Origin of the sequence: Pseudomonas moraviensis, from assembly GCF_900105805.1 — a bacterium.
Taxonomy (GTDB): domain Bacteria; phylum Pseudomonadota; class Gammaproteobacteria; order Pseudomonadales; family Pseudomonadaceae; genus Aquipseudomonas; species Aquipseudomonas moraviensis_A.
In genome coordinates this window covers 2,337,853-2,450,007 of sequence record NZ_LT629788.1, presented here as the reverse complement: position 1 = coordinate 2,450,007, position 112,155 = coordinate 2,337,853, and the positions used below count along the sequence as shown (strand labels likewise).

115 protein-coding genes and 1 pseudogene (2 of these 116 cut by a window edge) are annotated in these 112,155 nt (G+C 60.4%); 56 read left to right on the top strand and 60 right to left on the bottom strand.

Translation table 11 applies throughout. From position 1 onward, the window contains the following. A protein-coding gene (locus BLU71_RS11040) for a helix-turn-helix transcriptional regulator (RefSeq protein WP_083353080.1) crosses the window boundary here: on the bottom strand, nt 1–292 show its 5' portion. The gene continues 431 nt to the left of window position 1, outside the view; the window shows 292 of its 723 coding nt (coding positions 1–292); the start codon lies at nt 290–292; its stop codon lies beyond the left edge, outside the window. A gap of 248 nt (nt 293–540) precedes the next feature. On the opposite strand from BLU71_RS11040, the gene BLU71_RS11035 reads away from it, so the two are divergent. Together BLU71_RS11035 and ycaC (BLU71_RS11030) are read left to right on the top strand one after the other, a co-directional pair. After that, the gene (locus BLU71_RS11035; RefSeq protein ID WP_064361987.1) at nt 541–1,467 is read left to right on the top strand and encodes a Gfo/Idh/MocA family protein; all 927 of its coding nucleotides are present in this window, start codon (nt 541–543) and stop codon (nt 1,465–1,467) included. A 130-nt stretch (nt 1,468–1,597) separates the two neighbouring features. Further along, nucleotides 1,598–2,227: an isochorismate family cysteine hydrolase YcaC gene (gene ycaC, locus BLU71_RS11030; protein WP_083353079.1), complete on the top strand. Its 630-nt coding sequence runs from the start codon at nt 1,598–1,600 to the stop codon at nt 2,225–2,227. Nucleotides 2,228–2,302: 75 nt separating this feature from the next. Here ycaC (BLU71_RS11030) and BLU71_RS11025 read toward each other — a convergent pair whose 3' ends face one another. Beyond that, nucleotides 2,303–2,557 (bottom strand): hypothetical protein, encoded by a 255-nt coding sequence (locus BLU71_RS11025; protein ID WP_065617030.1) that lies wholly within the window; start codon nt 2,555–2,557, stop codon nt 2,303–2,305. A gap of 206 nt (nt 2,558–2,763) precedes the next feature. Between BLU71_RS11025 and ycaC (BLU71_RS11020) the strand changes: the two genes are divergently transcribed. Together ycaC (BLU71_RS11020) and BLU71_RS11015 are read left to right on the top strand one after the other, a co-directional pair. After that, nucleotides 2,764–3,393 (top strand): isochorismate family cysteine hydrolase YcaC, encoded by a 630-nt coding sequence (gene ycaC / locus BLU71_RS11020; RefSeq protein ID WP_064361986.1) that lies wholly within the window; start codon nt 2,764–2,766, stop codon nt 3,391–3,393. Nucleotides 3,394–3,544: 151 nt separating this feature from the next. Beyond that, nucleotides 3,545–3,745 (top strand): hypothetical protein, encoded by a 201-nt coding sequence (locus BLU71_RS11015; RefSeq protein WP_083353078.1) that lies wholly within the window; start codon nt 3,545–3,547, stop codon nt 3,743–3,745. A 34-nt stretch (nt 3,746–3,779) separates the two neighbouring features. Here BLU71_RS11015 and BLU71_RS11010 read toward each other — a convergent pair whose 3' ends face one another. Continuing rightward, nucleotides 3,780–4,406 carry an XRE family transcriptional regulator gene (locus tag BLU71_RS11010; protein WP_083353077.1) on the bottom strand — a complete coding sequence of 209 codons (627 nt, stop codon included), beginning with the start codon at nt 4,404–4,406 and terminating at the stop codon, nt 3,780–3,782. 46 nt (nt 4,407–4,452) lie between these two features. Between BLU71_RS11010 and BLU71_RS11005 the strand changes: the two genes are divergently transcribed. Then, nucleotides 4,453–5,148 (top strand): B3/4 domain-containing protein, encoded by a 696-nt coding sequence (locus BLU71_RS11005; RefSeq protein ID WP_083353076.1) that lies wholly within the window; start codon nt 4,453–4,455, stop codon nt 5,146–5,148. Between the two features lie 164 nt (nt 5,149–5,312). Here BLU71_RS11005 and BLU71_RS11000 read toward each other — a convergent pair whose 3' ends face one another. Beyond that, complete coding sequence (locus BLU71_RS11000; RefSeq protein WP_064361981.1) at nt 5,313–6,050, bottom strand: SDR family oxidoreductase; 738 nt, start codon at nt 6,048–6,050, stop codon at nt 5,313–5,315. 127 nt (nt 6,051–6,177) lie between these two features. Further along, nucleotides 6,178–7,059 carry a helix-turn-helix domain-containing protein gene (locus BLU71_RS10995; RefSeq protein WP_083354331.1) on the bottom strand — a complete coding sequence of 294 codons (882 nt, stop codon included), beginning with the start codon at nt 7,057–7,059 and terminating at the stop codon, nt 6,178–6,180. A 258-nt stretch (nt 7,060–7,317) separates the two neighbouring features. Here BLU71_RS10995 and BLU71_RS10990 point away from each other — a divergent pair, with 258 nt between their 5' ends. Together BLU71_RS10990 and BLU71_RS10985 are read left to right on the top strand one after the other, a co-directional pair. Further along, nucleotides 7,318–8,082, top strand: a complete 765-nt coding sequence (locus BLU71_RS10990) for an SDR family NAD(P)-dependent oxidoreductase (protein WP_083353075.1) — start codon at nt 7,318–7,320, stop codon at nt 8,080–8,082. A gap of 174 nt (nt 8,083–8,256) precedes the next feature. After that, the gene (locus BLU71_RS10985; RefSeq protein ID WP_064361978.1) at nt 8,257–9,174 is read left to right on the top strand and encodes an AraC family transcriptional regulator; all 918 of its coding nucleotides are present in this window, start codon (nt 8,257–8,259) and stop codon (nt 9,172–9,174) included. 16 nt (nt 9,175–9,190) lie between these two features. Here BLU71_RS10985 and BLU71_RS10980 read toward each other — a convergent pair whose 3' ends face one another. Together BLU71_RS10980 and BLU71_RS10975 are read right to left on the bottom strand one after the other, a co-directional pair. After that, nucleotides 9,191–10,120 (bottom strand): LysR family transcriptional regulator, encoded by a 930-nt coding sequence (locus BLU71_RS10980; RefSeq protein ID WP_083353074.1) that lies wholly within the window; start codon nt 10,118–10,120, stop codon nt 9,191–9,193. A 95-nt stretch (nt 10,121–10,215) separates the two neighbouring features. Beyond that, the gene (locus BLU71_RS10975; protein WP_083353073.1) at nt 10,216–10,926 is read right to left on the bottom strand and encodes an SDR family NAD(P)-dependent oxidoreductase; all 711 of its coding nucleotides are present in this window, start codon (nt 10,924–10,926) and stop codon (nt 10,216–10,218) included. 362 nt (nt 10,927–11,288) lie between these two features. Here BLU71_RS10975 and ycaC (BLU71_RS10965) point away from each other — a divergent pair, with 362 nt between their 5' ends. Continuing rightward, a complete protein-coding gene (gene ycaC, locus BLU71_RS10965) occupies nt 11,289–11,918 on the top strand; it encodes an isochorismate family cysteine hydrolase YcaC (protein WP_016774235.1) in 630 nt (209 codons plus the stop codon). A 215-nt stretch (nt 11,919–12,133) separates the two neighbouring features. Here the strand turns inward: ycaC (BLU71_RS10965) and BLU71_RS10960 are convergent, their stop codons facing one another. The 3 genes from BLU71_RS10960 to BLU71_RS10950 all read right to left on the bottom strand — a co-directional run bounded on the left by BLU71_RS10960 (nt 12,134) and on the right by BLU71_RS10950 (nt 14,388). Continuing rightward, the gene (locus BLU71_RS10960; protein WP_328810048.1) at nt 12,134–12,832 is read right to left on the bottom strand and encodes a tRNA (adenine(22)-N(1))-methyltransferase; all 699 of its coding nucleotides are present in this window, start codon (nt 12,830–12,832) and stop codon (nt 12,134–12,136) included. A gap of 130 nt (nt 12,833–12,962) precedes the next feature. Then, a complete protein-coding gene (locus BLU71_RS10955) occupies nt 12,963–14,012 on the bottom strand; it encodes an NAD(P)-dependent alcohol dehydrogenase (RefSeq protein ID WP_083354330.1) in 1,050 nt (349 codons plus the stop codon). Between the two features lie 148 nt (nt 14,013–14,160). Beyond that, nucleotides 14,161–14,388: a hypothetical protein gene (locus BLU71_RS10950; protein ID WP_056784730.1), complete on the bottom strand. Its 228-nt coding sequence runs from the start codon at nt 14,386–14,388 to the stop codon at nt 14,161–14,163. 166 nt (nt 14,389–14,554) lie between these two features. Between BLU71_RS10950 and BLU71_RS10945 the strand changes: the two genes are divergently transcribed. Then, on the top strand, nt 14,555–14,764 hold the full coding sequence (locus BLU71_RS10945; RefSeq protein ID WP_051600414.1) for a DUF2945 domain-containing protein: 210 nt from the start codon (nt 14,555–14,557) through the stop codon (nt 14,762–14,764). Here the strand turns inward: BLU71_RS10945 and BLU71_RS10940 are convergent. From BLU71_RS10940 to BLU71_RS10920, 5 genes are all read right to left on the bottom strand, one after another. Next, entirely contained in the window at nt 14,761–16,014 is a 1,254-nt protein-coding gene (locus BLU71_RS10940; protein ID WP_083353070.1) for an NAD(P)/FAD-dependent oxidoreductase, read from the bottom strand. The two genes, BLU71_RS10945 and BLU71_RS10940, sit on opposite strands and share 4 nt — an antisense overlap. Beyond that, on the bottom strand, nt 16,004–17,596 hold the full coding sequence (locus BLU71_RS10935) for an aldehyde dehydrogenase (NADP(+)) (protein ID WP_083353069.1): 1,593 nt from the start codon (nt 17,594–17,596) through the stop codon (nt 16,004–16,006). The genes BLU71_RS10940 and BLU71_RS10935 overlap by 11 nt, the downstream gene beginning before the upstream one ends. 63 nt (nt 17,597–17,659) lie before the next feature. Further along, nucleotides 17,660–18,607: a dihydrodipicolinate synthase family protein gene (locus BLU71_RS10930; protein ID WP_083353068.1), complete on the bottom strand. Its 948-nt coding sequence runs from the start codon at nt 18,605–18,607 to the stop codon at nt 17,660–17,662. A 54-nt stretch (nt 18,608–18,661) separates the two neighbouring features. Beyond that, nucleotides 18,662–19,588: a 4-hydroxyproline epimerase gene (locus BLU71_RS10925; RefSeq protein WP_083353067.1), complete on the bottom strand. Its 927-nt coding sequence runs from the start codon at nt 19,586–19,588 to the stop codon at nt 18,662–18,664. A 22-nt stretch (nt 19,589–19,610) separates the two neighbouring features. Beyond that, nucleotides 19,611–21,236 (bottom strand): APC family permease, encoded by a 1,626-nt coding sequence (locus BLU71_RS10920; protein ID WP_083353066.1) that lies wholly within the window; start codon nt 21,234–21,236, stop codon nt 19,611–19,613. Nucleotides 21,237–21,458: 222 nt separating this feature from the next. Between BLU71_RS10920 and BLU71_RS10915 the strand changes: the two genes are divergently transcribed. Then, nucleotides 21,459–22,229 (top strand): AraC family transcriptional regulator, encoded by a 771-nt coding sequence (locus BLU71_RS10915; RefSeq protein WP_083353065.1) that lies wholly within the window; start codon nt 21,459–21,461, stop codon nt 22,227–22,229. Here the strand turns inward: BLU71_RS10915 and BLU71_RS10910 are convergent. Then, a complete protein-coding gene (locus tag BLU71_RS10910) occupies nt 22,226–22,822 on the bottom strand; it encodes a LysE family translocator (protein ID WP_083353064.1) in 597 nt (198 codons plus the stop codon). The two genes, BLU71_RS10915 and BLU71_RS10910, sit on opposite strands and share 4 nt — an antisense overlap. A gap of 54 nt (nt 22,823–22,876) precedes the next feature. Then, nucleotides 22,877–23,713 carry an AraC family transcriptional regulator gene (locus BLU71_RS10905; RefSeq protein ID WP_042609595.1) on the bottom strand — a complete coding sequence of 279 codons (837 nt, stop codon included), beginning with the start codon at nt 23,711–23,713 and terminating at the stop codon, nt 22,877–22,879. 1,033 nt (nt 23,714–24,746) lie between these two features. On the opposite strand from BLU71_RS10905, the gene BLU71_RS10900 reads away from it, so the two are divergent. Continuing rightward, on the top strand, nt 24,747–25,043 hold the full coding sequence (locus tag BLU71_RS10900) for a hypothetical protein (RefSeq protein ID WP_042609596.1): 297 nt from the start codon (nt 24,747–24,749) through the stop codon (nt 25,041–25,043). Between the two features lie 75 nt (nt 25,044–25,118). Here the strand turns inward: BLU71_RS10900 and BLU71_RS10895 are convergent, their stop codons facing one another. From BLU71_RS10895 to BLU71_RS10885, 3 genes are read right to left on the bottom strand one after another with little or no spacing between them, the layout of a single operon-like run. Then, the gene (locus BLU71_RS10895; RefSeq protein ID WP_083353063.1) at nt 25,119–26,357 is read right to left on the bottom strand and encodes a nucleoside permease; all 1,239 of its coding nucleotides are present in this window, start codon (nt 26,355–26,357) and stop codon (nt 25,119–25,121) included. Nucleotides 26,358–26,400: 43 nt separating this feature from the next. Beyond that, the gene (locus BLU71_RS10890; RefSeq protein ID WP_083353062.1) at nt 26,401–27,483 is read right to left on the bottom strand and encodes a sugar phosphate isomerase/epimerase family protein; all 1,083 of its coding nucleotides are present in this window, start codon (nt 27,481–27,483) and stop codon (nt 26,401–26,403) included. Then, a complete protein-coding gene (locus BLU71_RS10885; protein WP_083353061.1) occupies nt 27,473–28,663 on the bottom strand; it encodes a Gfo/Idh/MocA family protein in 1,191 nt (396 codons plus the stop codon). Before BLU71_RS10885 ends, BLU71_RS10890 begins: the two co-directional genes overlap by 11 nt. 178 nt (nt 28,664–28,841) lie before the next feature. Between BLU71_RS10885 and BLU71_RS10880 the strand changes: the two genes are divergently transcribed. The 10 genes from BLU71_RS10880 to BLU71_RS10840 all read left to right on the top strand — a co-directional run bounded on the left by BLU71_RS10880 (nt 28,842) and on the right by BLU71_RS10840 (nt 40,421). Next, nucleotides 28,842–29,864: a LacI family DNA-binding transcriptional regulator gene (locus BLU71_RS10880; protein ID WP_083354329.1), complete on the top strand. Its 1,023-nt coding sequence runs from the start codon at nt 28,842–28,844 to the stop codon at nt 29,862–29,864. 157 nt (nt 29,865–30,021) lie between these two features. Next, nucleotides 30,022–31,068 carry an isopenicillin N synthase family dioxygenase gene (locus BLU71_RS10875; RefSeq protein ID WP_083353060.1) on the top strand — a complete coding sequence of 349 codons (1,047 nt, stop codon included), beginning with the start codon at nt 30,022–30,024 and terminating at the stop codon, nt 31,066–31,068. A 27-nt stretch (nt 31,069–31,095) separates the two neighbouring features. Continuing rightward, nucleotides 31,096–31,905, top strand: a complete 810-nt coding sequence (locus BLU71_RS10870) for a MetQ/NlpA family ABC transporter substrate-binding protein (RefSeq protein WP_083353059.1) — start codon at nt 31,096–31,098, stop codon at nt 31,903–31,905. Then, entirely contained in the window at nt 31,902–32,702 is an 801-nt protein-coding gene (locus BLU71_RS10865; RefSeq protein WP_123418523.1) for a methionine ABC transporter ATP-binding protein, read from the top strand. The genes BLU71_RS10870 and BLU71_RS10865 overlap by 4 nt, the downstream gene beginning before the upstream one ends. Continuing rightward, on the top strand, nt 32,699–33,370 hold the full coding sequence (locus BLU71_RS27325) for a methionine ABC transporter permease (protein WP_065617053.1): 672 nt from the start codon (nt 32,699–32,701) through the stop codon (nt 33,368–33,370). The genes BLU71_RS10865 and BLU71_RS27325 overlap by 4 nt, the downstream gene beginning before the upstream one ends. Next, complete coding sequence (locus BLU71_RS10860) at nt 33,367–34,935, top strand: sugar ABC transporter ATP-binding protein (RefSeq protein ID WP_083353058.1); 1,569 nt, start codon at nt 33,367–33,369, stop codon at nt 34,933–34,935. Before BLU71_RS27325 ends, BLU71_RS10860 begins: the two co-directional genes overlap by 4 nt. Next, nucleotides 34,928–35,953: an ABC transporter permease gene (locus BLU71_RS10855; RefSeq protein ID WP_083353057.1), complete on the top strand. Its 1,026-nt coding sequence runs from the start codon at nt 34,928–34,930 to the stop codon at nt 35,951–35,953. Before BLU71_RS10860 ends, BLU71_RS10855 begins: the two co-directional genes overlap by 8 nt. A gap of 24 nt (nt 35,954–35,977) precedes the next feature. Then, nucleotides 35,978–37,033, top strand: coding sequence for a substrate-binding domain-containing protein (locus tag BLU71_RS10850; RefSeq protein WP_083353056.1), 1,056 nt, complete (start codon nt 35,978–35,980; stop codon nt 37,031–37,033). 81 nt (nt 37,034–37,114) lie between these two features. Continuing rightward, nucleotides 37,115–37,780 carry a sulfite oxidase-like oxidoreductase gene (locus BLU71_RS10845; protein WP_083353055.1) on the top strand — a complete coding sequence of 222 codons (666 nt, stop codon included), beginning with the start codon at nt 37,115–37,117 and terminating at the stop codon, nt 37,778–37,780. A gap of 259 nt (nt 37,781–38,039) precedes the next feature. Continuing rightward, nucleotides 38,040–40,421, top strand: coding sequence for a TonB-dependent receptor plug domain-containing protein (locus BLU71_RS10840; protein ID WP_083353054.1), 2,382 nt, complete (start codon nt 38,040–38,042; stop codon nt 40,419–40,421). 355 nt (nt 40,422–40,776) lie between these two features. On the opposite strand, the gene BLU71_RS10835 is transcribed toward BLU71_RS10840, so the two are convergent. Both BLU71_RS10835 and BLU71_RS10830 read right to left on the bottom strand, forming a co-directional pair. Beyond that, entirely contained in the window at nt 40,777–41,238 is a 462-nt protein-coding gene (locus tag BLU71_RS10835) for a DUF3574 domain-containing protein (protein ID WP_083353053.1), read from the bottom strand. 108 nt (nt 41,239–41,346) lie between these two features. After that, entirely contained in the window at nt 41,347–43,731 is a 2,385-nt protein-coding gene (locus BLU71_RS10830; protein WP_042609608.1) for a DUF3772 domain-containing protein, read from the bottom strand. 165 nt (nt 43,732–43,896) lie between these two features. On the opposite strand from BLU71_RS10830, the gene BLU71_RS10825 reads away from it, so the two are divergent. After that, nucleotides 43,897–44,406, top strand: coding sequence for a CinA family protein (locus BLU71_RS10825; protein WP_042609609.1), 510 nt, complete (start codon nt 43,897–43,899; stop codon nt 44,404–44,406). Here BLU71_RS10825 and BLU71_RS27905 read toward each other — a convergent pair. Beyond that, entirely contained in the window at nt 44,400–44,531 is a 132-nt protein-coding gene (locus BLU71_RS27905; protein WP_268893385.1) for a hypothetical protein, read from the bottom strand. The genes BLU71_RS10825 and BLU71_RS27905 overlap by 7 nt on opposite strands. Before the next feature lie 100 nt (nt 44,532–44,631). Here BLU71_RS27905 and BLU71_RS10820 point away from each other — a divergent pair, with 100 nt between their 5' ends. After that, entirely contained in the window at nt 44,632–44,859 is a 228-nt protein-coding gene (locus tag BLU71_RS10820; RefSeq protein ID WP_042609610.1) for a PLD nuclease N-terminal domain-containing protein, read from the top strand. Between the two features lie 39 nt (nt 44,860–44,898). Next, nucleotides 44,899–45,036, top strand: a complete 138-nt coding sequence (locus BLU71_RS27485; protein WP_165839178.1) for a hypothetical protein — start codon at nt 44,899–44,901, stop codon at nt 45,034–45,036. An 88-nt stretch (nt 45,037–45,124) separates the two neighbouring features. Here BLU71_RS27485 and BLU71_RS10815 read toward each other — a convergent pair whose 3' ends face one another. From BLU71_RS10815 to BLU71_RS10775, 9 genes are all read right to left on the bottom strand, one after another. Beyond that, the gene (locus BLU71_RS10815) at nt 45,125–46,306 is read right to left on the bottom strand and encodes an MFS transporter (RefSeq protein WP_065617061.1); all 1,182 of its coding nucleotides are present in this window, start codon (nt 46,304–46,306) and stop codon (nt 45,125–45,127) included. A gap of 114 nt (nt 46,307–46,420) precedes the next feature. Next, nucleotides 46,421–47,707: an aminotransferase class V-fold PLP-dependent enzyme gene (locus BLU71_RS10810; protein ID WP_083353052.1), complete on the bottom strand. Its 1,287-nt coding sequence runs from the start codon at nt 47,705–47,707 to the stop codon at nt 46,421–46,423. 80 nt (nt 47,708–47,787) lie between these two features. Beyond that, nucleotides 47,788–48,684 (bottom strand): EamA family transporter, encoded by an 897-nt coding sequence (locus tag BLU71_RS10805; protein ID WP_064361950.1) that lies wholly within the window; start codon nt 48,682–48,684, stop codon nt 47,788–47,790. A 31-nt stretch (nt 48,685–48,715) separates the two neighbouring features. Next, entirely contained in the window at nt 48,716–49,942 is a 1,227-nt protein-coding gene (locus BLU71_RS10800) for an ATP-grasp domain-containing protein (protein WP_083353051.1), read from the bottom strand. Between the two features lie 30 nt (nt 49,943–49,972). Next, nucleotides 49,973–51,304: an ATP-grasp domain-containing protein gene (locus tag BLU71_RS10795; protein WP_083353050.1), complete on the bottom strand. Its 1,332-nt coding sequence runs from the start codon at nt 51,302–51,304 to the stop codon at nt 49,973–49,975. 71 nt (nt 51,305–51,375) lie between these two features. Then, nucleotides 51,376–52,716, bottom strand: coding sequence for an ATP-grasp domain-containing protein (locus BLU71_RS10790; protein ID WP_083353049.1), 1,341 nt, complete (start codon nt 52,714–52,716; stop codon nt 51,376–51,378). A gap of 15 nt (nt 52,717–52,731) precedes the next feature. Next, on the bottom strand, nt 52,732–53,484 hold the full coding sequence (locus tag BLU71_RS10785) for a hypothetical protein (RefSeq protein WP_042609616.1): 753 nt from the start codon (nt 53,482–53,484) through the stop codon (nt 52,732–52,734). A gap of 62 nt (nt 53,485–53,546) precedes the next feature. After that, complete coding sequence (locus BLU71_RS10780) at nt 53,547–53,855, bottom strand: 2Fe-2S iron-sulfur cluster-binding protein (protein ID WP_042609617.1); 309 nt, start codon at nt 53,853–53,855, stop codon at nt 53,547–53,549. A 97-nt stretch (nt 53,856–53,952) separates the two neighbouring features. Then, entirely contained in the window at nt 53,953–55,209 is a 1,257-nt protein-coding gene (locus BLU71_RS10775; protein ID WP_042609618.1) for an MFS transporter, read from the bottom strand. A gap of 145 nt (nt 55,210–55,354) precedes the next feature. On the opposite strand from BLU71_RS10775, the gene BLU71_RS10770 reads away from it, so the two are divergent. Next, nucleotides 55,355–55,810 carry a winged helix-turn-helix transcriptional regulator gene (locus BLU71_RS10770; protein ID WP_083353048.1) on the top strand — a complete coding sequence of 152 codons (456 nt, stop codon included), beginning with the start codon at nt 55,355–55,357 and terminating at the stop codon, nt 55,808–55,810. A 123-nt stretch (nt 55,811–55,933) separates the two neighbouring features. Here BLU71_RS10770 and BLU71_RS10765 read toward each other — a convergent pair whose 3' ends face one another. Further along, nucleotides 55,934–56,848: a LysR family transcriptional regulator gene (locus BLU71_RS10765; RefSeq protein ID WP_064361945.1), complete on the bottom strand. Its 915-nt coding sequence runs from the start codon at nt 56,846–56,848 to the stop codon at nt 55,934–55,936. 200 nt (nt 56,849–57,048) lie between these two features. Here BLU71_RS10765 and BLU71_RS10760 point away from each other — a divergent pair, with 200 nt between their 5' ends. Beyond that, a complete protein-coding gene (locus tag BLU71_RS10760; RefSeq protein WP_083353047.1) occupies nt 57,049–58,389 on the top strand; it encodes a nucleobase:cation symporter-2 family protein in 1,341 nt (446 codons plus the stop codon). A gap of 33 nt (nt 58,390–58,422) precedes the next feature. Continuing rightward, a complete protein-coding gene (locus BLU71_RS10755) occupies nt 58,423–58,932 on the top strand; it encodes a nucleoside deaminase (RefSeq protein WP_083353046.1) in 510 nt (169 codons plus the stop codon). A gap of 145 nt (nt 58,933–59,077) precedes the next feature. On the opposite strand, the gene BLU71_RS10750 is transcribed toward BLU71_RS10755, so the two are convergent. From BLU71_RS10750 to BLU71_RS10705, 11 genes and pseudogenes are all read right to left on the bottom strand, one after another. After that, the gene (locus BLU71_RS10750) at nt 59,078–59,326 is read right to left on the bottom strand and encodes a DUF6555 family protein (RefSeq protein WP_042609623.1); all 249 of its coding nucleotides are present in this window, start codon (nt 59,324–59,326) and stop codon (nt 59,078–59,080) included. Between the two features lie 16 nt (nt 59,327–59,342). Further along, on the bottom strand, nt 59,343–59,507 hold the full coding sequence (locus BLU71_RS27315) for a hypothetical protein (RefSeq protein WP_156889230.1): 165 nt from the start codon (nt 59,505–59,507) through the stop codon (nt 59,343–59,345). A gap of 53 nt (nt 59,508–59,560) precedes the next feature. Then, entirely contained in the window at nt 59,561–60,493 is a 933-nt protein-coding gene (locus tag BLU71_RS10745) for an MBL fold metallo-hydrolase (protein WP_064361941.1), read from the bottom strand. Between the two features lie 40 nt (nt 60,494–60,533). Continuing rightward, on the bottom strand, nt 60,534–61,736 hold the full coding sequence (locus BLU71_RS10740; RefSeq protein ID WP_065617066.1) for an NAD(P)/FAD-dependent oxidoreductase: 1,203 nt from the start codon (nt 61,734–61,736) through the stop codon (nt 60,534–60,536). A gap of 300 nt (nt 61,737–62,036) precedes the next feature. Further along, nucleotides 62,037–62,396 carry a DUF6124 family protein gene (locus BLU71_RS10735; RefSeq protein ID WP_042609627.1) on the bottom strand — a complete coding sequence of 120 codons (360 nt, stop codon included), beginning with the start codon at nt 62,394–62,396 and terminating at the stop codon, nt 62,037–62,039. A 113-nt stretch (nt 62,397–62,509) separates the two neighbouring features. Further along, complete coding sequence (locus tag BLU71_RS10730; protein ID WP_064361939.1) at nt 62,510–62,875, bottom strand: DUF6124 family protein; 366 nt, start codon at nt 62,873–62,875, stop codon at nt 62,510–62,512. Between the two features lie 579 nt (nt 62,876–63,454). Beyond that, nucleotides 63,455–63,793 (bottom strand): DUF6572 domain-containing protein, encoded by a 339-nt coding sequence (locus tag BLU71_RS10725; protein ID WP_065617068.1) that lies wholly within the window; start codon nt 63,791–63,793, stop codon nt 63,455–63,457. A gap of 109 nt (nt 63,794–63,902) precedes the next feature. After that, entirely contained in the window at nt 63,903–64,256 is a 354-nt protein-coding gene (locus BLU71_RS10720; protein ID WP_042609629.1) for a DUF6572 domain-containing protein, read from the bottom strand. Between the two features lie 10 nt (nt 64,257–64,266). Then, nucleotides 64,267–65,466, bottom strand: a pseudogene (locus tag BLU71_RS10715) (S-type pyocin domain-containing protein). A gap of 298 nt (nt 65,467–65,764) precedes the next feature. Further along, nucleotides 65,765–66,145: a response regulator transcription factor gene (locus tag BLU71_RS10710; protein ID WP_064361930.1), complete on the bottom strand. Its 381-nt coding sequence runs from the start codon at nt 66,143–66,145 to the stop codon at nt 65,765–65,767. A 97-nt stretch (nt 66,146–66,242) separates the two neighbouring features. Further along, on the bottom strand, nt 66,243–67,247 hold the full coding sequence (locus tag BLU71_RS10705) for a GlxA family transcriptional regulator (protein WP_083353045.1): 1,005 nt from the start codon (nt 67,245–67,247) through the stop codon (nt 66,243–66,245). 199 nt (nt 67,248–67,446) lie between these two features. Here BLU71_RS10705 and BLU71_RS10700 point away from each other — a divergent pair, with 199 nt between their 5' ends. Both BLU71_RS10700 and BLU71_RS10695 read left to right on the top strand, forming a co-directional pair. Further along, a complete protein-coding gene (locus BLU71_RS10700) occupies nt 67,447–68,118 on the top strand; it encodes a response regulator transcription factor (RefSeq protein ID WP_083353044.1) in 672 nt (223 codons plus the stop codon). Between the two features lie 77 nt (nt 68,119–68,195). Beyond that, nucleotides 68,196–73,658: a trifunctional serine/threonine-protein kinase/ATP-binding protein/sensor histidine kinase gene (locus BLU71_RS10695; protein ID WP_083353043.1), complete on the top strand. Its 5,463-nt coding sequence runs from the start codon at nt 68,196–68,198 to the stop codon at nt 73,656–73,658. Nucleotides 73,659–73,728: 70 nt separating this feature from the next. Here BLU71_RS10695 and BLU71_RS10690 read toward each other — a convergent pair whose 3' ends face one another. Then, the gene (locus tag BLU71_RS10690; RefSeq protein WP_083353042.1) at nt 73,729–74,493 is read right to left on the bottom strand and encodes an SDR family oxidoreductase; all 765 of its coding nucleotides are present in this window, start codon (nt 74,491–74,493) and stop codon (nt 73,729–73,731) included. Between the two features lie 116 nt (nt 74,494–74,609). On the opposite strand from BLU71_RS10690, the gene BLU71_RS10685 reads away from it, so the two are divergent. Beyond that, nucleotides 74,610–75,554 carry a GlxA family transcriptional regulator gene (locus BLU71_RS10685; RefSeq protein WP_083353041.1) on the top strand — a complete coding sequence of 315 codons (945 nt, stop codon included), beginning with the start codon at nt 74,610–74,612 and terminating at the stop codon, nt 75,552–75,554. Nucleotides 75,555–75,566: 12 nt separating this feature from the next. On the opposite strand, the gene BLU71_RS10680 is transcribed toward BLU71_RS10685, so the two are convergent. Continuing rightward, entirely contained in the window at nt 75,567–76,334 is a 768-nt protein-coding gene (locus BLU71_RS10680; protein ID WP_042609637.1) for a sulfite exporter TauE/SafE family protein, read from the bottom strand. 154 nt (nt 76,335–76,488) lie between these two features. Between BLU71_RS10680 and BLU71_RS10675 the strand changes: the two genes are divergently transcribed. The 5 genes from BLU71_RS10675 (at nt 76,489) to BLU71_RS10655 (ending at nt 81,275) form a co-directional block, all read left to right on the top strand. Then, nucleotides 76,489–77,355, top strand: coding sequence for a LysR family transcriptional regulator (locus BLU71_RS10675; RefSeq protein WP_083353040.1), 867 nt, complete (start codon nt 76,489–76,491; stop codon nt 77,353–77,355). 183 nt (nt 77,356–77,538) lie between these two features. After that, nucleotides 77,539–78,099, top strand: coding sequence for a nucleotidyltransferase family protein (locus tag BLU71_RS10670; RefSeq protein WP_156889253.1), 561 nt, complete (start codon nt 77,539–77,541; stop codon nt 78,097–78,099). 478 nt (nt 78,100–78,577) lie between these two features. Next, nucleotides 78,578–78,937 (top strand): DUF6124 family protein, encoded by a 360-nt coding sequence (locus tag BLU71_RS10665; RefSeq protein ID WP_083353039.1) that lies wholly within the window; start codon nt 78,578–78,580, stop codon nt 78,935–78,937. 140 nt (nt 78,938–79,077) lie between these two features. Then, nucleotides 79,078–80,619, top strand: a complete 1,542-nt coding sequence (locus BLU71_RS10660) for a T6SS phospholipase effector Tle1-like catalytic domain-containing protein (RefSeq protein ID WP_083353038.1) — start codon at nt 79,078–79,080, stop codon at nt 80,617–80,619. Next, complete coding sequence (locus BLU71_RS10655) at nt 80,619–81,275, top strand: DUF2931 family protein (protein WP_083353037.1); 657 nt, start codon at nt 80,619–80,621, stop codon at nt 81,273–81,275. The genes BLU71_RS10660 and BLU71_RS10655 overlap by 1 nt, the downstream gene beginning before the upstream one ends. A gap of 111 nt (nt 81,276–81,386) precedes the next feature. Here the strand turns inward: BLU71_RS10655 and BLU71_RS10650 are convergent, their stop codons facing one another. Further along, entirely contained in the window at nt 81,387–82,346 is a 960-nt protein-coding gene (locus tag BLU71_RS10650; RefSeq protein WP_083353036.1) for an EamA family transporter, read from the bottom strand. 168 nt (nt 82,347–82,514) lie between these two features. Then, nucleotides 82,515–83,441, bottom strand: a complete 927-nt coding sequence (locus BLU71_RS10645) for a LysR family transcriptional regulator (RefSeq protein WP_064361922.1) — start codon at nt 83,439–83,441, stop codon at nt 82,515–82,517. 106 nt (nt 83,442–83,547) lie between these two features. On the opposite strand from BLU71_RS10645, the gene BLU71_RS10640 reads away from it, so the two are divergent. From BLU71_RS10640 to BLU71_RS10620, 5 genes are all read left to right on the top strand, one after another. Next, nucleotides 83,548–84,141 (top strand): NADPH-dependent F420 reductase, encoded by a 594-nt coding sequence (locus tag BLU71_RS10640; protein WP_083353035.1) that lies wholly within the window; start codon nt 83,548–83,550, stop codon nt 84,139–84,141. 134 nt (nt 84,142–84,275) lie between these two features. Next, the gene (locus BLU71_RS10635) at nt 84,276–84,578 is read left to right on the top strand and encodes an ArsR/SmtB family transcription factor (protein ID WP_024012559.1); all 303 of its coding nucleotides are present in this window, start codon (nt 84,276–84,278) and stop codon (nt 84,576–84,578) included. A 63-nt stretch (nt 84,579–84,641) separates the two neighbouring features. Beyond that, a complete protein-coding gene (locus tag BLU71_RS10630; RefSeq protein ID WP_083353034.1) occupies nt 84,642–85,616 on the top strand; it encodes a zinc-dependent alcohol dehydrogenase family protein in 975 nt (324 codons plus the stop codon). A gap of 29 nt (nt 85,617–85,645) precedes the next feature. Then, on the top strand, nt 85,646–85,996 hold the full coding sequence (locus tag BLU71_RS10625; protein ID WP_083353033.1) for an antibiotic biosynthesis monooxygenase family protein: 351 nt from the start codon (nt 85,646–85,648) through the stop codon (nt 85,994–85,996). A 170-nt stretch (nt 85,997–86,166) separates the two neighbouring features. Next, nucleotides 86,167–87,312 (top strand): sensor histidine kinase, encoded by a 1,146-nt coding sequence (locus BLU71_RS10620; protein WP_083353032.1) that lies wholly within the window; start codon nt 86,167–86,169, stop codon nt 87,310–87,312. A 39-nt stretch (nt 87,313–87,351) separates the two neighbouring features. On the opposite strand, the gene BLU71_RS10615 is transcribed toward BLU71_RS10620, so the two are convergent. After that, nucleotides 87,352–89,208 carry an ABC transporter ATP-binding protein gene (locus BLU71_RS10615; protein ID WP_083353031.1) on the bottom strand — a complete coding sequence of 619 codons (1,857 nt, stop codon included), beginning with the start codon at nt 89,206–89,208 and terminating at the stop codon, nt 87,352–87,354. Between the two features lie 298 nt (nt 89,209–89,506). On the opposite strand from BLU71_RS10615, the gene BLU71_RS10610 reads away from it, so the two are divergent. The 3 genes from BLU71_RS10610 to BLU71_RS10600 are packed head-to-tail and all read left to right on the top strand — an operon-like array spanning nt 89,507 to nt 91,394. Continuing rightward, nucleotides 89,507–90,157 carry a hypothetical protein gene (locus tag BLU71_RS10610; RefSeq protein WP_083353030.1) on the top strand — a complete coding sequence of 217 codons (651 nt, stop codon included), beginning with the start codon at nt 89,507–89,509 and terminating at the stop codon, nt 90,155–90,157. Continuing rightward, nucleotides 90,157–90,585 carry a phage holin family protein gene (locus tag BLU71_RS10605; RefSeq protein WP_042609651.1) on the top strand — a complete coding sequence of 143 codons (429 nt, stop codon included), beginning with the start codon at nt 90,157–90,159 and terminating at the stop codon, nt 90,583–90,585. The genes BLU71_RS10610 and BLU71_RS10605 overlap by 1 nt, the downstream gene beginning before the upstream one ends. Beyond that, nucleotides 90,582–91,394: a DUF3618 domain-containing protein gene (locus BLU71_RS10600; RefSeq protein ID WP_064361916.1), complete on the top strand. Its 813-nt coding sequence runs from the start codon at nt 90,582–90,584 to the stop codon at nt 91,392–91,394. Before BLU71_RS10605 ends, BLU71_RS10600 begins: the two co-directional genes overlap by 4 nt. A gap of 283 nt (nt 91,395–91,677) precedes the next feature. On the opposite strand, the gene BLU71_RS10595 is transcribed toward BLU71_RS10600, so the two are convergent. Continuing rightward, a complete protein-coding gene (locus tag BLU71_RS10595; protein ID WP_042609653.1) occupies nt 91,678–92,580 on the bottom strand; it encodes a LysR family transcriptional regulator in 903 nt (300 codons plus the stop codon). 131 nt (nt 92,581–92,711) lie between these two features. Between BLU71_RS10595 and BLU71_RS10590 the strand changes: the two genes are divergently transcribed. Next, nucleotides 92,712–93,923: an MFS transporter gene (locus BLU71_RS10590; protein ID WP_064361914.1), complete on the top strand. Its 1,212-nt coding sequence runs from the start codon at nt 92,712–92,714 to the stop codon at nt 93,921–93,923. A gap of 1 nt (nt 93,924) precedes the next feature. Here BLU71_RS10590 and BLU71_RS10585 read toward each other — a convergent pair whose 3' ends face one another. After that, nucleotides 93,925–94,083 (bottom strand): DUF2986 domain-containing protein, encoded by a 159-nt coding sequence (locus BLU71_RS10585; protein WP_082367714.1) that lies wholly within the window; start codon nt 94,081–94,083, stop codon nt 93,925–93,927. A gap of 127 nt (nt 94,084–94,210) precedes the next feature. Here BLU71_RS10585 and BLU71_RS10580 point away from each other — a divergent pair, with 127 nt between their 5' ends. The 3 genes from BLU71_RS10580 to BLU71_RS10570 all read left to right on the top strand — a co-directional run bounded on the left by BLU71_RS10580 (nt 94,211) and on the right by BLU71_RS10570 (nt 96,761). After that, a complete protein-coding gene (locus tag BLU71_RS10580) occupies nt 94,211–94,711 on the top strand; it encodes an anti-virulence regulator CigR family protein (protein ID WP_064361913.1) in 501 nt (166 codons plus the stop codon). Nucleotides 94,712–94,863: 152 nt separating this feature from the next. After that, complete coding sequence (locus BLU71_RS10575; protein ID WP_064361912.1) at nt 94,864–95,838, top strand: quinone oxidoreductase family protein; 975 nt, start codon at nt 94,864–94,866, stop codon at nt 95,836–95,838. Next, a complete protein-coding gene (locus BLU71_RS10570; protein WP_083353029.1) occupies nt 95,835–96,761 on the top strand; it encodes a LysR family transcriptional regulator in 927 nt (308 codons plus the stop codon). Before BLU71_RS10575 ends, BLU71_RS10570 begins: the two co-directional genes overlap by 4 nt. Nucleotides 96,762–96,964: 203 nt before the next feature. On the opposite strand, the gene BLU71_RS10565 is transcribed toward BLU71_RS10570, so the two are convergent. Together BLU71_RS10565 and BLU71_RS10560 are read right to left on the bottom strand one after the other, a co-directional pair. After that, nucleotides 96,965–97,441 carry a hemerythrin domain-containing protein gene (locus BLU71_RS10565; protein ID WP_083353028.1) on the bottom strand — a complete coding sequence of 159 codons (477 nt, stop codon included), beginning with the start codon at nt 97,439–97,441 and terminating at the stop codon, nt 96,965–96,967. A gap of 257 nt (nt 97,442–97,698) precedes the next feature. Beyond that, entirely contained in the window at nt 97,699–97,914 is a 216-nt protein-coding gene (locus BLU71_RS10560) for a PLD nuclease N-terminal domain-containing protein (RefSeq protein ID WP_042609659.1), read from the bottom strand. Nucleotides 97,915–98,115: 201 nt separating this feature from the next. Here BLU71_RS10560 and BLU71_RS10555 point away from each other — a divergent pair, with 201 nt between their 5' ends. Genes BLU71_RS10555 through BLU71_RS10545 form a run of 3 tightly spaced genes read left to right on the top strand, consistent with a single transcriptional unit; the run spans nt 98,116 to nt 100,329 of the window. After that, nucleotides 98,116–98,643: an autotransporter domain-containing protein gene (locus BLU71_RS10555; protein ID WP_231982504.1), complete on the top strand. Its 528-nt coding sequence runs from the start codon at nt 98,116–98,118 to the stop codon at nt 98,641–98,643. Nucleotides 98,644–98,702: 59 nt separating this feature from the next. Further along, nucleotides 98,703–99,830, top strand: a complete 1,128-nt coding sequence (locus BLU71_RS10550; RefSeq protein ID WP_083353027.1) for a saccharopine dehydrogenase family protein — start codon at nt 98,703–98,705, stop codon at nt 99,828–99,830. A 1-nt stretch (nt 99,831) separates the two neighbouring features. Continuing rightward, nucleotides 99,832–100,329, top strand: coding sequence for a DUF2269 family protein (locus tag BLU71_RS10545; protein WP_083353026.1), 498 nt, complete (start codon nt 99,832–99,834; stop codon nt 100,327–100,329). Here the strand turns inward: BLU71_RS10545 and BLU71_RS10540 are convergent. Further along, nucleotides 100,312–100,764, bottom strand: a complete 453-nt coding sequence (locus BLU71_RS10540; RefSeq protein ID WP_083354327.1) for a thiol-disulfide oxidoreductase DCC family protein — start codon at nt 100,762–100,764, stop codon at nt 100,312–100,314. The genes BLU71_RS10545 and BLU71_RS10540 overlap by 18 nt on opposite strands. A 51-nt stretch (nt 100,765–100,815) precedes the next feature. Continuing rightward, nucleotides 100,816–101,736, bottom strand: coding sequence for an AraC family transcriptional regulator (locus tag BLU71_RS10535; RefSeq protein WP_231982503.1), 921 nt, complete (start codon nt 101,734–101,736; stop codon nt 100,816–100,818). 87 nt (nt 101,737–101,823) lie between these two features. Between BLU71_RS10535 and BLU71_RS10530 the strand changes: the two genes are divergently transcribed. After that, on the top strand, nt 101,824–102,792 hold the full coding sequence (locus BLU71_RS10530; protein ID WP_083353025.1) for an oxidoreductase: 969 nt from the start codon (nt 101,824–101,826) through the stop codon (nt 102,790–102,792). A 554-nt stretch (nt 102,793–103,346) separates the two neighbouring features. Here BLU71_RS10530 and BLU71_RS10525 read toward each other — a convergent pair. After that, entirely contained in the window at nt 103,347–104,222 is an 876-nt protein-coding gene (locus BLU71_RS10525) for a LysR family transcriptional regulator (protein WP_083353024.1), read from the bottom strand. A 98-nt stretch (nt 104,223–104,320) separates the two neighbouring features. On the opposite strand from BLU71_RS10525, the gene BLU71_RS10520 reads away from it, so the two are divergent. The 4 genes from BLU71_RS10520 (at nt 104,321) to BLU71_RS10505 (ending at nt 108,274) form a co-directional block, all read left to right on the top strand. After that, nucleotides 104,321–105,490, top strand: coding sequence for a mandelate racemase/muconate lactonizing enzyme family protein (locus tag BLU71_RS10520; RefSeq protein WP_083353023.1), 1,170 nt, complete (start codon nt 104,321–104,323; stop codon nt 105,488–105,490). Nucleotides 105,491–105,592: 102 nt separating this feature from the next. Further along, a complete protein-coding gene (dctA, locus tag BLU71_RS10515) occupies nt 105,593–106,900 on the top strand; it encodes a C4-dicarboxylate transporter DctA (protein ID WP_042610193.1) in 1,308 nt (435 codons plus the stop codon). Nucleotides 106,901–107,042: 142 nt separating this feature from the next. Then, nucleotides 107,043–107,474, top strand: a complete 432-nt coding sequence (locus BLU71_RS10510) for a MarR family winged helix-turn-helix transcriptional regulator (protein WP_064361904.1) — start codon at nt 107,043–107,045, stop codon at nt 107,472–107,474. A gap of 47 nt (nt 107,475–107,521) precedes the next feature. Further along, nucleotides 107,522–108,274: an NADPH-dependent F420 reductase gene (locus tag BLU71_RS10505; RefSeq protein WP_268893393.1), complete on the top strand. Its 753-nt coding sequence runs from the start codon at nt 107,522–107,524 to the stop codon at nt 108,272–108,274. Nucleotides 108,275–108,291: 17 nt separating this feature from the next. Here the strand turns inward: BLU71_RS10505 and BLU71_RS10500 are convergent, their stop codons facing one another. Together BLU71_RS10500 and BLU71_RS10495 are read right to left on the bottom strand one after the other, a co-directional pair. Continuing rightward, nucleotides 108,292–108,783: an AAA family ATPase gene (locus BLU71_RS10500; protein WP_083353021.1), complete on the bottom strand. Its 492-nt coding sequence runs from the start codon at nt 108,781–108,783 to the stop codon at nt 108,292–108,294. A gap of 28 nt (nt 108,784–108,811) precedes the next feature. Further along, nucleotides 108,812–109,708: a LysR family transcriptional regulator gene (locus BLU71_RS10495; protein ID WP_083353020.1), complete on the bottom strand. Its 897-nt coding sequence runs from the start codon at nt 109,706–109,708 to the stop codon at nt 108,812–108,814. Nucleotides 109,709–109,930: 222 nt separating this feature from the next. Here BLU71_RS10495 and BLU71_RS10490 point away from each other — a divergent pair, with 222 nt between their 5' ends. Next, a complete protein-coding gene (locus BLU71_RS10490) occupies nt 109,931–110,557 on the top strand; it encodes a hydrolase (RefSeq protein ID WP_065617097.1) in 627 nt (208 codons plus the stop codon). A gap of 93 nt (nt 110,558–110,650) precedes the next feature. Here BLU71_RS10490 and BLU71_RS10485 read toward each other — a convergent pair whose 3' ends face one another. Together BLU71_RS10485 and xylG are read right to left on the bottom strand one after the other, a co-directional pair. Then, nucleotides 110,651–111,787, bottom strand: a complete 1,137-nt coding sequence (locus tag BLU71_RS10485; RefSeq protein WP_064361899.1) for a sugar ABC transporter permease — start codon at nt 111,785–111,787, stop codon at nt 110,651–110,653. Beyond that, nucleotides 111,788–112,155, bottom strand: the final stretch of a protein-coding gene (gene xylG / locus BLU71_RS10480) for a D-xylose ABC transporter ATP-binding protein (RefSeq protein ID WP_083353019.1). Its footprint extends 1,189 nt past the window's final position; the window shows 368 of its 1,557 coding nt (coding positions 1,190–1,557); the start codon falls outside the window, past its right edge — the gene reads right to left on this strand; its stop codon occupies nt 111,788–111,790. It lies immediately after the preceding gene.

The following is a 112,155-nucleotide window of genomic DNA, read 5'->3' as shown; positions in this document are numbered from 1 at the left end:
AACCGTCCTTGCGCCGGGTCAGGTGCAATTGCGTGGCGTCGGCTGCGGTCGAGGATGGCTCGGGTGGCGGTCGGTCGCTGTGCTCGCTGAACAGGGTATCGGCTCGCAGCGCCTCGTCCTTCATCGGCTCGGGTTCGCAGCGCTGCGTCACCGGTTCGACGCGCATCTGGCGGATATGTGTGGCATCCACCGCCAGTTGCGTGCGGATCAAGTCATGCAGCATGCGCGGGAAATGGCGGCTGCCGGTGCTGGCGATGACCTTGCCGATGTGCGGGAACAGGTGTGAGTTCATGTCTTCATCCGTGAGTGGCATTGGGCGGGGCGTGTTTCTGCGGCACCCGGCGTAGAGCTCCTTGGCCGGAAAAAATCTGCAGGTTTGGATCCTATCCTAGTACAACGTTTCAACTTGCGTTTAATCAAGCGCCAATGTGTGCGTTGCGATGATGCGCGATTTAAATAGTATGACGATTGGAGGCTAGCGCAGAAACACGTACTCTTGCCGCTGCGCTGCAAAGACCAAAACAACAACAGGAGTCTGTAATGCAACCGATTCGTCTCGGCCTGGTGGGCTACGGCAAGATCGCCCAGGATCAACACGTCCCCGCCATCCTCGCCAACCCGGCATTCCAGCTGGTGGCGGTCGCCACCCAGGGCAAACCTTGCGCCGGGGTGGAAAATTTCCAGTCGCTGGGCGAGCTGCTCGAGAACGGCCCGACCGTCGATGCGATTGCGTTCTGCACGCCGCCGCAGGGGCGCTTCGCGCTGGTGCAACAGGCATTGGCGGCCGGCAAGCACGCGCTGGTGGAAAAACCGCCGTGTGCGACATTGGGCGAGGCCATGGCCTTGGTCGATCAAGTCGCCGGGCAAGGCGTCAGCGCTCTGTTCGCCTGGCACTCGCGCTATGCGCCGGGCATCGCCGCCGCCCGTGACTGGCTCGCCAGCCGCACCCTGCAAAGCGTGCAGATCGACTGGAAGGAAGACGTACGCAAGTGGCATCCGGGTCAGGCGTGGATCTGGCAACCGGGCGGCCTGGGTGTGTTCGATCCGGGCATCAACGCCTTGTCGATCATCACCCACCTGCTGGCACTGCCGCTGTTCGTCGAAGCCGCCGAACTGCGCGTGCCGAGCAACTGCCAGTCGCCGATTGCCGCCTCGATCAAAATGTCCGATGCGCGTCGGCTCGACGTGCGCGCCGAGTTCGATTTCGACCATGGTCATGACGAACTGTGGAGCATCGAAATCCGCTGCGCCGAAGGCGTCCTGCGCTTGGACAACGGCGGTGCCGTCCTGAGCATCGACGGCGTCCGGCAAAGCGTATCGGAAGAGGGCGAGTACGCAGCGGTCTACCGCCACTTCCAGCAACTGATCGGCGACAAGGCCAGCGACCTGGATCTGCAACCGTTGCGCCTGGTGGCGGACAGTTTCTTTGTCGGCAGCCGGGCGTTGGTTGAGCCCTTTTACGATTAAGGCTCGATTGTCCGGTTTGAGTGGACGGTGAAACGCTTTTCAGCCGATTTATCCCTTTGCTGTGCGTCAGTAATCTGTACCCAACTTGAACGCAACAACAAAACTTCAAACTTGAAAAGGGACGTACACCATGACCACTCCAACCTACAACCGCCTGAACAAAGACGACGCTATCGTGCTGCTGGTTGACCACCAGACCGGTCTGATCTCGCTGGTGCAGGATTTCTCGCCGAACGAGTTCAAGAACAACGTGCTGGCGCTGGCGGATCTGGCCCAGTTCTTCGACCTGCCGACGATCCTCACCACCAGCTTCGAACAAGGCCCGAACGGCCCGCTGGTGCCGGAACTGAAAGAGATGTTCCCGGATGCGCCGTACATCGCTCGCCCTGGTCAGATCAACGCTTGGGACAACGAGGACTTCGTCAAGGCGATCAAGGCCACCGGGCGCAAGCAGATCATCATTGCCGGTGTGGTCACGGATGTGTGCGTAGCGTTCCCGACCCTGTCGGCACTGGCGGAAGGTTTTGATGTGTTTGTGGTGACTGATGCGTCCGGCACCTTCAACACCACCGTGCAGCAAGCCGCGTGGAGCCGCATGACTCAAGCCGGCGCACAAATGATGAACTGGTTCTCGGTGGCCTGTGAGCTGCACCGCGACTGGCGCAACGACATTGAAGGTCTGGGTAACCTGCTGTCGCAGCGGATTCCCAACTACCGCAACCTGATGAACAGCTACTCGGCGCTGACGCAGCAGAAGTGAGTCATCGCTAACTAAAAAGCCTGCTTTGAAAGCAGGCTTTTGCGTTTTCACTCGATTGGCTGCGTTCTGTAAGTTTTATACAGTTGCTGAATGCCTTTTTTCCTGAAGATAACGTCCTTGCAAGGCCATGATTTCAGCCTTGTTCAAGACACCCTTTCGCTTCAGGTTGACCAGCAGTTGCTCCACACTGTCCAGTTCAACGGTATCACCGGCCAGCCGCGTTATCGTCACCGCCATGCGACTCACTCCGTCACGCTCGGTACCTACCCTGTGTTTTTCCGCGAGCTTGCGAACTTCGCTCGCGACGCTGTCAGTGGCTGATTCGCTCATCTTCTAACCCCTCGTTGTCTCTGTCGGAGCATAGCATGGCGTCCTTCTGGGGGATTAACCGTCAAGCATGTCGACTTTTGGCATTGTCCGGTTTGAGTGGACGGTGAAACGCTTTTCAGCCGATTTATCCCTTTGCTATGCGTCAGTAATCTGTACCCAACTTGAACGCAACAACAAAACTTCAAACTTGAAAAGGGACGCACACCATGACCACTCCAACCTACAACCGCCTGAACAAAGACGACGCTATCGTGCTGCTGGTTGACCACCAGACCGGTCTGATCTCGCTGGTGCAGGATTTCTCGCCGAACGAGTTCAAGAACAACGTGCTGGCGCTGGCGGATCTGGCCAAGTTCTTCGACCTGCCGACGATCCTCACCACCAGCTTCGAACAAGGCCCGAACGGCCCGCTGGTACCGGAACTGAAAGAGATGTTCCCGGATGCGCCGTACATCGCTCGCCCTGGTCAGATCAATGCCTGGGACAACGAAGACTTCGTCAAGGCGATCAAAGCCACCGGGCGCAAGCAGATCATCATTGCCGGTGTGGTCACGGATGTGTGCGTAGCGTTCCCGACCCTGTCGGCGCTGGCGGAAGGTTTTGATGTGTTTGTGGTGACTGACGCGTCCGGCACCTTCAACACCACTGTTCAGCAAGCTGCGTGGAGCCGCATGACTCAGGCTGGCGCGCAGATGATGAACTGGTTCTCGGTGGCCTGTGAGCTGCACCGCGACTGGCGCAACGACATTGAAGGCCTGGGTAATCTGCTGTCGCACCGCATCCCCAACTACCGCAACCTGATGAACAGCTACTCGGCGCTGACGCAGCAGAAGTGAGTCATCGCTAACTAAAAAGCCTGCTTTGAAAGCAGGCTTTTTGCGTTTATGACCGCCAGGCCAGCCACCGTTCGTCCATTGTCGGGCACTTGTCATGCGCTGGCATTTCACACGTTCAGGTACCTATCGCTGAATCACATCGGAGACCGACATGGACATTGACGAAAACGCACCGGGCAACCAGTCGCAACAAGCCGTGACGCGCACCACCGACAACGAAACGGGGCATGATCCCAAGCGGGAAAATTCCGAGGTGCCCTTGCCGCCGGACGATGAAGCGCCGGTTGAGGAAGACATGTCGGATGTGGATGCGGCCAACTCGGTTTCGACCGAGCATCCGCCATCACGCTGATCGAGCGATTTGATCGATGCCTCCCACTCTGGAATTAGAGTGAGAGGCTCTCCCGCGCACCCTGATGCAGTTCAGTCACCGACATGGTGAAGACCAGTTTCGACCGGCCATGGTTGGCATATCCATGCGCCACATCCGTACGCGCTACCGCCGAACACCCAGGCCCGACAATCAGCTCGGCATCGCCAACCGTCAAATGCAACGTGCCTTTCTCGACGTGAAACAACTCGGTGGTGCCGCTCGGGTGCCCAGATGAAGCAAACGACTCACCGGGAAACAACTCCCAGCGCCACAACTCGAGCATGTTCGGGCCGCTGGTGCCGGCCAGCAATCGTGCCGAACCGCCCAGCTCGCCGCTCCACAGCGTAGGGATGTCCTGACTGGCGATCAGGTGCGCCGCCGGGGTCGCGGCGACATTGACGAAGTCCGCCACGGACAAGCCCAGCGCCGCGGCGATCTTGCATAAGGTCGCGATGCTCGGGTTGGCCGAGCCTTTCTCGATTTCGACCACCATGCCTTTGCTCACGCCCGAGCGTCGGGACAGTTCGTCGAGCGTGATGCTCTGCTGTTTGCGTGCCTGTTTGAGCGTGCGGGAAACCGCTGCGCTGACGGTCTGGACGTCGGCGCCGGCCTCGGTCGGTATATTGACTTTCTTGGTCATTGATAGCTAGCATCGTTGGAAATTCGGGTTTGAGGGGGATTCTGGGATGCTGTCTGTCGTGCCGTCAATCGATCCGGCTGTGGCGCAACTCGCGCCGGGATTCAGAGCGCTGAGTATTGTCGTGCAAGCCGCACCGATTCTTGACGCTGAGGTGGCAGGTGTTGCGCTGGCCAGAGCCTGCCAGGCCGTCGCCGCGGGTGGCCCGCAGTGGGCACCTGCGCATTTGCAGGCCTGGGCCGACGTGTTCCGCCAGTTCGGCGCCAAGCCGCAGCGTACGCCTTGCTCGGCCGAAGCACTGCGCAAACGCGTATTGCGCGACGGCAACTTGCCGAGCATCGATCCGGTGGTCGACCTGTACAACGCCATCAGCCTCGAATATGCGATTCCAGTAGGCGGCGAAAATGCTCAAGCCTACGTCGGCTCACCGCGCCTGGTCGTGGCCGATGGCAGCGAACCATTCGATACGATGAAGGAAGGCCAGCCCGCGCATGAGTTCCCGGACGCTGGGGAAGTGGTCTGGCGCGATGACCAGGGCGTGACCTGCCGGCGCTGGAACTGGCGCCAGGGTGTGCGAACCCGCCTTGACGCCCAGGCCCAGCACATGTGGTTCATCCTCGAAAGCCTGCCGGCCATGCCGCTGGAAGCGCTGACCGAGGCCGGCGACAGGCTGATCGAAGGTTTGCAGCAAATGATGCCCGGCGCCGAGATCGAAAGCATGTTGATCGGGCCGGGGGCGCGGTAGGTTCGATAATGTCACTGAATCTTCAGGCTGGCAGAGTTCCCTTGTAGGAGTGAGCCTGCTCGCGATCGCGTTAGGCCAGTCAACATCTTCATTGACTGGCGTGACGCGATCGCGAGCAGGCTCACTCCTACAGTTGATTGGGTTTTTTCAGGAGGAATGTAGCCTCAGTAAGGGCTCGCCGTTGGGCGCACGATCAGTTCGCTGACGTCGACATCTGCCGGTTGTTCTACGGCGTAGGCAATCGCGCGGGCGATGGCTTCGGCGGGGATGGCGATCTTGCGGAAGGACTTCATCTCGGCGCGGCCGCCTTCGTCGGAGATGCTGTCGGCCAGTTCCGATTCGGTCACGCCCGGTGCAATGACGGTGACGCGAATATCGCCACCGACTTCCTGGCGCAAGCCTTCGGAGATCGCCCGTACCGCGTATTTGGTCGCGCAGTACACCGCCGCGGTAGGGCTGACCGCGTAGGCGCCGATCGAGGCGATGTTGATGATCTGCCCGGCACGCTGGCGCTGCATCAACGGCAGGCTGGCGGCGATGCCGTGGAGTACGCCACGGATGTTGACGTCGATCATGCGGTTCCACTCATCGACCTTCAGCGCGTCCAGCCGCGACAACGGCATGACCCCAGCGTTGTTGACCAGCACATCGACGCGGCCGTAATGCTCCACGGCGAAATCAACGAAGCGCTGCACATCCTGCTGATCGGTGACGTCCAGCGCGCGGTACTGCGCGTGGCCACCGGTGCCGTTGATTTCCTCGGCGATCAGCGCCAGACGCTCGGTGCGCCGCGCGCCCAATACCACTTTGGCGCCACGGCTGGCGAGCAGGCGTGCGGTGGCTTCGCCGATGCCGCTGCTGGCGCCGGTAATCACGATCACTTTGTCTTGAATGTTCAGCATGATGTCTTCCTCTTCGCGGTGCCCGGGAGTGGGCTTGGAAGAAGGTTAAGCGCGGCGGCTCACAGGCTATTAATCGATTCCTCCACGGGATTTGCCCAATTCTGCTGCATCGCTTTTCGACAGGTTTTCAGGCCCCGCGTGGCGCATCGCGGTAGGCACTCGGGGTGACCCCGACTTCACGGCGGAACACCTGGGAAAAATGGCTGGGACTGGAATAGCCAACCTCCAGGCCGATGTCGATCACGCTGCGCGCGGTCTCCAGTAACAGATGACGCGCGCGGCTCATGCGCAGGCGGATGAAGTATTGCGAGGGCGACAAGCCGGTGGCGCGCTTGAAGGTGCGGCTGAAGTGGTAGTCGCTCAGCTCGGCGATGGCCGCCAGATGACCGAGGCTGAAATCTTCCGTCAGATTCGCATTCATCGCTTCAAGCACCCGGCGCAGTTTGTAGGCGGGCAGGGCATTGTCGCGACGCGGGTTGCTGTTCGGGTCGAGATAACGACGCAGCAGATGGATCGCCAATGCCTGGGCCAGGCTGTGCACCAGCAGTGCGCTGGGCTGGCGTTGCTCGGTCAGTTCGATGCGCAGTTGTTCAAGGATGAAGCTGACCTGCTCGTCACGCGCACCGGACACGTCGATGAACGTCACTGTACCGGCCTGTTCGCCGAACGCTTCCCGCGCCGCTTGTTCGATCAGGCCCAGACCGAGGTACAGGTGCATGACTTCGAAAACCTCACAGCCTTCGGTCTGCCAGCGCATTTCGTAGGGTTCGCGGGTGTTGGTCAGGAAGAAATCGCCGGCCGTGACCTGGCTCGCCTGCCATTCGCCACCCAACGAACGTTCCTCGACCCGCGCGGTGCCGGCCAATACCAGCACCAGCAGCGGTTCGGCCACGCATGGCACGCGAATCGGTTCGAGCAGGGTCTGATGGCGGAACAGTTGCACCACTGCATCCTTGATCTGCGGTCGCGGCGTGGTGGTTTCCGCAACACCGGGCAAATGCTCTGGCATGGCCTCGGCGGCGATGCGCGCGGGCTGGCTGATTGTCGGTGTAGCGGGGCTGGCAGAGGGCACAGGACGCTCCATCAAAAGCTTCGGCTGCGGATGATTTCGAAGGTTAGGGCGGGCGAACGAGAAACTCCAGCGCAAAACTCCGACAGTCCCGGCAATCGCCCGAAAGCCCGGCGGCGGACAGTGCGCGACAGTAAAGCCGTGTTTACGACCGCGCCATCAGGCGCAACACCGATTCGCTATCGAGGAGTTAAAACCATGACTGATTTCAATCACACCCTGCCACAAGAAGTCGCCGGTAAAGTTGCCCTGGTCACTGGCGCTGCCAGTGGCATCGGCAAGGCGATTGCGCTGATGCTGCACGCTCGCGGCGCCAAGGTAATTGCCGAAGATCTCAACCCGGCTGTTGAAGAGCTGGCTCGTCCCGATCTGCTGCCGCTGGTGGCGGACATCACCGAGGACGGCGCCGCCGAACGCGCAGTAGGCCTTGCCGTCGAGAAGTTCGGTCGCCTGGATATTCTGGTCAACAACGCCGGGATCATTATCAACAAAGCGGTGATCGACATGAGTCGCGACGATTGGGAAAAAATCCAGGCAGTGAATACCACGGCGGCCTTCCTGCACTGCCGCGAAGCGGTCAAGGCGATGATCCCGAACAAGTCCGGCGCGATCGTCAATATCGCTTCCTATGCCTCGTACTTCGCGTTCCCGACGATTGCCGCCTACACCGCCTCCAAAGGTGCGCTGGCACAACTGACCCGCACGCTGGCGCTGGAAGTCATCGAGCATGGCATTCGCGTCAATGCCATCGGCGTCGGCGATGTGGTGACCAATATCCTCAATGATGTGGTCGAGGACGGCCCGGGATTCCTTGCGCAACACGGTGAAGCGGCACCGATCGGTCGGGCGGCGCAGCCGGAAGAAATCGCCGAGATCGTGACCTTTCTCGCTTCCGACCGCGCCAGTTTCATGGTCGGCTCGGTGGTCATGGCCGATGGCGGCATGACGGTAACCGCAGGCTGATAGCGGGGCGGCAAGCCATGGGCATGTGCGATCAGCTGCCCATGGCTTTACCAGAATCTGACCGACGCAGAATCAGGCAAATCTGCAGCATCTTTGATCTAGTCGTCGCTGGGTAAAACTGGCTACTCTTCCTCCGCAGTTGACCCACCTTCGTCTGCTTTCGAGGCCCTTTGCATGGATAACCGCGACGCTTCCATCCTCCACGACACGGCGGTCTACCGCGCCGAACTGGTGCGCTTGCTGACCCAGCGCTTCGACGCGCCGGGCACCTACGAAACGGCGATTGCGCCGCTGCACGTGATCCGTCTCGATGGGCCGTCCGAGCTGATCCATGTCGTGCACCGTCCGGCGCTGTGCCTGATTGTGCAGGGGCGCAAGGAAGTCGGGCTGGGCGACGAACGTTTCCTGTATGACCCGCTGAATTATCTGGTGGTGTCGGTGACGTTGCCGGTATCGGGCCGGGTGATCGAAGCCTCGCCCGAGGCACCGTATTTTTGCGTCCGCCTGGATTTCGACCCTGCACAACTGACGCAACTGATCGCCGAATCGCCGCCGACCGGGGTGCCGCAGGAAGCCGGGCGCGGCATGTTTCTCGACAAGATCGACGTGACCCTGCTCGACACCATGCTGCGTCTGGTGCGCCTGCTGGATAACCCGCGCGACATCGGCATGCTCGCGCCAATGGCGTTGCGTGAGCTGTATTACCGCCTGCTGCGTGGCCAGCACGGTCATCTGCTGTATGAAATCGCGGTCAGCGATTCGCAGACCCACCGGGTCACCCGAGCCATCGACTGGCTGAACAGGAATTTCACCGAGCCGCTGCGCATCGACGCCTTGGCGCAGGTGGCCAACCTGAGCAATTCGGCGCTGCACCATCGCTTCAAAGCCGTCACCGCGATGAGCCCGCTGCAGTATCAAAAACAGCTGCGCCTGCAAGAGGCGCGTCGGCTGATCATCAACGAAGGGCTGGACGTCTCGAGCGCCTGCTACCGCGTCGGCTACGAAAGTGCCTCGCAATTCAGCCGCGAATACAACCGCCAGTTCGGCTGCCCGCCATCGAAAGAACTCAGCCGCCTGCGCCAGACCGGTTGACGGCCTGACGCGCTGTTTAACGCGCGGGTTCCGCCCACTCGTCACGAAACCCCAGGAGAAAATCCACAAATGCCCGCACCCGCTGTGGGACATAGCGGCCGTGCGGGTAGAGCAGGGTATACGGCCGCGAACGGCCGGTGTACGGCTGCAGCACTTCAATCAGGCGGCCATCCGCCAGTTCCTGTTCGACGATGAAGCGGTACGTCTGAAACAGTCCGGCGCCGTGCCTGGCCAGCGTCACACCGCCGAGCACATCGTCGGAGCAGGAGTAGCCGCCGTCGGAAATCACTTCCCGGTCCCGGCCGTTTTCCTTAAACAGCCAGGAAATTCGTCGGCCACTGCTGGGCAGTTCGAACTGGATGCACTCATGCTCGATCAGATCGTCGAGGGTTTGCGGCGTGCCGGCTCTCTGCAGATATTCAGGGGAGGCGACCACCACCAGGCTGGCGTCTTCCAGCAGGCGAGCGATCAGGGTCGAGTCCGGTTGCGCGCGTACGCGTATCGCCAGGTCGTAGCCTTCATCGACGAAGTCGATATTGCGATTGCCCAAGTGCACGTCCACCGTAACCTCGGGGTACAACGCCCGAAACTTCGGCAGCAGCGGCAGGATGCGGTGATGCCCGTAAGTGGTTGGCAGGCTGATGCGCAGTCGCCCCGACGGCGAAGTCTGCGCGCCCATGACTTCCTGCTGCGCTTCGACCAGTTGCGTCAGGGCCTGGCTGCATTGTTCGAAGAAGCTGCGGCCGGCGTCGGTGAGGCGGATGCTGCGCGTGGTGCGTGCGAACAGGCGTGAACCCAGGCGTTGCTCCAGACGCAGAATCGACCGGCTGACAGCCGCAGGCGTGACCCCGGCCAGTTGCGCGGCGGCGGTGAAGCTACCGGCTTCGGCAGCCAGGCAGAACAGTTCGATACTGCCTAATTGCAAGTCTTCAAAATGGCGTTTCATTGTGGCTCGCACCGAAGATCGACGGACGTTCATCCTCTGTGTACCACAACCCACGACGCCGCCGGTATCCACCGGCGGCGTTGCAGGGGATTCGATCAATGGCCGGCGCTCTGGCCACCGTCGACATGCAGGATTTCGCCAGTGACGAACTTCGCGCTGTCGAGGTAGAGGATCGCTTGCACGATGTCGTCGATTTCCCCCATATGGCCGACCGGGTGCAGGCTGCCCAGCGCCTGATGGGTTTCCTCGGCGTGCATCGGCGTCTTGATGATGCCCGGCGACACCGCGTTGACCCGAATGCCGCGCTTGGCGTACTCGATAGCCAGGGATTTGGTCGCCGCGTTGATGCCGCCCTTGGTCAGCGATGCCAATACCGAAGGCACGCCATCAACCGCATGATCGACCAGACTGGTGGTCACGCTGACGACGTGGCCGCTGCCGTGCTTTTCCATCTCGCCGATGGCCAGTTGCGAGATATGAAAGAAGCCACTCATGTTGGTCGCCACGACTTGGGCGTAGTCCGCCTGGCTGTAAGCGGTGAACGGCTTGGCCAGAAAGATCCCGGCATTGTTGACCAGCGTATCGACGCGACCGAACCGGGCCACTGCGGCGCGAATCACTCGCTCAGCGGTTTGTGGATCGGCGATGTCACCGGCGACGGCCAGAATATCCGGGTCGCTCGATTCTTTGATCGAACGCGAGGTCGCGACCACTTGATGGCCAAGGGCGCGAAAGCCTTCGACCAGACCTGCGCCAATGCCTTGCGAGGCGCCGGTGATGACAACTACTTTTTTCGATGTGCTCATGATGGTTTCCTCTGTCGCTTGCCCGTCGGGATGGCGGGTGGCTGTTGGAGAGGACTTTAGAAAGTTGCGAGGAGTTGATAAATGGGGGCGCGGGTACTTCATTTGTACTTCGGTGTATCTAATCAGGGTGCGTTTGTAGGAGTGAGCCTGCTCGCGATGGCGTCATTTCAATCGATAGCAATGTTGGCTGACATGACGCTATCGCGAGCAGGCTCACTCCTACAGGGGGCATCTTTCGATTGTCCTGTTCAGGTGGACGGTGAAACGCTTTTCAGCCGATTTATCCCTTTGCTGTGCGTCAGTAATCTGTACCCAACTTGAACGCAACAACAAAACTTCAAACTTGAAAAGGGACGTACACCATGACCACTCCAACCTACAACCGCCTGAACAAAGACGACGCTATCGTGCTGCTGGTTGACCACCAGACCGGTCTGATCTCGCTGGTGCAGGATTTCTCGCCGAACGAGTTCAAGAACAACGTGCTGGCGCTGGCGGATCTGGCGAAGTTCTTCGACCTGCCGACGATCCTCACCACCAGCTTCGAACAAGGTCCGAACGGCCCGCTGGTACCGGAACTGAAAGAGATGTTCCCGGATGCGCCGTACATCGCTCGCCCTGGTCAGATCAATGCCTGGGACAACGAAGACTTCGTCAAGGCGATCAAAGCCACCGGGCGCAAGCAGATCATCATTGCCGGTGTGGTCACGGATGTATGCGTAGCGTTCCCGACCCTGTCGGCGCTGGCGGAAGGTTTTGATGTGTTTGTGGTGACTGACGCGTCCGGCACCTTCAACACCACCGTGCAGCAAGCCGCGTGGAGCCGCATGACCCAGGCCGGCGCACAGATGATGAACTGGTTCTCGGTGGCCTGTGAGCTGCACCGCGACTGGCGCAACGACATTGAAGGTCTGGGTAACCTGCTGTCGCAGCGCATCCCCAACTACCGCAACCTGATGAACAGCTACTCGGCGCTGACGCAGCAGAAGTAAGCCTTCAACCCACCGCAAAAGCCTGCCTCGAAAGCAGGCTTTTTTGTGCTCGTGAATTTGAAACGCGGTCACTGTAGGAGTGAGCCTGCTCGCGATTGCATCCACACATTCAACATCTTCATTGACTGGTGTACCGCTATCGCGAGCAGGCTCACTCCTACAGGAAAACACCTTCAGCTGTGGGAGCGAGCCTGCTCGCGAAGACGGCGGCACAGTCACCCGAGCAATTCGCTGATCCACTGCACCTCTTGCTTCAACGCGCGGATTTTGTCCTGCGGCAACACCTGTTGCGCTCTCGTAAACTGCCCCAACGTCTTCTGCCGCTGATTCAGCCTGCGTCGCCACTTTTGCACAAAGGCAGAGCTTTGCGTCTGCAGATGCAGCGGTCCGAAAAACAATTCCCGGGCATCGTAAGTCACCGGCTCAGAGGCTCGTTCGGCAACGATGATTTCGTAGTCGAAGCGGTTCTCGTGCAGTACCTCTTCACAGATGATCCGGTACCCGTTGTCCATCAGCCACCGGCGCAACGCCTGCTCGCCGCCGTTGGGCTGCAGGATCAGCCGTTCGTTGCCATTAAGGTGGGATTTGCCGCCATCGAAAATATCGCGAATGGTTTCGCCGCCCATACCACATAGGGTGATAGCGCTGATCGCATCGTCAGCTCTGATCGCCGCCAGGCCATCGGCCAGGCGCACGCTGATCTGGCCGTGCAGGTCGTTGTCATTGACGGTGCGCTGCGCCGCGTGGAATGGCGTCAAAGCGACCTCGCCAGCCACCGCCGTTGCAATCAGGCCTCGACGCATCAGGGCTACCGGCAGATAAGCGTGGTCGGAGCCGATATCGGCCAGCCGTGCACCGAGCGGCACGTGGGCGGCGACGCGTTCGAGGCGCATGGACAATGTCTGTTGGTTCAACGGCGACCCCTGTTCACCCGACGGTGGAAAAAGGGGTGCGACTCTGGCGAGCAACGCTGGCGCTGTCAAATCGCGCCGATGGAATTCCTCGAGCCATCGGCAGCACAGCGCTGCCGATGGCGGCTTGCGCTTAGCCGGCGAGGGTTGCGTTGTCGATGACGAAGCGATATTTCACATCGCCCTTGAGCATGCGCTCGTAGGACTCGTTGATCTGGTCGGCGCGGATCAGTTCGATGTCGGAAACGATGCCGTGCTCGGCGCAGAAATCCAGCATTTCCTGGGTTTCAGGAATGCCGCCGATCATCGAACCGGCGATGGTGCGGCGCTTCATGATCAGGTTGAACACATTGGGCGATGGGTGCGGCGAGGCGGGCGCACCGACCAGGGTCAAGGCGCCGTCGCGCTTGAGCAGGACGAGGAAGGCGTCGAGATCGTGCGGCGCGGCGACGGTATTAAGGATCATGTCGAAGCTCTTGGCGTGTGCCGCCATTTCCTCGCCATTGCGCGACACCACCACTTCGTCCGCGCCCAGCGCCTTGGCCGCTTCGCGCTTGGATTCGGAAGTGGTGAACGCGACAACATGGGCGCCCATGGCGTGAGCCAGTTTGATGCCCATGTGACCAAGGCCACCGATGCCGACCACGCCGACTTTCTTGCCGGGGCCGGCGTTCCACTGACGCAGCGGCGAGTACGTGGTGATGCCGGCGCAGAGTAGCGGCGCGACGGCGGCCAGTTGCGCCTCGGGATGACGGATGCGCAATACATAGCGCTCGTGCACGACGATGTTCTGCGAGTAACCGCCGAGGGTCCAGCCCGGTGCGTCCGGGGTCGGAAAGTTGTAGGTGCCGATCATGCCGTCGCAGTAGTTTTCCAGACCGGACTCGCAGTCAGCGCAGTGTTTGCAGCTGTCGACAATGCAACCGACACCGACCAGATCGCCGACCTTGTAGTCTTTGACGTGATCGCCAACCGCCGAGACGCGGCCGACGATTTCGTGGCCGGGCACGCAGGGGAATTGCGTGCCAGCCCATTCCGCGCGCACCTGGTGCAGGTCGGAATGGCAGATGCCGCAGAAGGCGATATCGATCTGCACGTCATGCGCCGCCGGCGCGCGGCGGTTGATCTGCATGGGCTCAAGGGGTTGGTCGCCAGCGTGGGCGCCGTAGGCTTGTACAAGCATGAAAGCATCCTCCATGGTTGGTTCGGGCGCTCATTGTTGCGCCCGGGTCCGAACGCGAAGTAGTGCATTTCTGTGAAATGCTTGCCTGATTCTGCCGTTGACTGCAGGACCGAAAGGCAGCCGTATGGCGACGGCTGCCTGTTCAGGCTCAACGCGGATTGGGCTGATCGTCCATCTCGGCGTTATCGGTTTCCTGACGTACGCGCTCCGGATCCAAGCCGGTACTGTCATCATCCAGCGGGATTTCGCCTTCGTTGTCGGGCAGTTCGTCGATGCCGCGCTCCTTCATCGGATCGACCTCGGTGCGCCCTGGACTCAGCGGATCCGGGGTGGTTGGGAGCGGATCGTCACCTTGCTTGCCTTGATCATTATTCATCTCACACCTCGCTATGGCCGTTTTGTACGGCGTGTGCAGGTTGGAGGTGCGGGCGATTTTCACCGTTCGATTTTTTTGCCTGCCAGTGGTCGCCTCGCAAAAAAAGCGGAATTTCTCCGGCGCGTGCGGTTCCATACAGCAACAAGCCAGAGGCGAGGAGGCAATGATGAGCAGCTCATTCAAGGTCGGTGACGCGGTGCGCTGGAATTCCGAGGCCGGCGAGATTCACGGCAAAGTGGTCAAGGTGCACACCCGTGACACCGAGTTCATGGGCCGCCACCGCCCGGCCTCGAAAGACGCCCCGCAGTACGAGGTCAAGAGCGACAAGACCGGCCACTTGGCCATGCATCACGGCGACGCGCTGAAGCACGCTTAGAAACGTGCCAGTCGGTAGGCGTCGGCATTCGGCAACTCGCCGGCCGCGCCTGAGACCATCTGCCCGATCATCTCCGCCGTCACCGCCGCCTGCGTCAGTCCCAGATGCTGATGACCGAAGGCAAGCAGGACCTTGCCGGCGCAGACCTGATCGATCACCGGCAGCGAATCCGGTAGCGACGGGCGAAAGCCCATCCACGGTGTTGCGCCATCAGCGTTCAGGTCATGGCGAAACAGACCTTGGCTCAAGCGCTGCAACTGCCAGGCGCGCGCCATGTTGGCTGGTCGCGCCAGTCCGGCGAACTCGACCGTGCCGGCCAGGCGCAGGCCTTCGCGCATCGGCGTCATGATGAACTTGCGTTCCAGCGAGGTGACGGGGAAGGGCAGGCGATTATGCTCGTGCGGCAGCATCAGGTGATAGCCGCGTTCAGTGTCCAGCGGCACCTGTTTGCCGGTCAGCGCGGCGGTGAGTTTCGCCGAATGCGCACCGCAGGCGAGCAGTACGCGGCGCGCCGTTACACCACCATTGCCGGTCACCAACAAAACACCGTTTTCCTGCACGTAGCCGCCCTGAACCTGCTGCCGGAGAAAACTCACGCCGCTGCTGCGAGCCGCCTCGACCAGTGCGCACACCACCCGATACGGGTCGAGGAAATGCCCGGTATGCGGGAAAAACAGTCCGCCCTGAAGCTGCTCGCTGAGCTGCGGCGCCGTCTCGCGGATCGCCCCGGCCTGCCAGTAATCCACCGGCACTTGCTGCTGCTTCAGGCGAGTCTGCAAGGCTTCGATGGCCTGCCGGGATTCAGGTTTTTCAAAGACCAGTAAGGATCCGTCAATTTTCAGCAGATCCGTGCGCTGGATATCTCCGAGCAAGCGTTGCCACGCGTCGAGGCTGCTTTCGTTGAGCGCCCGCAAACCTGCGACGGTTTGCTGGAACGGTTCGGGTCGCAGGTTCAGCAACAATCGGGTAAACCACGGCAGGGCGCGCGGCAGGTACTTCCAGTCCAGACGCAGCGGCCCCATCGGGTCCATCAACATGGCCGGCAAGCGCTTGAGGATCGACACGTCAGCGATCGGAAACACCTGTTCGGTCGCCAGATGCCCGGCGTTGCCGAACGAAGCGCCATGGCCCGGTTCCTGCTGATCGATGACCACCACGCGCAGGCCCCGGCGCGCCAGACGCACTGCGCAAGCGACGCCGATGATCCCCGCGCCGACCACGGCGATGTCGTGCGAAGGATTATTCGCCATGGCGTGTCGTTTCCCGTTGACCATCGAGCAGCCGCCGCAGGTGCAGCGGGTTGGCCTGTTGCAGCGCCGTCGGCAGCAGGCTGTCGGGGAAATCCTGATAGCACACCGGCCGCAGGAAACGCAGGATCGCCGCAGTGCCCACCGAGGTGCTGCGCGCATCCGAGGTCGCCGGGTAAGGCCCGCCATGCACCATCGCCTCGCAGACTTCCACGCCGGTCGGCCAGCCATTGACCAGCAGGCGCCCGGCCTTGCGCTCCAGGGTTGGCAGCAACGCGCGCGCCAGTGCAAGGTCGGCGTCGTCCACGTGCAGGGTCGCGGTCAGTTGGCCTTCGAGGTGTGCGCAGACCTCACGGATTTCTTCGTCGCTGCTGCATTGCACGATCAGCGATGCAGCGCCGAACACCTCATCCTGCAAACGTTGATCGGCAAGAAAATCCGCCGCCTCGGTGCTGAACACCTGTGCCTGACATTGATTCGGGCCGTTGCCGATCTCTCCAGCCGCCACGGCGCGTGCACGGGGATTGTCTCGCAACGCCGTCACGCCTGCTTGGTAAGCGCTGAAGATGCCGGGCGTCAGCATGGTTTGCACCGGACTGCTTGCGATCAGCTTCGCAACGGCGCCGAGAAACCTGTCGAGCGCCGGACCTCTGCGGGCAATCAGCAACCCTGGGTTGGTGCAGAACTGCCCGGCGCCCAGTGTCAGCGACGCGACAAATCCTTCGGCCAACGCCTGCCCCCGATTTTCCAGAGCAGCGGGGAACAGCAACACCGGGTTGATCGAGCTCATTTCCGCATACACCGGAATCGGCTCCGGCCGCGCCTGCGCGGCTTTCATCAAGGCCAGACCGCCAGTGCGTGAACCGGTGAAACCAGCGGCTTTGATGCGCCAGTCGCTGACCAGTGCAATACCCACTTCGTAGCCCGAATCGAACAACAACGAAAACACGCCTTCGGGCAAATTGCAGGCCTTGACCGCTTGCGCCACCGCGCGGCCGACCAGTTCGCCGGTGCCGGGATGCGCACTGTGCGCTTTGACGATCACCGGGCAACCGGCCGCCAGTGCCGCAGCGGTATCGCCGCCGGCGACGGAAAATGCCAGCGGGAAGTTGCTCGCACCAAACACCGCGACCGGCCCCAGGGCAATCTGCCGCTGGCGCAGGTCCGAACGCGGCAGCGGTTGGCGTTGCGGTTGCGCAGTGTCGACGCGCACGTCCAGCCATTCACCGGCGCGCACCGTGCGGGCGAACAGGCGCAATTGCGAGCAGGTGCGGCCGCGTTCGCCCTGGAGGCGTGCACGGGGCAAACCGGTTTCGGCGTGGGCACGTTCGATCAGTTCATCGCCGAGTTTTTCGATGTGCTCGGCAATCCTTTCGAGAAATTCGCCACGGGCGCTCAGACTGGTTTCGCGATATTCGTCTTGTGCTGCCCAGGCCAGGGCGCAGGCCTGTTCCACCTGCTCGGCCGACGCGCCGGCGTACTCAGGTTCAAGTGCCTGGTTGGTCGCCGGATTGATCCCGCGAAAGGCGGGACGATTGCCCGCCACAGACTGTTGGCCGATCAGCATGTTGCCCGTCAGAGTCATGGTGTCTTCCTGTGAAATGAGCGAGGCCTGCCGCGAGTCGTGACGATCCGCGGCAGGTGGCGGTCAGGCGAAGTTCTGCTCGGCCGACCAGTTTTCGTACCAGTGACGGAACAGCGAATACTGCTTCTCGGCGTAGCGGCGTTGCGAGTCGCTCAGCACATCGGTTTCGTTGAAGTGCAGGGTGTATTGCTTGTCGCCGTTGAGCACCATCAGGTGTTTGTAATACAGCACCAGATCACAGCCTTCGTCGAACGACGACAGCACCGCCAGCGCCGATTCCAACTCGCCCGCCTGGCGCCGGGCCTTGGCATCGCCCTGCGCCGCCTGCTTGCTCAGCGCCACCAGTTGCAGCACTTCGCGGGGCAGGGCGTTGCCGATGCCGGTGATGGCGCCGGTGGCGTTGCAGTTGACGAAACCGTGGACGACTTGCGTATCGACGCCGACCATCAACGTCACGTCATCGTCCTTGGAGGTGATGTTCTCGGCTGCATAGCGTAGGTCCGCGCCGCCGCCGAACTCCTTGAAGCCGATCAGGTTCGGGTATTCTCGACGCAGTTCGAAAAACAGCTCGGCGCGGGTGGCGAAGCCGTAGTAAGGACTGTTGTAGATCACCGCCGGCAGATTCGGCGCGGCTTGCAGGATGGCAGCGAAGTGCGCCTTTTGCGCGGTCGCCGAGGCGCCACGGGACAGTACCCGCGGAATGACCATCAGGCCTTGCGCGCCGACTTTCGCCGCGTGCGCTGCGTGGGAAACCGCCTCACGGGAGTTCACCGCACCGGTGCCGACAATGGTCGGAACGCCGGCAGCGACCAGCCGTGCCACGCCTTCCTGGCGCTCGGCTTCGGTGAGCAGCGGCCAGTCGCCCATCGAGCCGCAATAGACCACGGCGCTCATGCCGATATCGATCAGCTCGCGACCCTTGGCCACCAGCGCATCGAAGTCCGGTTTGCGCTGGGCGGTGCACGGGGTCATCAGGGCCGGCATGCAACCGGTGAAGATGTTGTCGCTCATGGTTCAACTCCTTGGCATTGCGTTTGATTCGGGGTGGAAAATCGGCGTGGCGGCTCAGATGCCCCACGCGAACGGGTCGCTGTCGTCGATCAGCAGGGTGCTGTCGGCGGTCATGTAGGCGCGGCCGGTAATGAATGGGCGAATGCGCTCGCCCTCCCATTCGAAACGGCCTTCGAACTGGCTGCCAGTAATGCTCGCCTGAATCCACGGCGCGCCGGGTTGCAATTTGTCGTCGGCGGCCAGGCAGGCGAGTTTGGCGCTGGTGCCGGTGCCGCACGGTGAGCGGTCGTAGGCTTTGCCGGGGCACATGACGAAGTTGCGGCTGTCGGCCTGATCGTCATCGGCGAACAGTTCGATGTGGTCGATGACCGCGCCGTCTTCGCCAAAGATGCCCTGATCTTCCAGCGCTTTGAGCATCGCCCAGGTGTACGCCGTAAGGTGTTCGACGTTGTCCATGGTCAGTGTCTGGCCATGCTCGGAAACCAGGAAAAACCAGTTGCCGCCATAGGCGATATCACCGAGCACGCGACCAAAACCGGGCACATCCACCGGCACCTGTTTGCGGTACCGGTAAGCGGGCACGTTGCCCAGCGTGACCGAGCCGTCGTCGTGCAGCGTCGCGCTGACTTGCCCCACCGGGGTGTCGATCTTGTGCACGCCCGGCTGGATTTTTCCCAGATGCTGCAACGAATTGATCAGGCCAATGGTGCCGTGGCCGCACATGCCCAGATATCCGGCATTGTTGAAGAAAATCACCCCGCAGGTGGCGTCCGCCGACACCGGCGGGCAATACAGCGCGCCGACCAGCACATCGTTACCGCGCGGTTCGAGCAGACATGCGCGCCGCCACTGATCGTGCTGGGTGCGCAGGGCATCGCGTTTCTCGGTCATGCTATTGCCGGACAGTTCAGGGAAGCCGCTCAGCACCAGGCGCGTCGGTTCGCCGCCGGTGTGGGAGTCAATGACGTGTACTCGTTTCATGAAGAGATCCCGTTGGATGATTTCAGTAGGCGCCGGCAGGGCGGGCGTTGACGGTGGGCGAGGGTGCAGGGCTTTCGCTTTCCTCGTCCTCGTCGTCCAGACGCAGCAGATGCGCCGGCACACCGGTCGCCGCGCCCCAGTAGTAAATGCCCGTGGCGCAAGCGGCGACGACGATCGTGTCGAATGGGTGAGCGAGGATGCCCAGGCCGCCGAAGGTGCCGAGTTTCGACAGCACGATGGTCACCGCGTAGAACGCGATCAGCCACGCCGATGAACGCACCTGACGCGCCAGACTCAGGTACGCCGTCGGCACGAAACGGCCGCAGAGCAGGTAGATGACAAACATCAGGATTTGCAGGCCGAGCAGCCACGACACGGTGTTCCAGCCCGACCAGTAGACGATCAGCGCGGCGATGATGAACGACACCGGCCCGAGCAGGCCCATGCTCTTGACCCGGAACGGGCGCGGCATGTCCGGCGCATTGCGACGCAGCGCAGCGACCGACACGGGCGCTACCGCATAGCTCAACACCAGCGCCGCGGAGACCACGTTGATCAGCGCTTCCCACGATGGAAACGGCAGGGTCCAGAACACCGACAGGGCGAAGGTCAGCCACAGCGCCGGACGCGGAATGCCGGACTTTTCATCGATGTGGGTGAAGACCTTGAAGAAGGTACCGGTTTGCGCCCAGCCGTAGATCACTCGCGGGGTGGCGTTCATGTAGATGTTGCCGCAGCCGCTCGGCGAGATCACCGCATCGGCGACCACCAGCCAGGCCAGCCAGCCAACACCGAGCGCCAGGGCGATGTCGCGATAAGGCAGGGCGAACTCCTTGCTGATGCCCGCCCAGCCGTTGGCGAGCATTTCCGTGGGAATGCTGCCGAGAAAGGCCATTTGCAGCAGCACGTAGATCAGGGTCGACAGCAGCACCGAGAGAATCAGTGCGATGGGAATGGTGCGCTGTGGATTCTTCACTTCGCTGGCCACGGAAATGATCGGCGTCAGGCCCAGGTAGGCAAAGATGATCCCGCCAGCGGAGACGGCCATTTCCACGCCAGACAGTCCGAATGGAGCGAATCCCTGAACCTGGAAATTCTCCGGTCTGAAGAAGGTGAACAGCACGCCGATCACCAGCAGCGGCACGATGAATTTGAACACGCTGACCAGATTGTTGGCCTTGGCGAAGGTCTTCACGCTGCGGTAGTTGAGCAGGAAAAACACGCAGAGCAGGCCGAACTGCACCAGCCAGCCGAGGATTGTCGGGTCGCCGCTGCCAGCCTTGGTCAGGCCGGGAAACCACGCTGCCGCGTATTGGCGCGAGGCAACCACTTCAATCGCCACCAAGCTGGAAAACGCAATCAGCGTGATGAAGCCCATCAGGTAGCCGAGCAGCGGCCCGTGGGAGTAAACCGGGTAGCGCACCACGCCGCCGGCACGGGGCAATGCGGCGCCCAGTTCGCAGTAGACGATGCCCAACAGCAACACGGCGAAACCGCCCAGCAACCAGGAGAAGATCCCCGCCGGACCGGCGATCGCCGAGACATGGCTGGCGGCGAACAACCAGCCGGAACCGAAGATTGCTCCGAGTCCGATAAAGGTGAGGTCGATCAATGAAAGCTGTTTTTTGAACTTGCCTTGGCCTGACATGGCATCGCCTTCTTGTGAGTTATTGGATAGGCAGTTGTGTCACGGGGGACGACCAGACTTTGCACCGGTCGACGGCGGCGGCGATTGATGTTTTTGCCGGTATCGATGACGAATTCAGCACAATGGCGCCAATGAATGCGCGGCCTCGACAGGGCCGCAACGTTGCTGCAATCTGCTCGCGAACGGCTTTTCTGGCGGTTCATTTCGAGGAGGAAATCTTTGATGCAGTCTGCGTTTTCGATCCTGTGCCAGAGCACTGACGGCTTGCGTCCGCAGACGCTGGAAGAGATGGTCGCCGCTGGCGCGCAGCTGTTGCCGATACTCGATGTGATCCCCAATGCGGCGATCTTCATCAAGGACCTGCAAGCGCGCTATGTGCTGGCCAATCGCACGCTGGTGCAGCGTTGTGGCTTGAAGGATCTGCACCCGTTGCTCGGCAAGACCAGTGCGCAGGTGTTCCCGGCGCAGTTGGGCCCGGGGTACACCGAGCAGGATCGCAAGGTGCTGGAGGAAGGTTTTGTGCTGGAAGATCAGCTCGAACTGCACCTGTACGGCAGTCGCGAACCGGGCTGGTGCCTGACCCACAAACGACCCATCTACGATCGCGAAGGGCTGATCATCGGCCTGGTGGGGATCTCGGTGGATTTGCAGTCAGCCAGCGAAACCCACCCGGGGTTCGAGCGCCTGGCGGCTGTAGACGAATACATTCGTGGCAACTTCCATCGGCGGGTGACGCTGGCTGAACTGACGCGGATCGCCGGGATTTCCGTGGCGCAACTGGAGCGCTACTGCAAGCGGGTTTTTCACCTGACGCCACGGCAGATGATTCAGAAAGTCCGCCTGGAACACGCGCATCGCTTGTTGCACAGCGACTTGCCGATCACTGAGGTTGCGCTGCAATGCGGTTATACCGATCACAGCGCTTTTACCCGCCAGTTCAAGGCCTCGACCGGGTTTACCCCGCGCGAATTCCGTCAGGCGACCGGGCATTAGACCAACACCGTCAGCCAGGCCGAGAGCAGCAGGAGAAAGGCCAGTGCCGCGTTCATCCGCTTGAATGCCTGCGGTGAACCGAGCAGCCGTGCGCTGCCGACGCCGAGCAACGCCCACAGTGTCATGCACGGCAACGACACCAGCAGAAACGCCAGTGACAACACCAGCAGGCGCAACGTCTTGTCGCCGCCGCCTACAAATACGCTGACCACGGCCACCGCCATCATCCACACCTTGGGATTGACCAGTTGCAGCAGCGCCGCGCCGAATACGCTCAAGCCTTGTTCTTGTGGCGCATTCGGGTCCAGCGACGGCGGCGGACTGCGAAAGATCTGCCACGCCAGCCAGCTCAACCAGAGCAGACCCGCCCAGGCCATCGCTTGCTGCACACGAGGAAAGCGCAACAGGGTTTCGCCAGCGCCCAGCCCGACCACCAGGACGATCAACGCCGCCGCCCCACAGGCGCCAAAAATGATCGGCAACGTCGCGATCAGCCCACGTCGAGAGCTGTGGCTCAACACCAGAATATTGGTCGGCCCCGGCGTGATCGAGGCGACGAAAGCAAACAGCAGAAAGGGCAGTAAAGAAGCCATGGTGCAGATTCCTGAAAGTCGAAACAGGACACCATGATCGTCAGGGGCGGAGCATCAGTCTGGAAGATTTGAGCAGCGTTTGCGGTAGTCCGCCGGGGTCAGTTGATAGGCGCGGCGGAACCAGCGCCCCAAGTGACTCTGGTCGGCAAAACCGAGCACGCTGGCGACCTGCGCCGGTGTCTCACCGCGTGCAAGCAATTGCCGCGCTTTGGCCAGTCGCAATTGGATCAGGTAAGCGTGGGGGGCCAGGCCGAAAGCGGCCTTGAACGCGCGGGTCAGGCGAAAGCGGTCCACGCCGCAGGCCTGCGCAAGATCATCGAGGCCGATGTCTTCATAGGTGTGGGCATGCAGATAGTCCCGCGCGACCTGTGCAACCAGTGGCAGGCGCGGATCGAAGGCCTGACGCTTGCGCCAGTCGAGGTGGCGGGTGAGGGACGCCAGCAGGCCATCGATGGCGGTCTGGCGGACGATGCGCAGGTCACCGTCGTGCAATGCGTGGAAGGCTTGCCCGATCGCAGTCGACAGGCGCGGGTCGTGGCTCAGCGTGTCGGCAAAGCCTGGCTGACTGTCGGCGGGCGCCTCTTCGAACAGCGCGTGCAGTTCACGCTCCAGCCAGCACGGATCGAGGTACAGCATCGAGTAGGTAAAGCCATCGTCGGTCGGTGCGTGGCCATCGTGGATTTCACCCGGTTCGAGCAGGAACACATGCCCCGGCGTGCTGCGATGACGCACACGGCGACAATTGAATTGCTGCACGCCTTGCTCGGTGACCCCGACGAGAAAGCTGTCATGCCAGTGCGGATCGTAGGCATGCCCACGGAAATGCGCACGAATCGACTCGATCCCGGTATCGACATCCTGGGACAGGGAGATCCAGTTGCGTTTGTCCATGGGAGTACTCCAGGGGCGGTTGAGCAGGGGCGTTTTTACAATACCGCGCGGGGGAGGAGAAGGTTTAGAAGATTTGTGCAAGTGAGGAGGGGGTTCGGTTCAGACAGGGTGTCTTGAATCGGGCGTTACCAGAAAATGCAGGCGAAAAAAAAACCGCCTTCGCGGGGCGGTTTTTTTGCAGGCCTCGGTTTGCGATCGAAGCCATGTGCTTCACCAGCCACCCTAACCAGGATTGCAATGGTATGGAGTTTTACCGTTCCTTGCAACGGTTGAACAGACGTTAGAAACAAGCGCGTCTTCAGCCCTGCTAAGAAATTCGTATGTTTATGTTTGTTGAAGTTAACTGGCAGAAATAACATTTAACAAAGGCGTACCGATGTTTGATGAATAACGGTGTGAGTGGCGTTTTTGTCTTGGGGTTTTCAGGTTAACATGGCCGCGCTCAACTGATAGAGCGGCTGAGAGGTTTGACCGGGGGCGCAAAAGGTTTTACGCCCTTCGACGCGGATTCGCACCCGTGCCGGAATGATGTCTCGAAGGGACTTCAACCGGCCGCCTCATCCGCCACCCTAACCAGTCGGCTGAAGGCACGCATGGTCCGGTAAGTTTGCTGGAGGTTTGGCCGCCAGCCTGGAGGCCAAAACGTATGAAGCTTTTGCTGCGTACGCTGAGCCTTGTATGGAGATTGTTGAAAGCCTTGCGCTTTTACGAGTTCCTGCGAGACCACTTTGACGACCTGAAATAAGGGTCGTCTGAGTGGGGAAAGACCCGTTTCGGTTTTGATCGATTCGGGTCTTTTTTTGCTTGCGTAAAGCTGTCAGAAATACGATTTGTCAGTCTTGCGCTATCGACGTTGTAGGGCGTTTCGCTTGAACACGTAAGCAGCAGCTTGTCGGGTGGGTAAACAATGGCCTTCCTTTCTTTAATCATTGATCGCGTCAATAACAACCATTAAGTCAATGAAGTTCTCATATCCGTGGCGCGGCGTAAGATCGGCTCCATACCCAACCACTGCACCTCGGAGCACATCATCATGAAACGCCAGACTATCCTCGGTATCGCTTTCTCGGTTTTTGCGCTGAATGCCTTCGCCGCCACTGAAACCGACCCGCTGTTCAGCGACGCGGTCGCCGCTACTCAAACCGACCGTCTGTTCAGCGACGCCGTAGCGGCCACCGAAACTGACCCGTTGTTCAGCGACGCCGTAGCTGCTACCGAAACCGATCCACTGTTCAGCGACGCAGTAGCCTCTGACGGTTCCGATCATCTGCAAGGCAATCGGGTCGCTGAAGGCGGTGCCGATCGCTTGCTAGAACGCCGCACTGCTTGAGCGCAACAATGAGCGTCGACAGCGAATGCCGCCTCAACTACGGGCGGCATTCGTATTACTCAAGCACACCCTCAGTCAAACCGCCGTCGGCAGCACAGCCTTGTCGCGATCGCGGCCCCTGAATGTCGCCCAGAAACACAGCAGCACCGCCACAGAAAAACCGGCGGGAAACAGCCAGATACTTGTCCAGTCATGACCCGCACTTGAAGTGAAGTGGTCAGTGATCCGCCCTGCAATCCAGAACCCGATCAACATGCCCAATCCGTACGTGGCCAAGGTGATCAGCCCTTGCGCCGAACTGCGGAAGCGTTCCGGTGCCTTGGCATCGGTGTAGATCTGTCCGGAAACGAAGAAGAAGTCATAGCAGACACCGTGCAGGGCAATACCGATCAGCAGCATGAACGCCTGATCATCGTTATTGCCGAAGGCAAACAGCATGTACCGCAGCGCCCAGGCAGCCATGCCCACCAGCAGGGCGATCTTGATGCCGAAACGATGAATGAATAGCGGTAACAGCAGCATGAACAGCACTTCCGAGACCTGACCGATGGCCATCTTCGCCGTCGGGTTGGTCACGCCAATCTCAGCCAGAAACGGGTTGGCATTCTGGTAATAGAAAGCCAGCGGAATGCAGATCAGGATCGAGGCGAGGAAGAACACCAGATAGCTGCGATCCTTGAGCAATGCCAACGCATCGACGCCGAGCATCTGTTTCAGGCTAGATGCCCCTGCTGCAGTTTTCAGCGGCGCAGTGTTCGGCAGGCTGAAGCTGTAAAGCCCCAACAGCAGCGACGCCACAGCGGACATCAGAAACGTATTGCGCAAGCCACCCGCCGCGATGCTTTGTTGCGAGTCCCAGGCAAACACGAAGCTGATCACCACGCCGGCGACAATCCAGCCCACCGTGCCCCACACGCGAATGCGCGAGAACTCCAGCGCCGGGTCTTTGATCTGCCGGAACGCTACGGCGTTAACCAGTGCCAGCGTCGGCATGTAGACCATCATGTAAGCGAGCACATAGGGATAAAACCCGCTGAAATCCGCCGCGCGATAAAGCTGATAAAGCAATACCGCGCCGAGCAGATGCAGCACCGCCAGAATGCGCTCGGCATTGAAGAATCGATCGGCAATCAGGCCGATGACAAATGGCGCCAGAATCGCGCCCCAGGATTGCGTGGCGAAGGCCATGCCGATCTGGCCACCGCTGGCAGCGAGCGTTGTCGCCAGAAAGGTGCCGAGGGTGACGAACCAGCCACCCCAGATAAAAAACTGCAAAAACATCATCACGCTGAGTCGCGCATTCATTACGTTCATTTCAGATCACCGTATTGTTTTTATGTCGGTAACGCGGATGAAATCAGTCGTCAGCCAGACCGAGCAGGTGTCGGTTGGAAGCAACATCGGCGCTGACCCCGGCGAAATCGTCAAAGGCTTTGGTGGTCTTGCGGATCATGTGCCGCTCGATGAACGCCGCACCTTCGGCCGCACCCTGCGCGGCGTCTTTGAGGCAGCATTCCCATTCCAGCACCGCCCAGCCGTTGAAGTCGTATTGGCACAATTTGCTGAAGATCGATTTGAAATCGATCTGGCCGTCGCCCAGCGAGCGGAAGCGCCCCGGACGGTCGACCCAGCCCTGATAACCGCCATAGACGCCGGAGCGCGCATCGGGGCGGAACTCGGCGTCCTTGACGTGAAACATGCGGATGCGTTGGTGGTAGCGATCAATGAAGCCGAGGTAATCCATTTGCTGCAGGAGCAGATGACTCGGGTCATAGAGGATTGCCGCGCGAGGGTGATGATTCACCGCTTCGAGAAACTGCTCGAACGACGCGCCGTCATGCAGGTCTTCGCCAGGATGGATTTCGTAGCACAGATCAACGCCAGCCTCTTCGAAGCAGTCGAGGATCGGCAACCAGCGCTTGCCCAGCTCGGCGAAGCCTTGCTCCACGAGCCCGGCAGGACGTTGCGGCCACGGATAGACGTACGGCCAGAGCAGGGCGCCGGAAAAGGTGGCGTGAGCGGTAAGGCCCAGACGCTGGCTGGCGCGGGCAGCAAGTTTCAACTGCTCAATGGCCCACTCGGTGCGCTCGCGCGGTTTGCCGCGCAGCGCGGGCGGGGCGAAGTCGTCGAACAGGCTGTCGAACGCCGGATGTACCGCGACCAGTTGGCCTTGCAGGTGCGTCGACAACTCGCTGATGACTACACCGGCGCGGGCGCAGACGGCGAGGAGTTCGTCGCAATATTCCTGGCTATGCGCCGCGCGCTGCAGATCGATGAAGCGGGTGCCGAGGGTCGGTAACTGAATAGCTTTGTAACCTTGCGACGCGGCCCATTCGGCGATGTTGGCGAGCGAGTCGAATGGCGCCTCGTCGGCGATGAATTGCGCAAGGAAAATCCCCGGACCTTTCAGGCCTGTCGCGTTCTGCTGATCACTGTTCATTTTGGCTGGCTCCTGTCAATTGGCCGGGGATCTCGCTCCACTTCTCGTTGCCAAGGTGATTGGCGATCGCCGTTTCGATAAACGCCATGCCGCGCAGGCCGGTTTCAATGCCCGGAACCCCCGGCGCCTGATGGCCTTCGGCGCCTTGTAAAATCGCCTCGGCGAGGTCGCCGTACAGATTGGCCATGGCTTCCAGATAACCCTCGGGATGCCCGGCGGGCAGGCGCATGCGCTGGTTTGCGGCGGCACACAACCACGGCTGACCGACCCCGGATCGCAGAACGCGCATCGGCTCGTTCAACGGTCGATGAATCAGACTGGCCGGCTCTTCCTGACGCCATTCAAGCCCACCCTTATCGCCGTAGACGCGAATCTTCAGCGGGTTCTCTTCACCCGCGCACACCTGGCTGGCAAGCAGTACGCCGCTGGCGCCGTCGTTCATCTTGAACAACATCGCCACATCGTCATCCAACTGACGGCCCACGACATGCGCACCGAGCATTGCGCTGATGAACTGGATCGATTGCCCGGCGACGAACTCTGCGAGGGAAAACGCATGGGTGCCGATATCGCCGATGCAGCCGCCGATCCCGGATTGCGCCGGGTCGTCGCGCCAGCCGGCCTGTTTGTTGCCTTGCCCGGCAATGTCGGTGCTGAGCCAGCCTTGCGGATACTCGACGATGACTTTGCGCACGTGCCCGAGTACGCCGCTGGCGACCATCTCGCGGGCCTGCCAGACCATCGCGTAACCCAAGTAAGTGTGCGCAAGGCCATAAATGCGCTGACTGTTAACGACCACCGAATGCAGCGCCTGCACCTCGGCCAGGTTCAGCGCCGCGGGTTTCTCGCTGAACACATGAAAACCGGCGCTCAATGCCTCCCGGGCAATCGGTGCGTGCAGATGATTGGGCGTAACGATGATCAGCAGTTGCATGCGCTGCTCGGCGGGCAGGGCGGCCTCGCGGGCGAGCAGGGTTTGCCAATCGTCGTAACAGCGCTCGGTGGCCAGACCCAGCGCGGCCGCGGTGCGCTGATTATTCTCGGAGTCGCGGCTGAACGCGCCGCAGACCAGTTCGAAGCGTCCATCGAGGCCGGCGGCTTGCCGGTGGGCGCGGGCGATGAAGGAACCTTCACCGCCTCCGACAAAACCCATTCTTATTTTTTTTGCGGCAGCGTACATGGCAGTCGTCTCGGTTGCTGGGTGCAATTCTGATGAGTGATGTAACCGGTTACATCGTGGGCGAAATCTAGGCGTGAATTAGCCGAGTGTCAAATGCCAGCGGATGATCGACAGCGTTTCGATCCCCCGTCGCCTGCGGTAAGCTCCGCGCCTGATCGACATGAAGAATGAGGTGGTTTTGTCCAATATTCGCGAAGTGGCTCGGCTGGCCGGCGTTTCCGTGGCGACAGTGTCTCGTACGTTGAAATCGCCCGAGCGCGTCCTCGCGCCAACCCGTGAGCGCGTCATGGCCGCCGTGGAGCAGGCCGGCTACCGGCCGAATCTGATGGCCGTGCAGTTCCGTTCGCGGCGCACCGGCAATCTGGTGATTCTGGTGCCGACCATCGCCAACACCTTTTTCGCCCGGGTCATCAGCGGCGCGCAGCAAGCGGCGCAGGCGGCCGGTTATCGCTTGCTGCTCTGCGACACCCAGGGCAGGGAAGAACTGGAGCGGCAATTCGCCGAGCTGGTCTACGCCTATCAGGCCGACGGCGTGATCCAGTTGCGCGCCTACGACCCGTTCGAAAACGCCCCGGCCGACGCCGATCTGCCGCCCATCGTCAACGCTTGCGAAGTGATCAAGGCCGGGCGTTATCCGACCATCAGCCTGGACAACGTCGCCGCTGCCAAAGCGATGACCGATCACCTGATTGCATTGGGACACCGACGCATCGGCCTGATCAAGGGCTCGAAGAACAGCCCGCTGACCCGAGATCGCCTGGCTGGCTACGAAGCGGCATTGCGCGAAGCCGATATCGCCTTCGACGAGGCACTGATCTGCCATGGCAACTTCACCCTCGAGGCCGGCTTCGCAGGCGCGGAAAAAATGCTCGCAATGGCTGAGCGACCCACGGCGCTGTTCTGTGAAAACGATGAAATGGCCATCGGTGCGCTCAAGCGCATCCGCCAAGCGGGATTGCGTGTGCCTGAGGACATTTCCCTGGTGGGCTTCGACGACATTCCAATGGCTGCCTATTGCGATCCGCCGCTGACCACTATTTCGCAACCGGCCGAATCCTTCGGTGAGAAAGCCGTCGAGATGCTGATCGCCCTGATCGAAAAACAGCCGCTGCCAGAGAGGCATGTCATCCTGCCGTTCGAGCTGACACCTCGTGGCAGCACGGCGACTCTCGATGAACAGGGCCAATCACTGAAGAACTAAGGTAATGCGAAAAAGATATTGGATCGGTTTTTTTAAGATCGTTTAGTTTTGTCTCTCGACGAATCAACGCATCAAACCGATTGACCCCCGATTGCCATGACGGCACACGCTGAATCGATCAAAGGCTCATCAGGTTTGGTTCACACGGGAGTGAATCATGCCGCATACCCTCGACATCAGCACATTGCCAACCCTCGACCTGTCCCTGTTCGAAGGCACAGCGCAACAGCGCTACGAATTTCTTGAAAGCCTGCGCCATGCCGCGCGTGACGTGGGTTTTTTCTATCTCACCGGCCACGGCATCGACAGTAGCTTGCTCAAGCAGGTACAGGCGCTCGCCCGGCAATTCTTTGCCTTGCCCGACAGTGAAAAACACGCCGTCGGCATGCTCAATTCGCCGCACTTTCGCGGCTACAACCGCGCCGCTTCCGAGATCACCCGAGGCCAGCCCGATTTGCGCGAGCAGTTCGATCTGGGCGCCGAGCGCGAAGCCCTGCCGGTGACTGCCGACAGTCCATATTGGGCTCGTCTGCAAGGCCCCAACCAATGGCCGGCAAGGTTGCCCGAACTCAAGCCGTTGCTCCTCGAATGGCAGCAGGCGATGACCCGCATGTCTCTGCGTCTGCTGCGCGCATTCGCTCAGGCGTTGTCACTGCGCGCCGATGCGTTCGACCAGCTCTACGGTGACAAGCCCAACGAACACGTGAAGCTGATGCGCTACCCCGGCCAGGCAGCCGACGCCAGCCAGCAAGGTGTCGGCGCCCACAAGGATTCCGGCTTTCTCAGTTTTCTCCTGCAAGACCAGCAGGCCGGCTTGCAAGTCGAAATCGAAGAGGGGCGCTGGATCGACGCGCTGCCCCGTGAGAACACCCTGGTGGTAAACATCGGCGAATTGCTTGAGCTGGCCAGCAACGGATATCTGCGCGCCACTGTGCATCGCGTAGTCAGTCCGCCCGAGGGCAGCGAGCGCCTGTCCATCGCCTTCTTTCTCGGTGCGCAACTCGACGCCGTGGTGCCGCTGTATCCGCTGCCCACAGCGCTGCTTCGCGAGGCGCGGGGGCCGGCCAGCGATCCGCTCAATCCGCTGTTTCGCGATGTCGGCTGGAACTACCTCAAGGGCCGTCTGCGCTCACATCCGGATGTTGCGCAAAAGTTCTACGCCGACGCGCTGCTGCCTCCCGCGGCGGTTCGCAAAACTGCCTGATGCACCCCTCGATCAAGGACTGCGCTCATGATTAAAAAAGCAAGTTTGACCCTGACCGTGCTCGGCGCGCTGATGACGTCATGGGCCGCTCAGGCGCTGGAACCGTTGCGGGTTGCCGTGGACCCGGTGCCCCATGCGCAGATTCTCGCCTACATCCAGAAAATCGATCCGCAGCTCAAGCTCGACATCATCGAAATTCCCAACGGCGTGAACTCCAACGAGTTGCTGGTGCACGGCGATGTCGACGCCAATTATTTCCAGCATCTGCCGTATCTGAAATCCCAGGAACAGGCCCTTGGCGAAAAACTGGCGGTGGCCGCTACGGTGCATATCGAACCGCTGGGCATTTACTCTCGGCGGCATAAAAACTTCGCTGACCTGCCGGAGAAAGGCACGGTCGCCGTTCCCAACAACGTCACCAATCTCAGTCGCGCCCTGTACCTGTTGCAGGACAACGGATTGATCAGGCTCAAGCCCGGTTTCAGCGACCCCGCCGCCGACCAGGCCTCGCCCAAGGACATTGCCGAGAACCCGAAACAGCTGAAAATCCTCGAAATCGAATCGCCGCAACTGCCGCGCTCGCTCGACGATGTTGACCTCGCCGTGATCAACGGCAACTACGCGCTCGACGCCGGGCTGGTGCCGGCCAGGGATGCGCTGGGGTTGGAGAAGGCGGAGCACAATCCCTACGCCAATATTCTGGTGACCACGCCCAGGCTGCAGAACGATCCACGCATCGTGCAACTGGCCAAAGACCTGACCTCGCCGCAGGTCGCCAAATACATCACCGAGCACTTTGCCGGTTCGGTGATTCCGGTGGCGGGCGGCAAGCCATGATCGCCGTCGAGCAGTTGAGCAAAACCTACCCTTCGGCCTCGGCACCGGCGCTGGATCAGGTGTCGCTGAATATCCCCGACGGCGCGGTGTACGGCATTCTCGGACGCAGCGGCGCAGGCAAATCGACGTTGCTGCGCTGCCTCAATCTGCTCGAACGCCCGGACAGCGGGCGGGTTGTGCTGGATGGCGTGGATCTGCTGACGCTGTCCGATAGCGAACTGCGCCAGCAACGCCAGCGCATCGGCATGATATTTCAGGGTTTCAACCTGCTGCATTCGCGCACAGTATTCGACAACATCGCGGTGCCGCTGGAGATCGCCAAGGTCGGTAAACCGTGGCGGCATGTGCGGGTTCGCGAGCTGCTGGAACTGGTCGGCCTGAGCGACAAGGCGCAAGCCTTTCCTTCGCAATTGTCCGGCGGCCAGAAGCAGCGCGTCGGTATCGCCCGCGCCTTGGCAGCGGAGCCGGCCTATCTGCTCTCGGATGAAGCCACCAGCGCCCTCGATCCGCAAACCACCGAGTCGATTCTTCAACTGCTGCGCGACATCAACCGCCAGTTGGGCGTGACCATCGTGCTGATCACCCACGAGCTGGAGGTGGTCAAAGCGATCTGCGACCACGCCGCCTACATGGCCAACGGGCGCATCGTCGAAGCAGGGCCGGTGCCGCGCCTGCTGGCGGATACGCAATCGTCTCTCGGTCAATCGCTACGCCCGACCTGTGGCTTGCCGCTGGGTCACGATGCGCCCGGGCTGAGCTTTCTCAGGCAATACGGCGTGCGGGCGGCCCAGTCATGAACCGCTCGATCAACTGGGATGAAATCCTTCAATTGCTGCTCACCGCCACGGGCGAAACGGTCTACATGGTCTTGCTCGCCGGGCTGTTCACGTTGCTGATCGGCTTGCCGCTGGGCGTGCTGCTGTTCATCAGCCGTCGCCACGGGTTGATGCCGCTGCCGCGTTTCAATGCGGCGGTGAGCGGTCTGGTCAACCTTGGTCGTTCGTTGCCATTTGTGGTGCTGCTGATTGCCTTGATCCCGCTGACCCGGTTGGTGGTCGGCACGACCCTGGGCAGCACCGCGGCCGTGGTGCCGATCACCATTGGTGCCTTTCCGTTTTTTGCACGTATCGTCGAGAACGCGCTGGATGAAGTCGACGGCGGGCGCATCGAAGCCATCCTCGCCATGGGCGGCGATATTCGCGACGTGATTTTCAAAGTGCTGCTGCCCGAAGCGTTGCCGGCCTTGCTCGCCGGCATCACCTTGACGCTGGTGATGCTGATCGGCTTTTCCTCCATGGCCGGGGTGATCGGTGGCGGCGGGCTGGGCGATCTGGCCATTCGTTATGGCTACCAGCGCTTCAACAATGAGGTGATGGTGGCGACGGTGGTGGTGCTGGTGATTCTGGTCCAGGGCGTGCAAAGCCTCGGTGATCGATGGGTGCGTTCGCTGGCGCATCGGCGATGAGCAAACACAGGAGTGAGCCGGTCGCCATGGTTCGTGAACCGCTGATTCGCGTGCGGGAATTGAGCAAGCGTTTTGGCGCGCAGCGCGCGCTGGATCGAGTCAGCCTCGATATCCATCCCGGCGAAGTGGTCGCCTTGCTCGGTGCCAACGGTGCGGGCAAGTCGACGCTGGTGAAAATACTCGCCGGCAGTCAGCCAGCGGACAGCGGCGAAATCCTCGTCGAGGGTGAACGGCGACAGTTCAGTTCACCGCTGTCGGCGCGGCGTGTCGGCATCGTTGCGGTGCATCAGCAGATCAACGAAGGCATTGCGCCGGGCTTGAGCGTGGCGGAGAACCTGCTGCTCGATGAGCTGTGCAGGCCTGAGACGGACTTCTGGCTCAATCGTCAGCGTCTGCTGACCCGCGCCGGGAACATTGCTGCAGGCCTCGGGCTGACATTGCCGCTGGAGCAGCCCGTCGAGCAACTCGGCCAGGCGGAACGGCAACTCGTAGTGTTGGCGCGGGCCTTTGCGTTACAGCCGCGCCTGCTGATTCTCGATGAACCGACGGCGGCGTTGTCGAATGCAGAAGCGCAGCGATTGTTCGGGTTGATCGACACCTTGCGTAGTCGAGGCGTGGCGATCGTGTACATCTCCCATCGTCTTTCAGACCTGCAGCGGGTCGCCGATCGCGCCATTGTCTTGCGTGACGGGCGACTGGCCGGTGAGTTCACTGCGCAGCAGTTGCCCGCAGCGGTGCACGCCATGCTCGGTCAGGCGCTGGCTGCGCATCGCTACACCCCGCGTCTGCCGGGGCGCGCGGTGCTGGAAGTGCACGGGATGAAAATCCTCCCGCAGTCGCAACCCTTCGATCTGACCCTGCGCGAAAACGAAGTGGTGGTACTGAGCGGATTGCTGGGTGCCGGTAAAAGCGAGATCGCCGAGGTGTTATTCGGCCTGCGCAAACCGGCTGCGGGCAGGGTCAAGCTCAATGGTGCCGAGTGGCTGCCGCGCTCGCCCCGCGAGTCCATTCGCAGCGGCGTGTTTTACGCAGCCGAAGACCGTGCCAATCAATCGCTGGTGGCGGATTTTTCCTTGCGGCGCACGCTGACCCTGCCATTTCTCGAACGCTTCACTCGCGCCGGTTTCATCCGCAATCGCGCCGAAGCGGCCGCGGTGCAAGCGCAGGTCGCAGCGTTGGGCATCAATACCGTCGGCATCGACGTGCCGATGGCGGCGCTGTCCGGTGGCAACCAGCAGAAAGTCATCCTCGGTCGCTGGCTGATGGGCGAGGGCAGGGTATTGATCCTCGATGAGCCGTTTCAAGGCGTCGACGTGCGCGCTCGCCGCGAGATCGGCCAACTGCTGCGCGACAGCCCCCAGGGCAGGGCGACGCTGGTGATTTGCGCCGATGTCGATGAAGCGCTGGAAATCGCCGATCGCGTCCTGCTCGTGCGTGATCACACGGTGGTTGCCGAATACTCGCGAGCCGCTCTGAATCGCGCCACCCTGGTCGCCGCATTGGCCGGCTCCGGGATCCGTCAACATTCTCCTCAAACCGCGCCAAGGAGCACCGTCAGTGCCTGATCCACATTCACTGCTCGCGCACGCGCCGGCACCCGCCGAGCGCTTTTTACAAGCACTGATCCGCTATGGCCTGTTGTGGCTGCTCGCGCTGATCGTGGTGTTTTTCAGCGTCGCGGAGCCAGCGTTTCTACGGGTTGGCAATCTGTTCAGCATTCTGCAATCGGTATCGATCGTCGCGCTGCTGGCATTGGGTGTGACGTTGACCATGGCCGTCGGCGGACTGGATCTGTCGATCGGCGCCGTCGCCGCCATGAGTTTGATGATTGCCAGTTACGTCATGGTGGTGCTCGGCTGGGGTGCGCTGCCGGCAGTGCTGATCAGCCTGGCGGGCGGCGCGCTGGTCGGACTGCTCAACGGCTGGCTGATCGTCAGACTGCGGGTGCCGGACATTCTGGCGACGCTGGGCAGCATGTTTCTGGTGATCGGTGTGCAACTGATTCCCACGGGGGGGCGTTCGATTGCCGTGGGCATGACGCTTCCCAACGGTGCGGAAGCCGAGGGCAGCTTCAGTGCCGGGTTTCTCGCCTTGGGACGCGGACGTTTGTGGGAGGTGGTGCCGATTCCGGTGTTGATCAGCGCGCTGGTCGCACTGGCCGTCTGGCTGTTTCTCGAGCGCACGCGCATCGGTCGGCTGTTCTACGCCATCGGCGGCAACGAGCAGGCGGCGCGACTGGCGGGTGCGCCGGTGCAGCGGTTCAAACTGCTGGCGTACGTGCTCTCGGCGTTGCTGGCTGCGCTTGGCGGTCTGTTACTCGCGGCGCGGCTCGGGCGTGGCGATGTCAGCTCAGGCAATGGTTTGGTGCTCGATGCGCTGGGCGCCGCATTGATTGGTTTTGCCGTGCTCGGCGCGAAGAAGCCGAACGCTTTTGGCACCCTGGTCGGTGCGCTGCTGGTGGCCTCGCTGCTGAATGGCCTGACCATGCTCAACGCGCCGTATTACGCGCAGGACTTCGTCAAGGGCCTGGTGCTGGTGCTGGCCCTGATGTTCACTTTCGGCCTCGCGCATCGGGTGCGATGAGCCGCTTTCAGCCAAGGAAGTTGTATGCACGGTTCAATCACCCCATTCGTCCGCCGTTGCTTTGCCGTCGCTGTGTTTTCGGCGGTGACATTGAGCGCACAGGCCAAAGCCCTGCCCGGCGCACCGGCGCCGTTCGACCAGGGCCAGGTGCAGATCGCGCTGGTGGGTTATCTGTTTTCCGGGGATTTTCCTGAGGCCTATCTGCGTGGGGTGGAGCAGCAGAGCGCAGCGCTGGGCGCCAGTCTGCGGGTGTTCGATGCGCGGCAGCAGGCGGCGGGTCAGGGCGAGATGATCGATCAGGCGACGGCGCTGGGCGTCGACGGGATCATCGTCCAGCTCGGGTTGGCGGAGACCCTCAAAGCACCCATCGAGCGAGCCATTGCCAAGGGCATCAAGGTTGTTGCGTTCGATGTCGACCTGGACACACCGCAGGTGACTCAAGTTGAACAGGATCACCACGCACTGGCACGCCTGGCGCTGGATCAGGCGGTCAAGGACAACGGCACGCGCTTCGACGCCGGTTATGTCTACATCAGCGGCTTTACACCGATGGAGCGGCGCGACGAGATCTGGAGTCAGGTCAAAAAGGCCAATCCGGGCATCGTGGAAAAGGCGCGGTTCGGTACGTTGAATCCGCCGATTGCCAACTCCGTGGCGGATCAGGCCAGCGCCGTACTGCGCGCCAATCCAGACATCAGCGTGATCTTTGCGCCGTTCGACGAGTTCGCCAAGGGCGCGAAAATCGCCGTCGATGAAGCCGGGCTGGCCAGTCGAGTGAAGATCTACAGTGCCGACATTTCCACTGCCGACATCCAGATCATGAAAGAACCGGGCAGCGCCTGGGCGGCGACGGCAGCGGTCAATCCGCAGGTCGCCGGGGCGATCAGCGTACGCAGCCTGGCGATGCTGATCGCCGGTGAGGATCCGGGTCACCAGGTACTTGTGCCTCCGACGTTGATCACCCGCCAGCAGTTGCTGGATCTCGACGTGAAAAATGTCCGTGATCTGGCGCAGAAGCTCCCGGCGTTCGGCGATACCGCGAATGTGGCGCGGGCGTCGTGGATTCCGGTCGCGAATTAGAACATCGCCGCCACATTGTTCTGGTGGCAGCGAGCCTGCTCGCTCCCACAGGGATGGGTGACCTTCGGACAAGGAGTGAAGATGCACACTAAGGCTTCACGCTTACGCAAAAGCCGTTCTCCGAAAGTGGATCCGGCGTCCGGCAATCGCCTGCCGCCGGGGCAGGTGCTGACGGAGCGCTTTCCGATTCTGCATGAAGGTGCGGTGCCCGAATACGATACGGGCGACTGGTCATTACGTCTGTTCGGCACGCTCGACCGGCCAATCGAATTGCGTTACGCCGATTTGCAGGCGCTGCCGCAACGGGTCTTGCGCTGCGATATCCATTGCGTGACGCGTTGGTCGAAGTTCGATACCGAGTGGGGCGGGGTACACCTGCAGGATTTGTTGCAGGCTTTCGATATCCAGCCGACGTCGTCGTATGTCATGGCCCATGCCGACCCCGATTACCAGACCAACTTGTTACTGGACGATTTATTGCACCCGCAAAGTTTGCTCGCCACCCATTACGCCGGCCAACCGCTGACTGCGCAACATGGTTGGCCACTGCGGCTGGTAATAGCGGGACGATACTTCTGGAAAAGCGCGAAATGGTTACGCGGCCTTGAATTTGTAGCGCAGGAACAACCGGGTTTTTGGGAACAGAACGGCTTTCATTTACATGCTGACCCGTTTGCCGAACAGCGTTTCAGTGGTGAAGAACTGGATATCGCCGAAGATGCCTGGCTGGAAAAGGAGTTCGATTAAGCATTATCCAACACAGATCGACATGTGGGCCTTCGCCTGCTGGGGATAGCGTTATATCTGTCGACATCATTGTCCGATGCTAGACCGCTATCGCGAGCAGGCTCACTCCTACACGGACATCTGCAATCAGAGACTGGTGTTTAGATAATTAACCGATGTAATAAAACCCAAACTACAGCAGCCATTACTACGCATTCATTGTCGTCCTTTTAGTGTCGGCAAACGGCCAGGTATTAACTGCAATTCAAGGAGCTGATACATGCATTACCGTTCCCGTTCATTACTGGCCGCTGCTGTTGTGACAGCGATCTGGCAACTTCCTGCTCAAGCTGAAGAGACTTCTGCCGAAGATGAATCCCGCCTCGGAACCGTGCTGGTCACCGGTACCCGCGGTACATCGCGTACGGTGCTGGATTCGCCGGTGCCTGTGGACGTGCTGACCGCCGAAGATCTCAAGTCCGCCGGCGCTGCGGGCGGTGAACTGGGGGCGGCATTGCAGACGCTGCTGCCGTCCTTCAGCCTGCCGCGTCAGTCCAACTCGGGCGGTGCTGACCACGTGCGCGCCGCGCAACTGCGAGGCATGAGCCCCGATCAGGTGCTTGTGCTGGTCAACGGCAAGCGTCGGCATACCTCGGCGGTGGTCAACGATTCGTCGAAAATCGGTCGTGGTACTGCGCCAGTGGATTTCAACTCGATTCCGCTCAGCGCGATCAAGCGCATCGAGGTACTGCGTGACGGTGCCGGTGCGCAGTACGGCTCTGATGCGATCGCCGGGGTGATCAACATCATCCTCGACGACGCCCCCGAAGGCGGCGAAGTCTCGACCAGTTACGGCGCTTATCACACCCGTCAGGACGCGATCGACAAAACCACCACCGACGGCCAGAACAGCGTGACCACGGCCAAGATCGGCACACGCCTGGGGGAGGAGGGCGGTTTCATTCGCGGCGGCACGGAATACAAGAATCGCAACCCGACCAACCGGGCCGGCTTCGATGGCTTCGCCGATACCCCGGGACAGCGCAACTATGTGATGGGCGACGGCCTCGCGCGCGACGTCAACGCCTGGTTCAACGGAGAACTGCCGCTGGCCGCTGGCAAGCTCTACAGCTTCGGTACCTACAACCAGCGCCACACCACGGGCGCCGCGTTCTATCGCTACCCGTACGAGCAACCGCAGTTCTACCCCAACGGTTACCTGCCGCAGTCGTTGGGCGACAACAAGGACATCTCTGCCACCGCCGGCTTCAAGGGCTTGATCGGGGAAGAATGGGACTTCGACAGCAGTGTCACCCATGGCCGCAACCGCTTCGAAGGCTCGACCCGGCGCACCCTCAACGTCAGCCTTGGCGAGGACTCGCCGACCAGGTTCGATACCGGCGACTACGAACTGCGCCAGACCACCGGCAACCTTGATTTCAGCCGTGAGTTGCGTCTTGGCGAGCGCTCGTTCGTCTTGGCAGTCGGTGGCGAATACCGCTACGAAAACTACCTGACCTACGCGGGTGATGCAGCATCCTATGTCGGTGCCGGCGCGGATGGTGCCAACGGTCTGCGCCCGAGCGAAGAGTCGGATCTGGATCGCAACGTGTTCGGCACCTATGCCGAATTGTCCGGCGATCTCACCGAGCGCTTCTTCATCGACGCTGCCACACGCTGGGAACATTACGATGACGCCGGCAGCAAATTGACCGGCAAGCTCAGTGGCCGCTACAAACTGACGCAACAGTGGGCCTTGCGTGGCGCAGTGTCGAACAACTTCCGCGCACCTTCGCTGGCGCAAAGTGGCTTCCAGCACACCACCAGCAACTTCGGCGATGGCGGTACGCTGACGGACATCCGCGTGCTCTCGGTCAACGACCCGATCGCCCGCGCCCTCGGCGCAGAGAAGCTTGATCCGGAAACCTCGAAGAACTTCAGCCTCGGTCTGACTTTCCAGTTGAACGAACGTTTCGACGCGTCGCTGGACGTGTTCCGCATCGACGTCAAAGACCGCATCACCCTGTCGCAGCGGATCGGCAATGATGCTCTGGAAAGTTACATCGACGACAACTTTGGCGTGGCCGGCGTCCACGACGTCAACTTCTTCACCAACGCCGCCGACACCCGCACCGATGGCGCCGAACTGGTGCTCAACTATCACCAGCCGCTGTATGAAGGGCAACTCGGCCTGACCACCGCGTATACCTACAACCACACCAAAGTCACCAGCACCAAGGGCACGCCGTCGCAACTGACCACACTGGGCATCGGCAATGATGCTCTGGTTGGCGTCGAGGAGACCAACACCCTGACCGATGCCGCGCCGAAGGATCGCGTCGTGTTTTCCGCCAACTGGGCAAGCGAACACTGGGGCCTGCTCGGACGCCTGACCCGCCAGGGCGAGACCACCCGCGTGTTCGATTTCGGTGATTCGCAGCCCGAGCAGACCTACGGCGCGGTGTGGCAACTGGATGCGGAGGTGGCATACAAATTCACCCCGACATTCAACCTCGCTGTGGGCGGCAACAACCTCACCGATAACTACCCTGAGCGCTCGGGCTCAGCGATCAATTATGGCGGCAACCTGCCGTACGACGTGCTGTCACCCATCGGTACCAACGGCGCGTATTACTACGCCCGGGTTACTTATGGTTTCTGATGCCGCCGGTTTGGGGCACCAGCCTGACATCGGCGTCGAACCCCGCCCCTCACCCCAGCCCTCTCCCAAAGGGAGAGGGGGCCGACCGAGGTTTCTTGCGTCATCCATCGACCTGAAGGACCGGGTCGATTGTGGATTCACTGAAGTCTTTTCAGGTCGGTGCAGACGCTGAATATCCCCCAATCAGTCCCCTCTCCCTCCGGGAGAGGGCTAGGGAGGTTTCTTGCGTCATCCATCGACCTGAAGAACCGGGTCGATTGTGGATTCACTGAAGTCTTTTCAGGTCGGTGCAGATGCTGAATATCACCCAATCAGTCCCCTCTCCCTCTGGGAGAGGGCTAGGGTGAGGGGCTTTTCAGAACGACACCTGTGCCGGTTGCGACAGCCGCAGTACCGACAAATCGCCAGTGATCCGCTTGTACGCCAACCTGATGGCTTCGATATCACTCCAACGCTTTGCGCTGTTCTCATGCAGGATCACGATCACCTTGGTGCTCAGGCGCTCTGGTTCCTTCGCGCCCTTGTCGCGCCATTGCCCGTATGCATCGAACACGCTGAAGCCATCAGGGAAGCGCGGTGTGACTTGCTGATCGAGAAACTCGCGCCAGCGCGCGGGGCTGACAGCGCCTTCCTGACCCTCCAGCGAACCGACGGAAAAGTACAGTTCAGTGCGAATCCACTGTGCCTGCGCCGGCCGTGAGGCATCGCCTTGCAGGGTCGAACTGGCGGGATCGAACGTGTGGACGGACGCAGGAGGAGGGCTGGCGCAACCGCCGAGCGTGAGCAAAAGCGTCGCCATTAACAGACGTCGAGGCATGAAGCATCCTTATCGAAAGTGGGGTAAGCCGCTGGAGTATAAGGTTGCGGCCCAAGCGCCAATAAAGACCGAAAAAGCAGCTTGATAGGTGCGTGGGGAATAACCCGATCACGGCGCCGCCGGCGGCTTCGCCAGCGCAATGCCCGCTGCGCCCAGGCGCTTGAGCACTTCGAACAACAGATCACTTTTGGTCAGCCCGACGATCCTCGGACTGCCGACGTAACCGGTGACCGTGAGCGTTATGCCGTCCGGCGACAACTTGCTGAAGCGCACGAACGGTGCCGGTTTATCGAGGATGGTTTCATTTTCGTGATAAGCGTCGAGCAGCAGCTGTTTGACCTCCTCAGGATCGATATCCAGTGGAAACATCAGCTCCAGCGACGCCACGCCCTGAGCACTGCCGCCGAGGGTGACATTGCGCAGGTTCTGCGAGATCAACTGCGAGTTGGGCACGATCACGATCGAGCGGTCGCTGAGCTGGATTTCCGTGGCGCGCACGTTGATCCGGCGGATGTCGCCCTCCACGCCACTGATGCTGATCAAGTCGCCGACCTTGACCGGGCGCTCGGTGAGCAGAATCAGGCCGGAAACGAAGTTCTTGACGATCTCCTGCAGGCCAAAGCCAATGCCCACCGATAGCGCACTGACGATCCAGGCAAGGTTGGTCCACTGCACGCCCAACGACGACAGCGTCAGCAGAATCACAAAGGCGTAGCCGATATTGGAAAACAGCGTGCTCAGCGACGCGCACATCCCGGGATCCATGTCGGTCTTGGGCAGGAACTCTTCGTCGAGCCAGCGGCTCAATGCGCGGATCAGCCAGATGCCGATCATCAGCGCCAGCAGCGCGTTGAGCAGATGCCCCGGGACGATGTTCAGCTTGCGCAAACCGGCGCCGCCAAGGATCGACATGATGTTGGTCAGCAACTGGCCCAACGTGGTGCCGATGCCGCCGACGAACAACGAAATCAGCGCCATCAACATCAGTCCCGCGCGGCTGAAACCGGACAGCAGAATGGAAATCTGATCCAGACGCCGATCACTGATGCCGAGCAACTGCTTGAGCGCCTTGCCGCTGGCGTGTTTCGGTGAAAACAGGTGCTCGCAGGCGTCCTTGACCAACTGAATCAGCAGGTAGAAGCCCGACAGCACGATGTAGCTCCACACCAGTTCATAACTGATGAAGCGCGCCAGCGACACGTAACCGGCAAGCAGTGCAATGGCCGTGACAAACATCGAAACGCTGGCGACGCTGTAGATCAGCCCGGCGAACACGCTGTTTGTCGCCGAGGCGTCATTGGCCGCGACCAGTGCCTTGCGCACTTTGCCGACGCGCAACAGCAGGGTGCCGATGATCGCCAGCACCACGATTGAAATCACGCCGCGCCCGGCCATGACGATCTGGCTGCTCATGCCCGTGGCGTTGCCGACCTGCACCAGCGTTACCAACACCAGTAAGGAGCAGGCGAGAATTCGCGGATATGGCCTGAGGGCCAGCGCCACCGGATCGGCAATGCCCGGCAAGCGCCACGACGGATGCTCGGTCGACAGTAACGCCCGGCTGAGCCCGGTGATCAGCACGCAGGCATACACGACTTTTTCGAACTCTTCGGAGAAGGTTTCCAGCACCGGCGGCAGGGCGTCGTGGCGGGTGCAGGCGTAGAACAGCAGTTTCAGGGCGATGGCGGTGGTGATGAAGGTCGCGGCGGCCGAGGCGAACGCCAAGGCACTGCGGCGCAAGCGACCCTCCGCTACACGATGAATGCAAAACCAGGTCAGCCCGCGTTCAGCCAGACGCCGGCCGAACGTCCACACCAGCAGCGCCAACAGCACCAGCACGCAGGTGTAAAAACGCTCGCCCGGCGCCCAGACCGTGGCCCACACGTCACCTACCTGTGTAACGAACAGGCGCAGCCGCTGGCGGTCGTCCTCGCTCGGATTGACCAGCGGCGCCCAGAAATGCGGACTCAGTACGCTGCGGGTACTCAGGGTCAGTTCGCTTTCCAGCAATGTGCGGCGGATGCCGGCAATCTGCGTGATCAGATCGGCGGCGTTCTGTTTCAGTGCCGCGAGGCTTTTCAGGGTGCCATCGACCTTGCTTTTCTGCTCCGCCAGCGCGGCCCGCTGCGCGACTATATCGGCTTGCTCGGCGGCCACCTCGGCGTCTGGCGCCGTGCCCAGTACGCCCAGTTGCACCGCCAGTTGCGCCTGTTGCGGCAACAGCGCAGCCGACAACCGATCGACATCGAGAATGAACGCCTGGACCCGATCCTGCGGGCCTTCGAGCTGGTTGTAATTGTTCGCCGCCGAAATCTGCTGCTTGAGCCCGTCGAGCCGTTGTTGCAAGGCTTGCAGATCGCTTTGCGAAATCACCGGCAGCGGCGCCGCGCTTGATTGGGCCGGCGTCGGCAGGTCTGCCGCCCACAGCGAAGCACTGGCCGGAATCAGCAGCAGGAACAAGGCCAAAAACAACGACTTGAATGAACAGCGCATGACGGCGGCGGGCTCGAGTGGATCACACAGTCTATGAGGGTAGGTGATCGCGCCGAATGGGGCGGAAAACTTTCTCGGCGTGGACCATCTGCACACGCGTCAAATCCAGCGGAATGATCAGCGCAGCGCACGGTCAACCGGCAATAAAAGCTTCGAGAGCACGCCATGTCCATCGCCAACGATACGATTGAATACCTGCGCCAACATTCATTGATCATCACCACCGCCGAGTCCTGTACGGCGGGGGAAATTGTCATGCTGTTGTCGGCAGTGCCCGGCAGCGGCGAGCTGATCGAGTGCGGCTACGTGGTCTATTCGCCGCAGGCCAAGCAGCGCCTGCTGCACGTCCGCCCGGCGACCATGGAGACCTTCAACCTGACCAGCGTGGAAGTCGCCAGTGAAATGGCCATCGGTGCGCTGCGCGACAGCACCGCCAACGTCGCGGTCGCCACCACCGGCATTCTTGGCCCCGACGATATGGATGGGATCAAGGCCGGTACGGTGTGTTTCGCCTGGGCATTTCAGTTCGATGACCGGCATTTTCTGTTCAGTACGCAGCAATGGTTTCCCGGATCGCGCTGCGAAGTGCAGACCCGCGCCTCAGAATTCGCCTTGCAGCAATTGCCTGATTTCCACCGTCGCGCCTTGCGCGGTGAAGGAGGGTGGAGTCAATGAAGGATGATGCTGATCACCCCGATCTGCGCAGCAGGCAGTTCCCGGTACAGGAAGACATGGCCTATCAGCTGGAACTGGACATCGGCGGTGAGATGCTCGACAGCTTCAGCATTGAAACGATGCAACCGGCGCCCGTGCGTATGCGCAGCGCATGCGGTCGCAATTTTTTTGAACGCTCAAAAGGCCTCGCAGCCCAATGCTTACCAGTCATTGGAGGATCGCGAAATGAACGAGGCAGCGAGTTATTTTTCTATCGCCGTGGCGGTGATCATTCTGCTGGTTGACCTGTGGGCGATCGTCAGCGTGTTTCGCAGCAACAAAAGCGTCGGCGTCAAAGCCGCCTGGGCGATCGGCTTGATCGTGTTCCCGGTGCTCGGCCTGATCGTATGGGGCATCGCCGGCCCGCGCGGCATCAAGGAAGGGCCTTCGTCGCCGGAGCACAGCAAGGGCTGATATTTGATGCAACCTGACCACTGCTTTAAGGAGATCGTCATGAAGAAAATCTGTGTATGCCTTGGCTTCTGCTCAATGTTCCTGTTGCACGGCTGCTTCGATTCCAACAAAGCCACCAGCAAGGACGAAGACAACAGCAAGGCCTCCGTGCAAATGGAGCAGAAGAAGGCGGATTAACCCGAATAACACGACACACGCAAACCCTGTGGGAGCGAGCTTGCTCGCGAAGGCAGTCCATGGTGGACCGCCTCCTTACACGCCCGTGTCAGGCCCCCACGGTTTCGATGGGGGCCTGCCCTCTGGCGAAACGCGTGGCTGAAGTCTGAAGCAGCAGCCCCACGGATAGACACACCAACGCGAAGGGCAACAGCCAGGCATTTTCGATAATCGCCAGTTGCAGCGTCAGTATCAGGAACAGCACGGGCGTCGCCAGCGCATTGGCCTTGCTGACGTAGAGTCCGACGGCGGCTTCACTGTATCGGCATGCAATCGCAGCACGGATGTGTACCCGCGCGCCACCGAACGCCATCCCAAGAATCAACAGGCTCAGTGCTTTGAGTACGAGGGTGTCGGGCATCAGCACCCACATTGCGGTGGCGATCAGCGCCAGCGCAATCAGGGCAAACAGATACGCCAGCAGATTGCGCCCGGTGTTGGCAACGATCACCAGCACCCCGATCAGCGCCATGCCCAGGCCAAACACCGCGTCGAGTACGCCGAGCTCCAATAATGACCAGCCATGGTTGGATACATAAACCGGCAGCATGAAGTTGAACGCCCCGAGGATGGGCCAGATCAGCAGCATCGGCACAAACAGGGTCAGCGGCAGCGGGGCCGGAACTGCTCGCGTGCTGGCAGGCTCGATGACGGTCGGCACACTGTCACGGGTATGGCAGATGCCGGCAACCAGGAGGAAGCCGCCGCTGAGCACCAGAGCAAAACCGATACCGCTCAAAATCGGCATCAGCCCCGCCGCGAGCAGCGGGCCGATCATCAATGCGGCCTGGCTGGTGGCGGTAGTGGCGCCACTGATGCGGCGCACGCTGACTTCGTTCATCCCCCGTTGCAGCTGGGTAAACCACATGTCCAGGCTGGCCTCCAGTGACATCACCATCAACCAGACGAAGAGGTTGGTGATCAGCAGCCCGACGGTGTAGTTCCTCGAAAGCCCGGAGATCATGGCAAGACCGGCCAGGCACAGAATGAACAAGCTGCTCATCTGCCGGCCATTCATCTTGTGCGACAGGCGTTTGATCATCATCGGGGTGATGAAAGCGGGTATGAACGAGCAGAAGATCGCCAGTGCCAACGGCAGGTAATCGTCGTTGCTCTGTTTGAGAATGGTCCAGGTCAGCGACACTAGCAATGCCCCGGAAAACAGCCGGTAGACCGTCGAGCAGAACAGGAAAATCGCCAGTTCTCCGGGAGTCTCGTTGTTTTTATTCATGTCATTGTTCCTGCCCATGGATAGGCGCGCTTCAATCATTCGAATAGCCGAGGTCAGCCGCAGCCCGTGCAAAAAAAAACCGCTGGCTGGAGGCTGACTTCGGTCCAGGCCGGTTCAGGCGAAAGTGCGCATGACCCTGAGGGTTTGCTCGATGTCCTGCGGGGTGTTGATGATCCCTGCGGAGAATCGAACCGTGGAGTGCCGATACGGTGTGGCACTGGCGATGATGTTCTGCGTTTTCAACTTCGCCACCACATCCTTCGGCGTCCAGCCCTGGACATCGCAACAGACGATGCCCGCGGAGAACTCGGCGGAGCGGGGCGTGTGCAGGTGCACGTTGGGCAGCTTCGCCAGGCCTTCTTTCAATTGTCCGTTGAGCTCGGCTACACGATCGGCGATGCGCTTGCGGCCGATTTTCTCGATGAAGTCGAAGGCTTCGATCACACCCCACTGGTTTTCAAATGCGAGGAAGCCGCCGGGACTGACCCAGGCTGCTTGCGTTTGTCCTTGCGGGTCGCGCTCCTGACGCCAGGCGTTGGCGGGCTCGGCAGCCATGATGGTCGGTATGGTCGGAATCACCTGTGGCCACTGACCCTCGCGGGCCCAGACCAGCCCGGTGCCATGAGGGCCAAGAATCCATTTGTGTGTTCCGGCGCTGAAAAAGTCGCAACCCAGGCTGGCGACTTGCGCCTCGGAACAGCCGAAGCCGTGCACACCATCGATCACATAGATGATCCGGTCAGCCTCTGAGCGGTCCCGGTTGAGGCGCGTGACCAAAGCGCCGATGTCCTTGACCGGCAAGCGCACGCCTGTGCCGGAATGCACCCAGGTCATGGCGAGGATGCGGGTCGATGGCCGGATGGCGGCTTCGATGCGCGAGACAATGGCATCGGTACTGACATCCTCGGGACCCTGGTAGAGGTCGATGCGGCGGATGCTGCCGCCCCACTTGAGCACCGCCAGGCGCATGGCCTCGTCGTGGGTATACCATTCGTGATGGGTGGTGAGGATTTCCTGGTCCGGTGTCAGTTTGAGGCCGTTGTAGACCATCGCCAGACCCTGCGTGGTGCTGGTGGTCAGGGCGATGTCTTCGGCTCGGCCACCGGTATAGTCCGCCGCAGCGGCGCAGACTTTGCGCCAGACCATGTCCTCGGGCCTGGCAAACATGTTGTCCTCGAGATAAGTGTAGGGATTTTCATCGAAAGCCTGACGGTGACGGGCCATCGCCTCGCGCACGGGTCTGGGATTGGATGCCAGAAAAAAGTTGGAAATGTGCACGAACTGCGGCGCCAGATTGAACTGCGCACGCACCGATGCCCAGTCGCCCGGATCAAATATCGCCGCGGTTTCATCCTGCGCGGGCGCTTGCCCCGCCTGTGCACTGGCAATCCCTGCAATCATGCTGCCTCCAATCAGGGTCGCTCCTACAGTGGCGCCCATGAAATCACGTCTTCCCAGACCCATACCGATTCCCTGTCGATTCATAGTGAAGTGCGCGCAGGGCGCGCGAACATAGCATTGAAAATCCGCTGACCATAGAGGCCGACCGCCAGACCGACCACGATCAGTACCACCGCCAGCACTTTGTTCAGTGGCACGCTTTCGTTGAATACCACGACCGAGCCAAGCATGCCGAAAATCGGCACCAGCAACGACAGTGGAGCGACGGTCGAAACCGGATAGGTCTTGAGCAACGAGTTCCAGATCCAGTACGCGAACAACGTATTGGGGTAGACCTGGAACAGGATCGACAAGACAGCCGTGGTATCGATCTGATTGACCAGTGTGGTGTAACCGACGCTACCGTTGACGGCGTAATCCAGCGCAAACAGCGGGATCGGTGCGAAAGCGCTCGACCAGACCAGAAAACCGAAGACATCACGGGTGCTGGCTTTCTTGTTGATGATGTTGGCAACGCTCCACGACGCCGCACCCACCAGGACCAGCAATACCCCGGAAAGGCTTACCGATCCGTCGCTGATGCTGATGATGCACAGCAGGCCGGCCAGCGCGATCAACATTCCCAGAACCTGAAAGCGCGTCAGGGCTTCCTTGAACACCCAGCCACCGAGCAGGATGGTGAAGAACGCGCTGAACTGCAGCACCAGCGAAGCGATGCCCGCAGACAGCCCCGCCTTGATGCCCAGGTTGACCACGCCCCACAGTCCGATGCCGAACACCAGGCCGTAGCCGATGATGTAGCGCCACGGGACATCGGGTTTGCGAATGAAAAAGATCGCCGGCAAGGCGCACAGGCTGAAGCGGATACCCGCCAGAATGAACGGATCTACCGTCGCCAGCCCCAGTTTTATCACCGAGAAATTCACACCCCAGATCGCCGTTATCAATACAGCCAACACTACGTGCAGTGGTTTCATGGTTATTTGCCTTGTGGAGAAGTAGGTCGGCTCACGCTACGGAAGTCAGGTTGCGGGCGAGGCTCACGCGGTCGAACAACGTGCGCATCCAGTCTCGGGTCTGTTGCGGTTCGCTTGTCTTGACGATACCGGCCAGCGGCGCCTCGAACGCGGAGTAGGTCACATGCTCGGGCAGCAAGGCACCTGGCGGCAGTTCGTTCCATTGCACGATGAACGGGCTCGCGCGTAATTCCTCGGCACCGTCCAGCCCTTGATACAACCGCTGTGAATGCGTGTGACCGGGGAAAACGAACCAGCCGTAGCCCAGATCCGGCTGGTGGTCGGGCAAATGCGCAGTGTTCAATTCGCCGTCTACATGAATACGCAGTTCCAGCGATGGCAGATGAATGCCGGTGGCCAGTTCATAGGTCGCCACCACGTCAGCGCCGCCGACGCGATTACCCACCTCCAGGAACACCGGTTCGTCAGCATCCATGATCGCTTCCAGATGGAATGCGCCGTTGTGAATCTGCACGGCCTGCAACGCCGTGCTGACCCAGGCCTGCATCCCGGCGCTGACCTGCAGGTGCCAGGAACCGAGTGGATGTCCGCGCTCCATGTAATCCAGGCAGGTGCCGACGTACTCGCTGGCCAGCAGGGTGACGATTTGCCCGTTCAGCACCAGTCCGTCGAAATGACGAATAGAGCCGCTGATGTATTCCTCAACCTGAAAGTCTGCGATGGGCAATGAAAGGTCGCTGATTGTTTGCCGGATCGCGTCAAAGGCGCCCGCTGCTGGGTGGATGCTGACATCCATGCTGGACGCGCCGCTGTGGGGTTTGAGCACGGTCGCACCGTTCCAGGGAACCCGGCCCTGAAATGCCAGATAACGCTCAAGCGACATGAAGCGCGGCACGCGCAACCCACTGGCTTGAACGGCCGCTTTCATCGCCAGCTTGTTGCGCGCCAGGGTGACCGCTTGCAGCGAGGCCCCTTCGACATTCAGCGCTTCCCGCAGGCGCGCCGCGTCGAGCAGTTCGTATTCGGACATGGAAATGATCCGATCGAAGGTTTGCGGACATTGCGCCAGCCAGGCCAGCGTCTCCTCGAATGCGCTGCCCAGACCGGCCCTTGTTACGGCTGTGCAACGCAAGTCTGCAGGCAGCGTATCGATGGCCGATTGTTTGCCCAGATACGTGACCTCATGCAGATCGTGATCGATGCCACGGTGATATTCGATGCGTGGATAGGGCACACGGTGAAGGATGAGAATTTTCATGCCAGAGTCTCGAAGCGAATAAGAGAGGGGTCAGGAGGCGACCTTGAATGGCTGCGCGGCGGCCAGATGACCCTGCAGAATCTCAAGCCATTGTTCGCGCAGGACTGTCACCAGATCGCGGATGTCCACGCTGGCGTCATGCAAGGCGACGCAGGCGTGGGCAACAAAGTCGCTGTTGTCTCTGGGAATCGCGTGGATGAGGCGCGAGTGTCCGGCGATCCATGCACACTCCAGCAGCACGAGGTCTTTCCTGACGAGGTCGAGCGCGTGGGCCGTTCGAGCCAGCGTCTCGTCGACCATGCTGTGGATCTCGCCGAGGTCAGCCACATCCAGAGTCATGTCATGGGGCACGCCGAACATGACGGTCGCGGCACTGCAGGTCGCGGGCGGCAAATCAGCCGGGATTGTTGCGGCAAACACCGAATCAACCCACGCGGCATACAGGTCCAGGCCATGAACGGCCTGCGCCAGGGTCCAGATTTTCATGCCACCGGGGCGGCGATTGGGTTCGATCACGGCGGTGCGGCAGTCGCTGTCACTGAGTTTGATCTCATTATGAAACGGCCCGATGCGCTGGCCGACGAGGCGATTGACCTGCTCGCCAGCCAGGCGAATGGCCTGACGTTCGTGCTCGTCGAGGCGAGCGGGCAGGATCTGCGCCACCTCTACCGGATAACGCCCGGTGGCGCTGACTTTCTCAGTGATGAACCACAGCTCGCCCAGCCCGTCATAGGAGTATTCGCGAGTGAAGGTAATGAATGCCTCTGCCAGCACACCCCCGTCCAGGTAGGGCGCCACTTCGTTGAATGCCTGCTCGCAGTCGCCTCCGGGCGTGACCATGACCACACCGCGATTGTTGCCTTCACACGCGGGTTTGATGACGAAACCACGCTCCTGACGCACGGCAAAGTTGCGCACATCGTTGAGGCATTCGATGGCCTGGAAGTCTGGAAGCATGACGCCCGACTGATTGAGAAGGGCGCGCTGTTCGTACTCGGCGATGCGGTATGCCAGTTTGTCAAAAGCGCCCAGTGCCAGCTCGGCATCATCCACGGGCAGCCCCAGACGTTCGAGCAACGCGGCGCCGCTGGCTACCGCGTTATCGGAAAAAACCATCCCGGCACTGATTCTGGCGGCGTCGTCACCCAGCTGTGCTAACGCCTGGCGCATGAAATCATCTGCCAGAGGATCGGCATCGATCACCCGGTCGCTGATCGCCAGGTCATGATCCTGAGGGTCGCTGCGTACCAGCCACGTCTCGGCACCCCAACGCGCGCGAGCGTAGTTGCGCATGTGCAGAACGTCACCGATCCGGCTCAGGTTGTAATCCACTATCAACAATACAGGCGCACGCTGCGGCATGTCGGACATCCTCGAATACTTGCAGTTGTTCAGAGAGGCAAGGCTGTTTCAGGCAGTGGTTCGGCGGCCGCTCAAGGGCTTTCCGGCTGATACTGAATGTCCAGCGCCGTGGCGCTGAGTTGGGCCAGTTGGTGCAATTGCGCCGCCTGATCGGCGCGCTCGAAGGTCCACAGCAACTGGCCGAGGAACACCTCACGCGCATGCGCGGGCACTACGTCGCCGGCCTTGAGCAGAATGTGCTGAACCACCGGTGCGAGCGGTAACGCGTTCAAGGTGACGGAACTCAGCGTTCCCGGCTTGGCGAAATACACGCGAAAAAAAGTCGCCGCCGACTGTGTGCTCGTGCCGTCCGAGCGCCAGCCGTAATCAACCAGTCGCTGCACCAGTAACGCACGGGTCGAGGTATCGTCCTGACTGGCCAACAGCAGATCGATCCACAGCGACAGCATGCTTTGCCCGCCAGTGACGGCCTCGACGCTGTGGGAAATCAGGCTGCCACCGACCCGCGGGTTGATCTCGATCAGGTCCCAGTACTGGCCAGTGAACCGCGCTTCGACGTGGTAGCAGCCCCATTTGAGCGCCATGCGCCCCAGCACTTTCTCCAGCCATTGCAGGCCCGCCGCGATCTGTGCCTGATCAAGGCTGGCTGGCGGGGTGGTGCAGCTGTCTTCCAGCACCGTGTCGGCGGTCTCGGTGACTTCATATTTCTCGTGAATGGCCACGACATGCATTTCGCCATCCACCAACAATGTTTCGAAACTGAATTCCTGGCCAGGGATGTAATCTTCAGCCATGAACTGCAGGCCGTCGTGGAATGCCGAGGCATAGACGGTGTCTTCGGTCGAGGCCAGACGCAATGCCTCCAGCGCCTGCCAGTCCGTGTCCTGGCGCATCGGAAATGCAGCATAGGAAGCGATGCCGTGGATCGGTTTGATGAAGTAGCGTTGGCTGCTGGCCTTCAGTGTGTCGAGGACAGGGGCGGTCAGCGCATGGGCCTGGGCGCTGGACAGGCCCGCCTCGGCAAGCTGGTTGCGCACATTGAGCTTGTTGCGCAGTGCCAGCGCCTGCCGGGCATCAATGTCATAGGTGCCGAGTGATGCGTTGGCTGCCGCCATCAAGTGCCGGTAACCTTCCCAGACGCTGATGCAGCAGGTGACCTGCTCACCGGACTTGCGCAGGGTCTGGAGCGCATTGCTCACATCCTCCTGCTTCAACTGGTGCGAGTCGGAAATGTACAACCGGTCCGCCCAGGTCTGGATCTGCTCCAGGCGGGCCGGCACATGTTCTGGAAGCGGCAATGAAGACAGCACGAAACAGCGAAGCTGGCGTCGCTGCAGCTCCTCCTTCAGGTCTTCCAGGAAAGAAAAGCCGCAGTGGCTCAGGATCAGAACACCGGGTCGGTTTGACTTCATTGCCTGCTCCATGGCTTAAGCAGCCTTGTCTTGCGGCTTGGCCAGGGTGTCGATGTACAGCTCGCTGAAATACATGGCGAGAATTTTCTGATGCTCGGCCAGGTAGCGTTTCAGCGCGCTGATGTCCTGTTCACCCTTAATCAGGAAACGCAGGGCCGCCCAGACTTCACCCGGATGGTCATCGTTGATGTCAGTGTGAGAGTGGGAGATCTGCCCGACAATTTTGGTCTCGCCAACCGAAGTCTTCAGCGCTTCTAGTTTGCGCGGCTCAAGCTTCACGTTCACGTACTCGACCAGATAGGAGTAGGCGATGACGCCCAGCGGGCCTTCGTGGTCGAGCAGGTAGGAGAAGAAGCCGGTCAGCAGTTTGGTGGACAGGTACGGTTCGGTGGCGAGGAACTCTTCGCGGCTGACGCCGACACGCTCCAGGTCCTGAATGAACAGATCGTCGTGGAGCATTTCTTCCTGCTCGTAATGCGCCCAGATCTGTGCCGCTTCCGGGCTGACCTTAGCCACTTCGACCAGTGCTTTGGCTTCCGCTACGCGCAGCAGGCGGATGCGCCATGCGGTTTCGATCAGGTGACGCTTGTAATAGGCACTGTTGACGTCTTTGCCTTCCAGGTGCGCGGCCTGAGGTACGGTTTCGTACCACTGCTCGACTTGAGCGTCGATTATCCGATCGATTTCTCCACGCAGATTCAGCGAAGCGGCAGCGTTGAGAAAAGGAGTGCGGTCACCATAGCCAACATTCTTTACACGGTTCAGCATATCAAGCCTCTTTTTTGGGTTTGTTTTAACGCGTTGTTTATCAGTGGATTCAGTTGCAACTATCAGCCAATAACTTCAATGGCCAATTCACCTCTTATCAAACACTGGCAGGCCAGGCGATATTCTTCGCCGGTGTAACCCAGTACTTCAATAAACGCTTGTTCATCGTCATCCCGAGGATTCAAGGCCTCGAGACCTGATTCAACCTTGATCAGGCAAGCGCCGCAGGCACCTACACGGCAGCCCAGCGGGATCAGATTCTTGCCGCCGGCTTCCCATTCGATATCGGTAATCGCAGAGTTGCTCGGTAGTTGGAACTCATGCGCAGAGTCAGACTTTTGCGAAGTAATGGTGAGTGTGTGCAACGCCATACTTACCTCGATTCCCTATTAAAGTTTGTGTGGCAGGCACACAGTTGCACGCTGCGTATCACTACGCACTCGAGCAGTTAGTTTGTCTGGCGGTAAGTTATCTGCTGGTCAGTTGAAGATATAACCAATAGAGCAGGGCGACGACGCTGATGCCTGCGCCCAATAGGCACACGGCAACCCAGCCGAAGTGCGCGTAGGTATAAGTAGCCGCGATCGCACCCAGGCCGCTGCCCACCGAGTAGAAACACATGTAGGCACCGACGAGGCGGCTCTGGGCGTCGGGTCGTGCGGCAAAGATCAGACTCTGGTTGGTCACATGCACCGCTTGCACGGCGAAATCCAGCAGGACGACCCCGACGACCATCGCCAGCAGCGAGCTTTCGACGAACGCGGTGGGTAACCAGGACAGCGTCAACAGCGCCAGCGCCACGCCCGTGGTGCGATTACCCAGTCCTTGATCCGCCAGGCGTCCTGCCCGGGCCGCCGCCAGTGCTCCCGCTACGCCGGCCAGGCCGAACAGCCCGATCTGCGTATGCGAGAGCGACAGGGGAGGAGCGCTCAGCGGCAAGACCATCGACGTCCACAACACGCTGAAAGCGGCGAAGATCAGCAGCGCGAAAGTGCCTCTGACACGCAGTGTGCGTTCAGTCAGATACAGCTCGAACACCGACCCCAGCAGTTTCCAGTAGCTGCCTTGCGCAGGCGGCTTGGCCGAGGCGGGCATGGTTCGAAACAGCACCAGAGCCATCGCCACCATCAATGCTGCCGAGACGAAGTAAACGCCGCGCCAGCCCGCCAGATCGGCAACGGCTCCGGAAACGAAGCGAGCCAGCAGGATACCCAGCACGACACCACTGGTGACGGTGCCGACGGCTTCGCCGCGTTGTTCGGGGCTGGCCAAAGTAGCAGCGTAGGCGACCACCACTTGCACGACGACGGCCATCAATCCGACCAGGACCATCGCGCCGAGCAGCATGCCCCAATCCTGAGCAAGGCCAACAGCGCACAGCGCCACGGCTGAAAGCAACATTTGTGTAAGGATAAGTTTCTTGCGATTCAGCAGGTCGCCGAGGGGCACGATGAACAGCAAACCGACCGCATAACCGGCCTGAGTGGCGGTGACGACAATGCCGATCGTGCCCGGTGATACAGAAAGGCTGGCCGCCATGGACTCCAGCAAAGGCTGGGCGAAGTAGACGTTTGCTACCGCCATGGCGCAGGTAATTGCGAAGAGAAAAGTCTGGTAGCGGCTTAAAGTCGAAGGCGCTGTACCTGGAGACGTCCGGGTGTAGCCACCGGCCGCTTTGTCGCCCTCGACGTCCATTTTTACCGGGGCATGAGGCTTGTACGGCATCATTCCATCCTTGGATTGTGGTTTCGAATAGAAACCGATGCGTTGATTTTTAGCAAATCAGGTTGTTAAATACAACCACATTTCAAAAACATTTTCGTCTGACGTTAGATCATTCTATTCATCAGACCTGCAACCCTGGAGAGACATGGCCAGACAGCAACTACTGGCACAGAGCGAATGCCCCGTGGCCCGTACACTCGAGGCAATCGGCGATCGCTGGGTTCTGATGATCATTCGTGACGCGTTTGATGATGTTCGTCGCTTCAGTGAGTTTCAGAAGCGCCTTGGCCTGGCCAAGAACATCCTGACGGTCAAACTCAAGATGCTGGTCGAACTGGGCGTATTCGAAATACAGCCCGCGTCCGACGGCAGCGCTTACAAGGAATACGTCCTGACCGAGATGGGACGCGGGGTGTTTCCTATCGTTATCAGCATGCGCCAGTGGGGCGAGCGCTACCTGTTCCGCAAGGGCGAGAGTTATTCGGTGTTGCTGGATAACGAAGAGTCGGCACCTGTCGAGACCATCGTCGTGCGCTCCCGAGCGGGCAAGGTACTGACCCCCGCCGATTGCCATCGCCGGGTGGTCACGCGGGAAAGCTGACGACCGATCGGGCAGAGCCTGCTTGAACATACCCGAGCCAGCGTGGGGCGCTGATCAACCGGCATGGCGGTTGAAGTCATTCGCCCGCACTTGCTGATCGAAAGACAGCTGTTCGCCAGATCATCACAGCGTGGTGATCTGCCCATTGCGATCACGCTCATACACTTTGTTGGCCTGCAGCTTTTCTTTCAGCCAGCGCTCGGCCGTGCCCAGCGGCCGTTGGCGTGCCCACACCAGATCGACGCCGATCTGCCAGTCGGTGTGGGGATATGCAGACAGCTGCAGTTCGACCAGTTCGCCGTTGCCCAATTCGCGCTGGATCAGTTGGCGCGGCAGGGTCGCCCAGCCGAGCCCGGCGCGGACCATTTCCAGCAGGGCCAGATAACTTTCCGCTTGCCACAGCTGCGTCGCCCGCAGGTACTCGCTGCTTGGCAGTTTGCTGGCGTGCGCACTGAACGCCAGGCGTCGGTGCACGTGCAAATCGTCGAACGTGACATTGTCCAGCTGTGCCAGCGGATGCTCGGGATGGCAGACGTGCAGCATGATCAGCTTGCCCAGTTGCTGGAACGCCAGTTCTTTGGGATAGCCCGGCTGCGAAAACGCCACGCCCAGCACCGCTTCGCCACTGCTGACCAGTTCGCTGACATCGCCGTGCACCGGGTGGCGAATGATCAGATCGACGAACGGAAAGGCCTGCTCAAACGCTTGCAGCACCGGCATGATCGGGCCGTACGGCGTTTCAATCGCCAGGGTCAGGCTCGGTTCGACGTTGTCCGAGAGGCAATCGGCGTGGGCCTCGAAGGTCATGCAGCGCTCCAGTACCGCCTCTGCCTGCACCAGCAATTTATGGCCGCTGGCGGTGAGGGCGGGGCTGCGATTGCTGCGGTCGAACAGCTCGACGCCGAGATCGGTTTCCAGGTTGGCAATCGCCGCGCTGATGGTCGACTGCGTCTTGCCCAGCTTGCGCCCGGCGGCGGAGAACGAGCCGCTTTTCACCACCTGGACGAACATCAGCAATTGATCGAGTGAGAAGCGCACGCGGGTACTCCCGGTTGAAGGTAAGGGCGATTGTGCCCCGTGTTAGCCATCGAAAAAAGCGATGGTTGCCAATTTGTTTCATCGTTAAAAACATTCAAGGATGACCTCGCGTCTTCAAACGCCGGGGCTGATCCTCTCTGTGCATCTGCCCCTGAGCGCCAACGGTTACCACCCACGCTGCCCCCTCAGGAGCTTGTGCCATGACTACACAACGCGTTCACCCGGTGGACGAAGTGCTGCCGCTGCGGCAGCTGTTCACCTTCGGCCTGCAGCATGTTCTGGTGATGTACGCCGGAGCGGTGGCGGTGCCGCTGATTCTCGGCAGTGCGATGGGGCTGACATCGGCTCAGGTGGTTTTACTGATCAATGCCAACCTGTTGACGTCGGGTGTGGCGACGCTGATTCAGACCCTTGGCTTCTGGAAATTTGGCGCGCGTCTGCCATTGATTCAGGGCTGCTCGTTCATTGCCTTGGCGCCGATGATCATGATCGGCAAGGAGTTCGGTCTCAGCCAGATCTTTGGTGCGGTGATTGCCGCCGGTTTTCTCACCATTGCGCTGGCGCCGGTATTCAGCCGCTTGCTGCGATTCTTTCCGCCCGTGGTGATTGGCAGCCTGATCACCATCATCGGCATTTCACTGATGCCGGCGGCGGCGATCTGGCTCGGTGGTGGCAATCCCGATTCGCCCGACTTCGGCCGTCCGGCCAACCTGCTGCTGGGCCTGGCCACGGTCAGTGTGACGCTGGTGATCTACGCCAGATTCAGCGGTTTCATCGGCAATCTCAGTGTGCTCATCGGCTTGTTGGTCGGCAGCCTGATCGCTGCCGCCTGCGGCATGACGCACTTCAGTCGGGTCAGCGAAGCAGCGTGGTTCGAGTTCAGCGCACCGATGGCGTTCGGTGCGCCGGAATTCTCTCTGATGCCGATTCTGATCATGACCCTGGCGATGCTGGTGATCATGGCCGAGACCACCGGCAACTGCTTGGCCATTGGCAAACTGGTCGGCAAACCGATAACCCGGCAGACCCTGGGTAATGCTTTTCGCGCCGACGGGTTGTCGACCATGCTCGGCGGCTTGTTCAACAGTTTTCCGTACAACGCCTTCACGCAAAACACCGGCCTGATTGCGCTTTCCAGCATCAAGAGCCGCTTCGTCGTCGCCGCTGCTGGCGCGATCATGGTGTTGATGGGCTTGTTTCCCAAGCTCGGCGCGCTGATTGCAGCAGTGCCGACGCCGGTGCTGGGGGGCTGCGCGGTCGTCATGTTCGGCATGACCACGGTAGCGGGCATTCAGGTGCTGTCACGGGTGCAGTTCGAAGGCACACGCAACGCCATTATTGTTGCGGTGTCGGTCAGCGTCGGCGTCCTGCCGATGTCCTTTCCGGCGCTGTTCGAACACGTCGGCCCAACGCTGAAACTGGTGCTCGACAGCGGGATTTTCCTCGGCGCGATCACCGCCATCCTGCTCAATGTACTGCTCAACAAACAAAAAACATCGACCGACGCCGTCGGCGCATCGGCGGCCGAACTGGCCGACTGACCTTTGTCTTTTCACACTGCCCAGGAGTTACCCATGAATCAATTCACTCAGCCTGTTCCGGCCGGCGTCAGCGAACTGGACCTTGCATTGCTGCGCCAGACCATCGCTCTGTCGCAAGCGTCGAAGCAGCGTGGCCGGCATCCGTTTGCGGCGCTGGTGGCGGACCGCGACGGCAAGGTCATCGCCGAGGCGGGCAACAATTCGATGCCGCCGGAAGGTGATCCCACCCAGCACGCCGAACTGGTCGCGGTGGCTGCGGCGGCGAAGCTGTTGTCACCCACGGAGCTGGAGGCCTGCACGCTGTACACCAGCGCCGAGCCTTGCTGCATGTGTGCCGGCGCGGTGTATTGGACCGGCGTAGGGCGGGTGGTGTATGCGCTGTCGGAGCATGCTTTGCTCGGATTGACCGGCGATCATCCGGAGAACCCGACGTTCTCGCTGCCGTGTCGTGAAGTCTTTGCCAGAGGGCAACGCACGGTCAGTGTTTTCGGGCCGATGCTGGAGGCGGAGGCGGCTGAGCCGCATAAAGGATTCTGGTCGTAAACCTGGGCTGACTTGATCGTTCCCACGCTCCCCTGAGGCTCTGCGTCACAGCGAAAGCAGGGCGTGGGAACGAGCAGTTTCACGCGGTCAGAACCTTTTTGCTTTCCGGCCAATTCGACAAAATCAGTTGAACAATTCGGTTTGTCTAAGCCTCCGTCCAGTCCAGCGCTGCCGTCTCGCGCCACTTCACCTCAGTAATCCCATAGCGCTCAGCCTGGGGTTTGGAAACCACTTTCAACGGTGGTTTACCCGGTTTCGGAATCGGCGCAATACCGGCGTCACAGCTCGCCCAATGCCAAGCGTCGGCGTTGCGCATACTCTTGGCGCGGATGACGAATGATTTTGGCTGGTCGTGCAGTTTGTATTCGATGACGAAAATATCGGTGTTACGCATGAGTTCCTCCTTACGCTCATACGTAAATGATTTTGTCCGACAAAAAAAATTCAAAGGATTTTCTGGCCAGATGATCAGCGACACGCAGCGCTCTGGAACGCGGTTCTTCGAGGTTCAGCGGGAACAGGCGAACCTGCGGCATGATCAGCGTATAAGCGCCGACGCGAACGAACCAGGTCACCCCCCAACAGCTTCGCCCGACAATTGCCGGGCGAAGGCTTTTCAAGCGCGCAATCAGTAGTCCCAGATCGCCGGAATCCAGCGGAAAGCCTCGCCGTTGACGGCGACCCGACCCACCGAAGGGAAGGCCAGATGGGTGGCGACGAACAGCTCGCCGCTGGCGGCGGCTTCCTTGAGCAGGCGTACGCGCACCTCCACCGATTTGGCCGGGTCGTGTTCGAAACCGTTGTGCCAATCAGGATGATCGAACGCGACCGGGAACAGCGCATCGCCGGCAAAGGTCAGGCGCTCGCCGCCAGAGTCGACGTAGACCACGCAGTGTCCTGGCGTATGCCCGCCGGTGAGTCTGGCGACCACGCCGGATGCCACCTGACATTCGTCGTCGAAGATCCGCAGCTTGCTTTCATAGTGATCGATGAACGCGTTGGCGGTGCTGCGCAGGACGTCCGGCACCGGCGCTGGCATGTCGGTGTAAGTGAAATCCGGCGTGGTCCAGAAATTCACTTCGGCGGCGGTGACGTGGATGCGCACGTCGTCGCGCAAACGGCTTTTCACCGAGTCGACCAGCAGGCCGCCGATGTGGTCCATGTGCATGTGGGTGATGACGATGTCGGTGATGTCGGCGAGGTCGACACCGGCAGCGGCCAGGCGCTTGGGGAACTGCCCGGCGCGCGGGAAACCGGGGAATTGGCCACCGAGTCCAGCGTCGACGAGGATGACTTGCTCGCCGCTGCGCACCACCAGCACGTTGAGCGCCCAGTCGAAGGCATCGGGGCCCAGGTACATGTCCTTGAACCAGGCGGCACGGTCGGCGGGATCGGCGTTGGTCGACATGGTCTGGGTCGGCAGCGGCAAAACGCCGTCGCTGATCACCATCACATCGATGTCGCCCAGGCGCAGGGCGTAGCGCGACGGCACCAGTTCTTCGCTGGGGGTTGGCAGGGTCACGCCGCGATTGGCGGTGAAGGAATCCAGATGCAGGGTCATGGTGTTCTCCTTGTTCTCAGGGCAAAAGCGGAGGGCGAAATCAGGCTACCGGGATCAACGGGTCGGCGGCCGCGAGGGCGGTGCGACGATCGGCGGCCGGCGGGTAGATCCACACGGTGTTGATCTGCGTCTTCAGCTCTTTGGCTTCGGCCTTGACCAGCTTCAGCTGACGATCCCAACCCTCGGTGTACACCGCGCCCCAGGCGCCGAGATCCAGGCACGTCACGTATTTCGGCTGGCGGTAAATCGTCGGAGCGACGCCGAGCAGATCGGCGGCGGCGTTGTTGCCGGCGTAGCGACCCAGGCTGATCGCGTGCTGACAGGACATCGCCGCATAGTTACCGAGATCGTCGGTGGCAGCATGCGCGACATCACCGGCGGCAAATACATGATCGATGCCTTGCACCTTGAGACTTCCGTCGACATGCAGGCGACCCTGGCCATCGCGTTCGGCGTCGAGCTGTTCAGTGAGCGGGCTGGCGCGGAAACCCACGGTCCAGATGACGGTGTGGCTTTCGATGTGGCGGCCATCCGCGAGCGTGACGCCGTTGGCATCCACAGCGGCAACGCTGGCATCGACGATCCATTCGATGCCCAGTTCGTTGGATGCTTCGATGATCGATGGGCGGATGCCATCGCCCATGGTTGCGGCAATATCCTTGCTGCGATCGACGATGATCACGCGCAGGTCTTGATCCTCACCGAGAATCGCGCGCAGGCGCGCCGGCATTTCCGTCGCAGTTTCAATCCCGGTGAAACCGCCACCGGCGACCACCACGGTGTTGCGGGCAACGCTGGCCGGTTGGTTGGCCAAAGCCATGAGATGGCGTTCCAGGCGCGCCGAGGATTCGATCTGATCGACGTCGAACGCATGCTCCTTGAGGCCGGGGACCGGAGGCCGGGCAAGCTGGCTGCCGCTGGCGAGAATCAGCCGATCGTAAGCCAGTTCACCCGGACGCCCGGCCTCGTCGCGATAACCGACGCGGCGCGCCGCAGCATCGATGCTTTCAGCAGTGCCTTTGACGAAACGCACGCCCACCGCATCGAACAACGCGTCCAGCGGCGCGTACATGCTGTGCACGTCCGGCTCATAAAAGCGCGGACGAATGCGCAATTCAGCTTGCGGGGCGAGCAGTGTGATCTCCACGTCCTGACGGTCATGCATGTCCAGCAAACGCGCGGCGCTCAACGCACTCCACAGCCCGCCGAACCCCGCACCGATGACCAATAATTGCTGTTTCATAATGTGCTCCTGACGCTGATGGATGGATGACACCCGAGCCCGACGCGGACTCTGGCGTGACGATCACTGGCCTCTGCAACTGCTTGCCGTACTGCCTGGCGCTCAATCGTTCGCTGTCGAAAGCCATGCTAGGGCGCGGAGGCTGCGGGCGCAGTTGTCCATCGGTGTGCGTGGGGTACGCATGGGTGGGAGGGGGGTATACGAAGGTATGGGGTTAAGGTGGGAATATCGGGCCAGGTGTTGTTCGAAACGAACATCGCCGCGCAGGGTGCCAGCACGCCTGCACGGCCGATGGGTTGTTCAGTCGGTGGGCACTACGTTATCCAACGCTTTATTCACGGCCAATTCCCCCAGCATGACCACCTGCGCGATGCCCAACAGGGTATTGCGCCGTGAGCCCTCCAGCATTCCGGCGAAATCACCGAGCATCACCGTGGCCGAGGCCAGGGATTCGCAGGCATTGACCAGCAGGGATTCGGTGTCGGATTCCGGGTTGACCATAAACAGGGTGTTTGGACTGTAGGGCGCGGCATTAACCTTGGCCGGCGCGAGGTAATGATCGAGCGCGCGCTCTGCGGCGTCGTGCAGTTTTTTTGAATTAAAGGATTCGTAAGGCGAAACCGGGTCGGTGACCGGCGGATGGGACGGTGTCTGTGACATCAGCTGAAACTCCGATGAGCGCCGCTTGAGCGTCTGAGTATGAGAATGCCGCGCCACGGCTGTGGCGCGTCCGCTGGCAGAGGGAGCGTGCCCCCTTCTGCCTGGGTTGCCGGCTAGTTCGACACGCGTCGGCTGTCGAGCACGCGATTGACGATCAGCTCACTCAACATGATCACCTGCTGCAACATCAGCAGCGATCGACGCTGTGGGTGGTCGATCACCCCACTGATTTCGCGGGCCATGTCGTTGGCGGCGGCCAGCGATTCACAGGCTTCGACGAGCAGCGTTTCCTCGTCCACCGTGGGATCGATGAGAAAGATCTTGCCCGGCTGGCGCTTGGGAATGGTGGTTTTGAGCGTCTGAGGGTCGAGGTAAAAGTTGATGGCACGAGCGGCCGCATCTTTTATTCGCTGGGGTTCCAGAGCGGGGTCGTACGGGATTGAATCGGCTTCTGGCGGGTTTGGCGTTACTTTGAACATTGATGAAGCTCCTAACACATTTAAGGGAGGCTTCACCCTTTCGCTACCAAACGAAGGGTGGCGGCCATGCACAGGTTGGTAGACCGGGTGTTAGGATCCGGCGCGCCCTAGGACGCCCTATACATGGCCACCGCAAATCCGAGACAGAAATCTCGACGGCAGACCTGTATATCTAACACTGCGGGCTACCAAACCCGATCACCTATTTCAGTGACCGACAAACGATAGGACCCGCAGCCTAGACGCACAAGCCGGCGGATTCTGAAGTACCCGTAGGTAGCGGCGCAAGGCGTTGTAGACTTTTTGGAGGAGAAATCGGTGTAATTTAAACGTGCTTGCCAAGTCGTGTTTATGCGCTGTACGTGTCTACTCATCTCACCTTTTCAGAATATAGGAGACCCGAATCTGTTTAGGCCGATCTCAAGGCCGTTGCATCGTGGGGCGGAGAGTTTCAAGCAAGTCGCGTCGTAGACGGGCTTTTTGGCTCTTCCACTGTTGGCCGTAGAGCAGCAGAAAAACGCCTCGGCTGGCAGGTGAAAAAATTACCTGCCAGCACTGGGATCACAAATGACATAGCGCTTAGTCTGCTTTGAAAACGAACTCAAAACCGATTCCCACTTTTCTCAGGAGCTCGGCCACGCGCTCGAAGAACAATTTCCCCTGCTCCGAAGCCTCGTGTTTGCCGTAAACACGGATGACAAGTGACTTGCCGAGTGCAGCGGGAATCTTGTTATCGATCTCACCGCTTTCGATGAAAGCGATGTAGCCGTTTATCTTCCGTTGTAGCGCGAGCAGGTGCTCGGCTTGCAGGGTCTTATTGCCCCATTCTAGGTGGTCAGCGATGCCCAGGATGATGGTGCCACTGTCCGATTTGGGGATTCCCCACATATCGATAATGTTCGGGTCTGTTAAGGACACTGCGGATCCTTGGCCTCCAGCCGATTTGTTCAATCCCTCTGAGGGAACCGAGCTACAGCTCTGTGGCTTGCCGCCCTTTGCTTTGCTTTAGCTCTACTAGCTCACACGCCTAGTGTCGAACGGCAAAATCGTCCTTAAGCACAAATTCCATTCCGATGCCTACGCCTTTAAGTACCTCGGTCACGCGGTCGATAAAGGTTGCACCTTGCTCAGGCAGCTCATATAAACCATTGATGCGAATTTTCGGATTCTTGCCCTTGGCTGGCGGATAGCTTTCCAGCAGTTCGCCGCTCTCGATGAAGGCGATGTAGGTGTTGATCTTTTCTTGTAGCAGCAACAGGTGTTCACCCTGTTGAGCTTTGTCGCCCCATTCCAAGTGATCAGTGATGACGAGTACGACATTGTCGGGTTCCCACTCGGGCACTGCGATGATGTCGACGACTTTTGTTTCGGTGATGGACATGTCTGCTCCCTCAGAGGGTCGGGTCAGGTCGAATGATGTCGACTCTGGTGGGTGGGATTCGGGTGCCTCCGGTGAAGCCGGGTTTACCTTTGCCGACGACGGTTGCGCCGGTCTTTTCTATTTCTGGAAAGCCCAATTTCTGATTGCGCGTCAGTGGCGCTGTTTCCGAAGATTTGCATTCGACGCAGGAGATGTTGCCGTCCGCATCGCGGCCCATCATATCAATGCGCGTGCGTACACCGCTGTCGGTTTTGACGGTGACCTCACGGGCGGCTTCAGGTTTGATCTTGCTGAACTCGTCAAAGGACGCTTCTTCGAACGCTTTGCCCTTTTGCTTATTCTTCTCTAGCTGCGTGCTGAGCACGATGTAGATGGGCTCAATCCCCGCATCCTCCGGGAACCAGATGATCGCATCCTGAAACTCAGGTGGGTGCGCGGGGTTGGCCAGCAGCGTGTCCGATTGTGGTGTCGGCGGTTAGACCCAGACGGGAGGTAGCTGAGGGGCACCTTCCAGCGCTGGGATCCCCAGCACTCCGTCGGGACTCGCACCCGGTGTTCAGGTCAGACCGATGCCGTTGCCGATGTCGGCGATGAATTTTTGGCCGTCTTTCTGCGCTTTGATGACCGGTACATTTTCCCAGTCCTTCTTGCCGCCGGTGTAAAAGCCGTAGGCGTTGACGGAGCCGTCCGGCAACGTTTTTACGTTGACACGAACACGCGTTCGGCCGGTTTCTAGCGTGGCGTATTGATCGTCTTTATAAAAGGCACTGTCCGGGGCGATGCTGGTGTTGGGCATCAATAGCGCGACGGTGCCCACGGCAGCGCCTGCTGCAACGGCGCCTGCACCGTCGAGTAGGCCTAGCGCGAGTGAGCCGCCCAGCCGTTGGGCAACGGCACTGCCAGTTGCGGAGCCGCCGACAAACTGGAGGGACGTGCCTTCGGCGCTAATCGCTGCGCCAGTGGCCAAAACGGCCCATAGCCCGTAGTCCGCCAGTTTTTCAACGGGGACGAACCCTGTCGGGTTACTGTGGTTGATTTCGCCATCGGGCAGGTTGCAGCTTTTGGCGAAGACGCAGCCCTTGAGGTCGGGTTTTGCGTCTGGCGCGGGCGAGAGTTCTTTATATTGCGCCCAGTGCTGGGCGTTCAGGTCAACGGGTTCGACGCCGGTGTTGCGGTAACCCTTGGGTGGGTTTGGGACGTAGCCGCTCAATCCTTGGTTCCTTGTTCTGGTCCTTTTGAACGGGGAGAAGGGTGACAGGCGGAGTTTGCAGTGGCAATTAGTGGCGCTTTGATTCTAGATTTTGAGGTGCCTCTCATTTCCGTGTGATCAAGTCAGCGCTGGAGGGAAACGGGATAGCTCAACTACTTCGGTCATCTCTGAGCTTCCCCTCTCCCCAACGAGAGGGAGCCGACCGTGTTGTCTTCTGTCAGACATCGACATGATCGACCAAGTCGATTATGGGTCGATAAATCCAGGCGACAGGCAATTCAATGCGCTGACGGCCTTATCAAGTGTTTTCAGATTTACGCAGTGCAACCTCGACCCAGGCAATTAACTCGTGCGCCGCAAAGGGTTTACGCAGGCAGGCAACGACATCAGTCGCTCGGGACTTGTCGCAAGGCAAATCGCCCGCATGCGCCGACACGAAAATCACCGGCATCCTCCAGCCTTGCGCCCGCAGTGCATCCAGCATCTGCAAACCCGTCATGCCCGGCATCTGAATATCGGAAATCAGACAATCAGTCTGCTCCGGCCCATCCGATTCAAGGTAATCCGACGGCCCCGCATAGCCGAGCACTCGATAACCCGACGCTCGCAGCAAACTGCTCAGCGACGTGCGCATGGCCTCGTCGTCGTCCACCACCGCGATGACATACGTCTTGTGCATAACGCTCCCGGGCCGGGCGGCCGAGCTGGGTGACTCCTGTCGTTCTTGCACCATACGCCAATGGCCAGCGGGCAAAACTATACCTAGGTATAGCGGTTCAGCCTTCGCGGCTGAATCGGCTGCGGTAGTCGCGGGGGGAAATCGACAGATGCCGCTGGAAGCAGGCGCGCAGACGCTCTTCGTCGCTGAAGCCGCAGAGGCGGGCGATTCGTTCGATTTTGTGCGGAGAGTTTTCCAGCAGGCGTTTGGCGGCCTCGAGGCGGAATAGCTCGAGCGCTTTCGACGGCGTGCGCCCGGTGCGCGCTTTGTAGACGCGCGTGAAGTTGCGCAGGCTCATCGCGGCTTGCTCGGCCAGACGTTGCACGGTCAAGTTGGGATCGCCGAGGCGGTCCATCAGCCACAGGTGCAGATCATCGAACAGCGAACCATCCTGCGCCTGCGATTGCAGCAGCGTGCTGTATTGCGCCTGACCGCCGGGACGTTTGATGTAAACCACCAGTTCCCGCGCGACCTGCAGCGTCACTTCGCGGCCGCAATCGGCCTCGACCAGCGCCAGCGCCAGATCGATGCCGGCGGTCACTCCGGCCGAAGTCCAGACCTTGCCCTGCTGAATGAAAATCGCATCGACATCCACCTCGATCGCGGGAAAGCGATCACGCAGGGCGTCGCACATCGCCCAGTGGGTGGCGGCCCGACGGCCGTCAAGCAAACCGGCCTGCGCCAGCAGGAAGGCGCCGCTGCACACGGAAACCACGCTGCGGGCGAGGTGGGCATGATCCCGTAGCCAGTCGCTCAGTTCGCGGTGCTCGTCGAGGCTTTGGCAGATGTCCGGCGCGCCGGGCACGACCAGCGTGTCCAGTGCGGCAATGTTCAGTGTGCTCAACGCCTGGGTATCGATGGGCAGGCCTTCGACAGTCTGGATCAAGCCGCCGGTGAGGCTGGCGGTGTGCAGTTGATAACCCGGCTGCCCGCGCTCGGCCAAGGCTTTGCTCGCTGCCCAGAATACGGTCTGCGCACCGCTGAGATCGAGCAGGCTCAGGCGCGGATAGGCAATGAATACCACGTCGCGCGGGGCCGATGTAAAAGAGGGTCGTGTGGGCATCGCAGGCCTGCCTGTTTGCTGCGCCGAAGGCCGGACTGCCTCAGCCTGGCCGATTTTCAGGGGTTTCTGGCCGGCCGGCAATGGCGACGACTGTTAGCCTGATCGCTGACCGTCTGGCCGGTGTCTGGCTGCGGTCGCCATCCTGAACTAGATTTATTGACCAGCCCAATGCGTGCTGCGATCTCGCCGAGGAGACACCATGACCCTGTGGTCGCATTCCAGCCCTGCGCAAAGTCCCGGCGTGCTCAGCGAACCGGTGGTGTATGTGGTCGATGACGATGCCTCGATGCGCCAGGCGCTCGACAGCTTGCTGCGTTCGATCGGCCTGCGAGTGCAGACCTTCGACCGTGCCGCTGATTTCCTCGCGCAAGCGCAACGTGAGGTACCCGGTTGTCTGGTGCTCGACGTGCGCCTGCGCGGCGAAAGCGGTCTGACTTTTCAAGAGCAGATGGAAAAAAACGGCTTGCGCATCCCCGTGGTCTTTATGACTGGCCACGGCGATATCGCCATGAGCGTCAAGGCGATGAAGGCCGGTGCGGTGGATTTTCTGGCCAAGCCGTTCCGTGATCAGGACATGCTCGATGCGGTGGCCAGTGCGTTGGCCCGCGACCGCGCGCGGCTGGCCGCCGAACACTCCGGCGCCGTTCTGCGTCGGGCTTACGAAACCCTGACCACCCGTGAGCGCGAGGTGCTCGGCTTCGTCATTGCCGGGCTGATGAACAAGCAGATTGCCGGGCAACTCAACCTCAGCGAGGTCACGGTCAAGGTCCATCGCGGCCAGGTCATGCGCAAACTGGCTGCGCGTTCGGTGGCCGATCTGGTGCGTATCGCTGAAGCGCTGGGCATCGAACCCGTGTTGCGCAGCCCCTGAGCATCACACGCATCGTTTGAGCAACCGCAGGTCTTGCCACCGTGCGGCAGAAAAAACCTTGAGCAGTGTCGACGCAGATGGCCAGCAAAAAACAGATTTTGTGGGACGACGGCGAGCGGGTGTTTTGCCGCGAGCGCGGGTCGGGAGAGGGCAGCGTACTGGCGATGCGTCCGGCGCTGGGTCAGCCTTCGCCGGCGACCCTGGAGCGGCTCGCGCACGAATACAGCCTCAGGGAAGACCTCGATCCTGCCTGGGCATTGCGGCCGACTGCTTTCGAGCGCGCGGGCACGCGGGTTCGTCTGCTGTTCGATGATCCGGGCGGCGAGCCGTTGTCGCGATTGCTGGTCGCACCACTGGCTATCGAAACCTGCCTGGAAATGGCCGTGAACATTGCCAAAGCGCTGGGCCATCTGCATCAGCGTGGTCTGGTGCACAAAGACCTGAAACCGCAGCACATCTTAGTCCTTTGCCGAGATGGCGCCGCGCGGTTGACCGGCTTCGGCCTGACCTCGCGCGTGCCCCGCGAACGGCAGGCGCCCACGCCGCCGGAAACCATCGCCGGCACGCTGGCCTACATGGCGCCGGAGCAGACCGGGCGGATGAATCGTTCGATCGATTCGCGCAGCGACCTGTATGCCTTTGGCGTGACCCTATACCAAATGCTCACCGGCTCGCTGCCGTTCAGTGCCAATGACCCGATGGAATGGGTGCATTGCCACATCGCCCGGCTGCCGATGTCGGCGTGTGAACGGGTGGCGACGGTGCCGCCGATGCTGTCGCGAGTGGTCATGAAGTTGCTGGCCAAGACCGCCGAGGACCGCTATCAGACGGCGGCCGGCGTCGAGCATGACTTGCGCCGGTGCCTCGACGACTGGCGCCGGGCAGGGCTGATCGAGACGTTTACGGTGAACGAGCAGGGCGCCTTCGAGCGCTTGCTGATCCCGGAAAAACTCTACGGCCGTGAACACGAAGTGCAAACGTTGATCGATGCCTTCACCGGCGTGGTGCAAACAGGCGCTCCGGCGCTGGTGCTGGTTTCAGGGTACTCCGGCATCGGCAAATCGTCGGTGGTCAGTGAACTGCACAAAGTGCTGGTGCCGACCCGTGGCTTGTTCGCCGCCGGCAAGTTCGACCAGTACCAGCGCGACGTGCCTTATTCGACGCTGGTCCAGGCCTTTCAGGGGCTGGTGCGCACGCTTTTGGGCAAGCGTGCCGAAGTGCTGGCGCAATGGCGCGAAGCGCTACTGCGGGCGCTGGAACCGAATGCGCGGCTGATCACCGACCTGATCCCCGAACTGAAGCTGATCATCGGCGAGCCGCCAGCCGTGCCAGAGCTGGAACCGCAGCAGGCGCAGCAGCGCTTCCTGCTGGTCTTGCAGCGATTCATTGGTGTGTTCGCCCAGGCCGAGCACCCGCTGGCATTGTTCCTCGACGACCTGCAGTGGCTCGACGCGGCCACCCTGGATCTGCTTGAAGATTTGCTCAGCCGTGCCGAGATTCCTCATCTGCTGCTGGTAGGCGCCTATCGCGACAACGAGGTGGATCGCGATCATCCACTCAGCCGTACCCTCAACACGCTGTGTAGCGCTGGCGTACGGATTGACGAGATTCGCCTCGCACCCCTGGCCGGCGCGCACATCGAACAACTGATCAGCGAGTCACTGCGCTGCCCGCCGGCGAGCATCGTCGCGCTGGCGCGGCTGGTGCTGGAAAAGACTGCCGGCAATCCGTTTTTCGTCATCCAGTTTCTCCACGCCCTGGCCGAGGAAAAGCTGCTGACCTACGAGCCGGCGCGCAATCGCTGGCGCTGGGATGTGCACCTGATCAACGGCAAGGGCTATACCGACAATGTCGTCGATTTGATGGTTGGCAAACTGGCGCGGCTGCCGCTGCAAACGCGCCAGGCGCTGCAACAACTCGCCTGTTTGGGTAACGTTGCACGTTTCGACACGCTGGCGACTGTCCTCGGTGTGCCGGTGCCTCACGTCCACGCGGCGGTATGGCCGGCAGTGCGGTTGGAGCTGGTCGAGCGTCAGGACGGTGCCTACCGGTTTGTGCATGACCGCATCCATGAAGCGGCGTATTCGCTGATCGCTGAGACCGAACGGGCGCAAATGCATCTGCGCATCGGCCGGCTGCTCGCGCTGCAAACCCAGGGTGAGCGGCGCGAGGAAGCGATCTTCGAAATTGTCGGCCAGCTCAATCGCGGCGCGCACCTGATCAGCTTGCGCGCCGAACGTGAGCAACTTGCCGAATTCAACCTGCTCGCTGGTCAGCGCGCCAAGGCCTCGACCGCCTACACCTCGGCGCTGACCTACCTGGGGGCCGGGGCGGAGTTGTTGGGCGAGCAGGGCTATGACAGTCGGCATGAACTGGGTTTTGCGCTGGAGCTGAACCGCGCCGAATGCGAGTTTCTCACTGGCCAACTGGCGCAGGCCGACACGCGCCTGGCCGCATTGGCCGAGCGCGCCGTGACCACCGTCGAGCGCGCGGCGGTGGCGTGCCTGCAAATGGATGTCTATCTGCTGCTCGATCGCAGTGACCGTGCGGTGGCAGTATGTCTGGCCTATCTGCGTCGGGTCGGCATCGATTGGCCAGCGCATCCGAACGATGCCCAGGTGCGCGACGAATATCAGCAGGTCTGGACCAACCTGCGCGGGCGCACCATTGAGCAGATGATCGACTTGCCGCCAATGGAAGACCCCGCCGCACGGGTGACCCTCGATGCGCTGGGCAAACTCTTCGCGCCGGCTGTGCAATCGAACTTGAACCTCGCCAGCCTGACCATCTGCAAAGCGATCAGCCTGAGCCTGCAATATGGCAACTGCGACGCTTCCTGCTTGCTCTACGCCAACTTCGGACGCGTGTCGGGCCCACGTTTTGGCGACTATGCCGCCGGTTATCGGTTTGGCCGCCTGGGCTGCGATCTGGTTGATCGACGCGGCCTCACGCGTTACGAGGCGAGCACCTATCTGTGCTTTTCGATCTTCGTGGTGCGCTGGATGCGGCCCGTACGCGAGTGCCGCGAACTGCTGCGTCGGGCGCTCAACGCGGCCCATCGCACCGGGGATCTGCCGTATGCGGCGTTTGCCGGTAACAGCCTGATTTCCGATCTGCTATTTATCGGCGAGCCGTTGGCAGAGGTGCAGGCGCAAACCGAATCAGGCCTGGGCTATGCAGAGAAGGTCGGTTTCGGTCTGGTGGCCGATTTCATGCGCTGCCAGTTGGCGCTGATCCGCATGCTGCGTGGACAGACGCCGCAGTTTGGCTGTCTCAACGACGACGGATTCGACGAGACAGCTGTCGAGGCGCATTTGACCAGCTCGCCGGACCTGGCGCTGGCACGCGGCAAGTATTGGGTGCGCAAGTTGCAGGCGCGCTATCTGGCGGGGGATTACGCGGGCGCCGCTGAATGCGCGACCCAAGTTCAGGGATTGTTGTGGGTGATTTCGGCATTTTTCGAGGAGGCCGAATACCATTTTTATGCGGCGTTGACCTTGGCCGCTCACGGCGAAACCGATGTCGATGCGTTGCAGCGCCTGGGCCAACACCACGCGCAATTGCAGACGTGGGCGCGCTTGTGTGCGGAAACCTTCGCCAGTCAGGTGGCGCTGGTCACGGCGGAAATGGCGCGCGTCACTGGCCAGTTACTTGAGGCCGAATCGCTGTACGAACAGGCCATTCAATTGGCCCAGGACAACGATTTGGTCCATATAGAGGCGCTGGCCAACGAACTGGCCGCGCAGTTCTATCGTGCTCGCGGTCTTGCCAAGATCGCCCGTGTTTATCTGCGTGACGCGCGTTATGCCTATGTGCGTTGGGGCGCCGATGGCAAGGTGCGGGAGCTGGATCGCAAACATCGTTTTCTGCGCTCCGAAGTCGCGCAGCCAGAGCCGACCGCCACCCTCGTTACGGCGGTTGAACACCTGGATCTGACGACGGTGCTCAAGGTCTCTCAAGCAGTCTCCGGCGAAATCGTCCTCGACCGCTTGATTGAAACGGTCATGCGCACCGCGATCGAACAGGCCGGAGCCGAACAGGGCCTGCTCATCCTGCTCAATGCCGACACACCGTATATCGCCGCGCAAACCCGCATTGGCGACGATGCCACGCAGCTGTGCAACGAGCCGTTGCACGCGGTGGCGCTGGCCGAGTCGGTGCTGTATCAGACGCTGCGCACCGGCGTCCACCTGTGTTTGGACGACGCCGCGGCCGATCCGCTGTTCGTCGCTGATCCGTACATCCAGCAGCGTGGCGCGCGCTCGATCCTGTGCCTGGCGCTGATGAACCAGGCGCGGGTGGTCGGGGCGTTGTATCTGGAAAACAACCTGTCCGCCGGGGTGTTCAGCCCCGCGCGTCTGGCCGTGCTGCGGCTGGTGGCGTCGCAGGCAGCGATCTCGCTGGACAACGCGCGCCTGTACCGCGACCTCGCCGAGCGCGAAGCGAAGATCCGTCGGCTGGTCGATGCGAACATTATCGGCATCATCGTGTGGAGCGCGGAGGGGAAAATCATCGAGGCCAACGACGCGTTCCTGCGCATGGTCGGTTACGCCCGTGATGAGCTGCTATCGGGCCTCGTACACTGGCGCGACATGACCCCGTCGTCGATGCGCGCCAACAGCGACGCCGCACTGGCAACCGCCATCCGCACCGGCCGCGCGCAGCCATTCGAAAAGGAATACATCCGCAAGGACGGCAGTCGGCTGCCGGTGATCGTCGGTCTGGCTGCATTCGAAGCCAGTCAGCAGCAGGGCCTGGCCTTCGTGCTGGATATCAGCGAACGCAAGCTCGCCGAAGAGCAAGTGCGCGAAGGCGAGCGCCGTTATCGCCAGGTGCAAACGGAACTGGCCCACGCCAATCGCGTGGCAACCATGGGCCAGTTGGCGGCGTCGATCGCTCACGAAGTCAATCAACCGATCGCCGCCACGGTCACCAATGCCAACGCCGCGCTACGCTGGCTCGGTGCGCAGCCGCCGAACCTCGACGAGGTGGAGCAGGGCCTGCGGCATATCATTGTCGATGGCAACCGGGCGGCAGACGTTCTCGGACGCATCCGCGCGCTGATTCACAAAACCCCACCGCAGCGCCAGCCTGTCAGCCTCAATGTGCTGGTTGAGGAAATGGTCGGTTTCAGCCGTGGCGAAGCGCTCAAGCACGGCGCTGAGGTCAGCGTTGAGCTGGCGGCAGATTTGCCTTTAGTAGTGGCGGACAGGGTCGAACTGCAACAGGTGTTGCTCAACCTGATCATCAACAGCCTCGAAGCCATGACGATCATGGCAGAGGGGCAGCGACGTCTGCTGATTCGCAGTGAAGCGCTGGGCGATAACGTACAAATCAGCGTGAGCGATTCAGGTCCAGGCTTCGCCTGCGAGCGGGCGGAGCAAGTGTTCACGGCGTTCTTCACCACCAAATCCACCGGGCTGGGCATGGGCCTGTCGATCTGCCGCACGATCATTGAAAGTCATGGCGGACGGTTGTGGGCCGAGCGCAATGAGCCGAGCGGGGCGCGGGTGGTGTTTGGCTTGCCGCGTTGTGAATGAACATGATCAACAGCCAGGCTACCCGGGCATTGAGCCCGGGCATTGAGCCCGGGTGTTTCTGTCGGTGAGTTCAGGCCACCGGAATAGGATTTTCCAACAGCGACAGGTTGAACTGCTCGATCAGCCCGTGCTCGTTCGCGCCCTGGTTGGCTCGCAGCGGCAAGACTCGGTCAACCAGCACTTCGGTGGTGGCGGTTTCCAGCTTGAGCAGGGTTTCCTCGATAAACTCGCCCAGCGGCATGGCGCGCTCGTCGCCGCTCTTGTGAATCAGGTCGGTATCAACCCAAGGTGGCGCGATTTCCAGGACCTTGACGCTGGTGTCGCGCAGCATGAAACGCTGCGACAGCGAGTAGGAATGGATAGCCGCTTTGGTCGCCGAATACAGCGCCGTGGTCGCCAGCGGCAGGTAGGCCAGCACCGAGCTGTTGTTGATGATGTAGGCCTCGGGCTGACGCTTGAGGTGTTCGACGAACGCCGCGCTGATGCGCACTGGGCCGAGCAGGTTGGTCTGCAACAGACCGACGGCCTGCGCATCGTCGTAGTCGCCGGAACCCGCGTTGTCGAAGGGCATGATCCCGGCGTTGTTGATGATCACGTTCAACGACGGATGGCGGCGGATGACTTCGGCGGCGACTTCCTTGATCTGCTGCGCATCGTTGATGTCCAGCTGCACGGTGTCGATGCCCCGATTCGCTTGGGCAATCTCTGCCAGCAGGGCCTGGCGACGACCAGCGATGATGACCTTGTTGCCGCGCTGATGCAGGGCCTCGGCCAATGCGCGGCCGATGCCGGAAGTGCCGCCGGTGATGAAGATCGTGTTGGCTTCAAGTTTCATGAGCTGCGTCCCGCAAGTGGATTGATTGGTATGTGAACCATGATGGAGAAAACCTGCTCCGACCTGAATGACGTATGTGGTAGTGTTTCAGGACATTCAACAAACGGAGCGCGACCATGCATCGAGTCGGCTATCTGCTCACGGACGGTTTTCAGGTCATGGCGCTGGCGACCCAGTCGGTGTTCGAGTTCGCGAACATCGTCACCGGCAAAGCCGTGTACAAGGTGCAGAACTTTTCCCAGACCGGCGGGATTGTCAGCTCGTCGCTGGGCTTGCACGTCGATACGTTGCCACTGACGCAGGCGGGGCTGGCCGACAGTTGGCTGGTGGCTGGCACGCTGACACCGCTGACGCCGCCGGATGCCGACGTGCTGCACAGCGTGCGCGGGCTCGCCGACGGCGCACGCCGCGTGGCCGGCATCTGCACCGGCTCGTTCGTACTGGCGCAGGCCGGAGTGCTGGATAACCGCCACGTGACCACGCACTGGGCGTTCGCCCCGGCGCTGCGCAGGATGCATCCGTCGGTGAATGTCGAGGACGACCGCATCTTCATCATCGACGGCCCGGTGTGGACATCGGCGGGCATGACCGCTGGTGTCGACATGGCGCTGGGTATGGTCGAGAAGGATCTGGGCAGCGAAATCGCCCGCTCGGTCGCCCATCGACTGGTGATGCATCAGCGTAGGTCTGGAGGCCAGTCGCAGCATTCGGAACTGCTGTCGCTGTCACCCAAATCCGATCGCATTCAGAGTGCGCTGGATTACGCGCGCAAGCACCTCAATCGCCCGCTGAGCGTCGAAGAACTGGCCGAAGTGGTGCACCTGAGTCCGCGGCAATTCACCCGGGTTTTCACCGCCGAAACCGGTCAGTCACCAGCCAAGGCGATTGAGAGCCTAAGGCTGGAAGCGGCGCGGTTGCTGATCGAGCAAAGCAGTCACAGTCTGGATGTGGTCGCCAGGGAAACCGGGTTTCGTGACCGTCGGCACATGCGCGAGGTGTTCATGCGCGGCTTTGGCGTGCCGCCGCAGGCGGTACGGCGGGATTCGCGGCGGATGGTATGACGTGACCAGTGTCTACGAAAAAATATTGAGCCCCATCCTGCCTATCAGGAATACGAGCAGTATCAGGAAAAAAACTCTGATGAAACTGCTTCCATAACGTAATGCCAAGAAGACACCGGTCAGTGCGCCGGCCATATTGCATAAAGCAACTATGCCGCCAATCGCCCACAAGACATTACCGGAGGGGATAAAAAATATGAGCGCAGCGCTGAACGTCCCCAGATTGACCAGTTTTGCAGAGGCTGATGCATTGAGGAAATCAAAGCCAAAGACCTTGACGAAGATAAACAGCAGCAGGCTGCCACTGCCCGGGCCGAAGACACCATCGTAGAAACCGATCAGGCTGCCAAAGAAAACTCCAAGGCAAATGTCTTTCTTTCCGAAGTGGCGGTCTTTGCCTGCCAAACCAAGTTTTTTTTCCATAAACGTGTAGATAGCCATGACTATCAATATGAAAAAGACAACGATCTCCATCAGTCTTTTAGGGACAAGGGATACTGAGAGAGCTCCGAGAAAAGAAAATAAAAAAGCGGCGAGCATGGTCGGAAGCATTAAATTCCAGCGGATTTTTATGCGCTTCAGGTAACCCGATATTGATGAAATATTGCCCGCCAGAACAGCCAGTTTATTGGTGCCGAAAATGGTGGCAAGGCTGTACTGGGGTAGAGCATGTAGAAGTGCGGGCACCTGTACCAGGCCTCCGCCCCCGACCGCAGCGTCTATCAGGCCACCACAAAACGCGAAGAAACCCAGTGCAAGAACAGCGTGTTCAACATCCATGCATTGAATCCTCGTAGAACTTCGATTTTTTGGGGGTGAAGGCATGGTTGCTCATAGGGCGCAGGCGACGACCAGTCAGGAAAATAAACCTCATTGAGGGCATACAACAACTGATTTACATTGATTCGATTGTTCACTTTCAATGAGTATTGGGATGGAATTGTCGCAGCTCGTCATGTTCAAAAAGGTCGCTGATCGAGGCAGTATTATTCGTGCTTCTGAAGAGCTGCACTGTGTGCCGTCCAATATCACCAATCGAATCAGACTATTGGAGCGAGAACTCGGGGTTGATCTTTTTATAAGGAAAGGCAGGGGATTGATCATCAGCCCCTCCGGTCGGATTTTTCTCGGCTATACCAACAAAATCCTGTCTTTGTGCGAGGAGTCGCACCGAGCGCTTGATCCGTCGTCAGCGCCGTCGGGAGATCTCAGGATTGGTGCCATAGAATCGTCTGCTACGGGCAGATTACCCAAGCTGTTGTCCAGGTATCATCAACTTTACCCAGCAGTGCAGATGCAATTCAGCACTGGCGACTGGTCGCAATTATCCGCTGAGGTAGTCAGTCATAAACTGGATGGGGCAATCATTGCCGTGAGGCCGGAACACTCGGATATTGAGAGTATCGAGATCTATGAGGAGGATCTGGTCCTGATTGCTTCGCCGTCCGCAGGGCCGCTAAACCATCCAGAAGCTTTGCATGACGTGGATTTATTCATGTGGCCTGAAGGATGCCCCTACAGGAGGGCGTTGGTTGCCTGGCTGGAGCGACACAACCTATTCAGCCCGATAACAAGCATAGCCAGTTATGGCACCATCCTTGGGTGCGTCAGTGCGGGCGCGGGGGTATCGTTGGTGCCGAAAGGGATATTTGAACAGTTCCAGCAAATCGGCGGTATTCAAGGATTCTTTTTCAAAGATCTAACGCCCGTGCAAAATTATTTTATCTGGAACAAGCACGTTGAATCTCATCGTGCAAAAGACAAGTTTGCCGATTTGCTCAAGGAAGAGTTCAAGGTTTGAGCGGTGAGCGGCAGTTGGCACTTTCCTGCAAAGCTCGCCTGCGCGAGTCATTCAGCACAAGGGACTTGTCCGGATAGCGAATTGTGGGCGACGGAGTGAGGAAGCAGGGCAACGCCGGCGTCGGTGAGCTCTTACCGAGACGCCTGATAGGCTCTTGCAATCAAAGGCAATGGATTGAACAAATTGAATCTTGAAGCGCAACTGCGGGATCTTATTACTCGAGATCCCCTCCGGATGCACATCCTGCGCACAGTCAGGGATCTGAACTTGCCGGACAGCTGGGTTGCCGCCGGTTTTGTGCGCAGCCTGGTCTGGGATCATCTGCACCAGCGCGAACCCTCGCGATTGCCCGGGGACATTGATGTCATCTGGTTCGACAAAACACGGCACAGTGCGCAAACGGACTTCGCCTTGGAGGCCGAGCTTGTAACACGGTGCAGTGGCTTGAACTGGTCGGTGAAGAACCAGGCTCGCATGCACCAGCGAAACGCCGATGCGCCTTATCAATCTTCTGCCGACGCCATGACCCGTTGGCCCGAGACAGCTACGGCGGTTGGGGTCAGGCTTGATCAGCAGGGTGCTATAGAGGTTTCGGCGCCATTGGGACTGGAGGATTTGTTTGCGCTGAAAGTGCGACCAACCGCCCGATTTGAGAGTGATAGATACGCGGTGTTTGTGGAACGCGTTCAGTCGAAGAGATGGCTCGAGATTTGGCCGCGGTTGACGCTTGTTACGCAGGGTTGATATCCCAAGGGCAGCGAGCTGCCAGGCGACTTGGGTGGCCCAAACACCAGTGATCTTGGACTAGCCCCCAATCCTTGTAGGAGTGAGCCTGCTCGCGATGACCCCAGCCCATTCACCACCACATAAACAGAAAGCACCCAGCCCGTTTAAACAGTTATTCAAGACACAAGCAAACGGCTACAACGCCTTGCGCCATTCCCTACGACTACGCCAGAATCCGCCGGCTTGTGCGTCTAGGTCGCGGGTTCTATCGTCTGTCGGTCGCTGAAAAACAGCGATCGGGTTTGGTAGCCCGCCATAACTAGTCGCATCGCGCACCGTTCGCAGGCCTGCTTCAGGTCTCTGCTCAATGGTGGCCATGCGCAGGACACCTTCGGGTGTGCCGGTTCCTAGTTACCGGTCTACCAACCCGCGTATGGCCGCCACCTTCGTTTGGTAGCGAATGTGAAGGCTCCTTTTCCTAACTAGGAGTTCCACCATGTTCAAAGTCACACCCAATCCCCCAACCACCGACCCCGCATCGCCCTACGAATCCAGCGCATCGAAAAAGCTCCACGAAGCCGCCGAACGCGCCCTCGATCACTACCTCGGTCCGGCGGACATACTGGCCAGCACCAACATCCCGGCACAGATGTTCCTCGCCAATCCGAAATACGACACCGAATCCCTGTTGGCCAACGCCAGCGAATCCCTCGGCTCGGCCACTACCATGCTCTACGACTTCGCCGCGCTGCTCGACAACCCGCGCCGCAAAACCCTGCTGGGCATCGCCCAGGTCGTCATGCTCGGCGAAATCGCCGTGAACCAGGCTTTGGATAAAGTCGAAATAGCCAAATGACGCCAACCAAGCGACGAGAGCAAAGCCTCGTCGCATCCCATGGTCGTGCCATGGCTGGCACACCGCCACGGCTTGCACCACCCGGCCTCGACTGTCACCCTTCGGGCCGTTCTTCAAGGATCAGAACAAGGAATCAAGGATTGAGTGGCTACGTACCAAACCCGCCGAAAAACTACCGCTACGAACAAGCCAAACCCGTCGACATACACGCCCAGCACTGGGCCGAGTATGAGAAACATGGGAAAGAACCTGCGCGCGAGCCAGAGAAGATTGGCATCGCGTTGAGGATCGGGGTGTTCTTTGATGGCACGGGCAACAATGCCAATAACTCTGCTGCGGGGTTGTTGTGTGGTGCTCAGCATCCGATTGCGCCGGAGGATATTCCTCCCAGTTGTCAGCCCTATATGGGAGATCCGGATAGCAGTTATGGCTCTGGCGCGACGAATATCAAGAAACTCGCCGATCTGTACTACGAGGCTCCGATTGCTGAAGGAGAAGGGCCTATAAAACAGGTGTCACGTCCCTTATACGTCGAAGGCATCGGTACTCAATCCAACGAGAAAGACAATATCGTCGGTCAAGGCACGGGACGTGGAGAGACAGGAGTCGCCGGTAGGGTGCAGACTTCGTTTACGTTCATCAAACAGGTCGTTGAGGACGCCCTTCAAGAAAATCCGAACAGTGAAATTGCCTCGCTAACTTTTGACACTTTTGGATTCAGTCGAGGTGCAGCGGCGGCACGCCATTTCTGCAATGAAATTGTACGAGGCAAGCAGGGACCGTTAAGAGATCTGCTTAGCACTTACGCCCATAATTTCAGCCGCACCTTTCTCGATCAATACGGCAGCAGTATCCGGATGGGCTTCATCGGTCTATTCGACACCGTGCCGTCAATTGCCGGTTTCACTAATTTCGGTAGGGTGCAAAGCCCCATTGCTCCGGGCATTAAACTGTATCTCGACCCTCGCTTCTTCAAAGATGTCGTCCACGTGGTGGCGCGCGATGAATGTCGTGCCAATTTCGCCCTCAGCAATGTCAATCCCGACTATCCAGAATATGTTTTTCCGGGTTTGCATTCGGATATCGGTGGTAGCTATCTCGACGAAGTCGAGGAATGCGTATTGGTCAGCCCCATGCAGAGACTTGATGTATGGAGCAACACTGACGTTCAATCAACTTCGATCTATCAGGACGCCGCGATGGTGAAAAAACAGTGGGTCGCCAAAGGATGGCCTGCTGATCTGTTGGAAATCGTAACGCCCCCCGCGCTTGCTTTGCCGCCCGATCCGCAAGATCGTTTCGGGCCTAAACATAAACGTGTATACGCCGGGCTTCAGCTCAAACGCCCGGTCAGTGGCAAACTCTCAAGGGTTTATTTGAGAGTCATGTATCACTTGGCTAAAGAAAAAGGTGTTCCTCTCAACGATATTCCCGAACGACCCGAGTATGACGTTCCCCAAGAGCTGCAACCGCTTTGTGAGAGGTTCCTCGGAGGTGATTTCAGCACCGCAGCAGAAGAGGAGAAATTGCTGCAATTGAGATACATCCACACATCTGCCAACTGGAATCACCCGCAAGGAAGGCGGGACGGCAGCGGCCTGAAAGCCGTTTATATCAATTCACCAACGGAAGATGGCATTCGCGTGCAGCATCCTCATGTAGCTGACTGGAAGCTTTGGTAATGAGAATACTCTTGGCTCTACTGGGCGTTTTGGCCTTTACCGGCTGTCACGCCACAGGCTCCATTTCAGGTGAAAACGATCCCAAATATCCTTGGTGGGAACTGGCGTTTATCAAGCCCAATTTCATGAACGTCTGGGTCGAAGACAGCTCAGTGGAAGACATCAACGGTCGAACGTTTCTGCGAGCCGGGGGAGGGAACGCCAGCGGCGCTGAACCAAATGACGACAAAGAATCCGCGCGCGGTTGGGTAGGTGTGGGAGGTACGGGGAAACCGGTTATTGGCGCAGATCTGCCCAAGCGAATTTTCGTACGCTGGCAGTCTATACCGGAGCAAAAAACCTACCGGGCTTGGGTAAATATTCCTGAGGAAGCCAGACAGGTGATGGTGACGTCAACCCATCAGCGCTGTCCGGAAACTCCCGACAAGACAGCACGCTTCATGGCTTCTGTCTATTTGGGACTCGCACCAGGTGGCATAGTCCAGGTGTGGGTCAGAGATCAGTGTCGACGCCCGATCAAAGTAGCTCGCGCCCAAGCTGAGTTGGAACCGCTGGGGCCTAGCGAAGGGAAGAACCAAGGACGCTATGCCTATCCGGTGAGTGAAAAGGCCAAGCGGTATATCGACAAGTTCGGCATCCCGTACGGTAGTTGGTAAGTGCCGTGCCTTGGAATGCAACCACCCTAACAGGAGCGATTCTGCTGATCCGGTATCGAGCTGGCCGCGATAGCAGGACTCACCAAACAAGAGTCCCGCCACCATAACCCCTCACACCTCAGTTTTCGCCCCAACCTTCACCGCCGCTTTCCGATACGTCAGCAAAACAATCCCGCTCACCACGATCACGCCACCTAGGATCTGCCCTCTGCTGAGCATCTGATCCAGCACAATCCAGCCCATCAACAATGTCGCCAACGGCTCAATATTCATCACCGGTGCGTTGCGCGGCATGTCCAGTCGGGGTACGGAGATGAACAGGACGATAAAACCGGTGCCATAGAGCACGACCAGCGTGGCGAGGGCTAGCCAGCCGGTTGAGGTGGCGGGGAGGTTGAGTCCGCCGGGGAGTGCGCCGGTCAGTCCGGCCAGGTTGACGCTGCTGAAGACGATGAAGATGGTCAGCAGGCTGCGCACCGAGCCGCGCACTTGCGACAGTTTGTGATCGGTGATCCACAGCGCGCAGGCGAATACGCTGGCGGCGCAGAAGGCGAGTGCGACGCCCATTAGCCATTCCGGGCCGACGCTGGCGCTGTCTGACAGACGTCCGGGGACGTCCAGCACGAACACCAGCCCGACAAGGATCAACCCCATCAACATGGCGGTTCGTGCGCTCGGTCGTGGCCCGCCCAACGCCCAGGTCAGCAAGGCGAGCAGGATCGGAAATACGTTGGCCACCAGCAGCGCCAAAGCGACCGGCACCCGTGCGACAGCGGAGTACAGACACAGGCTCTGCGCCGTAATCAGCAGGCCCAACAACAATTGCCAGCGCCAGGCGCCCGCTGGCAGACGCAAACTCTGCCGTTGCCACAGCACCAGAATGGCCAGCACCAGCAAGGTCCCGCCAGAACGCATCAGGATCGCCAGCAGCACACCCGCGCCGTCATCAAAAGCCACCCGCGCCGCGACGTGGTTGCCGGCGAACGCACAACCCATGCACAACAGAATGATCACGGCGAGATAGCGAGGGAAGGGCGGCGGTACGGTTGGGGCAAATTCAGGGCGGGACATGGCAGATCTCAAAAATGATAGCCACTCAGGGTGGCTCAGGTTTTTATTATGTTGTCGTACAACTGCCCGATTTGTACCGTAATCGAGCAGGAGCGGCAAGCTTGAAAGGCTTCATAAAGCGCTTAGGCATGATGCTGATTAAGTTTAAGAGGTCGTATAACTTGTTTACTAAGCCCGAGCGCCGAGTCGAGTCGCCCATCCATCCTCTCGAGCCTGACCCACCAGAAAATCCACAAAAGCCCGGGTTTTCGCCGGCAACAGCTTCTGACTGGAAAAATACAAATAGATCTGCCCCGCATCGACATACCACTCCGGCAATACCCTCTCCAGCGTGCCGTCCTGCAGATACGGCAGCACATCCGGAACCGCCAACAGCGCAACCCCCAATCCCAGCCGCGCGCACTGACACAGCGCTTGCGGATCGTTGACCAACAGGCGCGGCGCCAACTCCAGCGGTGCTCGTTGTCCATCGGGCCCTTGCAGCATCCAGCTGCGCACCTTGCCGGTCTGTACCGAGCGCATGGCCAGATGATCCAGCGTCGACAGCTCTTCAATGCGCCGGATGCGCTTGTGTCCCGAGAGATATTCCTTCGATGCCACCAGAATCAGATGCGCCGGAGCGATGGCTCTGGCGACCACGCCCTGCGCCAGCTCGATGCCGCCGCCGATGGCCGCATCAAATCCATCCGCGATGAGATCGACCTGGCGATTATCGAGGTGCCATTCGGGGATGACGGCGGGGTATCGCTTAAGAAATTCGGGCATCAGCGGCAACAGAAAATCCCTAGCGAACCCTGGCGCTGCGTTCAGACGCAGAACGCCTGAAGGCTCGCCAGCGTTGCCCGCGACATCGGCGATTGCCGCCTGAACGGTTTCCAGTCCCGAACCGACGTTGGCCAGAAAGCGCTCTCCAGCCTCGGTGAGGGTGAGTTTGCGTGTGCTGCGCTGGAACAAACGCACGCCGAGGTTGGCCTCCAGTTGCGCGACATTGCGGCTGACCGCCGCGGGCGTAAGGCCCAGGCGTCGCGCGGCGGCAGAGAAGCTGCCCGCCTCGGCGCTGCGCACGAATGACAGCAAATTGCCTAACGTCTCCATCTGCGCACCTTCAACGAATGATTGAAAGTGATTCTATAGGTCTTCAACTACTGGTGGAAGATCAAAAAGCGTCTCATGGCCTCATCAACTACTTGAGGAAACAGACATGAACATCAGCATCATTGGTACAGGCTCCATCGGCACCGCCATCGCTCGGTTGCTCGTCAACGCTGGCCTTTCGGTCAGCCTGGCCAACGGTCGTGGGCCGCAGAGCCTTGCCGATCTGGTCGGCGAATTGGGCCCACTCGCGCAAGCCGTGACTGCTCAGCAGGCGAGTCAGGCGGACATCGTCTTTCTGGCGGTGAACTGGTCGAAAATTCCCGATGCCGTGCGCGATCTCGGGCCTTGGGAGGGGCGTATCGTGATCGACGCCAACAACCCGATTGAGGCGCCATTGTTCAAACCGGTCGATATGGGCGGCCAGCCGTCTTCACAATTGTTGGCGCAGATGCTGCCCGGCGCGCACGTGGTCAAGGCCTTCAATCATTTGCTCGCGGCTCTGCTGACCGATCCCACCACCGAGGGCGGCAAGCGTGTGCTGTTTTATTCCGGTGAGGATGCGGCCAGCAAAGCCAGGGTTGCAGAGCTGATAGACCGATTGGGTTTTTACGGCATCGATCTGGGCGGTGTGCAGCAGGGCGTGCTTGCGCAATTCCCGGGCGGACCGTTGCCGGCATTGAATCTCGTGAAACATGGCTGACGAATGAGTCCGGGAAGCACGAGGTGAGCAGGACGGACGGGTCGCAGATCCTGATGTCCTGCCGCCCGTCGCCGACTGCGAATCGCCTCAATATCGCGCATTGACATATCTAAGAATCTCGATATCCTCGGCGCATGGAACTGATCGAAATCTTCAAAGCCCTCTCGAACCCGACGCGCCTCAAGATCCTTGAAGGCCTGAAGGATCCCGTCAAGAACTTCCCCCCGCAGGATGAGGGTGACGTTCTCGTCGAGGGTGTCTGCGTCAGCAGCATCCAGGAAGGTATCGGCTTGTCGCAGTCGACGGTGTCGAGTTATTTGGCCACGTTGCAGCGGGTGGGGCTGGTTGAAGTGCGACGCATCGGTCAATGGACCTACTACAAACGCAATGAGGCTGCTATCAGCGCGCTTGCAGAGATCATAGGGAAAGAGCTGTAAATTTTTTTACCGCAGGATATCGAGAAATCTCGATATCCCTCTTTATCGATACGAGGTGTTTCCATGAAAGCGATGATTCTGAAATCTTTCGGCGGTCCTGATTCGTTCGAACTGAGCGATGTTGCCAAACCTGTTCCGCAAGCGGGCCAAGTGCTGGTCCGGGTGCACGCCACTTCCATCAATCCCCTGGATTACCAGGTTCGGCGCGGTGACTATCCCGATCTAGTGCCGCTGCCAGCCATTACCGGTCACGACGTATCGGGCGTGGTTGAAGCTGTCGGGCCGGGCGTCAGCGCCTTCGCGCCGGGCGACGAAGTCTGGTACACCCCGCAGATATTCGAGGGGCAGGGCAGTTATGCCGAGTATCACGTGGCGGCCGAAAGCATCATCGCCCGAAAGCCTTCCTCGCTGAGTCACCTCGAGGCGGCGAGTCTGAGTCTGGTCGGCGGTACGGTGTGGGAAGCGCTGACCGTGCGCGCTGTGCTGCGAGTAGGCGAAAGCATTCTGATCCACGGCGGCGCCGGCGGGGTCGGCCATGTGGCGATTCAGGTAGCCAAAGCCATGGGCGCCAGAGTGTTCACCACCGTGCGCGAGGCCAACGCCGACTTCGTCCGCAGCCTGGGCGCCGACGTGGTGATCGATTACACCCAAGAGGATTACGTTGAAGCGATCATGCGCGAAACCGCCGGGCATGGCGTTGATGTGGTGTTCGACACCATCGGTGGCGATACCCTGTCTCGCAGTGCCGACGCGCTCGCCCAGCTTGGCCGCGTTGTCTCGATCGTCGACATCGCGCAGCCACAAAACCTCGTCCAGGCCTGGGGCAAGAACGCCAGCTATCACTTCGTCTTTACCCGGCAGAACCGCGGCAAGCTCGATGAACTGACCGCGCTGGTCGAACGCGGCCAGTTGCGGCCGCATGTTGGCGCGGTCTATTCCCTTGCCGACATCCCGCTCGCCCACGCAAGACTGGAGAGTGCCAACAACGGACTCATAGGAAAAATCGCCATCGCCGTTGAGCCTTCGCTCATCGTCTGAACGCGTTCAACTCATTCTGGAGAAACGTCATGGTTTACGAAATCGCAGTCCTGCCCGTTCACCCGCAACAGACTGAAGCCTTCCGACGCGCATTTGCCGAAGTCGAACCGTTGCTCACCCGTGCCAAGGGATACGGCGGGCACTTGCTGGCGCAAGGTATCGAAACGCCCGAGCAATTCAATTTGATCGTGCGCTGGCGCTCGCTTGAGGATCACTCTCCGGGGTTTGAGGAGAGTGAAGACCACCAGCGGTTCATGCTGGGGCTGGAGGATTATTTTTCCGCAGAACCGAAGGTCTACCACATTGAGGGTGGTGCTTTTCCGGATGGCGACTTGAGCGTTCCGGGCAGCAGCGCAAGCACAGGTAGTCAAGTGTTCTGATGGCTTTCGTCACAAGCGGCTGTTGCCGATTTTCCTCCCGCGTTGAACCACTGCATTGATGGTAGGCTGCAAGAGGTCAGCCGTACCTTCTGTACTCCTGAGTTTGTTCTTTCACTGTCTGCGCCGGCTCGCCTGTCGGCGCAGATGGATTTCCTCTATGGACTACAGCCATGCGCCTGCCAGATTTCATTCTCGAAAACCTAGAGCCGATCCTGCAGGCCTGGGAAGATTTCGCCCGCACCATCGAGACACCCGGTGCGGAGCTCGATAACGTTGCGCTGCGTGATCACGCCGAGCAGATGTTGCGGGCCATCGTTATCGATCTGCGCACCCGGCAGACGGTTAGCGAGCAACTGGCCAAGGCTCATGGCCAAGCGCCGCGCGATGATGAAGAAACGGCTGCTGAAACCCACGCCGTGACGCGGCTGATGGCCGGTTTCACCATCGACCAGATGGTTTCGGAATACCGCGCGCTGCGCACCAGTGTACTGAGCCAGTGGCTGCGTCAGGTCAAGGATGGAAAATCGGTGAATGTCGACGACATGACGCGTTTCCACGAAGCGATCGATCAGGCACTGGCTGAGTCGATTGCCAGCTATTCACGCGCCGTCGAGGCTTCGCGCAACGTGTTTCTGGGGATTCTCGGTCATGACTTGCGCACGCCCTTGGGGGCGATTCTGCTCGGCGCGGATATGTTGCGGCGTACCGAAAACGTCGACCCCCGTACCGGCAAACTGGCCAGGCAGATTTATGCCAGCGTGCAACGGGCCACTCAGATCGTTGGCGACCTGCTGGATCTGACGCGCTGCCAGATCGGACCGGGGATTCCGGTGAAAAAAGTCCAGATCGATCTCAATCCGTTGTGCGAGCGGGTTGTCGAGGAAATCCGCGCCTTTCATCCGCAGGCCAACGTTCTATTCGATGCGAAGGAACCGGTGATGGGAGCGTTCGATGGCGCCAGGATGGAGCAGGTCTTTTCCAACATCATCAGCAATGCGGTGACCCACGGCGACAATCAGTTTCCGGTCTCGGTCGAGTTGCAGGCCCGCGAGGACTGCGCGGTGTTCACGGTGCACAACGGCGGCGAGCCGATTCCTGAAGATGTGTTGCCGTTCATTTTCAATCCAATGGGACGGTTCTCGCAGCGCTCCGTAGTTGATCACGGACCTGTCGCTGGGCTTGGACTCGGCCTGTTTATCGCCTCGGAAATCGTCGCCTCGCATGCCGGCTCCATTGAGGTGAGCTCTGATCTGCCAGGCGGAACCGTATTTTGCGTCAAGCTTCCGGTGGATGCCGACAGCCTCTTCACCCTGTAGGCGAATCGATGAAGGGCCGGCTCCGGCCCTCCAGCCTGATTACTCCTCCATCACCTCAACCAAACCGCGATCCTCATCGAGGAACCCGCCGCTCTGGTGCTGCCACAGCCGCGCGTAGGTGCCGTTCTTCTCAAGCAATTGCGCGTGGGTGCCTTGTTCGATGATGCGGCCTTCGTCCATGACGATCAGGCGGTCCATTGCCGCGATGGTCGACAAGCGGTGGGCGATGGCGATCACGGTTTTGCCCTGCATCATTTCGTCGAGGCTTTCCTGGATCGCCACTTCGACTTCGGAATCCAGCGCGCTGGTGGCTTCGTCGAGCAGCAGGATCGGCGCGTTCTTCAGCATCACCCGGGCGATGGCGATGCGTTGGCGCTGGCCGCCGGAGAGTTTGATGCCGCGTTCGCCAACCAGCGTGTCGTAGCCGCTGTGGCCCTGCTTGTCGCTCAACTGGCTGATGAAACCATCGGCCTGGGCGTTCACCGCGGCGCGGTGGATGTCCGCGTCGGTGGCGTCCGGTCGACCGTAGGCGATGTTGTCGCGAATCGAGCGGTGCAGCAGCGACGTATCCTGAGTGACCATGCCGATCACACTGCGCAGGCTGTCCTGCGTGACCTTGGCGATGTTCTGCCCATCGATGCGAATCTCGCCGCGATCGACGTCATAGAAACGCAGCAGCAGGTTGATCAGCGTCGACTTGCCCGCACCGGAGCGGCCAACCAGACCGATTTTTTCGCCGGGGCGAATGTGCAGCGTCAGGTCGTCGAGCACCTGGCGCTCGCCGTTGTAATTGAAGCTGACATTGTCGAAAACCACTTCGCCGCCGGCAGGCTCCAGCACTTTGGCGTCCGGCGCGTCCTGGACTTTCGGGCCGCTGGTCAGGGTGGCCATGCCGTCCTGCACGGTGCCGATGTTTTCGAACAGGGAGGTCATCTGCCACATGATCCAGTGCGACATGCCATTGATGCGCAACGCCATCGCAGTGATCGCCGCAACAGCACCGGTGCCGACCTCGCCCTGATGCCACAGCCACAACGCATAACCACCGGCACCGAGAATCAGCGCGACCACCAGCGCCTGGTTGACGATTTCGAACTGGCTGACCAGACGCATCTGGCGGAAGCCGGTGAGCTTGAAATCTTCCATCGCCGCGCGAGCAAAATGCGCCTCACGCTTGGAGTGCGAGAACAGTTTGACCGTGGTGATGTTGGTGTAGGCGTCGGCAATCCGTCCGGTCATCGAGGAGCGTGCATCGGCCTGCTCCTGGCCGACCTTGCCCAGACGCGGGACGAAATACACCATCGCCAGCCCGAACAGAACGATCCACGCCAGAAACGGCAGCATCAGCTTCAGCGCAAAGCCACCGGCCAGCGCAATGATGGCGATGAAGTAGACGCCGATGCCGGGAAGGATTTCGATCAGGGTGAACAGCACTTCACGCACCGACAACGCGGTTTGCATGACTTTGGTGGTGACCCGGCCGGAGAATTCATCGGAGAAGAACGACAGGCTTTGCCGCAGCATCAGCCGATGGAAGTCCCAGCGCAGGCGCAGCGGCAGATTGATCGCGAGGATCTGGTGCTGGACCATGGTGCGCAGCGCCACCAGGCCAATGCTGACCACCAGCACAATGCCGATGCCCCACAATACGCGGCTTTCCTCGGCACCGGCGGCGCCCCCGGATTGCCAGGTCGAAAGCAGATCCACCACTTGCCCGAGGAAGGAAAACAGCCACGCCTCGTAGATCGACACGCTGGCGCTGAGCAACGCAAAGGCAAGGATGTAACCGCGTGCGCCTCGGGTGCAGGCCCACAGGAATCGCATGAGGCCGACTGGCGGTGGCGGCGCCTCATCGGGTGGGAAAGGGTCGAGCCTTTGTTCGAACAGGCGAAGCATTGCGGTCTCCGAAGTGATCAGGGTAGGGGGATTCTGCCATCTATCGGCGGCGTTGCGGGTTTCACTGGCGTGATCAGGATGAACCCCCGTGCCATGTCTTGACCGCAGACAGGCGCAGAAGCTCAAGGCAATCTCTCAAGGCGCAACCTTTCGTCGGTGATCCCGGCCATACGTTGCACGCTCATCAACCTCTTTGAACTCTCGCGCAAGCCGCTCCGTCCTCATCTATGTGGGGGCTCGAGGCATTGTTGCCGTGTAGTCCCGTTTTTGCGTTTTCAGTGAGAAGGCGAGGGGCGACATGAATACGTCAGACAGCAGGGCAGGGTATGAATCAGGTGATCCAAACGGCAAGCCTGAGCAAGGTTTCGATCATCTGAAAGACAACGTCAGCGAAGCATTGGGCGGCGCGCGCGAACAGGCCGATGCGCAATTCGGTCAGTATCGCGACACGGCGGCCGAGCAGATCGAAGCGTTGGCGCAAGGCGCGAAAAGCTTCGTTTCGGAACTGCAGGACAAAGACACGTTAGGCATGTCCGATTACATCAACGACATGGCGGAATCCATGACCGGGCTGGCGGACAATCTGCGCGGCAAGAGTGCCGAACAGTTGCTGCACGATGCGGCGGATCTGGCGCGCAACAATCCGGGCCTGTTTATCGCCGGCAGCATTGCCATCGGTTTCGGCCTGTCGCGGTTTCTCAAGGCAGGCACGGCTGCGGCGGCAACGGTCAGCGCCGAACACGATCCAGCGGCAGGCACGACTTCGACGCCACCACCAGGCGATTACGGCGCGCAGCGACCCTATGAATCGTCAGTGCCGTCCTCGTCCCAAACCAATCCGGGACTGGCCACTGGCATCACTCCCACCTCACCTAATGAGCATGATCACCCCTCTGATTTCGCAGCGGCTTCCGTACCGCATGCACCCGAAGCCAAAGGAGAACTGTGATGAACAGAGATGAATCTGATCTGAGCGGGGCAAGGCCCCTCGGCCAAACGGATGATGCTTCGGTGGTGGGCTTGTTGCGGCAGCTGTCCCGCGAAGTACCGGCGTTGTTCACCAAGGAACTGGCGCTGGCCAAAGCCGAATTGCACAACAGCCTCAGCACGCTGAAGGCTGGCATCGGCGCGGTGGCCGGCGGTGCGATTGTGTTCCTCGCCGGCTTCATCATTCTGCTGATGTCGGCGGTCTATGGCTTGAGCCTGTTCATGGCGCCGTGGCTGGCCGCGTTGATCGTTGGCGTGGTGGTAATGATCATCGGCTTCGCCATGCTGCAATCCGGGAAAAAGCAATTCGAGCCGTCTCACTTCAAACCTGATCGCACCCTCGACGCCTTGAACAAGGATCAGGAAGCGCTGCGGAGGAAAGTCTCATGAAAAGCGAACTGGATATCGAAGCGGAAAAAAGCCCGGAACAGATCGAGCGCGAAATCGATGCGCAACGCGCGAGCATCGGCAATATCGTCGATCAACTGGAGAGCAAATTCACCCCCGGGCAGATGATTGATCAGGCCTGGGGGATGATGCAGAGCAATGGCTCGACGTTCTTCACCAACCTCGGCACCAGCGTGCGCAATAACCCGGTGCCGGCGGTGCTGACATCGGTGGGCCTGCTCTGGCTGATGATCAGCCAGAATCGCCCGCCCGTGCCGCAACCGACCTATCGCAGCGGACCGGATCAGGACAAGGCCGGCGAGTGGGCCGATGGTTTGGCCGACGGCGTCGACAGTGCGCGCGCGCATCTGCACTCGACCACCGACTCGCTGAAGGACGGGTACCAGACGCTGAAAGGCAAGGCCAGCCACCTCGGTGAAAATGTCGGTGCAGCCAAGGAAAATCTGAGCCATGCGATGCATGACGCCAGTGACCGCTTGTCGCGCAATTCGCAAGTGCTCGGCCAACAGTTCAGTCACCTGCTCAAAGAGCAACCGCTGATGGTGGCTGCCGCTGGAGTCGCGCTCGGTGCGTTGCTCGGCGCGGCGTTACCGACCACCTCCACTGAGCAGCGCTACATGGGCCGCACCAGCGCCGGCATGGTCGACAAGGCCAAGCAGAAAGCGCAGGAAGGTTATGAAGCGGTGCGCGACACGGTGACCCGGACCACCGAGCAGACCGAGGGTGAAACCAGACCGGATCCGGCGCGGCCGTCGTCCTCGGATCTGTCGCAGGGGCTGGGTACATCCTGAAGGTGAAAGACCAAGGGAGGCCTGTAAAAGGCCTCCCTTTTTGTTGGGTGGCGGTAATTTGGTGCGGCGCATTGGTGAGCTTGCTCGCGAAAGCGGTGGGTCATTCAACATGGGTGTATCTGATCTGGCCTCTTCGCGAGCAGGCTCACTCCTACAGGGGTATGAGTGACGAAAAAGATTGTCGATCTGCCCCGATCCTTGTAGGAGCGAGCCTGCTCGCGATAGCAGCGTGTCAGGCGATGCAGGGTTGTCTGACCGGACGCAATCGCGAGCAGGCTCACTCCTACAGGGGAGCGGTGTTCAGCTTCAGTGCTTCGACAAACGCCGCGAACGCTGCCGAGCCTTGGCGCCGGTTCGGGTAATACAGGTGATAGCCCTGAAACGTCGGGCACCACTCTTCCAGGACTTCCACCAATCGGCCGTCCGCCAGATACGGTGCGACCAATTGCTCGGGCACGTACGCCACGCCGATGCCATCCACGGCGGCATTGAGTACATGCATGATGCTGTTGAACACCAATTGCCCGTCGACCTTGACGCTGAAATCCTGGCCCTTGTGCGCAAACTCCCAGGCGTAAATCGCGCCGGCCGGTTGATGGCGGATGTTGATACAGGTGTGCTCCATCAACTGATGCGGCGTGACGGGTGCCGGGTGGCGGGCGAAGTAATCGGGCGCGGCGACCACCGCCAGGCGCCAGTCCGGGCCGATGCGCACCGCGATCATGTCTTTGCTGATCGATTCACCGAGACGAATGCCGGCGTCGAAGCGCTCCTTGACCACATTGGTGAATCCGTAATCGACGTAGAACTCCAACGTGATGTCCGGGTAGTCCTTCAGGAACCCGGCGAGCATCGGCCGAATGCACAATTCAATCTGATCGTCCGTGCAGGAAATCCGCAGCGTACCGCTGGGCTTGTCGCGCAGTTCGCTCAAGGCCTCGAGTTCGGCGCTGATCTGCTCGAACAGCGGCGCAATCGATCGCATCAGGCGCTCACCCGCTTCGGTCGGCGAAACATTGCGCGTGGTCCGGGCCAGCAGGCGAATACCCAAGCGCTGCTCCAGCGCGCGGACGGTATGGCTCAACGCAGACGGCGTGACGCCGAGACGGGCGGCGGCTTTGGTGAAGCTCTGCTCCTGCGCCACCGCCAGAAAGGCCTGCAGGTCGTTGATTTTTGCGTTACTCATTGCTGAATTTATCTCAAAAGCACATGAAGATTACCGCTACTAATCAAGTTAACCGCAATCCGTCAAGCTTTGCAGCCTGAGTAGCGGGGCAAAAATTGCTCCGATCAAGTCTTTTCCAAAACAGGTTCTGCATGACGGCCCAAGTAATCGATAACCCGACAGCCCAGTCCATGGACGCCTCCACCGCTGGCGAGCAACCGGCTTACTGGAGCGGCGTTTTCGCGATGACTTTGTGTGTCTTCGCGCTGATCGCTTCCGAGTTCATGCCGGTCAGTCTGCTCACGCCGATGGCGACGGACCTGCACATCAGCGAAGGCCTGGCCGGCTACGGCATTGCCATCTCCGGCGCGTTCGCGGTGCTGACCAGCCTGACGATCGCCAGGCTTGCTGGTTCGATGGATCGCAAAAATCTGTTGCTGCTGTTGACGGCGCTGATGTGCGCGTCCGGGCTAGTGGTCGGACTGGCGCCCAACTACACGGTGTACATGATCGGTCGCGCATTGATCGGCGTGGTGATTGGCGGCTTCTGGTCGATGTCGGCGGCGCTGGCCATGCGTCTGGTGCCGTCCGCCAGCGTGCCCAAGGCACTGGCGATTTTTAACAGCGGCAACGCCCTGGCGACCGTCGTGGCGGCGCCGTTGGGCAGTTATCTCGGTAGCGTGATTGGCTGGCGCGGGGCGTTTTTCTGCCTGATACCGGTGGCGCTCATTGCGCTGCTCTGGCAGTGGATCAGCTTGCCTGCGCTCCCCGCCGCGCCACGCAAAGCCAGCGCGGGCAATGTCTTCGCGTTGTTCAAAAGCCGCCGGGTGGCCTTCGGCATGCTCGGTGCAGGTCTGTTCTTCATGGGCCAGTTCGTTCTGTTCACTTACCTGCGACCGTTTCTCGAAACCGTGACCCGGGTCGACGTTTCAGTGCTGTCGATGATTTTGCTGGTCATTGGTGTGGCCGGGTTCATCGGCACCGTGGTCATCGGTTCAGTGCTGAACAAAGGCCTTTATCGCGTGCTGATCGCCATTCCGCTGTTGATGGCGGTGATCGCCGTGGCACTTATAGGGCTGGGCAGCTCGCTGGTCGCGGCCTTCGTGTTGCTGGGCTTGTGGGGATTGATCGCGACCGCCGCGCCGGTCGGCTGGTGGTCGTGGCTGGCGCGCACGCTGCCCGACGATGCCGAAGCGGGCGGGGGGCTGATGGTGGCGGTGGTGCAGTTGTCGATCGCTTCGGGGTCGACCGTTGGTGGTCTGCTGTTCGACGGCAGCGGCTATCGGCTGACCTTCTTCGCCAGCGCGGCATTGCTGGTGCTGGCGGCGCTGATGACGTGGCTGACGTCGCGGCAGAAAGCCTGACTCAGCTTTCGACGTTCTCGACCTGCGCCTGCGCGGCTTCGGCTTCCAGCTTCAGGCGATCAGCCTTGCAGATGTACTTGGGCTTTTTCGGCGCCAGTTTGGCGTTGGCCTTTTTGGCCTTTTCCTTGAACAACTGCTGCAGCTTCTTTTGACGATTCATGATTTTTCGATCGCGGGTGGAAAGGACGGGAATCCTGACGCAAGGCCGAGTGGTCAGCAAGGGGAAATCCACTAAGCTGAGCACAATGCTTCAGAACCAGATGCCCCGCGAACCGAAGGAACCGTCCATGAGAAAAGCTCGCAGATTGATCGCCGCATTGTCCTGCCTCGCGCTGGTGGTGGGCAGCACGACTGCACTGGCCGACCCCGGCAATGGCAAGGGCCAGGGTGGTCAAGGTGGCCAGGGCAATGGCAAGGGTAAGCCGCAGAACATGCAGGATCACGGGAAACCGGGTGGGGGCGCTCAGGGCAATGGCAACAAAGGCCAGCCATCCTCCGGCAATCGCGGCGGCGGGCCGAGCGTTGATCGCGGCAATATTCTCGGCATCGTCGGCGGCTATCGCGGCGAATACTGGAATCCGGGGCCGCCGCTGCCGCCGGGCATTCAAAAGAATCTGGCGCGTGGCAAGCCGCTGCCACCGGGTATTGCCAAGAAGCTGGACGGGCGCCTGCTCGGCCATTTGCCTCACTATGACGGCTACGAATGGCAACAGGTGGGCACCGACCTGATCCTCGTTGCGCTGGCCACCGGGTTGATCTACGAGGTGCTCAACGGCGCGTTCGATTAGCGTTTCCATGGGGAGTGGCATCAGTGCCGCTCCTTTTTTATGATCGGATAGCTGCATGATGTGCAGCAATGAACTGCATCCAACCCGGCTTGTTCATCTAAACCTAAGCTTTCACAGTGAGCTCAACGGTTAATGACTGGACGGAGATGAACATGGTCAACGCAATCCGCTTCACCGAAACCGGCGCTCCGGACGTCCTGCAACTGCAAACGGTCAGCGAGCAACCCCCCGGGCCTGGCGAAGTCTGGCTGGAGCAAGAGGCGGTGGGCGTCAATTACCTCGATGTCAGCCAACGCAAAGGCGCGGTGCCGGTGGCGTTGCCGTCGGGGCTGGGTCTGGAGGGCGCGGGGCGGGTCGCGGCTGTCGGCGCCGGCGTGAGCAATGTGCGGGTCGGTGATCGGGTCGCTTATGCTACCGGTCCTTTGGGCGGTTACGCCTCGGCGCGGCTGTTTCCGGCAGAGCGTCTGGTGAAAATCCCCGATGAACTGTCGTTCGAAGACGCGGCAGCGGTGCTGTTCAAGGGCATCACCGCGCAATACCTGCTGAAAGCGACTTACCCGGTCGGGCCGGGCACGACAATGTTGCTTTATGGTGTCGCAGGTGGTCTGGGGGAAATCATGGTGCCGTGGGCCAAACACCTTGGCGCGACGGTGATCGGTGTGGTGTCGAAACAGGCCAGTGTCGACAAGGCTCGCGCGTCGGGCTGTGACGAAGTGCTGGTGTTCAATGCCGAGACCCTCGCCGCCGATGTGATGCGTATCACCGAGGGGCGCAAGGTCGACGTGGTGTATGACCCGATTGGCCGGGTGTCTTTTCAGGCGTCGCTGGACAGCTTGCGTCCACGTGGGCTGATGGTCTCGTTTGGCGCGCAGACCGGCGCGCCGGCAGCGGTGGAAATCGCCACCCTGAATGCCAAGGGCTCGCTGTTCCTGACCCGTCCATCGCTGGCAGCGCATACCGCTACAACAGCCGAATACCAGGAACGTGCGCAAGATGTGTTGGCCGCTGTTGCTGCCAGTATCATCACGCCGCAGATCCGTGCGCGTTATCCATTAGCCGACGCGGCACAAGCGCATGCCGATCTGGAGTCGGGGCGGTCATCAGGGGCGATCATTCTAAAACCATGAATCTGGATGTTCTGAGCAATCCGCACAGCGATGAGATCGCTGCCTTTCTCGCCGTCGCCGCACAAGGCTCGTTCGTCGCGGCGGGGCGTTTGTTGCAGCGCCATCCGACCATCGTTTCCAAGCGCCTTGCTGCGATGGAAAAACGTTTGGGTGTGCGGCTGGTCGAGCGCTCGACGCGACACGTGCGCATCACCGAGGCCGGCCTGCAACTCGAACAGCGCCTGCGCGCAGCCGTCGAGCTGATGAACGAGGCGCAGCAACAAGCGGTGCAGGGCGCCAGCGAAGTGCGCGGCACGTTGCGTCTGGCCTTGCCGGCTGCGATGGGGCGCCTGTGGCTGGGGCCGATGTTGCCGGAGTTTCTCAAGGCCCATCCGCACGTCTCAGTGGTCGCCGATTACAGCGAAGGCCTCGTCGATATCATTGAGCAAGGCTTCGACGCGGCCATCCGCATCGGCGAACTGGACGACAATCGGCTGATCGCGAAAAAGCTCAGTGACCATCGCCGGATTCTCTGCGCATCGCCAGCCTACATCGAGGCGCATGGCATGCCGCAAACACCGCAGGATCTATTGCAGCTCAATTGCCTGCGCTTCAGCGGGCTGGCGTCGTTCCCGTTGTGGCGCCTGCATCGCGGCGATGAACTGCAGACCATCACGCCACGCGGCAACCTGACCGCCAGCGACAGCGAATCCCTCCTCGCCGCCGCCCGCGCCGACGCCGGCATACTCGGTGCCGGCGACTGGCTGATGAGCCGCGATCTTGCGGCAGGGCGGTTGATCCGGGTACTGCCCGACTGGCAGCTGGATTCGGCGGGAGGGGTCTATCTGGTCAGACCTTCATCGCGGTTTCCAGCGGCGGCAGTGGTGGCGTTCAAGGAATGGATCGAAGCGAAATTCGATCCGGCGCCACCTTGGGCCGTTTGAACACCACAGCTCTCAGCGCCACACCCGTCCCTGTAGGAGTGAGCCTGCTCGCGAAGGCGGAGTGTCAGTCATAGATGCTCTGGCTGACCTGACGCTATCGCGAGCAGGCTCACTCCTACAGGGATTGCGCCGATATAGGAAATCCAGTGTCGGCGCACAAAAAAAGCCCGGCATTGCTGCCGGGCCTTGGTAACTTCAGCGCTTTACGCGGCGATGTTGTTGGTCGCCATTTGCTTTTTGTGGCTCGCCTTCATGGCTTCCATTTGTGCGCCCAGTTCCTCGAGCTTGGCCTTGCCCAGCAGCTTCTGCGCTTTGGGGAACATCTCTTCTTCTTCCTCTTTGATGTGGTGTTCCAGCAGTTCCTTGACCACTTTGACCCGGCCGGCAAATTCCGGGGTGCCTGGATCCGTCTCTTTCAGATCAGGCAGCACCAGCGAATCCACGGTGCGGTGCTCTTCCTTGGCTTCGTAGTACATGATGTCTTCTTCCTTGCTGCCGGCTTCCTTGAACGCGGGATACAGGATTTCCTCTTCCAGGCGAGTATGGATGGTGATTTCCATTTCCAGTTTGCCCAGCAACTCGCCGCGTTTTTTCAGCGCACGGTCGGTGGATTCACTCAGTTGGCTGAGGATGGCTTTGACTTTTTCATGGTCGGCTTTGAGAAGGTCGATGGCATTCATTTTTTGTCGCCTCTGCTTTTCACGGATTGAACACAGCGTTCTTTTTTTTGCGCTGCTGTGTATTCAGTAAGAGGCTATCGCAGGACTCATGCCAACTCGGCGATCAAGCGCAACCCGCGTAAATCAAGGGCTGGCGCAGAAGCAGGCAGAACGCCTTCGTGCAGCCTGCAAGATATCCGCTCGGCGGACATTGCATATAACAAGCCCGGCAAATGCCGGGCTGTGGATGATGCTTGAGACAGGCCTGCGCTCGTGCTTCAGCGGTTGGCCTGTGAAGGCGAAATCCGCCCGACATGCTTGGGTCCCGCCAGTGCCCAGGCGATCAGGCCGAACAGCGGCACGAACACGATCAGCACGATCCACACGCCTTTACTACTGGATTTCCCCTGGCTTTTGCGCACCCGGTTGATGGCCCAAAGCTCGATCAGCACGAGAATGACCGCCAACACGATCCACACGGTTTCGATTTGCATAGGCTTAACTCCTGATGGTCTGTGCGTTAGGCGACGAGAGGGGCGTTGGGTTCATTCTTTTTGCCCGGCGGCGCTCACCTGAAAATACCGACTAGAGTTGTTAGCGCGGACAGCGCACCTGTTTGTGGGAGTGAGCCTGCTCAATTCCACAGGCTGGGCAGGCATTCAGCCGTTGTGAAGCGTGAGATAGGGAGGTTTTCAATGGACGGTATCGAAGCCAAGCCCAATGACCTGGAAAAACTGAAAACCCGTGGCTGGGGCTACACCGCCTCGCTAGAAAACGGCTATCCCTATGAATTCGATAAAAACTGGTACATCGAGCCGCAATTGCAGGCGATCTACAGCTACGTCGACCTGGACAGCAGCGACGACGCCGGCGCCAAGGTGCGTTTCAAGGACGTCGATTCGCTGGTCGGCCGCGCCGGCGTGCGCATCGCCAGGGACTGGGAAACCGAGGGTGTCGACAAGAGTGCGCGGCGCACCAACGCGTGGATTCGGCCCAGCGTCTGGCATGAATTCAAAGGCCAGCCGAAGACTGAATTTTCCTCTGAGTCGGGTTACATCCCGTTCGAGTCGGACATTCAGGGCACGTGGGGCGAGGTCAATCTCGGGGTCGATTATCAGGCCAACCAACGCACTACATTGACCGCGTCCGCCGGTTATCGGCAGGGCTTTGATGGCGACAGCCATGGCTATGACGCAATGCTGGGTTTCAAAATAAATTTCTGAGTGCCGCTGCGGCCTATATCCTCTGCGCCACATGTTTAGGCTGGAACAGGGACAGGGCAATGGGATTCAGGGTGATGGTCGTCGGTGGTTACGGCAATTTCGGCAGTATCGTTTGTCGGCATCTGGCGCAGATGCCAGAGATTGAGTTGGTGTTGTCGGGCCGCGATGCGCGCAAGTTGCAGCGCAAGGTCGAAGAGCTGCAAGCGCAATCGGGCCGTACCAGCCAAGGCTGGTGCGGCGATGCGCTGGGCGCGGGGTTTCAATCGGCGTTGCGCGAGCTGAACATTCAATTGGTGGTGCACACCGGCGGGCCGTTTCAGGGGCAGTCCTACGCGGTCGCTGAAAGCTGCATCAGCGGCGGTGTGAATTATTGCGATCTGGCTGACTGCCGCACCTTCGTCAACGGCATCGATGTGCTTGACGCCCGCGCCAAGGAGGCTGGGGTGGCGCTGCTCAGCGGCTGCAGCTCGGTGCCGACCTTGTCTTCGGCGATCATCGATCAGCAGCGCTCGCGTTTTGCGCGGGTCGATTCGATCGAGCATGGCATTTCTTCCTCGGCGAAGATGCCTGGGCTGTCCACGGTCGAAGGCGTGCTCGCTTATGCCGGCAAATCGATCAGGCAGTTGAAGAATGGCCAGACTCACGAAGTATTGGGCTGGCTCGATCTGACCCTGCGCAGCATGCCGCAACTGGGCACGCGGGTGCTGGCCAATGTCGATGTGCCGGACATGGATATTTTCGCCCGCCGCTATGGAGCACAGACGCTGCGCTTCAAGGCCGGCGCCGGCCTGAAACTCGGCGGTGTCGCCAACGCCTTGCTGGCGCAGGCCTTGCGCTTCGGTCTGGTGCGCGATCATCAGCGCTGGGCGGCGCGTCTGCATCGACTGGGCACGTGGTTCGAGCGTTTCGGTGATGGCAAAAGCGCGATGTACATCGATGTTCGCGGCACTGGTGTCGACGGCCAGCCGCTGAGCATGACCGCGCAACTCACCGCGCTGAATGACAAAGGCCCGGAAATCCCCAGCTGCGCCGCCGTCGCCCTCGCCAGCAAAATGGCCCGGGGTTATGTACCGCAGGCCGGCGCGCGGCCGTGCGTTGGCGAAATCAGCGTCGAGGAATATCTGACGGCGATCAACGATCCCGCCAATCTGAGTCTGTCGGTGCAGTTCGCCGAAGGGCAGCGTTGAGATGCTCTATCTCTGTCTGAAATACCTGCATGTAATCGCGGCGATTTTCCTCTTTGGTTTCGGCATGGGCTCCTACCTCTACCTGATCGCCGCCAGCCGCAGCGGCAACCCGCAAGTGATCGCCCATGTCGCACGGATGGTGGTGCGTTTCGATACGTGGATCACCACGCCGGCAGGGGTTGTGCAGGTCATCACCGGCTATCTGCTGATGCGCCTTTCGGGGCTGTCGATGAGCACTGAATGGCTGCTGACTTCGCTGATCATTTTCTTCTGTGTGGGCGCGTTGTGGCTGCCGGTGCTGGTCTTGCAAAAGCGTTTGCAGAGCATGGCGTTGAGCGCGGGCGAGGGTGGCCAGCTTCTGGATGATCGCTACGCGAGCACGTACCGCTGGTGGTTCTGGATGGGCATCGCCGGGTTCGCCGGGATGTTTGTCATCGTGCTGATGATGGTGACGAAGATGACGCCTCTGCAACTGATCGGATCAGCCGCGGGCCTTTAGAAAACGGCTTTCATGATCCGCTGTTGGAAGCAGGCAGGTGTCGTACTTGCCGAACAGCCGATAGCGGTTCAGGGCGATGCGATCGTAAGCCCAGTCGCGCAGCCCGCGTGGGAGTATCCGCAGCAGTTTCAGTGGCTGCCAGCGCCCCGGCAATTGCCCGACCACTTCGAGAAACGCATCGGAACGCTCCCAGTAATGCCGGTCGCGAATCACCGCCATGGTGTCGAACTCATCCAGCGGCAAACCGGCCCACGCGAGCAAGGCCTGGCCCTCGGGCGATTGCACCGCCGCCAGACGCACGCGACGCTGTTGATCATGGCGTATCAGAAAGCGCGCCCAGCCGTTGCAGAGCTTGCACACGCCGTCGAACAGCACCACGGTTTCGCCGGGCTCGAGCAATGGCGCGGGGGTAGGGCGGGTTTTCATGGCAGGCATGTCCTTGGCGGCGGTTGTCGCGATCATAACCTCGATCAACCGGCGCTTGTTCTATAGCGACGGATCGCGGCGGTATTGCCCCGGCGATATTCCATGCACCCGGCGGAAGGCCGCGCCAAAGGCTGCGTCGGACAGATAGCCCAGCGAAGCGGCGACAGTCGCCACATTGTCCCGACCATTGCGCAAGCGAAACGCGGCCACGCGCATCCGCCAGCGTGTGGCGTATTCGACCGGTGCCAGGCCCATGCGTGTCTTGAACAGCGCAGCGAAACCCGATCGCGACATGCAGGCTATTTCGGCCATTTGAGTCAGTCGCCAGGGTTGTTCCGGAGCCGCGTGAATGGCGCGCAACACGCCGGCAATCGCTGGCTCCCGCAGCCCGCCCAGCCAGGCCAGTTGTTCGGCATCGGCGCTGTTGATGTGATGACGCAGCGCATGGATGAAGATCAGCCGCAGCAGATCGTTGCACATTGCCTGCGAGCCGGCCTGCTGCGAAGGCCATTCGCGGCCCAGTTCATCGAGCAGCCAGCCGAACGACGAAGCACCCGCGGTCTCGGCGCGAATGATCAGCGAGGTTGGCAGCACCTCAAGCAGCTCCGTCGCGCCTGGACCCGACAACGACACGCTGCCTCCCAGCAACTCGACTCCCTCGCCGATGCCGAACGTCGCCGAGGCACCGTCATGGGCGAAAACATCCGCTGCATTCACCGCTTCGACATCGACGCCGCTGGCGAGAATGAACGGCGTGCGCGATACCACAAAACAGTCGCCGGCCTGCAGCAACTGCGCCGGCAGACCCTGCATGCGCAGCCAGCATTCGCCTCGTCGCACGACATTGAATTTCAGTTCGATGGGTTGAAAGCGCAGCGCCCAGATGCCTCCCGCCTGCAAACGAACCGAACAGGCTGCGCGCAGTTCAGAGAGCGCCAATACGGCAGAGAGTGGATCGCCAGCAGGATTTTGGATGATCACGACAGAAACCTGGATTTATCAGACTGGTTCGTCCGCAGAGCTTAGCCAAGAATGAAGTCCTTCGATAGCTCACTCAGGATTACGCCCATGGCCACCCTTCAACTACCTGTGCAGTCACCGTTCAACGCCGCCAGCACAGCGGCCGAAGTCATGGCTGGCATCGACCTGCGCGGGCACCTCGCCGTGGTCACGGGCGGTTATTCCGGCCTGGGTCTGCTGACAGTGAAAAGCCTCGCTGCGGCCGGGGCGCAGGTCATTGTGCCGGCCAGAGATACCGCGCGGGCCGAGGCGGCGTTGACCGGGATTGACGGCGTCAGGGTAATGCCCATGGATCTGATGCAGGCCGAGTCGGTGGCGGGGTTCAGCCGAAGTCTGGTCAGCGCGGGTCAGCCAGTGTCGTGGCTGATCAACTGCGCCGGAGTTATGGCCGCGCCGTTGCTGCGCGATGCCGATGGCCACGAGAGCCAGTTTGCCACCAATCATTTGGGCCACTATCGCCTGACCTGCGGGCTCTGGCCGGTGCTGGTCAAGTCTGGGCAGGCGCGGGTGCTGTCGGTGTCTTCACGCGGGCATCAGATTGCCGGGGTGGAGTTTGACGACATCGATTTCCTGCGGCGGCCTTATGACAAATGGCTCGCTTATGGCCAGTCGAAAACCGCCAATGCCTTGTTTGCCATCGCCCTCGATCAGCGTGGACGTAGCCATGGCGTTCGCGCGTTCTCATTGCATCCGGGGCAGATTCTCACGGATCTGGCACGGCACTTGAGCACGACGGAACTCGCCGCCTTCGATGCGCTGGATGAACAGGGTCGGCCACGGCTGGATCCGCACAACGGTTTGAAAACTGTCGAGCAGGGCGCCGCTACCGGGTTGTGGTGTGCGACCAGTGCAGTGCTTGCGGATTTGGGTGGTGTGTATTGCGAAGACTGCAATGTTGCGCCGATCAATGACCCTGAAACAGGTCGCAAGGGTGTTGCGAAATGGGCGGCGGATGCCGGGTTGGCGGAGCGACTCTGGGCGGTTTCGGAGCAATGGACGGGGCTCACGGTGGCATGAACCGAGTCAAAGGCCAAAAGCCCCTCACCCTAACCCTCTCCCGGAGGGAGAGGGGACTGACCGAGGTGTTAGTAAAGATACGCGAACCTGAAATACCGAGCCGAACTCAGGTTTTGAACAGCACCCAAATCGGCTCCCTCTCCCTTGGGAGAGGGCTGGGGTGAGGGGCTTGGGCTTCAATCTCAGCACTTCATTCAAGCCGAACCACAATAAATAACCGGGACACGCCGACCCTTTGCAACCGAGCCGAACTCAGGATTTGAACAGCGCCCAATCGGCTCCCTCTCCCTCGGGAGAGGGCTGGGGTGAGGGGCTGCCGCGTCAAGCACAGCGCTTCATTCAAGCCGAACCACAATAAATGACCGAAACACGCCGACCCTTTGCAACCGAGCCGAACGCAGGATTTGAACAGCCCCCAAATCGGCTCCCTCTCCCTCGGGAGAGGGCTGGGGTGAGGGGCTGCCGCGCCGCGGTAATCAAGTCGTACCCAGACACAACATTTCGCCTGCGCTCGTCACGCCTGTGGACCGCCATCGCGCTTCAGCCCGGTCAGATTACTCCCCCAGCTTCGCCCAGAATTCCTCCGCCGAATGACTGATCGGAGCCGTCGGGCGAGTCAGATGAATTTCCAATGGAATGTCCCAGCTTTCATCCAGTGCCCTGACCAGACGCCCATCGGCCATTTCCTGCTCGGTCAGGCTTTTCGGCAACCAGGCGACGCCTTTGCTTTCCAGCGCCATCGACATCAGCACTGCCGCCAGATGGCTGCTGAACAGCGGTTTCAAGTGCAGATAATCGGCCTTACCGTGCAGCCTGTGGGCGACGATTCGGCCCAGGCCCGATTCGTGGGTGTAGGCCAGATAGGGGAGGGTTTCGGGCGAAGTGCCGAATTGCGCCGAAGCGCTCGCCAGCGGCATGAGTACATCCTCGCCGACCTTCTTGCCAATGAACTGATCAGGTGCCAGCAACGGCGGTACGTCAGGGTGGCGATGGCACAGCAGGAACTGCACCTGGCCATGAATCAGCATCTGTTCGCACACGGCCATGCTGTCGGAATGCAGGCGAACCGCATCGATCGGCGCACCCCTTTCGGCACTGCGCAACCAGCGCGGGAAGAAGGTGAATGACAGCGAATGAGTGGCCGCGAACTGCAAGGTTTTTGCCGCCATGCCCGCCACTTCCTGGGCTTCGGAACGCATGCGGTACAGGCGTCTGGCCGCTTCCTGAGCACTGGGCAAAATCTGCCTGCCGGCCTCGGTCAACGTCGCGCCTTGCGGGGTGCGCACGAACAGTTCTACGCCCATCCAGTTCTCCAGCGAGCGCACTCGGCGACTGAACGCCGGCTGCGTCACATGGCGCGCTTCAGCGGCCCGGACAAAGCTGCCGTACTCGGCCAGCGCGGAAAAATCCTCAAGCCAAACCAGTTCCAAGGGCAATGCCTCCTGTGCATAGGGCGCGGCATTAATAGCATTGGGCGGGCGTCGTCGCAAAGCATAACGTTGGGCCACCACAACAAGAGGAACCCGTCATGCGTATCGTCGATATCCGTGAAAAAACCGTCTCCATCGCTTCCCCGATCGCCAATGCCTACATCGACTTTTCGAAGATGACCTGCTCGGTCGTCGCCGTTGTAACCGACGTGATTCGCGACGGTAAACCGGTCATCGGTTACGGCTTCAACTCCAATGGTCGCTACGGTCAGGGCGCGTTGATGCGCGATCGCTTTCTGGCGCGGATCACCGAAGCCGACCCGGAAACCCTGATCGATCATGAGAACAATAACCTCGATCCGTTCGCCATCTGGAAAACCCTGATGACCAACGAAAAACCCGGCGGGCATGGCGAGCGTTCGGTAGCGGTCGGCACCATCGACATGGCGGTGTGGGACGCGGTGGCGAAGATCGAAGGCAAACCGCTGTATCGCCTGCTTGCCGATCGTTATCGCGATGGCGTGGCCGATGACAAGGTCTGGGTGTATGCGGCGGGTGGCTATTACTACCCGGGCAAGGACCAGAGCAAACTCAAGGCCGAAATGCAGGGCTATCTGGATCGTGGCTACGACGTGGTCAAGATGAAGATCGGCGCGGTGCCGCTGGACGAAGATATCCGCCGTATCGAAGCGGTGCTGGAGGTGGTGGGCGACGGCCAGCGCCTGGCGGTCGACGCCAACGGCCGCTTCGATCTGCAGACCGGTATCGCGTATGCCGAAGCGATCAAGAAGTACAACCTGTTCTGGTACGAAGAAGTCGGCGACCCGCTGGATTACGCGCTCCAGGCCGAGCTGGCCAATCACTACGAACTGCCGATGGCCACCGGCGAAAACCTGTTCTCTCACCAGGATGCCCGCAACCTGTTGCGCCACGGCGGCATGCGCGCTGACCGCGATTACCTGCAATTCGACTGCGCGCTGTCCTACGGGCTCGTCGAGTACATGCGCACCCTGAAAGTGATGGAAGAGCTGGGTTGGTCGTCGCGTCGCGTCGTGCCGCATGGCGGTCACCAGATGTCGCTGAACATCGCCGCCGGTCTGCACTTGGGCGGCAACGAATCGTACCCGGACGTGTTCCAGCCATTCGGTGGTTTTGCCGACGGTATCCGCGTGGAGAACGGCTATGTCGGGCTGCCGGAGATCCCGGGTGTCGGCTTCGAAGCCAAGTCTGCGCTGTATGCCGTCATGCGTGAATTGGGCGAGGGCTGATTCAGTTTCATCTGCGGCCTCGTTTGCCGAGGCCGCACTTTCAGGCGTCATCCTCGACGCCAAAGCCACATGCCCACCACAACAATAAAATGAGGTGCTTCCGTGGAAACTTCAAAATCGCGCTGGTACAGCCAGCTCTATGTGCAGGTGCTGATCGGCATCGTCATTGGTGCTGCCATCGGTTACTTCGTGCCGGACATCGGCGCCAAGCTGCAGCCGTTCGCCGACGGTTTCATCAAGCTGATCAAAATGCTCCTGGCACCGATCATTTTCGGAACGGTGGTGGTCGGTATCGCCAAGATGGGCAGTATCAAGGAGGTCGGTCGCATCGGTGTGAAAGCGCTGATCTACTTCGAGATTCTTTCCACCATCGCTCTGGTGGTCGGCCTGATCGTAGTCAACGTGGTCAAGCCCGGCGCCGGCATGAACATCAACGCCGGCACACTCGATGGCAGTGCTGTCAACAAATACAGCCAGGCGGCGAGCGAGCAGGGCGGTCTCGTCGAATTTTTCCTCAATATCATTCCGCACACCTTCCTCGGCGCCTTCTCCAACGGCGTCATGCTGCAGGTGATTCTGTTGTCGGTGCTGATGGGCGTCGCCTTGGTGCAAATGGGCGAAACCAGCAAGCCGCTGATCAACACCATCGACCTGTTCCTGCAAGGCCTGTTCAAGATCGTGGCGATGGTCATGCGCCTGGCGCCGCTGGGTGCCGGAGCTGGCATGGCGTTCACCATCGGCAAATATGGGATCGGCACTTTGCTGTCGCTGGGGCAGTTGCTGGTCGCGCTGTACATCACCACGTTGATTTTCATTGTTGTGGTGCTGGGAGCGGTGGCGCGATGGTCGGGCATGCCGTTGATGCAGTTTCTGCGCTACTTCAAGGATGAAATTCTGATCACCCTGGGCACCTGCTCGACCGAAGCGGTACTGCCGCGAATGATGGTCAAATTGGAAAAGCTCGGCTGCAAGAAATCAGTGGTCGGCATGGTCCTGCCGACGGGCTACACCTTCAACGCAGACGGCACCTGCATCTACCTGACCATGGCGGCGATTTTCATTGCCCAGGCGACCAACACGCCGCTGACCTTCATGGATCAGATGATTCTGCTCGGCGTATTTCTACTCACGTCCAAGGGCTCGGCCGGAGTGGCGGGAGCAGGTTTTGTGACACTCGCGGCCACCCTCACCACCATTCACTCGATACCGCTGGTGGGCCTGGTGTTGCTGCTGGGCATCGACCGCTTCCTCAACGAGGCGCGAGCCGTGACCAACCTGATCGGTAACGGCATAGGCACCATCGCCATCGCCAAATGGGACAAGTCGTTCGATGTCGAAGCGTGCGAGCGGGAAATCGCCGCCATGAAGCAGGACAAGGCAGCGCGCAAGTCGCTGCTGGTGCACAAGTAATTCGCCAAGCGTGCGGTGTTCCTCTGTTGGCGATCCGGATCGCTGACAGAGGCACTGATCGATCCCGTATTGGGTTGCCCAGGTTGACACTCGAATCGTTCTCATGAAATATATAGTGCACTATACAATAGCGAACTATGAAATGAGCTCGAACCGAAACCAAGTGGGAACGCAGCTGTCGTTTTCCCTCTACGCCGCCGCCAATCGGGTCGTGCGTTTGCACAAGCCGTATCTGGAACCGCTGGGCTTAACCTTTCCGCAGTACCTGGTGATCCTGCAGCTTCTGGATGGCGCTCCATTGTCTGTGGGCGAACTCGGTACTTACCTGGCGATGGACGCCGGAACCATCACGCCGCTGCTCAAACGGCTGGAAAGCGCCGGGTTGGTCACGCGCAAGCGCGATCCGGCAGATGAGCGCCGCGTGCTGATCGACCTGACGCCCGAAAGCCGGGCTATGGAAGACGACATCAGAGCCATCACCGGCAAAATCAAGACGGCCTGCCAGCTTGATGAGCAGGGGATTGAGGCGCTGCGTCTGACGCTGGATGCGCTTGCCCATCCGGCGGCTGACTGAGCCATGACTGAAGACAAACGCGCGCTCCACAGGGCGATAACACACGTATCAGAGAGGGTATTGAAATGAACATCGGAATCATCGGCGCCGGCCACATTGGCGCGACGCTGGCGCGCAAGCTGGCTGCGTGCGGTCATCAGGTCAAACTGGCCAACTCGAAAGACCCGCAAAGCATTCAGGCGCTCGCTGAAGAAGTCGGTGCCAGGGCTGTCACCAAAGAGCAGGCGGTGTCCGACGTCGATGTGATCATCCTGTCGATTCCCTTCGCCAAATACCCTGATCTGAAGGAGACGCTGAGCCAGGTTCCCGAGCAAGTCGTGGTCATCGACACCTCCAATTACTATCCGCAGCGTGACGGGGCGATCAAGGAAGTGGACGAGGGCAAACCTGAGAGCGTCTGGGTCAGCGAGCAGATCGGCCGCCCGCTGATCAAAGCGTGGAATGCCGTACTCGCCGCTACGCTGGCCGATCAAGGTCAACCTGCCGAATCCGCAACTCGCATCGCCTTGCCAGTCGCCGGCGATGATGTGCGTGCCGAGGCGATCGCGCAGGATCTGGTCGAAGAAAGCGGATTCACCGCGCTCGCTGCGGGCAGCCTTCAGGACTCATGGCGTCAACAACCCGGGACCCCGGCTTACTGCACCGAACTGACCTTGCCGGAACTGAAGCAGGCGCTCGAAGCTGCGGACAAGGCCCGCGCGCCGCTGAACCGTGATGCCTTGATGGCCCGATTCATGGCGCCAAACAGTGAGTTCACCCGCGAGCAGATGGTTGCGATCAATCGGGAAATGACTGCCTGATTAGCGAGCCGACACCTTCAGGTCTGAAGTCGATGAACTTCAACGACCAACCCCTCCGAAACATCCGGGACACGAAAGTAGCTGGTGATCAGATCGAATTCGGCGTCGGTCGCCGCGAACTCATGTTCGGCGCGTGCATTGCGCTGATGTAGTCGGCGCCGGCAGGTGTCATCGTCGACTTCGAAGTAGTGCAGCCGATGAGCAACCTGCGCCGCGTCTGCGAGGCCGCGCAGCCATTGCCGGTCGGTCGGGGTGTTGGCCGGGAAATCCAGCACCACGGCAACTCCCGCAGCGAGCATGTCCGTTACCAGCGGGCCGAGAACCTGACGGATCTGCTTCGCATGGCGGACGTAGTCGGCAACCGAATTGATCTGCTCAGGGTAAAGCCTGGCCAGCCAGTGATCTTCGCTGAGCAGGATGGCTGAGTGTTCAGCCTGTAATGATCGGGCCAGCGTGGATTTTCCGGCAGCGATTTTGCCGCACAAGAGATGGAGCACAGGTGTTGGCATCGGACAGGTCCTTCTTCCGAGGTGGGTATCACACAGATACAGGCTTGGCGAAATGGGGTGACTGGCCGAACGATTCAATCAACAGTTCGGCCAGGGCGTGAATCTTGCGCGCCGGATGTGGCCCGGGTGGGCGGACCACGTAGGCGCCGGCGGGCGGCGGTGGGAATCGGGTCATGATCGGCACCAGCGCACCGGAGATGACATGTTCATAAGTCAGGCAATCCGGCAGATAGGCGACACCCAGACCCGCTCTTGCCGCCGCGACCAGCGCCACCCCGTTGTCCGCCTTGAAGCGGCCTTGCGGACGCACCGAGATAACCTTGTCGCCATCCATGAATTGCCACGTTTCGGTCGCTTGCATCAGCGCTTCGTGGTCGGCCAGCGCCTGCGGCGATTCGGGTTCGCCGTGGGCTTTTAGGTAATCGGGGCTGGCGACGAGTTTGGTGAAAATCGGCCCGATGCCTCTGGCGATCAGGTTGGAGTCGGGTAGATAGCCAACGCGGATCGCACAGTCATAACCTTCGGCAATCAGGTCAACGAAGCGATCGCTGTAGCAGGTCTGTATTTGCAGCTGCGGATGACGACGAGCCATTTCCGCGAGCATGGGCGCGAAGTGAGTCGGCCCGAAGGATAGCGGCGCGGCGATTCTCAAACGCCCACGGAGAGCGCCGGAAGGCAATATCGTTTCCTTCGCCAGGTCGATTTCGGCACAGACCCGGGCGGCATGCTCGCGAAAGGTTGTTCCGGCCTCGGTAAGCGCCGCGCCACGTGTCGTGCGCGCCAGCAATTGAATGCCCAGCTCCGTTTCCAGCCTCGCGAGCCTGCGGCTGACAATCGATTTGGACACGCCCAGCCGGATCGCAGCAGACGATATACCGCCCGCATCAGCGACCTCTACAAAGGTTTGCAGCTCTTCGATATCCAAATCGGCGTTCCTCAAAGTGCGACACAGCAACGCACGGGATGCTACTACTGCGACGAGTCCCGCAACAGCACAATCCTGCTTCCGGACAACTCGGCCAACGGCCGTGGTCCGGAATGAAGTGATCCTCCCGCGCCAGCGAAAGCAGTGAGCGCCCGCCAAGCCATCAAGCGGACTCTCACGCTTCGCTACGCGTAAAAAGACAACTAGAAGCAGGAGCAACACATGACAAGCGAAACGATCCGCAACCCGCTCACCGATCAACTCCTGTCGCCGGAAAACGCGGCGCTGATCATCATCGACTACCAACCGATCCAGGTGTCCTCGATCCGCTCCATGCCGCGCGATGAGTTGGTGTTCAACATCACCAGCGTGGCCAAGGCGGCCGTCAACTACAACCTGCCCATCGTGCACTCGACGGTCAACGTTGCGACCGGTCGCAACAAGCCGCCGATTCAGCCATTGCAGGATGTGCTGGGGCATCTGCCGACCTACGACCGGACTTCGATCAACAGCTGGGAAGACGTCGAGTTCAAACAAGCGGTCAAGGCCATGGGCCGACGCAAATTGATCATGACCGCGCTGTGGACTGAGGCGTGCCTGACCTTCCCGGTGCTGGATGCGATCCAGGAAGGTTATGAAGTCTACGTGCCGGTCGATGCGGTCGGTGGTACCTCGGTTGCCGCGCATGAAGCCGCGTTGCGGCGGATGGAACAGGCCGGGGCAAAACTGATCAGCCGGGTGCAGATGTATTGCGAACTGCAGCGTGATTGGGCGCGTGAGGCCACTGTTCCGGGCTTCATGGGGGTGTTTGAAAACGCCGATGGTTTCAACGCAGAAAAGCACGCTTAAGCCAGTCGCAAGAGACGGTTCACGCCGTTGATAGGAAAAAGTGAGGCCTGCGATCAGGCCTCATTGGCGTTTTACGAACTCACCTGCAACGTTTCAACGCCGCGCCGTGCGCGTGCTCACATCCACCCAGACCGCGAGCACCAGAATGCTGCCCTTGACGATCATCTGCCAGTAACTGTCGACGTCGAGCATCGACATGCCGTTATCCAGGCTGGTGATCACCAATGCGCCGAGGAGGGCGCCGTAGACGGTGCCGGAGCCGCCGCGCATGGAGGTGCCGCCGATGAAGCAGGCGGCGATGGCGTCGAGTTCGCCCATGCTCCCGGCCGACGGTGAGCCCGCTGCGAGGCGTGCGGTGTTGACCACGCCGGCTAGGGCGCACATCACGCCCATGATGCCGAAGATCCACAGCTTGACCGCCTGCACGTTGATCCCGGACAGGCGCGTCGCTTCCATGTTGCTGCCGACCGAATAGACCCGGCGGCCGAACACGGTCTGGCTGGTGACGTAGCTGAACACGCCGAGCAGAATCAGCAACAGCAGGACCGGCACCGGAATGCCGTCATAGCTGTTGAGGGTCTGGACGAAGCCAGCGAGCACCGCGCCGATCACCAGCACGCGCACAACATCACGCACCAGCGAATGCGCCGCCAGGCCATGCAGGGCGCGGTTGCGGCGCTGTCTCCAGGTCAGAAAAATCGTCAGCACGAACAGCACAATACCCAGGCCGGTGCCGATCGCGTGGGGCAGATAACCCTGGCCGACATACACCAGCTCCGGCGATACCGGGGCGATGGTAGTGCCGCCGGTGATCCCCAGCAGAATGCCGCGAAACGCGAGCATGCCACCGAGGCCGACGATAAATGACGGTATGCGCAGATACGCAGCCATGTAGCCGTTGGCAAGCCCGATGACCAACCCGCACAGGGCAACCAGACTCAGATTCGCCAGCAGCGGAATGTGATAGACCACGTCGAGGATCGCCGCGAGTCCACCGAGCAGGCCGAGCAATGAGCCGACCGACAAATCGATCTCGCCGCTGATGATCACCAGCACCATGCCGCAGGCGAGAATTCCGGTAATCGACATCTGCCGCAGCAGGTTGGAGAGGTTGCGCGGGGTGAGGAAGCCGCCCTCGGTCTGCCAGCTGAAGAACAGCCAGATCAGCACCACGGCAAATACCAGCGCGAGCATCTTGTAGCGGGTGAACAGTTGTTTGACCTGATTCATTTACGCGGTTTTCCGATCATTATTGTTATGGCTGCCCGGCTGGCTGAGGGCGGCGGCGAGCACCTGTTCCTGGGTCAGTTCATGGTTGACGAAATCGCCGCGCAACTGCCCTTCGCCGATCACCAGCACGCGGTCGGACACGCCGAGCACTTCGGCCAGTTCCGACGAAACCATGATGATCGACACGCCCTCAGCGGCGAGCGCGCCCATCAACTTGTAGATCTCATACTTGGCGCCGACGTCCACGCCTCGGGTCGGTTCGTCGAGAATCAGCACGCGCGGTTTGGCCAGGAGCATCTTGGCGAGTACGGCTTTCTGCTGGTTACCGCCCGACAAACTGGTGATCGGCAGGGACGGACTTGCGGTCT

Coding starts and splice junctions, on each gene's coding strand:
- BLU71_RS11035 (WP_064361987.1), top strand. CDS start 541: ATGCAACCGATTCGTCTCGGCCTGGTGGGCTACGGCAAGATCGCCCAG.
- ycaC (WP_083353079.1), top strand. CDS start 1,598: ATGACCACTCCAACCTACAACCGCCTGAACAAAGACGACGCTATCGTG.
- BLU71_RS11025 (WP_065617030.1), bottom strand. CDS start 2,557: ATGAGCGAATCAGCCACTGACAGCGTCGCGAGCGAAGTTCGCAAGCTC.
- ycaC (WP_064361986.1), top strand. CDS start 2,764: ATGACCACTCCAACCTACAACCGCCTGAACAAAGACGACGCTATCGTG.
- BLU71_RS11015 (WP_083353078.1), top strand. CDS start 3,545: ATGGACATTGACGAAAACGCACCGGGCAACCAGTCGCAACAAGCCGTG.
- BLU71_RS11010 (WP_083353077.1), bottom strand. CDS start 4,406: ATGACCAAGAAAGTCAATATACCGACCGAGGCCGGCGCCGACGTCCAG.
- BLU71_RS11005 (WP_083353076.1), top strand. CDS start 4,453: ATGCTGTCTGTCGTGCCGTCAATCGATCCGGCTGTGGCGCAACTCGCG.
- BLU71_RS11000 (WP_064361981.1), bottom strand. CDS start 6,050: ATGCTGAACATTCAAGACAAAGTGATCGTGATTACCGGCGCCAGCAGC.
- BLU71_RS10995 (WP_083354331.1), bottom strand. CDS start 7,059: ATGCCAGAGCATTTGCCCGGTGTTGCGGAAACCACCACGCCGCGACCG.
- BLU71_RS10990 (WP_083353075.1), top strand. CDS start 7,318: ATGACTGATTTCAATCACACCCTGCCACAAGAAGTCGCCGGTAAAGTT.
- BLU71_RS10985 (WP_064361978.1), top strand. CDS start 8,257: ATGGATAACCGCGACGCTTCCATCCTCCACGACACGGCGGTCTACCGC.
- BLU71_RS10980 (WP_083353074.1), bottom strand. CDS start 10,120: ATGAAACGCCATTTTGAAGACTTGCAATTAGGCAGTATCGAACTGTTC.
- BLU71_RS10975 (WP_083353073.1), bottom strand. CDS start 10,926: ATGAGCACATCGAAAAAAGTAGTTGTCATCACCGGCGCCTCGCAAGGC.
- ycaC (WP_016774235.1), top strand. CDS start 11,289: ATGACCACTCCAACCTACAACCGCCTGAACAAAGACGACGCTATCGTG.
- BLU71_RS10955 (WP_083354330.1), bottom strand. CDS start 14,012: ATGCTTGTACAAGCCTACGGCGCCCACGCTGGCGACCAACCCCTTGAG.
- BLU71_RS10950 (WP_056784730.1), bottom strand. CDS start 14,388: ATGAATAATGATCAAGGCAAGCAAGGTGACGATCCGCTCCCAACCACC.
- BLU71_RS10945 (WP_051600414.1), top strand. CDS start 14,555: ATGAGCAGCTCATTCAAGGTCGGTGACGCGGTGCGCTGGAATTCCGAG.
- BLU71_RS10940 (WP_083353070.1), bottom strand. CDS start 16,014: ATGGCGAATAATCCTTCGCACGACATCGCCGTGGTCGGCGCGGGGATC.
- BLU71_RS10935 (WP_083353069.1), bottom strand. CDS start 17,596: ATGACTCTGACGGGCAACATGCTGATCGGCCAACAGTCTGTGGCGGGC.
- BLU71_RS10930 (WP_083353068.1), bottom strand. CDS start 18,607: ATGAGCGACAACATCTTCACCGGTTGCATGCCGGCCCTGATGACCCCG.
- BLU71_RS10925 (WP_083353067.1), bottom strand. CDS start 19,588: ATGAAACGAGTACACGTCATTGACTCCCACACCGGCGGCGAACCGACG.
- BLU71_RS10920 (WP_083353066.1), bottom strand. CDS start 21,236: ATGTCAGGCCAAGGCAAGTTCAAAAAACAGCTTTCATTGATCGACCTC.
- BLU71_RS10915 (WP_083353065.1), top strand. CDS start 21,459: ATGCAGTCTGCGTTTTCGATCCTGTGCCAGAGCACTGACGGCTTGCGT.
- BLU71_RS10910 (WP_083353064.1), bottom strand. CDS start 22,822: ATGGCTTCTTTACTGCCCTTTCTGCTGTTTGCTTTCGTCGCCTCGATC.
- BLU71_RS10905 (WP_042609595.1), bottom strand. CDS start 23,713: ATGGACAAACGCAACTGGATCTCCCTGTCCCAGGATGTCGATACCGGG.
- BLU71_RS10900 (WP_042609596.1), top strand. CDS start 24,747: ATGAAACGCCAGACTATCCTCGGTATCGCTTTCTCGGTTTTTGCGCTG.
- BLU71_RS10895 (WP_083353063.1), bottom strand. CDS start 26,357: ATGAACGTAATGAATGCGCGACTCAGCGTGATGATGTTTTTGCAGTTT.
- BLU71_RS10890 (WP_083353062.1), bottom strand. CDS start 27,483: ATGAACAGTGATCAGCAGAACGCGACAGGCCTGAAAGGTCCGGGGATT.
- BLU71_RS10885 (WP_083353061.1), bottom strand. CDS start 28,663: ATGTACGCTGCCGCAAAAAAAATAAGAATGGGTTTTGTCGGAGGCGGT.
- BLU71_RS10875 (WP_083353060.1), top strand. CDS start 30,022: ATGCCGCATACCCTCGACATCAGCACATTGCCAACCCTCGACCTGTCC.
- BLU71_RS10870 (WP_083353059.1), top strand. CDS start 31,096: ATGATTAAAAAAGCAAGTTTGACCCTGACCGTGCTCGGCGCGCTGATG.
- BLU71_RS10865 (WP_123418523.1), top strand. CDS start 31,902: ATGATCGCCGTCGAGCAGTTGAGCAAAACCTACCCTTCGGCCTCGGCA.
- BLU71_RS27325 (WP_065617053.1), top strand. CDS start 32,699: ATGAACCGCTCGATCAACTGGGATGAAATCCTTCAATTGCTGCTCACC.
- BLU71_RS10860 (WP_083353058.1), top strand. CDS start 33,367: ATGAGCAAACACAGGAGTGAGCCGGTCGCCATGGTTCGTGAACCGCTG.
- BLU71_RS10850 (WP_083353056.1), top strand. CDS start 35,978: ATGCACGGTTCAATCACCCCATTCGTCCGCCGTTGCTTTGCCGTCGCT.
- BLU71_RS10845 (WP_083353055.1), top strand. CDS start 37,115: ATGCACACTAAGGCTTCACGCTTACGCAAAAGCCGTTCTCCGAAAGTG.
- BLU71_RS10840 (WP_083353054.1), top strand. CDS start 38,040: ATGCATTACCGTTCCCGTTCATTACTGGCCGCTGCTGTTGTGACAGCG.
- BLU71_RS10835 (WP_083353053.1), bottom strand. CDS start 41,238: ATGCCTCGACGTCTGTTAATGGCGACGCTTTTGCTCACGCTCGGCGGT.
- BLU71_RS10830 (WP_042609608.1), bottom strand. CDS start 43,731: ATGCGCTGTTCATTCAAGTCGTTGTTTTTGGCCTTGTTCCTGCTGCTG.
- BLU71_RS10825 (WP_042609609.1), top strand. CDS start 43,897: ATGTCCATCGCCAACGATACGATTGAATACCTGCGCCAACATTCATTG.
- BLU71_RS10820 (WP_042609610.1), top strand. CDS start 44,632: ATGAACGAGGCAGCGAGTTATTTTTCTATCGCCGTGGCGGTGATCATT.
- BLU71_RS27485 (WP_165839178.1), top strand. CDS start 44,899: ATGAAGAAAATCTGTGTATGCCTTGGCTTCTGCTCAATGTTCCTGTTG.
- BLU71_RS10815 (WP_065617061.1), bottom strand. CDS start 46,306: ATGAATAAAAACAACGAGACTCCCGGAGAACTGGCGATTTTCCTGTTC.
- BLU71_RS10810 (WP_083353052.1), bottom strand. CDS start 47,707: ATGATTGCAGGGATTGCCAGTGCACAGGCGGGGCAAGCGCCCGCGCAG.
- BLU71_RS10805 (WP_064361950.1), bottom strand. CDS start 48,684: ATGAAACCACTGCACGTAGTGTTGGCTGTATTGATAACGGCGATCTGG.
- BLU71_RS10800 (WP_083353051.1), bottom strand. CDS start 49,942: ATGAAAATTCTCATCCTTCACCGTGTGCCCTATCCACGCATCGAATAT.
- BLU71_RS10795 (WP_083353050.1), bottom strand. CDS start 51,304: ATGCCGCAGCGTGCGCCTGTATTGTTGATAGTGGATTACAACCTGAGC.
- BLU71_RS10790 (WP_083353049.1), bottom strand. CDS start 52,716: ATGAAGTCAAACCGACCCGGTGTTCTGATCCTGAGCCACTGCGGCTTT.
- BLU71_RS10785 (WP_042609616.1), bottom strand. CDS start 53,484: ATGCTGAACCGTGTAAAGAATGTTGGCTATGGTGACCGCACTCCTTTT.
- BLU71_RS10780 (WP_042609617.1), bottom strand. CDS start 53,855: ATGGCGTTGCACACACTCACCATTACTTCGCAAAAGTCTGACTCTGCG.
- BLU71_RS10775 (WP_042609618.1), bottom strand. CDS start 55,209: ATGCCGTACAAGCCTCATGCCCCGGTAAAAATGGACGTCGAGGGCGAC.
- BLU71_RS10770 (WP_083353048.1), top strand. CDS start 55,355: ATGGCCAGACAGCAACTACTGGCACAGAGCGAATGCCCCGTGGCCCGT.
- BLU71_RS10760 (WP_083353047.1), top strand. CDS start 57,049: ATGACTACACAACGCGTTCACCCGGTGGACGAAGTGCTGCCGCTGCGG.
- BLU71_RS10755 (WP_083353046.1), top strand. CDS start 58,423: ATGAATCAATTCACTCAGCCTGTTCCGGCCGGCGTCAGCGAACTGGAC.
- BLU71_RS10750 (WP_042609623.1), bottom strand. CDS start 59,326: ATGCGTAACACCGATATTTTCGTCATCGAATACAAACTGCACGACCAG.
- BLU71_RS10745 (WP_064361941.1), bottom strand. CDS start 60,493: ATGACCCTGCATCTGGATTCCTTCACCGCCAATCGCGGCGTGACCCTG.
- BLU71_RS10740 (WP_065617066.1), bottom strand. CDS start 61,736: ATGAAACAGCAATTATTGGTCATCGGTGCGGGGTTCGGCGGGCTGTGG.
- BLU71_RS10735 (WP_042609627.1), bottom strand. CDS start 62,396: ATGTCACAGACACCGTCCCATCCGCCGGTCACCGACCCGGTTTCGCCT.
- BLU71_RS10730 (WP_064361939.1), bottom strand. CDS start 62,875: ATGTTCAAAGTAACGCCAAACCCGCCAGAAGCCGATTCAATCCCGTAC.
- BLU71_RS10720 (WP_042609629.1), bottom strand. CDS start 64,256: ATGTCCATCACCGAAACAAAAGTCGTCGACATCATCGCAGTGCCCGAG.
- BLU71_RS10710 (WP_064361930.1), bottom strand. CDS start 66,145: ATGCACAAGACGTATGTCATCGCGGTGGTGGACGACGACGAGGCCATG.
- BLU71_RS10705 (WP_083353045.1), bottom strand. CDS start 67,247: ATGCCCACACGACCCTCTTTTACATCGGCCCCGCGCGACGTGGTATTC.
- BLU71_RS10700 (WP_083353044.1), top strand. CDS start 67,447: ATGACCCTGTGGTCGCATTCCAGCCCTGCGCAAAGTCCCGGCGTGCTC.
- BLU71_RS10695 (WP_083353043.1), top strand. CDS start 68,196: ATGGCCAGCAAAAAACAGATTTTGTGGGACGACGGCGAGCGGGTGTTT.
- BLU71_RS10690 (WP_083353042.1), bottom strand. CDS start 74,493: ATGAAACTTGAAGCCAACACGATCTTCATCACCGGCGGCACTTCCGGC.
- BLU71_RS10685 (WP_083353041.1), top strand. CDS start 74,610: ATGCATCGAGTCGGCTATCTGCTCACGGACGGTTTTCAGGTCATGGCG.
- BLU71_RS10680 (WP_042609637.1), bottom strand. CDS start 76,334: ATGGATGTTGAACACGCTGTTCTTGCACTGGGTTTCTTCGCGTTTTGT.
- BLU71_RS10675 (WP_083353040.1), top strand. CDS start 76,489: ATGGAATTGTCGCAGCTCGTCATGTTCAAAAAGGTCGCTGATCGAGGC.
- BLU71_RS10665 (WP_083353039.1), top strand. CDS start 78,578: ATGTTCAAAGTCACACCCAATCCCCCAACCACCGACCCCGCATCGCCC.
- BLU71_RS10655 (WP_083353037.1), top strand. CDS start 80,619: ATGAGAATACTCTTGGCTCTACTGGGCGTTTTGGCCTTTACCGGCTGT.
- BLU71_RS10650 (WP_083353036.1), bottom strand. CDS start 82,346: ATGTCCCGCCCTGAATTTGCCCCAACCGTACCGCCGCCCTTCCCTCGC.
- BLU71_RS10645 (WP_064361922.1), bottom strand. CDS start 83,441: ATGGAGACGTTAGGCAATTTGCTGTCATTCGTGCGCAGCGCCGAGGCG.
- BLU71_RS10640 (WP_083353035.1), top strand. CDS start 83,548: ATGAACATCAGCATCATTGGTACAGGCTCCATCGGCACCGCCATCGCT.
- BLU71_RS10635 (WP_024012559.1), top strand. CDS start 84,276: ATGGAACTGATCGAAATCTTCAAAGCCCTCTCGAACCCGACGCGCCTC.
- BLU71_RS10630 (WP_083353034.1), top strand. CDS start 84,642: ATGAAAGCGATGATTCTGAAATCTTTCGGCGGTCCTGATTCGTTCGAA.
- BLU71_RS10625 (WP_083353033.1), top strand. CDS start 85,646: ATGGTTTACGAAATCGCAGTCCTGCCCGTTCACCCGCAACAGACTGAA.
- BLU71_RS10620 (WP_083353032.1), top strand. CDS start 86,167: ATGCGCCTGCCAGATTTCATTCTCGAAAACCTAGAGCCGATCCTGCAG.
- BLU71_RS10615 (WP_083353031.1), bottom strand. CDS start 89,208: ATGCTTCGCCTGTTCGAACAAAGGCTCGACCCTTTCCCACCCGATGAG.
- BLU71_RS10610 (WP_083353030.1), top strand. CDS start 89,507: ATGAATACGTCAGACAGCAGGGCAGGGTATGAATCAGGTGATCCAAAC.
- BLU71_RS10605 (WP_042609651.1), top strand. CDS start 90,157: ATGAACAGAGATGAATCTGATCTGAGCGGGGCAAGGCCCCTCGGCCAA.
- BLU71_RS10600 (WP_064361916.1), top strand. CDS start 90,582: ATGAAAAGCGAACTGGATATCGAAGCGGAAAAAAGCCCGGAACAGATC.
- BLU71_RS10595 (WP_042609653.1), bottom strand. CDS start 92,580: ATGAGTAACGCAAAAATCAACGACCTGCAGGCCTTTCTGGCGGTGGCG.
- BLU71_RS10590 (WP_064361914.1), top strand. CDS start 92,712: ATGACGGCCCAAGTAATCGATAACCCGACAGCCCAGTCCATGGACGCC.
- BLU71_RS10585 (WP_082367714.1), bottom strand. CDS start 94,083: ATGAATCGTCAAAAGAAGCTGCAGCAGTTGTTCAAGGAAAAGGCCAAA.
- BLU71_RS10580 (WP_064361913.1), top strand. CDS start 94,211: ATGAGAAAAGCTCGCAGATTGATCGCCGCATTGTCCTGCCTCGCGCTG.
- BLU71_RS10575 (WP_064361912.1), top strand. CDS start 94,864: ATGGTCAACGCAATCCGCTTCACCGAAACCGGCGCTCCGGACGTCCTG.
- BLU71_RS10570 (WP_083353029.1), top strand. CDS start 95,835: ATGAATCTGGATGTTCTGAGCAATCCGCACAGCGATGAGATCGCTGCC.
- BLU71_RS10565 (WP_083353028.1), bottom strand. CDS start 97,441: ATGAATGCCATCGACCTTCTCAAAGCCGACCATGAAAAAGTCAAAGCC.
- BLU71_RS10560 (WP_042609659.1), bottom strand. CDS start 97,914: ATGCAAATCGAAACCGTGTGGATCGTGTTGGCGGTCATTCTCGTGCTG.
- BLU71_RS10555 (WP_231982504.1), top strand. CDS start 98,116: ATGGACGGTATCGAAGCCAAGCCCAATGACCTGGAAAAACTGAAAACC.
- BLU71_RS10550 (WP_083353027.1), top strand. CDS start 98,703: ATGGGATTCAGGGTGATGGTCGTCGGTGGTTACGGCAATTTCGGCAGT.
- BLU71_RS10545 (WP_083353026.1), top strand. CDS start 99,832: ATGCTCTATCTCTGTCTGAAATACCTGCATGTAATCGCGGCGATTTTC.
- BLU71_RS10540 (WP_083354327.1), bottom strand. CDS start 100,764: ATGCCTGCCATGAAAACCCGCCCTACCCCCGCGCCATTGCTCGAGCCC.
- BLU71_RS10530 (WP_083353025.1), top strand. CDS start 101,824: ATGGCCACCCTTCAACTACCTGTGCAGTCACCGTTCAACGCCGCCAGC.
- BLU71_RS10520 (WP_083353023.1), top strand. CDS start 104,321: ATGCGTATCGTCGATATCCGTGAAAAAACCGTCTCCATCGCTTCCCCG.
- BLU71_RS10510 (WP_064361904.1), top strand. CDS start 107,043: ATGAGCTCGAACCGAAACCAAGTGGGAACGCAGCTGTCGTTTTCCCTC.
- BLU71_RS10500 (WP_083353021.1), bottom strand. CDS start 108,783: ATGCCAACACCTGTGCTCCATCTCTTGTGCGGCAAAATCGCTGCCGGA.
- BLU71_RS10490 (WP_065617097.1), top strand. CDS start 109,931: ATGACAAGCGAAACGATCCGCAACCCGCTCACCGATCAACTCCTGTCG.
- BLU71_RS10485 (WP_064361899.1), bottom strand. CDS start 111,787: ATGAATCAGGTCAAACAACTGTTCACCCGCTACAAGATGCTCGCGCTG.